Annotated in this window: 114 protein-coding genes, 11 tRNA genes and 1 pseudogene (2 of these 126 running past the window's edge); 66 read left to right on the forward strand and 60 right to left on the reverse strand. The window is 56.9% G+C overall.

The genetic code is table 11. The annotated features are described in order from the left end of the window. The 3 genes from purE to ppiB all read right to left on the reverse strand — a co-directional run. Positions 1-396, reverse strand: the 5' portion of a protein-coding gene (gene purE / locus KOL70_RS01100) for a 5-(carboxyamino)imidazole ribonucleotide mutase (protein ID WP_021508633.1). The gene continues 114 nt to the left of window position 1, outside the view; only the first 396 of its 510 coding nucleotides appear in the window; it begins with the start codon at positions 394-396; the stop codon falls past the left edge of the window. Positions 397-529: 133 nt separating this feature from the next. Further along, complete coding sequence (locus KOL70_RS01105; protein ID WP_058781235.1) at positions 530-1,246, reverse strand: UDP-2,3-diacylglucosamine diphosphatase; 717 nt, start codon at positions 1,244-1,246, stop codon at positions 530-532. Further along, the gene (ppiB, locus tag KOL70_RS01110; RefSeq protein ID WP_021508631.1) at positions 1,246-1,740 is read right to left on the reverse strand and encodes a peptidylprolyl isomerase B; all 495 of its coding nucleotides are present in this window, start codon (positions 1,738-1,740) and stop codon (positions 1,246-1,248) included. Before ppiB ends, KOL70_RS01105 begins: the two co-directional genes overlap by 1 nt. A 218-nt stretch (positions 1,741-1,958) precedes the next feature. Here ppiB and cysS point away from each other — a divergent pair, with 218 nt between their 5' ends. Then, the gene (gene cysS, locus KOL70_RS01115) at positions 1,959-3,344 is read left to right on the forward strand and encodes a cysteine--tRNA ligase (protein ID WP_021508630.1); all 1,386 of its coding nucleotides are present in this window, start codon (positions 1,959-1,961) and stop codon (positions 3,342-3,344) included. Positions 3,345-3,426: 82 nt separating this feature from the next. Here the strand turns inward: cysS and ybcJ are convergent, their stop codons facing one another. Then, positions 3,427-3,639, reverse strand: a complete 213-nt coding sequence (ybcJ, locus tag KOL70_RS01120) for a ribosome-associated protein YbcJ (RefSeq protein WP_010618497.1) — start codon at positions 3,637-3,639, stop codon at positions 3,427-3,429. After that, the gene (gene folD / locus KOL70_RS01125) at positions 3,639-4,505 is read right to left on the reverse strand and encodes a bifunctional methylenetetrahydrofolate dehydrogenase/methenyltetrahydrofolate cyclohydrolase FolD (RefSeq protein ID WP_021508629.1); all 867 of its coding nucleotides are present in this window, start codon (positions 4,503-4,505) and stop codon (positions 3,639-3,641) included. The genes ybcJ and folD overlap by 1 nt, the downstream gene beginning before the upstream one ends. Positions 4,506-4,680: 175 nt before the next feature. On the opposite strand from folD, the gene KOL70_RS01130 reads away from it, so the two are divergent. Next, entirely contained in the window at positions 4,681-5,184 is a 504-nt protein-coding gene (locus tag KOL70_RS01130; protein ID WP_058769413.1) for a DUF1198 family protein, read from the forward strand. A gap of 95 nt (positions 5,185-5,279) precedes the next feature. Continuing rightward, positions 5,280-5,356 (forward strand) — tRNA-Arg (locus KOL70_RS01135). 35 nt (positions 5,357-5,391) lie between these two features. Here the strand turns inward: KOL70_RS01135 and KOL70_RS23540 are convergent. Continuing rightward, positions 5,392-5,529: pseudogene (locus KOL70_RS23540) on the reverse strand (integrase); the annotation flags it as partial. Positions 5,530-6,341: 812 nt separating this feature from the next. Between KOL70_RS23540 and KOL70_RS01140 the strand changes: the two are divergent. The 3 genes from KOL70_RS01140 to KOL70_RS01150 all read left to right on the forward strand — a co-directional run bounded on the left by KOL70_RS01140 (position 6,342) and on the right by KOL70_RS01150 (position 9,039). After that, positions 6,342-7,886 (forward strand): methyl-accepting chemotaxis protein, encoded by a 1,545-nt coding sequence (locus KOL70_RS01140; protein ID WP_104092673.1) that lies wholly within the window; start codon positions 6,342-6,344, stop codon positions 7,884-7,886. Between the two features lie 361 nt (positions 7,887-8,247). Next, positions 8,248-8,673 (forward strand): cell envelope integrity TolA C-terminal domain-containing protein, encoded by a 426-nt coding sequence (locus KOL70_RS01145; RefSeq protein WP_254185827.1) that lies wholly within the window; start codon positions 8,248-8,250, stop codon positions 8,671-8,673. Positions 8,674-8,823: 150 nt separating this feature from the next. Beyond that, the gene (locus KOL70_RS01150; protein WP_021508621.1) at positions 8,824-9,039 is read left to right on the forward strand and encodes a hypothetical protein; all 216 of its coding nucleotides are present in this window, start codon (positions 8,824-8,826) and stop codon (positions 9,037-9,039) included. Between the two features lie 31 nt (positions 9,040-9,070). Here the strand turns inward: KOL70_RS01150 and KOL70_RS01155 are convergent, their stop codons facing one another. Then, the gene (locus tag KOL70_RS01155) at positions 9,071-10,150 is read right to left on the reverse strand and encodes an NAD(P)/FAD-dependent oxidoreductase (protein WP_215480092.1); all 1,080 of its coding nucleotides are present in this window, start codon (positions 10,148-10,150) and stop codon (positions 9,071-9,073) included. Positions 10,151-10,227: 77 nt separating this feature from the next. On the opposite strand from KOL70_RS01155, the gene KOL70_RS01160 reads away from it, so the two are divergent. Continuing rightward, on the forward strand, positions 10,228-10,683 hold the full coding sequence (locus KOL70_RS01160) for a MarR family winged helix-turn-helix transcriptional regulator (protein ID WP_215480093.1): 456 nt from the start codon (positions 10,228-10,230) through the stop codon (positions 10,681-10,683). A 239-nt stretch (positions 10,684-10,922) separates the two neighbouring features. Further along, positions 10,923-11,663 (forward strand): BPL-N domain-containing protein, encoded by a 741-nt coding sequence (locus tag KOL70_RS01165; RefSeq protein WP_254185828.1) that lies wholly within the window; start codon positions 10,923-10,925, stop codon positions 11,661-11,663. Between the two features lie 23 nt (positions 11,664-11,686). Here KOL70_RS01165 and KOL70_RS01170 read toward each other — a convergent pair whose 3' ends face one another. Then, positions 11,687-12,262: a TetR/AcrR family transcriptional regulator gene (locus KOL70_RS01170; RefSeq protein WP_215480094.1), complete on the reverse strand. Its 576-nt coding sequence runs from the start codon at positions 12,260-12,262 to the stop codon at positions 11,687-11,689. 342 nt (positions 12,263-12,604) lie between these two features. Here KOL70_RS01170 and KOL70_RS01175 point away from each other — a divergent pair, with 342 nt between their 5' ends. Both KOL70_RS01175 and KOL70_RS01180 read left to right on the forward strand, forming a co-directional pair. Beyond that, positions 12,605-14,068 (forward strand): sugar porter family MFS transporter, encoded by a 1,464-nt coding sequence (locus KOL70_RS01175; RefSeq protein ID WP_136545625.1) that lies wholly within the window; start codon positions 12,605-12,607, stop codon positions 14,066-14,068. A 200-nt stretch (positions 14,069-14,268) separates the two neighbouring features. Then, positions 14,269-14,529, forward strand: a complete 261-nt coding sequence (locus KOL70_RS01180) for a hypothetical protein (RefSeq protein WP_031279895.1) — start codon at positions 14,269-14,271, stop codon at positions 14,527-14,529. Positions 14,530-14,750: 221 nt separating this feature from the next. On the opposite strand, the gene KOL70_RS01185 is transcribed toward KOL70_RS01180, so the two are convergent. Further along, positions 14,751-14,990, reverse strand: coding sequence for a biofilm development regulator YmgB/AriR family protein (locus KOL70_RS01185; protein ID WP_021508614.1), 240 nt, complete (start codon positions 14,988-14,990; stop codon positions 14,751-14,753). A gap of 312 nt (positions 14,991-15,302) precedes the next feature. Between KOL70_RS01185 and ycgZ the strand changes: the two genes are divergently transcribed. The 3 genes from ycgZ to KOL70_RS01200 all read left to right on the forward strand — a co-directional run bounded on the left by ycgZ (position 15,303) and on the right by KOL70_RS01200 (position 16,315). Then, entirely contained in the window at positions 15,303-15,545 is a 243-nt protein-coding gene (ycgZ, locus tag KOL70_RS01190; RefSeq protein WP_021508613.1) for a regulatory protein YcgZ, read from the forward strand. A gap of 99 nt (positions 15,546-15,644) precedes the next feature. Further along, positions 15,645-15,914 (forward strand): hypothetical protein, encoded by a 270-nt coding sequence (locus KOL70_RS01195; RefSeq protein ID WP_058757918.1) that lies wholly within the window; start codon positions 15,645-15,647, stop codon positions 15,912-15,914. A 134-nt stretch (positions 15,915-16,048) separates the two neighbouring features. Further along, positions 16,049-16,315, forward strand: coding sequence for a biofilm development regulator YmgB/AriR family protein (locus KOL70_RS01200; RefSeq protein WP_058757917.1), 267 nt, complete (start codon positions 16,049-16,051; stop codon positions 16,313-16,315). A gap of 32 nt (positions 16,316-16,347) precedes the next feature. Here the strand turns inward: KOL70_RS01200 and KOL70_RS01205 are convergent, their stop codons facing one another. The 5 genes from KOL70_RS01205 to KOL70_RS01225 all read right to left on the reverse strand — a co-directional run bounded on the left by KOL70_RS01205 (position 16,348) and on the right by KOL70_RS01225 (position 19,869). Next, positions 16,348-16,545, reverse strand: a complete 198-nt coding sequence (locus KOL70_RS01205; RefSeq protein ID WP_021508610.1) for a hypothetical protein — start codon at positions 16,543-16,545, stop codon at positions 16,348-16,350. Positions 16,546-16,625: 80 nt separating this feature from the next. Continuing rightward, positions 16,626-16,886 carry a hypothetical protein gene (locus KOL70_RS01210; RefSeq protein ID WP_021508609.1) on the reverse strand — a complete coding sequence of 87 codons (261 nt, stop codon included), beginning with the start codon at positions 16,884-16,886 and terminating at the stop codon, positions 16,626-16,628. Positions 16,887-17,066: 180 nt separating this feature from the next. After that, positions 17,067-17,348 (reverse strand): hypothetical protein, encoded by a 282-nt coding sequence (locus KOL70_RS01215; protein WP_021508608.1) that lies wholly within the window; start codon positions 17,346-17,348, stop codon positions 17,067-17,069. Positions 17,349-17,414: 66 nt separating this feature from the next. Beyond that, positions 17,415-18,575: a diguanylate phosphodiesterase gene (locus tag KOL70_RS01220; protein ID WP_215480095.1), complete on the reverse strand. Its 1,161-nt coding sequence runs from the start codon at positions 18,573-18,575 to the stop codon at positions 17,415-17,417. Between the two features lie 190 nt (positions 18,576-18,765). Then, a complete protein-coding gene (locus tag KOL70_RS01225) occupies positions 18,766-19,869 on the reverse strand; it encodes an AI-2E family transporter (protein ID WP_058769423.1) in 1,104 nt (367 codons plus the stop codon). 192 nt (positions 19,870-20,061) lie between these two features. Here KOL70_RS01225 and KOL70_RS01230 point away from each other — a divergent pair, with 192 nt between their 5' ends. The 3 genes from KOL70_RS01230 to KOL70_RS01240 all read left to right on the forward strand — a co-directional run bounded on the left by KOL70_RS01230 (position 20,062) and on the right by KOL70_RS01240 (position 22,479). Further along, positions 20,062-20,301, forward strand: coding sequence for a DUF1272 domain-containing protein (locus tag KOL70_RS01230; RefSeq protein ID WP_215480096.1), 240 nt, complete (start codon positions 20,062-20,064; stop codon positions 20,299-20,301). 779 nt (positions 20,302-21,080) lie between these two features. After that, positions 21,081-21,542 (forward strand): RcnB family protein, encoded by a 462-nt coding sequence (locus KOL70_RS01235; protein ID WP_215480097.1) that lies wholly within the window; start codon positions 21,081-21,083, stop codon positions 21,540-21,542. A gap of 109 nt (positions 21,543-21,651) precedes the next feature. Further along, a complete protein-coding gene (locus KOL70_RS01240; protein WP_215480926.1) occupies positions 21,652-22,479 on the forward strand; it encodes a Cof-type HAD-IIB family hydrolase in 828 nt (275 codons plus the stop codon). Positions 22,480-22,513: 34 nt separating this feature from the next. Here the strand turns inward: KOL70_RS01240 and KOL70_RS01245 are convergent, their stop codons facing one another. Then, complete coding sequence (locus tag KOL70_RS01245) at positions 22,514-23,659, reverse strand: iron-containing alcohol dehydrogenase (RefSeq protein ID WP_371824649.1); 1,146 nt, start codon at positions 23,657-23,659, stop codon at positions 22,514-22,516. A gap of 277 nt (positions 23,660-23,936) precedes the next feature. Between KOL70_RS01245 and gntT the strand changes: the two genes are divergently transcribed. Next, the gene (gene gntT, locus KOL70_RS01250; RefSeq protein WP_021508602.1) at positions 23,937-25,253 is read left to right on the forward strand and encodes a gluconate transporter; all 1,317 of its coding nucleotides are present in this window, start codon (positions 23,937-23,939) and stop codon (positions 25,251-25,253) included. A 33-nt stretch (positions 25,254-25,286) separates the two neighbouring features. On the opposite strand, the gene KOL70_RS01255 is transcribed toward gntT, so the two are convergent. The 3 genes from KOL70_RS01255 to KOL70_RS01265 form a co-directional block, all read right to left on the reverse strand. After that, positions 25,287-26,369 (reverse strand): malate/lactate/ureidoglycolate dehydrogenase, encoded by a 1,083-nt coding sequence (locus tag KOL70_RS01255; RefSeq protein WP_215480099.1) that lies wholly within the window; start codon positions 26,367-26,369, stop codon positions 25,287-25,289. 101 nt (positions 26,370-26,470) lie between these two features. Beyond that, positions 26,471-26,716, reverse strand: coding sequence for a hypothetical protein (locus KOL70_RS01260; protein ID WP_021508600.1), 246 nt, complete (start codon positions 26,714-26,716; stop codon positions 26,471-26,473). Between the two features lie 374 nt (positions 26,717-27,090). Continuing rightward, positions 27,091-27,276, reverse strand: a complete 186-nt coding sequence (locus tag KOL70_RS01265; protein WP_058757910.1) for a hypothetical protein — start codon at positions 27,274-27,276, stop codon at positions 27,091-27,093. A gap of 398 nt (positions 27,277-27,674) precedes the next feature. On the opposite strand from KOL70_RS01265, the gene pagP reads away from it, so the two are divergent. The 3 genes from pagP (at position 27,675) to KOL70_RS01280 (ending at position 29,391) form a co-directional block, all read left to right on the forward strand. Beyond that, positions 27,675-28,247, forward strand: a complete 573-nt coding sequence (gene pagP / locus KOL70_RS01270) for a lipid IV(A) palmitoyltransferase PagP (protein ID WP_021508599.1) — start codon at positions 27,675-27,677, stop codon at positions 28,245-28,247. 150 nt (positions 28,248-28,397) lie between these two features. Beyond that, entirely contained in the window at positions 28,398-28,607 is a 210-nt protein-coding gene (cspE, locus tag KOL70_RS01275; RefSeq protein WP_010615627.1) for a transcription antiterminator/RNA stability regulator CspE, read from the forward strand. A gap of 358 nt (positions 28,608-28,965) precedes the next feature. Beyond that, positions 28,966-29,391 (forward strand): GNAT family N-acetyltransferase, encoded by a 426-nt coding sequence (locus KOL70_RS01280; RefSeq protein WP_021508597.1) that lies wholly within the window; start codon positions 28,966-28,968, stop codon positions 29,389-29,391. Here KOL70_RS01280 and KOL70_RS01285 read toward each other — a convergent pair. Continuing rightward, positions 29,375-30,730, reverse strand: a complete 1,356-nt coding sequence (locus KOL70_RS01285; RefSeq protein ID WP_215480100.1) for an aminotransferase class I/II-fold pyridoxal phosphate-dependent enzyme — start codon at positions 30,728-30,730, stop codon at positions 29,375-29,377. The genes KOL70_RS01280 and KOL70_RS01285 overlap by 17 nt on opposite strands. Positions 30,731-30,866: 136 nt before the next feature. Here KOL70_RS01285 and KOL70_RS01290 point away from each other — a divergent pair, with 136 nt between their 5' ends. From KOL70_RS01290 to tatE, 6 genes are all read left to right on the forward strand, one after another. After that, positions 30,867-31,826 (forward strand): nitrate ABC transporter substrate-binding protein, encoded by a 960-nt coding sequence (locus KOL70_RS01290; protein ID WP_150360913.1) that lies wholly within the window; start codon positions 30,867-30,869, stop codon positions 31,824-31,826. A gap of 2 nt (positions 31,827-31,828) precedes the next feature. Further along, positions 31,829-32,623, forward strand: a complete 795-nt coding sequence (locus KOL70_RS01295; RefSeq protein ID WP_211726313.1) for a deaminated glutathione amidase — start codon at positions 31,829-31,831, stop codon at positions 32,621-32,623. A gap of 22 nt (positions 32,624-32,645) precedes the next feature. Beyond that, positions 32,646-33,533, forward strand: a complete 888-nt coding sequence (locus KOL70_RS01300) for an ABC transporter substrate-binding protein (RefSeq protein ID WP_058769431.1) — start codon at positions 32,646-32,648, stop codon at positions 33,531-33,533. Continuing rightward, positions 33,530-34,489, forward strand: coding sequence for an amino acid ABC transporter permease (locus KOL70_RS01305; protein ID WP_058757905.1), 960 nt, complete (start codon positions 33,530-33,532; stop codon positions 34,487-34,489). The genes KOL70_RS01300 and KOL70_RS01305 overlap by 4 nt, the downstream gene beginning before the upstream one ends. Beyond that, positions 34,486-35,256: an amino acid ABC transporter ATP-binding protein gene (locus KOL70_RS01310; protein WP_058757904.1), complete on the forward strand. Its 771-nt coding sequence runs from the start codon at positions 34,486-34,488 to the stop codon at positions 35,254-35,256. Before KOL70_RS01305 ends, KOL70_RS01310 begins: the two co-directional genes overlap by 4 nt. Before the next feature lie 98 nt (positions 35,257-35,354). Next, complete coding sequence (tatE, locus tag KOL70_RS01315; protein ID WP_010618871.1) at positions 35,355-35,558, forward strand: twin-arginine translocase subunit TatE; 204 nt, start codon at positions 35,355-35,357, stop codon at positions 35,556-35,558. Positions 35,559-35,635: 77 nt separating this feature from the next. Here tatE and KOL70_RS01320 read toward each other — a convergent pair whose 3' ends face one another. From KOL70_RS01320 to leuS, 14 genes are all read right to left on the reverse strand, one after another. Then, on the reverse strand, positions 35,636-36,685 hold the full coding sequence (locus KOL70_RS01320; RefSeq protein WP_215480101.1) for a hypothetical protein: 1,050 nt from the start codon (positions 36,683-36,685) through the stop codon (positions 35,636-35,638). Between the two features lie 156 nt (positions 36,686-36,841). Beyond that, complete coding sequence (lipA, locus tag KOL70_RS01325) at positions 36,842-37,807, reverse strand: lipoyl synthase (protein ID WP_058757902.1); 966 nt, start codon at positions 37,805-37,807, stop codon at positions 36,842-36,844. Between the two features lie 176 nt (positions 37,808-37,983). After that, complete coding sequence (lipB, locus tag KOL70_RS01330; RefSeq protein WP_215480102.1) at positions 37,984-38,634, reverse strand: lipoyl(octanoyl) transferase LipB; 651 nt, start codon at positions 38,632-38,634, stop codon at positions 37,984-37,986. A 69-nt stretch (positions 38,635-38,703) separates the two neighbouring features. After that, the gene (ybeD, locus tag KOL70_RS01335) at positions 38,704-38,967 is read right to left on the reverse strand and encodes a DUF493 family protein YbeD (protein WP_010618866.1); all 264 of its coding nucleotides are present in this window, start codon (positions 38,965-38,967) and stop codon (positions 38,704-38,706) included. A gap of 93 nt (positions 38,968-39,060) precedes the next feature. Continuing rightward, positions 39,061-40,272 carry a D-alanyl-D-alanine carboxypeptidase DacA gene (gene dacA / locus KOL70_RS01340; RefSeq protein WP_021508587.1) on the reverse strand — a complete coding sequence of 404 codons (1,212 nt, stop codon included), beginning with the start codon at positions 40,270-40,272 and terminating at the stop codon, positions 39,061-39,063. Positions 40,273-40,390: 118 nt separating this feature from the next. Beyond that, positions 40,391-41,485, reverse strand: a complete 1,095-nt coding sequence (gene rlpA / locus KOL70_RS01345; RefSeq protein WP_215480103.1) for an endolytic peptidoglycan transglycosylase RlpA — start codon at positions 41,483-41,485, stop codon at positions 40,391-40,393. 10 nt (positions 41,486-41,495) lie between these two features. Further along, positions 41,496-42,608, reverse strand: a complete 1,113-nt coding sequence (gene mrdB / locus KOL70_RS01350) for a peptidoglycan glycosyltransferase MrdB (protein WP_031279886.1) — start codon at positions 42,606-42,608, stop codon at positions 41,496-41,498. 8 nt (positions 42,609-42,616) lie between these two features. Then, positions 42,617-44,521: a peptidoglycan DD-transpeptidase MrdA gene (gene mrdA, locus KOL70_RS01355; RefSeq protein WP_021508584.1), complete on the reverse strand. Its 1,905-nt coding sequence runs from the start codon at positions 44,519-44,521 to the stop codon at positions 42,617-42,619. A gap of 34 nt (positions 44,522-44,555) precedes the next feature. Beyond that, positions 44,556-45,026: a 23S rRNA (pseudouridine(1915)-N(3))-methyltransferase RlmH gene (rlmH, locus tag KOL70_RS01360; RefSeq protein ID WP_058757899.1), complete on the reverse strand. Its 471-nt coding sequence runs from the start codon at positions 45,024-45,026 to the stop codon at positions 44,556-44,558. 3 nt (positions 45,027-45,029) lie between these two features. Beyond that, the gene (gene rsfS, locus KOL70_RS01365) at positions 45,030-45,347 is read right to left on the reverse strand and encodes a ribosome silencing factor (RefSeq protein WP_021508582.1); all 318 of its coding nucleotides are present in this window, start codon (positions 45,345-45,347) and stop codon (positions 45,030-45,032) included. Positions 45,348-45,439: 92 nt separating this feature from the next. Further along, positions 45,440-46,084 (reverse strand): nicotinate-nucleotide adenylyltransferase, encoded by a 645-nt coding sequence (nadD, locus tag KOL70_RS01370; protein ID WP_021508581.1) that lies wholly within the window; start codon positions 46,082-46,084, stop codon positions 45,440-45,442. After that, on the reverse strand, positions 46,077-47,108 hold the full coding sequence (gene holA, locus KOL70_RS01375; protein WP_021508580.1) for a DNA polymerase III subunit delta: 1,032 nt from the start codon (positions 47,106-47,108) through the stop codon (positions 46,077-46,079). The genes nadD and holA overlap by 8 nt, the downstream gene beginning before the upstream one ends. After that, positions 47,105-47,704: an LPS assembly lipoprotein LptE gene (gene lptE, locus KOL70_RS01380; protein WP_021508579.1), complete on the reverse strand. Its 600-nt coding sequence runs from the start codon at positions 47,702-47,704 to the stop codon at positions 47,105-47,107. The genes holA and lptE overlap by 4 nt, the downstream gene beginning before the upstream one ends. Positions 47,705-47,718: 14 nt before the next feature. Beyond that, positions 47,719-50,301: a leucine--tRNA ligase gene (gene leuS, locus KOL70_RS01385; protein ID WP_058769436.1), complete on the reverse strand. Its 2,583-nt coding sequence runs from the start codon at positions 50,299-50,301 to the stop codon at positions 47,719-47,721. Between the two features lie 221 nt (positions 50,302-50,522). Here leuS and KOL70_RS01390 point away from each other — a divergent pair, with 221 nt between their 5' ends. After that, entirely contained in the window at positions 50,523-51,005 is a 483-nt protein-coding gene (locus KOL70_RS01390; RefSeq protein ID WP_021508577.1) for a zinc ribbon-containing protein, read from the forward strand. A 437-nt stretch (positions 51,006-51,442) separates the two neighbouring features. Here the strand turns inward: KOL70_RS01390 and KOL70_RS01395 are convergent, their stop codons facing one another. The 9 genes from KOL70_RS01395 to miaB form a co-directional block, all read right to left on the reverse strand. After that, a complete protein-coding gene (locus KOL70_RS01395) occupies positions 51,443-52,168 on the reverse strand; it encodes an amino acid ABC transporter ATP-binding protein (protein ID WP_058757895.1) in 726 nt (241 codons plus the stop codon). Then, positions 52,169-52,846 carry a glutamate/aspartate ABC transporter permease GltK gene (gene gltK / locus KOL70_RS01400; protein ID WP_152391251.1) on the reverse strand — a complete coding sequence of 226 codons (678 nt, stop codon included), beginning with the start codon at positions 52,844-52,846 and terminating at the stop codon, positions 52,169-52,171. Next, complete coding sequence (locus KOL70_RS01405) at positions 52,846-53,586, reverse strand: amino acid ABC transporter permease (protein ID WP_021508574.1); 741 nt, start codon at positions 53,584-53,586, stop codon at positions 52,846-52,848. Before KOL70_RS01405 ends, gltK begins: the two co-directional genes overlap by 1 nt. 161 nt (positions 53,587-53,747) lie before the next feature. Beyond that, the gene (locus KOL70_RS01410) at positions 53,748-54,641 is read right to left on the reverse strand and encodes a glutamate/aspartate ABC transporter substrate-binding protein (protein WP_021508573.1); all 894 of its coding nucleotides are present in this window, start codon (positions 54,639-54,641) and stop codon (positions 53,748-53,750) included. A gap of 436 nt (positions 54,642-55,077) precedes the next feature. Next, entirely contained in the window at positions 55,078-56,604 is a 1,527-nt protein-coding gene (lnt, locus tag KOL70_RS01415; RefSeq protein ID WP_215480104.1) for an apolipoprotein N-acyltransferase, read from the reverse strand. 4 nt (positions 56,605-56,608) lie between these two features. Next, positions 56,609-57,490 carry a CNNM family magnesium/cobalt transport protein CorC gene (gene corC, locus KOL70_RS01420; protein ID WP_021508571.1) on the reverse strand — a complete coding sequence of 294 codons (882 nt, stop codon included), beginning with the start codon at positions 57,488-57,490 and terminating at the stop codon, positions 56,609-56,611. An 82-nt stretch (positions 57,491-57,572) separates the two neighbouring features. Further along, a complete protein-coding gene (ybeY, locus tag KOL70_RS01425; protein ID WP_010616134.1) occupies positions 57,573-58,046 on the reverse strand; it encodes an rRNA maturation RNase YbeY in 474 nt (157 codons plus the stop codon). Continuing rightward, positions 58,043-59,116, reverse strand: a complete 1,074-nt coding sequence (locus KOL70_RS01430; protein WP_058757893.1) for a PhoH family protein — start codon at positions 59,114-59,116, stop codon at positions 58,043-58,045. The genes ybeY and KOL70_RS01430 overlap by 4 nt, the downstream gene beginning before the upstream one ends. 205 nt (positions 59,117-59,321) lie before the next feature. After that, entirely contained in the window at positions 59,322-60,746 is a 1,425-nt protein-coding gene (gene miaB / locus KOL70_RS01435) for a tRNA (N6-isopentenyl adenosine(37)-C2)-methylthiotransferase MiaB (protein WP_021508568.1), read from the reverse strand. 482 nt (positions 60,747-61,228) lie between these two features. Here miaB and ubiF point away from each other — a divergent pair, with 482 nt between their 5' ends. Beyond that, positions 61,229-62,401, forward strand: a complete 1,173-nt coding sequence (gene ubiF / locus KOL70_RS01440) for a 3-demethoxyubiquinol 3-hydroxylase (protein ID WP_021508567.1) — start codon at positions 61,229-61,231, stop codon at positions 62,399-62,401. 106 nt (positions 62,402-62,507) lie between these two features. Here ubiF and KOL70_RS01445 read toward each other — a convergent pair. From KOL70_RS01445 to nagB, 12 genes are all read right to left on the reverse strand, one after another. Next, a tRNA-Gln gene (locus tag KOL70_RS01445) sits at positions 62,508-62,582 on the reverse strand. Between the two features lie 28 nt (positions 62,583-62,610). Beyond that, a tRNA-Gln gene (locus tag KOL70_RS01450) sits at positions 62,611-62,685 on the reverse strand. A 7-nt stretch (positions 62,686-62,692) separates the two neighbouring features. Then, positions 62,693-62,769, reverse strand: a tRNA-Met gene (locus tag KOL70_RS01455). A gap of 29 nt (positions 62,770-62,798) precedes the next feature. After that, a tRNA-Gln gene (locus KOL70_RS01460) sits at positions 62,799-62,873 on the reverse strand. Between the two features lie 34 nt (positions 62,874-62,907). Next, positions 62,908-62,982, reverse strand: a tRNA-Gln gene (locus tag KOL70_RS01465). A 21-nt stretch (positions 62,983-63,003) separates the two neighbouring features. Then, positions 63,004-63,088 (reverse strand) — tRNA-Leu (locus KOL70_RS01470). A gap of 7 nt (positions 63,089-63,095) precedes the next feature. Then, positions 63,096-63,172 (reverse strand) — tRNA-Met (locus tag KOL70_RS01475). A gap of 216 nt (positions 63,173-63,388) precedes the next feature. Beyond that, a complete protein-coding gene (gene asnB, locus KOL70_RS01480) occupies positions 63,389-65,056 on the reverse strand; it encodes an asparagine synthase B (protein ID WP_058757891.1) in 1,668 nt (555 codons plus the stop codon). A gap of 339 nt (positions 65,057-65,395) precedes the next feature. After that, entirely contained in the window at positions 65,396-66,148 is a 753-nt protein-coding gene (locus KOL70_RS01485) for an HAD-IIA family hydrolase (RefSeq protein ID WP_021508565.1), read from the reverse strand. Positions 66,149-66,190: 42 nt separating this feature from the next. Continuing rightward, positions 66,191-67,411, reverse strand: coding sequence for an N-acetylglucosamine repressor (locus KOL70_RS01490; protein WP_021508564.1), 1,221 nt, complete (start codon positions 67,409-67,411; stop codon positions 66,191-66,193). A gap of 7 nt (positions 67,412-67,418) precedes the next feature. Beyond that, complete coding sequence (nagA, locus tag KOL70_RS01495; RefSeq protein WP_152391560.1) at positions 67,419-68,567, reverse strand: N-acetylglucosamine-6-phosphate deacetylase; 1,149 nt, start codon at positions 68,565-68,567, stop codon at positions 67,419-67,421. A 58-nt stretch (positions 68,568-68,625) separates the two neighbouring features. Beyond that, on the reverse strand, positions 68,626-69,426 hold the full coding sequence (gene nagB / locus KOL70_RS01500) for a glucosamine-6-phosphate deaminase (protein WP_031279884.1): 801 nt from the start codon (positions 69,424-69,426) through the stop codon (positions 68,626-68,628). A gap of 343 nt (positions 69,427-69,769) precedes the next feature. On the opposite strand from nagB, the gene nagE reads away from it, so the two are divergent. The 3 genes from nagE to KOL70_RS01515 all read left to right on the forward strand — a co-directional run bounded on the left by nagE (position 69,770) and on the right by KOL70_RS01515 (position 74,254). Then, positions 69,770-71,803, forward strand: coding sequence for an N-acetylglucosamine-specific PTS transporter subunit IIBC (gene nagE, locus KOL70_RS01505; protein ID WP_059012582.1), 2,034 nt, complete (start codon positions 69,770-69,772; stop codon positions 71,801-71,803). Between the two features lie 151 nt (positions 71,804-71,954). Continuing rightward, positions 71,955-73,622 carry a glutamine--tRNA ligase gene (gene glnS, locus KOL70_RS01510; RefSeq protein ID WP_058757889.1) on the forward strand — a complete coding sequence of 556 codons (1,668 nt, stop codon included), beginning with the start codon at positions 71,955-71,957 and terminating at the stop codon, positions 73,620-73,622. Positions 73,623-73,858: 236 nt separating this feature from the next. Further along, complete coding sequence (locus tag KOL70_RS01515) at positions 73,859-74,254, forward strand: hypothetical protein (protein ID WP_021508559.1); 396 nt, start codon at positions 73,859-73,861, stop codon at positions 74,252-74,254. Positions 74,255-74,315: 61 nt separating this feature from the next. On the opposite strand, the gene fur is transcribed toward KOL70_RS01515, so the two are convergent. The 4 genes from fur to ybfF form a co-directional block, all read right to left on the reverse strand. Continuing rightward, on the reverse strand, positions 74,316-74,765 hold the full coding sequence (gene fur / locus KOL70_RS01520; RefSeq protein WP_021508558.1) for a ferric iron uptake transcriptional regulator: 450 nt from the start codon (positions 74,763-74,765) through the stop codon (positions 74,316-74,318). Positions 74,766-75,116: 351 nt separating this feature from the next. Continuing rightward, positions 75,117-75,647, reverse strand: a complete 531-nt coding sequence (gene fldA, locus KOL70_RS01525) for a flavodoxin FldA (RefSeq protein ID WP_021508557.1) — start codon at positions 75,645-75,647, stop codon at positions 75,117-75,119. Positions 75,648-75,784: 137 nt separating this feature from the next. After that, on the reverse strand, positions 75,785-76,060 hold the full coding sequence (ybfE, locus tag KOL70_RS01530; protein WP_010616122.1) for a LexA regulated protein: 276 nt from the start codon (positions 76,058-76,060) through the stop codon (positions 75,785-75,787). Between the two features lie 169 nt (positions 76,061-76,229). Next, positions 76,230-76,994 carry an esterase gene (gene ybfF / locus KOL70_RS01535; protein WP_215480105.1) on the reverse strand — a complete coding sequence of 255 codons (765 nt, stop codon included), beginning with the start codon at positions 76,992-76,994 and terminating at the stop codon, positions 76,230-76,232. Positions 76,995-77,242: 248 nt separating this feature from the next. Between ybfF and seqA the strand changes: the two genes are divergently transcribed. Together seqA and pgm are read left to right on the forward strand one after the other, a co-directional pair. After that, on the forward strand, positions 77,243-77,782 hold the full coding sequence (gene seqA / locus KOL70_RS01540; RefSeq protein WP_010616121.1) for a replication initiation negative regulator SeqA: 540 nt from the start codon (positions 77,243-77,245) through the stop codon (positions 77,780-77,782). Positions 77,783-77,807: 25 nt separating this feature from the next. Then, on the forward strand, positions 77,808-79,448 hold the full coding sequence (gene pgm / locus KOL70_RS01545; RefSeq protein ID WP_021508555.1) for a phosphoglucomutase (alpha-D-glucose-1,6-bisphosphate-dependent): 1,641 nt from the start codon (positions 77,808-77,810) through the stop codon (positions 79,446-79,448). Between the two features lie 42 nt (positions 79,449-79,490). Here the strand turns inward: pgm and kdpE are convergent, their stop codons facing one another. Then, complete coding sequence (gene kdpE / locus KOL70_RS01550; RefSeq protein ID WP_021508554.1) at positions 79,491-80,165, reverse strand: two-component system response regulator KdpE; 675 nt, start codon at positions 80,163-80,165, stop codon at positions 79,491-79,493. A 246-nt stretch (positions 80,166-80,411) separates the two neighbouring features. On the opposite strand from kdpE, the gene KOL70_RS01555 reads away from it, so the two are divergent. The 11 genes from KOL70_RS01555 (at position 80,412) to nei (ending at position 89,651) form a co-directional block, all read left to right on the forward strand. Beyond that, a complete protein-coding gene (locus KOL70_RS01555; protein ID WP_031279882.1) occupies positions 80,412-80,612 on the forward strand; it encodes a YbfA family protein in 201 nt (66 codons plus the stop codon). A 151-nt stretch (positions 80,613-80,763) separates the two neighbouring features. Next, entirely contained in the window at positions 80,764-81,720 is a 957-nt protein-coding gene (locus KOL70_RS01560) for a 2-thiouracil desulfurase family protein (protein ID WP_058757888.1), read from the forward strand. A 12-nt stretch (positions 81,721-81,732) separates the two neighbouring features. Continuing rightward, positions 81,733-83,160: a deoxyribodipyrimidine photo-lyase gene (phrB, locus tag KOL70_RS01565; protein ID WP_215480106.1), complete on the forward strand. Its 1,428-nt coding sequence runs from the start codon at positions 81,733-81,735 to the stop codon at positions 83,158-83,160. Between the two features lie 18 nt (positions 83,161-83,178). Continuing rightward, positions 83,179-83,922, forward strand: a complete 744-nt coding sequence (locus KOL70_RS01570) for a type 2 GTP cyclohydrolase I (protein WP_021508550.1) — start codon at positions 83,179-83,181, stop codon at positions 83,920-83,922. Positions 83,923-84,083: 161 nt separating this feature from the next. Further along, entirely contained in the window at positions 84,084-84,740 is a 657-nt protein-coding gene (pxpB, locus tag KOL70_RS01575; RefSeq protein ID WP_021508549.1) for a 5-oxoprolinase subunit PxpB, read from the forward strand. Then, positions 84,734-85,672: a 5-oxoprolinase subunit PxpC gene (pxpC, locus tag KOL70_RS01580; protein ID WP_058757884.1), complete on the forward strand. Its 939-nt coding sequence runs from the start codon at positions 84,734-84,736 to the stop codon at positions 85,670-85,672. The genes pxpB and pxpC overlap by 7 nt, the downstream gene beginning before the upstream one ends. Beyond that, a complete protein-coding gene (gene pxpA / locus KOL70_RS01585) occupies positions 85,656-86,393 on the forward strand; it encodes a 5-oxoprolinase subunit PxpA (RefSeq protein ID WP_215480107.1) in 738 nt (245 codons plus the stop codon). Before pxpC ends, pxpA begins: the two co-directional genes overlap by 17 nt. Before the next feature lie 57 nt (positions 86,394-86,450). Next, the gene (locus KOL70_RS01590) at positions 86,451-87,179 is read left to right on the forward strand and encodes a DUF969 domain-containing protein (RefSeq protein WP_021508546.1); all 729 of its coding nucleotides are present in this window, start codon (positions 86,451-86,453) and stop codon (positions 87,177-87,179) included. Beyond that, positions 87,179-88,195: a DUF979 domain-containing protein gene (locus tag KOL70_RS01595; protein ID WP_058775287.1), complete on the forward strand. Its 1,017-nt coding sequence runs from the start codon at positions 87,179-87,181 to the stop codon at positions 88,193-88,195. Before KOL70_RS01590 ends, KOL70_RS01595 begins: the two co-directional genes overlap by 1 nt. Positions 88,196-88,202: 7 nt before the next feature. Further along, a complete protein-coding gene (gene pcp / locus KOL70_RS01600) occupies positions 88,203-88,850 on the forward strand; it encodes a pyroglutamyl-peptidase I (protein ID WP_215480108.1) in 648 nt (215 codons plus the stop codon). 12 nt (positions 88,851-88,862) lie between these two features. Then, complete coding sequence (gene nei, locus KOL70_RS01605; RefSeq protein ID WP_058769449.1) at positions 88,863-89,651, forward strand: endonuclease VIII; 789 nt, start codon at positions 88,863-88,865, stop codon at positions 89,649-89,651. Positions 89,652-90,006: 355 nt separating this feature from the next. Here the strand turns inward: nei and KOL70_RS01610 are convergent, their stop codons facing one another. Further along, a complete protein-coding gene (locus KOL70_RS01610; RefSeq protein WP_021508542.1) occupies positions 90,007-91,290 on the reverse strand; it encodes a citrate synthase in 1,284 nt (427 codons plus the stop codon). 755 nt (positions 91,291-92,045) lie between these two features. Here KOL70_RS01610 and sdhC point away from each other — a divergent pair. The 22 genes from sdhC to KOL70_RS01720 all read left to right on the forward strand — a co-directional run. Further along, a complete protein-coding gene (gene sdhC, locus KOL70_RS01615) occupies positions 92,046-92,435 on the forward strand; it encodes a succinate dehydrogenase cytochrome b556 subunit (protein ID WP_021508541.1) in 390 nt (129 codons plus the stop codon). Further along, positions 92,429-92,776, forward strand: coding sequence for a succinate dehydrogenase membrane anchor subunit (sdhD, locus tag KOL70_RS01620; RefSeq protein ID WP_021508540.1), 348 nt, complete (start codon positions 92,429-92,431; stop codon positions 92,774-92,776). Before sdhC ends, sdhD begins: the two co-directional genes overlap by 7 nt. Further along, positions 92,777-94,543 (forward strand): succinate dehydrogenase flavoprotein subunit, encoded by a 1,767-nt coding sequence (sdhA, locus tag KOL70_RS01625; protein ID WP_021508539.1) that lies wholly within the window; start codon positions 92,777-92,779, stop codon positions 94,541-94,543. Positions 94,544-94,557: 14 nt separating this feature from the next. Beyond that, the gene (locus KOL70_RS01630; RefSeq protein WP_021508538.1) at positions 94,558-95,274 is read left to right on the forward strand and encodes a succinate dehydrogenase iron-sulfur subunit; all 717 of its coding nucleotides are present in this window, start codon (positions 94,558-94,560) and stop codon (positions 95,272-95,274) included. Positions 95,275-95,480: 206 nt separating this feature from the next. Next, a complete protein-coding gene (gene sucA, locus KOL70_RS01635) occupies positions 95,481-98,288 on the forward strand; it encodes a 2-oxoglutarate dehydrogenase E1 component (RefSeq protein ID WP_215480109.1) in 2,808 nt (935 codons plus the stop codon). Positions 98,289-98,303: 15 nt separating this feature from the next. After that, the gene (odhB, locus tag KOL70_RS01640) at positions 98,304-99,518 is read left to right on the forward strand and encodes a 2-oxoglutarate dehydrogenase complex dihydrolipoyllysine-residue succinyltransferase (RefSeq protein ID WP_021508536.1); all 1,215 of its coding nucleotides are present in this window, start codon (positions 98,304-98,306) and stop codon (positions 99,516-99,518) included. 70 nt (positions 99,519-99,588) lie between these two features. Next, positions 99,589-100,755 carry an ADP-forming succinate--CoA ligase subunit beta gene (gene sucC, locus KOL70_RS01645; RefSeq protein WP_006118458.1) on the forward strand — a complete coding sequence of 389 codons (1,167 nt, stop codon included), beginning with the start codon at positions 99,589-99,591 and terminating at the stop codon, positions 100,753-100,755. After that, entirely contained in the window at positions 100,755-101,630 is an 876-nt protein-coding gene (gene sucD / locus KOL70_RS01650) for a succinate--CoA ligase subunit alpha (protein ID WP_021508535.1), read from the forward strand. The genes sucC and sucD overlap by 1 nt, the downstream gene beginning before the upstream one ends. 676 nt (positions 101,631-102,306) lie before the next feature. Beyond that, a complete protein-coding gene (gene cydA / locus KOL70_RS01655) occupies positions 102,307-103,878 on the forward strand; it encodes a cytochrome ubiquinol oxidase subunit I (RefSeq protein WP_215480110.1) in 1,572 nt (523 codons plus the stop codon). An 11-nt stretch (positions 103,879-103,889) separates the two neighbouring features. Beyond that, positions 103,890-105,029: a cytochrome d ubiquinol oxidase subunit II gene (cydB, locus tag KOL70_RS01660; RefSeq protein ID WP_021508533.1), complete on the forward strand. Its 1,140-nt coding sequence runs from the start codon at positions 103,890-103,892 to the stop codon at positions 105,027-105,029. Between the two features lie 15 nt (positions 105,030-105,044). Then, positions 105,045-105,158, forward strand: a complete 114-nt coding sequence (cydX, locus tag KOL70_RS01665; protein ID WP_010615998.1) for a cytochrome bd-I oxidase subunit CydX — start codon at positions 105,045-105,047, stop codon at positions 105,156-105,158. Beyond that, a complete protein-coding gene (gene ybgE, locus KOL70_RS01670) occupies positions 105,158-105,451 on the forward strand; it encodes a cyd operon protein YbgE (protein ID WP_215480111.1) in 294 nt (97 codons plus the stop codon). Before cydX ends, ybgE begins: the two co-directional genes overlap by 1 nt. Before the next feature lie 177 nt (positions 105,452-105,628). After that, positions 105,629-106,051, forward strand: coding sequence for a tol-pal system-associated acyl-CoA thioesterase (gene ybgC, locus KOL70_RS01675; RefSeq protein ID WP_168714917.1), 423 nt, complete (start codon positions 105,629-105,631; stop codon positions 106,049-106,051). Continuing rightward, the gene (gene tolQ / locus KOL70_RS01680) at positions 106,048-106,734 is read left to right on the forward strand and encodes a Tol-Pal system protein TolQ (protein ID WP_010616001.1); all 687 of its coding nucleotides are present in this window, start codon (positions 106,048-106,050) and stop codon (positions 106,732-106,734) included. Before ybgC ends, tolQ begins: the two co-directional genes overlap by 4 nt. A 13-nt stretch (positions 106,735-106,747) precedes the next feature. Next, positions 106,748-107,176 carry a colicin uptake protein TolR gene (gene tolR, locus KOL70_RS01685; RefSeq protein WP_021508530.1) on the forward strand — a complete coding sequence of 143 codons (429 nt, stop codon included), beginning with the start codon at positions 106,748-106,750 and terminating at the stop codon, positions 107,174-107,176. Between the two features lie 25 nt (positions 107,177-107,201). Next, a complete protein-coding gene (tolA, locus tag KOL70_RS01690; RefSeq protein WP_021508529.1) occupies positions 107,202-108,461 on the forward strand; it encodes a cell envelope integrity protein TolA in 1,260 nt (419 codons plus the stop codon). A 116-nt stretch (positions 108,462-108,577) separates the two neighbouring features. Then, positions 108,578-109,873, forward strand: coding sequence for a Tol-Pal system beta propeller repeat protein TolB (gene tolB, locus KOL70_RS01695; protein WP_021508528.1), 1,296 nt, complete (start codon positions 108,578-108,580; stop codon positions 109,871-109,873). Positions 109,874-109,937: 64 nt separating this feature from the next. Then, entirely contained in the window at positions 109,938-110,456 is a 519-nt protein-coding gene (pal, locus tag KOL70_RS01700) for a peptidoglycan-associated lipoprotein Pal (RefSeq protein WP_021508527.1), read from the forward strand. 9 nt (positions 110,457-110,465) lie between these two features. Then, positions 110,466-111,257: a cell division protein CpoB gene (gene cpoB / locus KOL70_RS01705; RefSeq protein WP_058757869.1), complete on the forward strand. Its 792-nt coding sequence runs from the start codon at positions 110,466-110,468 to the stop codon at positions 111,255-111,257. A gap of 166 nt (positions 111,258-111,423) precedes the next feature. Beyond that, positions 111,424-111,499 (forward strand) — tRNA-Lys (locus KOL70_RS01710). Positions 111,500-111,549: 50 nt separating this feature from the next. Next, a tRNA-Lys gene (locus KOL70_RS01715) sits at positions 111,550-111,625 on the forward strand. 32 nt (positions 111,626-111,657) lie between these two features. Next, a tRNA-Lys gene (locus KOL70_RS01720) sits at positions 111,658-111,674 on the forward strand (it continues 59 nt past the right edge of the window).

Below are 111,674 nucleotides of genomic sequence, written 5' to 3' on the forward strand. Positions count from 1 at the left end.
CAGCAGTGCGGCGTTGGCGGCACCGGCTTTACCGATGGCCAGCGTACCGACTGGAATCCCGCGCGGCATTTGTACGATGGAGTAGAGGCTGTCCACGCCGCTCAGCGCTGCGCTCTGTACCGGTACGCCCAGCACCGGCAGCAGGGTTTTCGCCGCCAGCATGCCTGGCAGGTGCGCCGCACCGCCGGCACCGGCGATGATCACCTGAAAACCGTTGTCGGCTGCGCGCTCTGCAAAGCTGAACAGCTTATCTGGCGTACGGTGCGCAGAGACCACTTCAACGTGGAACGGGACATCCAGGCTGTTAAGGATTTCCTCGGCGAACTGCATGGTAGCCCAGTCACTTTTGGAACCCATGACGATGGCGATACGGGCCGGGGCGGCGTTGGATGACATGCGGTCAACTCCTGTGAATAATCAAACGAACCTGGCCGGGCGGGCAGGTAAAGAAGGGCACAGAGAATAGCACGAGACAGCGGCAAGGAAAACGGTTGCGTGGGCGGAAAACCGGCATTTCCGCCGCAAACAATCAGAAAGGAAATTCGATCAACTGCACGCCCTGTGCGTCCAGCTGAATCATCGATCCGCGCTCATGCCACGCGCCCAGCACCGCGCGTTGCGCTGGCGTGCCGGCGAGCTCGAACTGATGAATCGCCGGGCGATGGGTGTGGCCGTGAACCAGGATCGACACCTGCTGGCGCGTCATCGCCGCGGCTACTGCCTGCGGGTTGACGTCCATGATGCTCAGTGACTTGTGCTGGTTGGCCTGCTTGCTGTCGGCCCGCATCCGCGCAGCAATGCGCATGCGCAGACGCAACGGCAGCGCGAGAAACAGCCGCTGCAGCCAGCGCTGATGGACTTTGGCGCGAAAACGCTGATAACCGTGATCGTCCGTACACAGCGTGTCGCCATGCATCATCAGCACGCGCTGACCATAGCGCTCCAGCACCTGCTCTTCGGGCAGCAGCGTCATGCCGCTGGCGCGGGCGAACTGTTGACCTAACAGGAAGTCGCGATTGCCGTGAATAAAGAATTTTGGCACCGGCAGGGCACGCAGGGCGTCGGCGATCTGCTGATGCAGCGGATTAGGATCGTCATCGCCAATCCAGGCTTCAAACAGATCGCCAAGGATGTAAAGCGCATCACACTGCTGCGCTTCCCCCTGCAAAAAATGCAGAAAACCGGCAGTGATTGCCGGTTCTTCCTGACACAGATGTAAATCTGCGATAAACAGCGTGCGCGACATTACTCGCTGACGGTCACTTTCTGGATGATCACGTCATCAACCGGCACGTCCTGGTGCATGCCGCTGCGGCCGGTTTTCACTGCTTTGATTTTTTCGACCACGTCCATGCCTTCAACCACTTCAGCAAACACGCAGTAACCCCAGCCCTGCAGGCTTTCGTCACGGAAGTTCAGGAAGTCGTTATCGGCAACGTTGATGAAGAACTGTGCGGTGGCCGAGTGAGGTGCCTGGGTACGCGCCATCGCCAGCGTGCCTTTGGTGTTTTTCAGGCCGTTATTGGCTTCGTTGCGGATGTCTGCTTTGGTGGCTTTCTGCTTCATGCCCGGCTCGAAACCGCCGCCCTGAATCATGAATCCGTTGATCACGCGGTGAAAAATGGTGTTGTCGTAGAAACCTTCACGGCAGTAGTCCAGGAAGTTCTGTACGGTAGCCGGCGCTTTGTCATCGAAGGTTTTGATTACGATATCGCCATGGTTCGTCTGGAAAGTGACCATTATATTCGTCCTGTGGAGGTTGTCGTCAGTATCAACTGCCGCACCGGCAAGGCGGCGGGGCATTTTTGTAGACGCCTCTTATATCACAATTTCCAATAACGCGTCAGTAAGGCAACGGCAGTTGCGAAGCGAGCGATGCACAAGTCGGAAAAATACGGCACAATAACCGGCTACATCAAGAAGGCGTATCCCGCACACGTAAACAACGGAATCGTTCAATGCTAAAGATCTATAACACCCTGAGTCGCCAGAAAGAGGAATTTAAACCCATTCATGCCGGTGAAATCGGTATGTACGTGTGTGGAATCACGGTTTACGACCTCTGTCATATCGGCCATGGGCGTACCTTTGTGGCATTCGACGTGGTCGCGCGTTACCTGCGTTACGTGGGCTATAAGCTGAAATACGTGCGTAATATCACTGACATCGATGACAAGATCATCAAACGTGCCAACGAAAACGGGGAAAGCATCGAAACGCTGACCAACCGGATGATCGCCGAAATGCACAAAGATTTTGCCGCGCTGGGTATTCTGCCGCCGGATCTCGAGCCACGCGCCACGCGCCACATCGCGGAGATCATCGAACTGGTCGGCAAGCTGATCGATCGCGGCCATGCCTACGTGGCTGATAACGGCGACGTGATGTTTGATGTGCTGAGCGATAAAGATTACGGCGCGCTGTCGCGTCAGGATCTCGAACAGCTGCAGGCCGGCGCGCGCGTGGAAGTGGCGGAAGTGAAGCGCAACCCGATGGACTTTGTGCTGTGGAAAATGTCCAAAGCCGATGAGCCGGCGTGGAACTCACCGTGGGGCAATGGCCGTCCGGGCTGGCACATTGAGTGCTCGGCGATGAACTGCAAACAGCTTGGCACCCATTTCGACATCCACGGCGGCGGTTCAGACCTGATGTTCCCGCACCATGAGAACGAAGTGGCGCAGTCGACCTGTGCACACGATGGCCCGTACGTGAACTACTGGATGCACTCCGGCATGGTGATGGTTGACCGGGAAAAGATGTCGAAATCGCTCGGCAACTTCTTTACCGTGCGCGATGTGTTGCAGCACTACGATGCGGAAACCGTGCGCTACTTCCTGATGTCCGGCCACTATCGCAGCCAGCTTAACTATGGCGAAGATAACCTGAATCAGGCACGCGCGGCGCTGGAGCGCCTTTACACCGCGCTGCGCCATACCGATGCCAGCGCGACGCCGGCTGGCGGTGAGGCGTTTGAAGCCCGCTTCCGTACCGCCATGGACGATGATTTCAACACGCCGGAAGCTTACTCGGTGCTCTTCGATATGGCGCGTGAAGTCAATCGCCTGAAGGGTGAAGATAAAGCCGCCGCCGATGCGCTGGCCGCGAAACTGCGTCAGCTGGCCGATGTACTGGGCATTCTGCAGCAGGATCCGGAGCAGTTCCTGCAGAGTGGCGCACAGGTCAATGCCGACGAAGTGGCAGAGATTGAACACTGGGTGAAAACCCGCGCCGATGCGCGTGCTGCAAAAGACTGGGCGCAGGCAGACATCGCACGTGACAAGCTGAACGAGCTGGGCGTAATCGTGGAAGATGGCCCGCAGGGGTCAAGCTGGCGCCGTAAATAACAAAAAGGGCGAACTGCGGTTCGCCCTTTTTATCACCAGCGATCAACGGGTGTAGGGTGCGCATTCATGCGCACCTGGCTAATCAGGCCACAACCGTTACGCGCTGACCGGCAAACTCAACCGTCTGACCGGGAAAAATCTTGCAGCGCTTACGCGTCTCGATGGCACCATCAACGCGCACTTCGCCTTCGTCGATCACCGCTTTGGCCTGCGCGCCGCTCTCCACCCAGCCTTCCAGCTTCAGCAGATCGCATAAATCAACGTGCGCATGTTTACCCAGTGAAAAACTCGCCATTATGCCTGCTCCACGTCGTGATACTGTTCGCACGCCAGCAGCGTGTTCTCAATCAGCGTGGCGACCGTCATCGGGCCCACGCCGCCCGGTACAGGCGTGATGTAAGCCGCGCGCTCAGAGGCTGACGCAAAATCCACATCGCCGACCACTTTGCCGCTTTCCAGCCGGTTAATGCCGACATCAATCACAATCGCACCTGGTTTAATCCAGTCGCCCGGGATAAAGCCCGGCTTACCGACTGCCACTACCAGCAGGTCGGCATGCTCAACGTGATGGCGCAGATCTTTGGTAAAACGGTGAGTGACGGTGGTGGTGCAGCCGGCCAGCAGCAGCTCCATGCTCATCGGGCGACCGACGATATTCGATGCGCCAACCACCACGGCGTTCAGGCCGTAGGTATCGATGTTATAGCGCTCCAGCAGCGTGACGATGCCGCGTGGCGTACACGGACGCAGCTTAGGGGCGCGCTGGCACAGACGACCGACGTTATAAGGATGGAAGCCATCAACGTCTTTGTCCGGCGTAATGCGCTCCAGCACTTTGACGTTGTCGATCCCGGCCGGCAGCGGCAGTTGCACCAGAATGCCGTCGATAGCGTCGTCATTGTTCAGCTCATCGATCACATCCAGCAGCTCGGCTTCGCTGGTGCTGGCGGGCAGGTTATAAGCGCGCGAGACAAAACCGACCTCTTCGCAGGCGCGGCGTTTGTTAGCGACATAGATCTGCGATGCCGGGTTTTCACCGACCAGCACCACGGCCAGGCCAGGGGCGCGTTTACCGGCAGCGAGACGCTGCTGCACTTTTTCGGCAACCTCAAGGCGCACCTGCTGCGCAATCGTTTTACCGTCAATAATTTTTGCTGCCATCAGAGAGGAAATCCATCTGTAGAGAGTTAAATCGGGGATGGCGCCTATTCTGTCAGAAGCGCGTGCGGCTGTCAGTCACAGATTCGTTTACGCGACCGGTTTCCCGATTTTTCGCCGTGGCGCGCACCAGGCTTAGCGCGTATTATGCCCGCCAGGCAATGATGTGGAACACGTGATGATTTGGTTGATGCTCGCCACGCTGGCGATAGTGTTTGTTGTGGGATTTCAGCTGCTGACCGCCGGTTCGCGCCACGCCGCGCAGGCGCTCAGCAAGCGGCTGCAGCTGCCGCCGGTGCATGTTGAATCGCTGCTTGCGCAGATGGGCAAAGAGGCGGCAAACGAGTTCACCGATTACATTCGCGGCGACAACGAAGTGCACCTCAATAATGGCGCGGCAGTGCTGCTGATCTGGCAGGTGCTGATTGTCGATGGCAGCGATGAGAACGCACAGCGCTGGCATCACATTCTGACGAAGGCGGGGTTCTCCGCCCTGATTTCACGGCAGCAGCTGTTGCTGGCGCTGGGGTTCCTGCGCCAGCTGGAGCCGGACAGCCAGGAGCTGAATGCGTTACGCGAGCAGTATAATGCGCGCTTTACGCCGCAGGGGATTGAACTGGAAGGGGAATCCGCGGAGGTGAGTAATCTGGTCTCGCTGAGTGAGTGGCGTCAGCGTCATTAAGGCGAATTGTTCATTCCCTCGACACTCTGCCGTCCGTTGGCGGCAAAAACGTTGACGCGCCAGCGTGCCGACGTATAATCCGACGCATCTTCTATGCGCCCTTAGCTCAGCTGGATAGAGCACCGGCCTTCTAAGCCGTAGGTCACAGGTTCGAATCCTGTAGGGCGTGCCAAACAAAATCAATCACTTAACAACCTCCTTCAGCCTTCAAAATTTCCCGTGGGACTGATTTGGGACACGACTGCCAAAAATCGCGTCAATTTGCCTCGCATGCTATGTCAGATGATTCGGTGCCAGGTGAGCATACCGCTGAACCATTTCGATGCTCTCCCATCCGCCTATCTCTGTGCTGATGCCAGAGCACGACATGACAAGGCGAAACGCCAGCTCACTGGGGCATAAGCACCCTGATGAATTATTCTCGTTGACAGTCAACGCGCAATGCCTTTTTAGACAGGAATTATATAAGTTAACCTGACCATTCAGGATAGATGCGATGTTTCCTGCCAGACAGATTTTCTGAACCGCTGTCAGTCAGGCGCGGATGACGATATTCATTGAAAATATTTTAGAAATAATTATGGCACCTGACTCGGGATCGCGTCAGGCCATTCCTGCTAAATACTTACGGCCGTTAATATCAACCTGTCACCTGTTAAGCGGGGATGGTAAATAATAATTAACCTTTTATAAAAACTTTGCGGGCTATTTTTCTCGTTCTGGTTTCGTGGCGTTACGGCTGGATGATAACAGGTGTTTAACGTTGGCACGATTTTAGGTCAATCGAAGAAAATTCAATCATCATTTTTTTCATTAAAATCAATGGTTTTTACCATTTCCCCTCGGCGGATTCAGAATTATTGCGCCAGGAAAAGAACAGGGTGTCAGCGGTAGCATATCGGTGAAAAATTTCCTGGTGCGGACGGTTATGAGCTAGGTATTGATTATTTGCATGCAAGAATTATTTCTCTCAAAAATTCGTTGGTTAATTTTATATTGAGAATGTCACTAATATAGCGATGTGTAGCTGCGTCAATCTGAACGACAGGTCCGAAATGAATTTTAAAATTAACCATTCCGGGTGATGAATCTGCGTCACACAATGCCGATAACACATTCATATCTGACACTCTCATCTACTTACAGCGAGAATTAATATGAAAATATCCACCCGACTTGCAACGGGCTTTGGCCTGCTTGTTGTACTTTTTATTATCTGTACCGGCATTGCGCTCAACGCCCTGAGTAATGCGAGCAAAGGTATGGACGATGCGGTTAACGTCAAAATGAAAAAGTATCAGCTGGTGCTGGATATGCGTGGCAGCATCAGGGATATGGGCATTGCGGTTCGTAACCTGGCGCTCTTAACGGATATTGAGGCAATGAAGCCTGAATGGGAGCGCGTACAAAAACAAGAAGCGCAGTATATAGCCAGCCGCAAGGCTTTGGCTGAGGTGATGCAGGAGGATTCAACACCGCAGGGGCGGGAAGTCATGAGCCGCATTACTGAAGCTGAGGAGCCTGCACTTTCGTCGCTTAAGCAGGCTGGCCGGCTCGGGCTTGAAAATCGCGCTGAGGAAGCCACTGCCTATCTGCTGAACGTCACGCGCCCGGTGCAGAGTACCTTGCTCAAAGCGCTTAATGATATGACGCTGGTTCAGATGAAAAATACGCAGTCCGCTGTTGAAACCAACAGTCAGGCGACACGCCGGGCATCGCTGATACTGATGTTGCTCGCGGCCGCATCAGCACTGCTGGCAGTGGGAACATGCGTTATGACCATTCGCGTACTGATGCGCCAGCTGGGCGGCGAGCCAGTGCAGGCGCAGACACTTGCGGCGACCATTGCTTCTGGCGACCTGACGACGCCTGTAACGCTGCGAAACAATGACAGTACCAGCCTGATGGCTTCTCTGGATGGCATGCAGGCAAACCTGCGTGGTCTGGTATCAAAGATAAAAGACTCTGCTGCTTCTGTGGCGCTGGCAGCGGATGAGATATCACAGGGCAATACAGAATTGTCATCCCGCACCGAGGAGCAGGCTGCAGCGCTGCAGGAAACTGCGGCCAGTATGGAGCAGCTAACCGCCACCGTGAAAAGTAATACGGCCGGCGCGCAGCAGACCGCTGGGTCTGCCCGGGATGCGGCAACGCTGGCACGCGCAGGTGAGGCCGACGTACAGCGTATGTCTGAAACCATGAATGAGATCTCATTGAGCGCCACAAAGGTACGGGACATCACCTCCGTGATCGAAAGCATTGCCTTCCAGACCAACATTCTGGCGCTCAACGCAGCCGTGGAAGCCGCCCGGGCAGGTGAAGAAGGACGCGGTTTTGCCGTGGTTGCCGGTGAAGTCAGAACGCTTGCACAGCGCAGTGCAAATGCTGCTCGCGACATCAAACAGCTGATTGAACAGGCCGTTGAGCAGGTCGAAAGCGGCGTTGAGGTGGCAGCAGGTACAGGGCAGAGCATATTGAAGATTGTCAGCATGGTGGGCGAACTGGCAGAGGCCATGGATAATATTTCACTGGCTTCTTCAGAACAGATGCAGGGCATTTCTCAGGTTAGCATTGCGGTAAGTCAGATGGATGGTGTCACGCAGAATAACGCTGCGCTGGTTGAAGAGTCCTCTTCGGCGTCTCAGTCTCTCTCTGAGCAGGCGCACGCTCTGCGGGGGATGGTGGACACATTTCGTGTCTGACGTAAAAGGGCTCAGCGTTCCTGAGTAGAAATCAGACTTAGGACGCCCAATAAATCACGTGCATGTTGGGGATTGAGTCGGGTGGGGCGGAAAGATGTTTGCTGAATTTATTCTGCAGCCGTCCCGACCTTTCAACAGAAACCTACCCCGCCATGTCAGGCTGGCCAAAACACGCTGGCCTTTTTTCGCAACCTTTGATGGGGTCTGCGAATTGGCTTGAGACGTTACGCTGTTTAATCCCAAATCTGTAATGCGGTTGGTTGCTGGGTTGTGAGTATTCGCTGCCAATGCGAAAGCAACCCGATAGCAGGCGCGGTTTCCGCAATCTATCCGGGATGATATAAATGCATAAATGATCTGCATGGAAGCCATGATGAAAAAAACACTCTCACTTATCGCCGTCATGTTATTAGTCGGCTGCCAGTCCCATACTAAACAAACAGCAAGGCAGTCATTCAGGTTTCCAACCGCTTCCGAGATAAGAAGCCAGTGCGAATCGCAAGCCTCCTCGCAATTAGCAAATAAAGATACCCATCTGTGGCTTTGTCAGGCCGTTTCCGCAATACAGTATCGGTTTTTTGACGCGAATTTATATCACGGTAAGACCTGTGATTTGGTCATTACGCAACCCTTAGGCCAGCCACCGACAAACGTCACTGCGCAGGGCGGAGATGCTGATCTGTGCGCCGTTGCTATCGATGCGGTAAAGCAGGCGATAGATGCCAACACCATTCCCATGCGGCCTGCGTATCTGAAAGAAAAGATACCGGTGCGTTTTGCGCCCTAACTGCCTTTGTCCTGATCAGACCGTTGCTGCATAAGCGTAACCATAGGTAACAAAGTTCACCGTTTAACCCCTGTATATCACGCCGTCAGTTCTGCCAGGCTATGCTCAGCATTACTGACATAACACGTATCTTTATGGAGATTTACGGCAATGAAAAAACAGTGGATTGCGGCCCTGGCAGCGGCAGGCCTTCTTTTAGTCGTTAGCGCCCAGGCAGAGGCAAAAGGGTGCCTGAAAGGCGCTGTCGCTGGCGGCGTGGCAGGTCATCTGGTTCATCATGGCGTTGCCGGAGCGGCAGCTGGCTGCGCGGTGGGCCACCACATGGCCGCCAAAAAACAGAAAGAGGCGGAACAAAAGCAACAGTAAACCGCGGGTGGCTGGTCACGTAAAAGTGGTGTCAGGCTTTCTCATCGAACCAGTTCTGAAACCCCGCTATTGCATCAGGCATCATGTCGCGCGCGCGTTCCATAATCAGGGTTTCCGCAGAGCGCAGTCCGTTCTGCGGGTGAGAAGCCTCGCACAGTGCCAGAGCCAGGTCTGAGGCATCAAGCATCGCCAGGTTGACCCCTACGCCAACCGGCGGCATCAGGTGAGCGGCATCGCCAATCAGGGTGATGCCCGGCCGTGGTGCCCAGCCAAAATCGGCGGGCAGGCTGTAAATCGGGCGTCTGACATAGTCACCGGTGGCGTTCACCACCAATTGCAGGGAAGCGGCCCAGTCGCGGTAGCTGTCGTGCACCCAGGCGGTGAGGCCGGAGGAGGCCTGGTGTTGATCGATGACATCAGGGGCGCGCTTCATCGCCGCATAGACGCAAATCCTCCCGCCGCCGTTGCGTTGCGTGACCAGCGCCTGCGCACCGCCAAAACTGAACGCGGTCCCGTTGCCGGCAATGCTGTTGATTTGGTCGGACGGGTGATCTATCCAGCCTTCGAAAAAGGTAATGCCGGTATAAACCGGACGTACCGGCGTCAGGTAACTGCGGACCCGCGACCAGGCACCGTCAGCACCAATCACGATATCGGCTTCGTAGCGCCTGCCGTTTCTGAACACCAGCCCGTGCGCTTTTTGCCGGCCATAGTCAACGTAATGCAGTTTGTGATCCCACTGCAGGGTCTGCGGTAACAGGGCGCTCAGCAGCAGGTTTTTCAACTCGCCGCGATCGATCTCCGGTTTATCCATTTCACCTTCCGGCGTGAATCTGTCGGCCTCAACTTCTCCGGTAAGGTAATTCAGCATCCGGCTTTCCTGATCCTCATGCCTGGCGATACTGATGAACTGCTCCAGCAGGCCCGCTCTGCGCAGTGCCGCCTGGCCACTGTCAGCATGCAAATCAAGCGAACCGCCCTGACTCCGCGCAGCATCCGCCGGCTCATCCTCAAATACCGTCACGTTAAAACCGTGGCGCTGAAGAATCACGGCCGCCGTGAGGCCTGCCGGGCCGCCGCCCACGATAGCGATAGTCAGTTTGTCCGACATGTCTTTTCTTCCCCAATGCGAAAGTGGATACTGTATAATCACAAAGTTGACATATCAACTAAGCGACGGGATAAATAATGGGCAGCACAGAGATTTCAGACGCAGAGTGGCAGGCATGGCGCGGATATCGCCGGCTTGCTGAAATCATCACCGGACGCATTGTCAGAGAGATCAATGAGGCGACCGGGTTGTCCGGCCCGGATTTCATGATCCTGATGGAAATCAACCGCAGTCCGCAGGGCGTACTGCTGCAGCGTGAGCTGCTGGAATACCTTGAATGGGACAAGTCGCGGCTATCGCACCAGCTTTCACGTATGACCGCCCGGGATCTGGTACAGCGCAGCCGCGCGACTCGCGCAGGGATTTCAGTCCGCATGACAGAGGCCGGGAGCCAGCTGCTTGCTACAGCGCGGCCGATACATGCCGCGGGCGTGCGGCGAAATTTCCTCGATTTGCTGACGCCGGAAGACATCGAAGGGCTGATCGCCATCACCGGGCGGTTACGGCAGTCAGCCAGCGGTTTTATCGAATAATTCCCGGCCGATCAGCTTCAGACACTCCTTCTGCAACCTGCACAATCGCGGCAGCCGTTGAAGGGATTATGTGAAAGATTAATTAAAACAGGGGCTTGTATTTTTCGCGCTGTCAGGCTGTTGACAGCCTCTTCGTGCTGGCCCTAAATTGAGCGGTCGCTCTAATTTTGAGCCTGGTCCTGCCGCTGATGGTGAAAACAATGTTACTGAGAGCCTCCTCCCGTTTCTGGCGTTATTTGATGAAGAACCTTCTGACGTATGCTGCCATTCTGCTTGCCGGCGGGTTAGCCACCGCGAATATGGCCAGTGCTGCCGTCACCCATGTCGCTATCTATCGCGGCGGTGCGGGCTGTCCGGGCTGCTCAGAAATGGTCCGTAAAGCGCTGGAACAGAGCGGTCTGCCGCTGGACATCGCTTATGTCGGAGAGCAGGAAAAAATAAAGGTCACGCAGGATAACCTCGCCAGTTTTGATGTTTACATCCAGCCCGGAGGCGGGCAGGACATCCCCGGCGCCTTTGCTGCGCTGGGCGACGAAGGGGCTGAGGCCATACGCAAATTTGTCCGCAATGGAAAAAGCTTTCTCGGATTGTGCATGGGCGCGTATCTGGCCGATGAAAACTGGCTGGGGCTGATCCCCTCATCGCTGTACTCTGAAGTCATGCGCAAGGGGACTAACATACCCGACGAAGGCGATTACGTTGTCGATGTTGTCTGGCAGGGGAAAACCGAAAAATTTTATTATCAGGATGGTCCTTACCTGAATGCCGAAGACGCGCACGGCTTCGTCGCTCTGGCGCGCTATGCCAACGGTGATATCGCGCTGGCGAAATATACTTACGGTAAAGGCACGGTGCTCCTGAGCGGACCGCATCCGGAAGCGGATGAAAGCTGGATGGCGCCGGAGAAAAACAATCCGGCCTACACCTCAGCCGGCAGCAAGATGGCCAGACTGATTAATGATTTAAAGCCCGGGAGGTAAGCGGCTATGTGGAAAAATCCCCGCTAGCGACAAAGTTTCTGCAAGGCGGCCATTATCTCAAGAAAAAAATGTGTCCGCTTATCCGCAGAGTAGTTAAGAATAAGCGCGCTTGAATAACCGTCAATCAGGGCGTGAAGATTACGCGCCACCTCGTCTTTACCTGCTTCGCTGAGGTGGCTAAATGCCTGGCCGGATAAGCCCTGACGGATGATCGCCGTCCACGTCTGCGTGCTGGAGAGCAGCAGCTGCTCAAATTGCTTATCCCTTGCCGCCAGCGGCCACAACTCGAGGTAGATCAACCAGTGAGAAGCCGGCCCGTCTGGCAGGAGATAATCCACCAGCGCACGAAAAAAGGTGTCATGCTGTGAATCATCCCTCTTTTCACTCTCTGCAGAGAAAGCGGCAACGTCCTCATCCAGCATGAAAGCAATCGAGTCCAGCCTCAGCGCATCCCAGTTTTTGAAATAGTGGTAGATGTGGCTGCGGGATATGCCCAGCGTGTTGGTCAGATCGCGGGTTGAAACATTGTTGAAGCCGCGCTCCCGAAACAGCTGCAGCGCCGCGAGAATGATATTTTTCTTAACCGTTTCTTTTTTCACGTTCAACCTTAAAAGACACCGTTTTCCTGAACGTTAATTCAGCAACCTGTCGCCGGACCTGCCTTTCTGCGTTACGCCTCAGCGTGTTTCTCTTTAACCAGCCAGCGTACCTTAGCAGAAAATTTTCCCCCTGTCGGGGGTGGGATTTCAGCAGGCCAGCCAGGATTTGAGCGCAGTGCGAGCGCGCGGCTGCGGCGCAAACATGCGCTGTGCAGTCAGGGCGGTGCGGAATTTTAATCAGTCGCCATCCGGTAAAAATCGTGACCGGCCTCACACTTTCTCGTTTCTGACTATACTCAAACCTCCTTTTTATCCCGTCATTGACCAGGTCTTGAATCACCCATGGACGATAGCAAGCAAAATCCTTCGCAGTCTCAATCAGATGATGGCGGCAGCCTGACGTTTACTGTTCAGCAGCGCCTGTTTTTTGTGGTGTTAGTCGCCACGATGGGCGCGCTGGCGTTTGGCTACGACACCGGCATTATTTCCGGCGCGCTGCCCTACATGACGCTGCCCGCCGCGCAGGGCGGTCTCGATCTCACGCCATTTACCGAAGGGCTGGTGACCTCTGCGCTCACCTTTGGCTCCGCGCTCGGCGCGTTCATCAGCGGTTATGTCTCGGACCGCTTTGGTCGCCGTATCACGTTACGCAGCCTTGCCCTGTTGTTCATTGCCGGAGCGTTAGGCACCACGGTTGCGCCGAATCTGGAAATCATGGTGGTGATGCGCTTTATTCTGGGTTTCGCGGTGGGCGGCGGATCGTCAACGGTTCCGGTCTTTATCGCTGAAATTGCCGGGCCTAAGCGCCGGGCACCGCTGGTCAGCCGCAACGAACTGATGATTGTGTCAGGGCAACTGCTGGCTTACGTCGTCAGCGCCGCCATGAGTTTGCTGCTGCACGATCCGGGCATGTGGCGCTATATGCTGTCGCTGGCGATGATCCCCGGCATTCTGCTGTTTATTGGCACCTTTTTTGTCCCGGCCTCACCGCACTGGATGGTGGCGGAAGGGCGCTTTAATGAGGCGCTGCGTATCCTGCGCAAACTGCGGGAAAATCCGCGCGAGATTAAAAAAGAGATGGCAGAGATGCGGCAGAATGCCCGCGAAGCCCGTCAGGGGCCACCCGCGCGCGAACTGTTAAAAGAGAAATGGATTGTGCGTCTGCTGCTGCTGGGTTGCGGCATGGGCATCGTCGCGCAGTTTACCGGCGTCAACGCCTTCATGTATTACACGCCAGTCATTCTGAAAAGTACCGGTCTGGGCACCAGTGCTTCGATTGCGGCCACCATCGGCAACGGGGTGGTATCGGTACTGGCCACCTTTGCCGGCATTAAAGCCATCAGTCATTTCGGCCGGCGCCCGATGCTGATGACCGGGTTGGCGGTGGTGATTGCGATGCAGCTGGCGCTGGGCGCGGTGCTGGTTCTCATGCCGCAAAGCCTGACGCAAAGCCTGCTGGCGCTGGCGTGTATTCTGGTGTTCCTGTTCTTTATGCAGATGTGCATTTCCCCGGTTTACTGGCTGCTGATGTCGGAGTTGTTTCCGATGAAAGTTCGCGGGGTATTAACCGGTTCAGCGGTAGCATTTCAGTGGATATGCAACGCCGTGGTGGCGCTGGCGTTTCCGCCTTTGCTGTCGCTGGTGGGTAATAAGGCGTTCTTTATCTTTGCCGCGATCAATGTGGCTTCCCTGGTGTTTATTGCCGTGATGTTACCGGAAACCCGGGGGAAATCACTGGAAGAAATTGAATCCCACATGCGCGAGCATTTTGGTGAACCTGCGGATCAAGCCGCGTCATCAGGCTGAATCGTCGTCATGCTGCGGCAGGTTGCGTCAGCGCCTGCCGACAAAAACCTTTGTCGCGACACCCGCCGCGGCATTTTTTCATGCTCGCTAAAATAAATCCTGTTACAGGCTTCATTTCAGAACTTACCTGCACCGGTTCGCTCAATAGGGTCTACAGTGTGACGTGAGGTTCTCATCAACGTGAAATGGAGGAAGTAAATTTGTCTATTCAACACGACGGGAAAGGGCACGTCATTATTGGCGAAGCGGCACTAAGCCTGGCTTTGGGCAAAAAGAAGATCAGCGTTAATACGCTTATCGACGAGCTCAGACACATGAAACGCGCTGGCGGCAGCGACACACGCCTGTCCGCGATTTCAGAGGCGATCGGCTGGCTCAGAAGCTTTGATGAGCCTGAGCAGGCCGCGATCCATGTGCCGTACCTGCAGACGCTTGCAGGCCTGAACGACGAGAAGAACTGACGCCATAAGACGTAGTCCGGCTCTGGCCGGAAGACGACAACGTAGATGACCTCATCGGACGCGCGTTAGCGTGTACCGGCCGGAGAAAACTGTCAGGGATGACGTCTTCACCACCATCAAACCTCGTATTAACGATTTTCGGCAACGCGGCATGTGGCAACGGATGCGGGCTTTAGCGACGGATGTGCAACGCGCTGAAGGTGAGCGGATGAACCAAACGATCAGCGACCAAACAGCATCGCCAGCAGGGAACGTGCCTGTTCCGCTTCGACGTCATCGTCCGTGTCATTGATGTGCCCGATAAGCTTGAGGCAGATCGCGGTGCGCGTCAGCCGACGTTCCTGACGCAAAATTTCAACGGTGATGCGTCCCAGTAGCGCAATCTGGCGGGGATCGGTGACCTGACTGAAGTAACCGGCTAGTCCGGTATTGTGACAAGGCGGCAGCCCGTTGTTTCTCATTTGTCCACCTGCAGCACACGATCATCTTGTAGGGCGCAAAGTAACCGATACGATATCGTCTGTACAGCAACAATCCTCTCCCCGTGTCAGGAAATCAGCGGGTTGTCCAAACCGATACCGTTTTTCCTGCCGCTGAACCCAACCCTTACGCCGATTATTTCAGTACGTAAGCCCCTGAGATTAAGGTGTTAGCATTTTTTGCACAAGAACGTAGCTAATAAAGAAACAGTATTGCTGTACAAGTTTTATTTCTTTGTATAAGTTTACGCACAGAGAGAAGCGACGGTATTTTAACCATTCGAGGGGTTCATCATGCGTCAGAATGTTGCAAAATTTCCAGACAGCGCCAGTGAGATTGCCCGCTATTTCAGTAGAGCGACAGCACCTACTCAGCAGGAAACGCTGGGGCAGATTGTCGTTGAGATCCTGCGCGCAGGAAAAAACCTCAACCGTAAGGCGATCTGCACCAAACTGCTGAGACGCCTTGAGGTCGCGGCAAATTATGAAGAAGAGCGTCATTACCAGACGCTGATTGGCATGCTGTTTGAACGCTGATACGAAAAGGGATAATCGGTGGTACCTGCAGCATGCGCTTTATGACCCGGGAAGGGTCAGCCACTTGTCCGAAAGGGCACAGTCCCGCAGGGGGTGGGCATGCAGAGAAGTCAAATTGAACGTTTAACCGAAATCGTTCTGGGCGAGGCGGTGGTCAGGCTGCTCGATAATAATGAACGAATCAATGTGGCGACCGTTTCAGCCCGGCTCCGGTCAATGGCCGCAGAGGAATTTAATCCCGACCGTCTGGAAGCGATCAGGATCGCCATCAGGGAACTGCAGATGCAGTCAGCAGCCCGGGAAATTCGTGAAAAGCCGATGGCTGCTCTGGGCGGGATGTCACAACCCAGGGCTGGTAAAAAGCATTAATGACAGGGACGATACGATCTCGTGATTAACCGGAGTGTGGCAGGACGCCCGGCATAACACGGCCATCTCAGGATGGCCGATTTTTTTGGCGACCACCGGGCTGTCAGCAGCGCCCGGTTTACGGATAACTACACATGCAAACCAATGAACACTCATTCAGCGCTGAAGCGGCCCTTATTCACCATTTTCGCAGCGGCGGTGAGCGCTATGCGGCCGAAGCCGCGGCACTGGATGCCGTGATTCGCGACATCGTCATCCATGGCCAAAAAGTGACGAGCAAAACCATCATCCTGTATCTCATCTCAGAGCTTGAGATGACCACCGATATTGTCAAACTGGATGTACTGCGCAACGTGCTTGAAATCGTGGTCGGCAGAACGCCGGATGATGAAGGGTTCTGAAAAGGTTAGTAAGCCGGAGCAGTAGATTAAGCTTAGTGCATCTGCTTCACAAGCATACTGATGGCGTTTAAACAGGCCTGCCGCAATTCATCTTCGCTTGCCGTTTCGCCAAGATGATGCAGTGCATGGGTAATGTCCTGAAGTGTCAGGTGCTGGTCCGGCTTAAGAAGGCGCGCCACAACCGTTCCAATAACGGCGTAGATATCTTCGGCGGTAGTGTCATCGCTCAAATGACCTCCATCCGTTGGTGGATAAGCATACAGTATAGCAGAAACCACAGCGTCAGGCGCGGCAGATTGTCAGGCAGCGATCAGTGCAGCTTGCCGGAAAAAGAAAAATGCCCGGCAGTGAACGCCTCTTTCTTCACCGCGCTCATCTCCATTTCCCGTCTGACGTCCTCAATGACACGCAGCACAGCACGAATGCGGTCACTGTCTGTTTCGCGGTCAAGCATTGCCTGCAGCCTGTCGTTAAGGGCCGCCCAGCTTATGGCGACGTTATCATCGAGTAACGCCGTTACGGCTTCTCCGATGATGATATCCGCCATTTTATCGTCAAAATTGTTTTTCATCAGTCTGTCCGGCTGCGGTTAGGGCAATGAGCTTACCACAGGAATCTCACCCGGACACATTGAGCACATCAAACTCCGCTAAAAGATGCCGGACGCGGGTTATCGGCGCAATGATCAGCATATTGAGTTGCCAGCGTTGCAAAGAGAATGGTATTTGCATTCGCGCCGGCCATCACGGCGCTACTTTCTGACGGGTTCCGCGGCTTCAGCGCGCCCGCTGACTTCTGAAGCCGCCTGATCCAGACGATAAAGTAAGGTGTCGCCGCGTTCGCAGTAACGCGCCGGCCAGATCATCGCCCCGTTACCGTCCTCCACGTACTTCACACCCAGTCCCTCCACCACTGCCCATGGCTGCGCCAGCGCACTGCGGTACCGAAGTAACTCACGCGCCATGGAGACTGCCTCCGGTTCGTTCTCCTCCGGATGGCTGGATATAAACTGCAGTCGGGCATCGCTCAGCATTGTCTTCTCCTGTGAGCCTGACGTTTTATCTCTTCACACGTTCTGCGTCGTCAGGCTTAACCGCTTTCAGATCGCCTCGCGGCTCTCAGGCCATGCCACGGCGCCGCCCTCAGGCGTAAACAGGCTGCCCTGGAAATCGATGATCCCGGCCGCCTCCAGCCACATCCACTCTTCGGGACGCTCAATGCCGGCCGCAATGACGTTGATTTCCAACGCCGAACAACAGCGGATGACCGCCTGCATCACTGCCTGCTTCGGGCCGCTACGATGAATATCACGTACAATATTTGCGCCGATACGTACCCGGTCAGGCTGGACGTGCGCCAGTAAAGAGAGACCGGCCGAGCCGTCGCCGAAGTTATCAATTGAAAGGCTAATGCCTGCCTCTTTCAGCTGTCTGACCGCCGTGGAAAAGTCTTCGAGCCGGGAGATGACCTCCGTTTCGCTCACGCCAAGAATGATTTGCTGCGGCACCAGTTCCGCCTGCGCGATGGCGCTGACCAGTTGACTTACCGCATAGGGAAGATAAACCAGCGTCATCGGCAGGATACTGATATACAGCGTCATGCCATCGGGACAGGCCTGGCCGGCTTTATGCAGTGCGTCTGTCACCACGTTGAGATCATGAGTGTAACGCTCATGTTCCCCGAGTCCGGCGGGTTGCGCGTGCGGAATTGCCTCAATGGCCGTCACTTCACGGCCAAGGGGATCAACCACAGGGCGGAAAGTGACGCCACTGGCCGGCGCGGGAGATTGCCCTTCCGCGGGGATGAACTCCCAGAAATCAGCTGGCGGCACTTCAAAGTAGTTCTCTTTTTCACGCGCTTCGACAAAGGTTCTGAGGAACTGTAGCCCGCGATCGTCATAGGTCAGCTGATATTTCGACGTGCCGCGATCAAGCACCGCCTGCAGCACACTGCCGCTGTGGTGAGTACGCAAATCGAACAGCTCCATGCCGGCATTACCGAAACGCCGCGAAGGGGAGTAGTCGCGCATCAGCTCGACCACATTGTGATGACGCCGGTCGGCACAGATGCGGGCGTAGATTGCCAGAACGCCGTGCTCTGGTCCTTCCAGGATTTGAAAAAAGTGCGTGCCGTTAAACAGCAGGATGCCGGTAACATGATGCTCTGCATTGAGCAGACTCGCTTTTGCCACCATCTCCGGCAGGATATTGACGGGAACATCTTCAGAGATGTGGCTGCGATAAATTATTGTTGTAAGCATTATACGCTCCAGATTGTCGCGATTGTCCTCTGACACCTTAGCAGCATGGGTTTAATTGTGAAACGTCCGGGCTGAGCGCTGCCCAGCGGCTGCGCTGAAAAGACAAGCGGCGCTTTAAAGCGCCGCTTCGGATGAGCCTGCCAGTGAGCGATAGTGGCCCGACAGCAGGTCTTTAGCTGTTGTACCACTGCTACTCGCGGGTTTTACCCTCTTCGATAAACTCTTCGTCGATCTCTTCGACGTTTTCCCGGTTGTCGCGGCCGGAGAGCAGATTCCAGCAGGCGATGAACAGGGCAGCGATCAAGGGGCCAATCACGAAGCCGTTAATGCCGTACACTTCCATGCCGCCCAGCGTGGCAATCAGGATCAGGTAATCCGGCATTTTGGTATCTTTGCCGACCAGCAGCGGACGCAGGATATTGTCCACCAGCCCGACCACGATAACGAAAAAGCCCACCAGGAACAGGCCTTTCCACAGCGCACCGGTGGCGAAGAAGAAGATGGCCGCTGGCACCCAGACGATAGCCGAGCCGACTGCCGGGATCAGCGACAGGAACGCCATCAGCGCACCCCACAGCAGGCTGCCGTCGATATCGGTGATCCAGAAGGCGAAGCCACCCAGCACCCCCTGAACCACGGCCACCACCACCGTGCCCTTGACCGTCGCGCGCGATACGGCGGCAAATTTCATCAGCAGATGGTGCTTAACATAGGTGGAGAGCGGCAGCGCTTCGAGAATCAGCCCGACCAGCCAGGCGCCGTCTTTCAACAGGAAAAACAGCAGATAAAGCATCACGCCAAAGCCCACGGTGAAGGTGAAAGTCCCTTTACCGATCAGGAACACGCTGCCCGCCATGTATTGTCCGCCCTTCAGCGCAAAGCCGGAGAGTTTTTGCTGAATCTGTGCGGCATTGTTCAGATCGTGATCCGCCAGCCAGGTTTGTGCCCACTCCGGCAGATGCTGCAGCAGCGAGGCAAACACCGTCGGGAACTGCGCGGAATTGGTTTGCAGCTTGGTGTACACCGTATTGATCTCAACCACCAGCGACGAGGTGATGATCGCCAGCGGCGTGAACACGATCAGGCAGATAATCAGTAAGGTCACAAAAGAGGCCAGCCCGTTGCGGTCGCCCATTTTGCGCCGCAGCAGTGACTTCAGTGGCGCAAAGATCACCGCCAGAATCGCCGCCCACAAAATGGCGGAGAAATAGGGCGCCAGCACATCAAAAAAGGCGATCGTGACAATCGCCAGAATCACTATAAAGAAACCGATATTTAAACCTTTAACACGCATGCAAAAGCCTCGCAGATAAACGTAGCGAATGAACTATAGAACGGCTTTTGCGGAATGTAATGTTTTTAGCGCGCAAGGCAAGGCGTGCAGGATGAAAAGCTGTCCCGATCTGTCCGCGCGATGTCCGCTCACAGGCTGGCGCGCCAGGGCGGCGGCGGCGATGATAGCCCTGAACCCTGACAGGAGAGTGCCATGCTGGAATTACGTCCTAACTGTGAATGCTGCGATAAAGATCTGCCGCCGGCCTCGCCTGATGCGCGCATCTGCTCGTTTGAGTGCACGTTTTGTGTCGACTGCGCTGAAGGCGTGCTGGCGCAGCGTTGCCCGAATTGCGCGGGTGAACTGGTACGGCGGCCGATACGTCCGGCGCAGGCGCTGCTGCGCCATCCGGCTGCAACTCAGCGATATCCTGTAACTGCACCACCTCGCTAAATTCGCCAGCGCAATTGGATTAATAGCCGGCGCATAATTATTGTGCGCCCGCTTGCTGGTTATTTAACCTTACGCTTCAGCGCAGTGAAAAATTAGCGTTATATTAATCACGCACATCGATTAATTGCCAGGACAGCAATAGGGCTCTCGTTATCAATGAAATGTGCCGGCCAGCTAGTTTGCCGGTCGGCTTAAATGTCGGCATAACTAAAAAATAGTATGGCTTAATTTTTACCGATTAAATTCAATGGATTGTGATTTTTTGTCGATATCTTATACGGGGTGGCTATATTTCCTGACGACAGCTGGTCAGAGCACGGACCTTATTTCCTTTCGCGTTATTTATGTTTGATGGTTATTTTTGCTGTCATGAAGTTTTTTACGGTTTTTTCTGAAAATAGAAGTTTTCTGAAAGTATTTTGCCCTGATGAATGTTATTCTTTCCGGGCAATGCTAGTGATGTGGCGTTGTGTGCTTCAGTTTTACCCTCTTTTTAGCAGGGTTTCCCCGCTTTATGCTTTTTATGGAAATAGCATTGTCCGCCCGATCCCCGCGATCGGGTTTTCTTTATTCCCGCTGAATTAACTGCTTATTTCCCTGCCAGCCTTATCGTGCCACGCCACCATAAAGTCTCCACAATCGTTAAGAAAGCGCTAACCTGGCGTAATGTATTGTAAGTCACCGATTTTTAAGAGTTTTGGAAATGCTGTTTTAGCTTTGTTTAGGTAATAGTAAGCCTCAACGGCGCGCAGACTGCCGTTATCCCTGGAGGTAACACCATGAAAAAAACAACACTTACGATTATTGCGTCATTTATTGCATGCAGCACACTGTTTTCCAGCGTCTCCTGGGCCGACGGTCCCGGTGACCATCGCTGGGACCCGCACGGCGGCGACCGCCATCAGGAACGCGGCCCGGGTCCCGATCATCATGACCGTCGTGACTTTGGCCACGATCGCGGACCGGGCCCGGATCGTCACGATCACTATGCTGATCATCGTATGCCGGAGGGACATCGCGGCGGCGATCGCTTTGCCTGGCGCGGTCATGATTTTCGCCGTGGTTTTCCGGCACCGCCAGAGTTTCGCGGTCCACACTATCGCGTCGACGACTGGCGGGCACGCGGTCTGTATGAGCCGCCGCGCGGCGAGCACTGGGCCTTTATCGACGGAAATTATGTGTTAGTGGCGGCCGCGACCGGCATTATCACCGCCATTTTGCTGAATAACGCATTTAACTAATCCTGCCGCACGGATGGCGACGGCCATCCGTGTTTCTCTCCGCTTTCACCGTTCACCAGGTTATTCTCTGGACAACCCGTTTTTCCTTTCAACGCGTTAAGGAGTCATGATGACCATGGTAAAAATGGTGGCGGTGGATATGGACGGCACCTTTCTCGACGATAAAAAACAGTACAACCGGGCACGTTTTCAGGCCTGCTATCAGGAGATGAAGCGGCGCGGCATCAAATTTGTGGTCGCCAGCGGTAATCAGTATTACCAGCTCAAATCCTTCTTTCCCGACATCGCCAGTGAGATCGCCTTTGTCGCCGAAAATGGCGCGTGGATCCTCGATAGGGATGAGGAGCTGTTCTGCGGCGCGTTCTCGCGCGAGGACGTTAATGCCGTGCTCGATACCCTGCAGCGCGGTAACTATCCCAACCTGAAATACATCCTCTGCGGCCGCAACAGCGCTTATCACTTCAACACCATGGATGAGCAGTGGCTGGTCAAAATGCGTCACTACTGCCATCGCCTCAAGGCGATCGATAGCCTCGCTGACGTGGGCGATGACCGGCTGTTCAAATTTGCGCTGAATCTGTCCGATGATTATGTCGATATTCTGATGGCTGATATTGAGCGTCTGCATCAGGGCGCGGCGGCGGCGACCTCCAGCGGGCACGGCTCGGTGGATTTGATTGTGCCCGGCTTGCACAAAGCCAACGGTCTGCGCCTGCTGCAGCAGCGCTGGGACATCAGCAGCGATGAGGTGCTGGCGTTTGGTGACGGCGGCAACGATCTGGAGATGCTGGTGCAGTCGCGCTTCAGCTTTGCCATGCAGAATGCGCCGCAGCAGGTCAAAGACGCTGCGCGCTACGGCGCACCGTCCAATAACCAGGAAGGCGTGCTGCAGGTGATTGAGCAGATGCTGGCGGGGGAAGGGCCGTTTGCTGGCTGAATAAGCAACAGGCAGCATGCGCTGCCTGAAAGGCTCAGACGACGCGCCACGCGGCGGTAATCATCTCCGTGAGCGTGGCGGGATCATAATTGACCCAGCCGTTTTTGCTGTTGGCGCGCGCCACAATCCAGTCGACCTCTTCCGCGGCGAGGGTGGGTCCTTCCAGCCAGAACGGCACGATAGCCTGCTGCTGCAGCCAGGCTTTCAGCGCCAGCGCCGGCGGTGCCGTTTCATCGGGCAGCAGGCGTTCAGCCAGCGCCGCCATTAGCCGCTGCTGTTCGGGGTGCGCGCTCTCCGCCAGTACATCAAGGAACGGGAACAGCAGACGACCGCAGACTTCGCCGTGATGGAACGGTTTAATCGCCCCCAGCTCGCCGGCAATACCGTGGATCACCCCCAAACCGGCGCTGCTCAGGCTGACGCCGCCGAGCCATGATGCCATCATCATCGCTTCACGTGCCGCATCGCCGCGGCTGTCGTCCTGATTGAGGTACGGCCACGCCTGCATGAACAGTTGCAGCCCGTTGAGCGCGTTTTGCTGACTGAACAGGTTGCCCTTGCGTGACAGATAAGCCTCGAACAGGTGGGTAAAGGCATCAATGGCGCAGGTAGCCAGTACACGATCCGGCGCACCTTTGAGCAGATCGGGATCGAGAATCGCCACCTGCGGCACAAACACCGGATGGCGCAGTGAGGCCTTCACCTTAATGTGCTGCTGATCGGTTACCACCGCATTCTGCGTGACTTCGCTGCCGGTGCCGGCGGTGGTAGGAATGGCGATCAGCGGCAGCGTGACCGCCTGTACCGGCGTATCGCCCACTTTCTCGAGGTAGCGCGCGATATTCAGCGGATGCTGCATCATGGCGCCAAACGCTTTGGCCGCATCCAGCACGCTGCCGCCGCCGATGGCGACAACGCGATCGACGTGGCCACGCCAGCGCGTCACCCAGCCATCGATTTCGTCTGGCGAGGCTTCATGGCTGACAATTTCATAGCCCAGAATGTGATCGTTCAGCGTCGCGCCCAGGCGTGCCCACGCCGGACTGTTGAGAAATGAGCGGCCGCAGAACAGCAGAGTGGGCTGCGGATTCGCCGCCAGCAGCGGGACTAGGCGGTCGATGCTGCCACGGCCAAACAGGGTTTGTTGATTACTGTACAGCTGAATCAGATTCTCACTCACCTGCAGATCCTTATCGGTTGGCATAAAACAGCTAGTGTAACCAAAAGCCACGCCGCTGCCGGGGCAAACATTCTGATAACCCTCCGACAAAAAGTTGATCACCTTCGCAAAACAGAAATTCACCCGCTGCACCAGGTGCTTTCCCGTCAATGTTACCCTTAACATGATACCGGTAACAGGATGTCGCATTCTGAAACATCTGGCACTGATAACCCCTTTGTCCCATTACAACAAACCGCTGCCGGTAATACGCCGAGCGCAAAAGTGGAGAAAAATTATGCCATTACTCTATGTGGCAATTGGCGTGGCGTTACTGCTGCTGCTGATGATTCGCTTCAAACTTAACGGCTTCATCGCGCTGATTCTGGTGGCACTGGCGGTGGGCATGATGCAGGGCATGCCGGTCAATAAAGTGATTGGATCGATCAAAACCGGCGTCGGCGGTACCCTGGGCAGCCTGGCGCTGATCATGGGCTTTGGCGCGATGCTGGGGAAACTGCTGGCCGACTGCGGCGGTGCGCAGCGTATCGCCACCACGCTGATCGAAAAATTCGGCCAGAAGCACATTCAGTGGGCGTTGGTACTCACCGGCTTCACCGTGGGCTTCGCGCTGTTTTATGAAGTCGGGTTCGTGCTGATGCTGCCGCTGGTGTTCAGCATTGCTGCGTCGGCGCGCGTGCCGCTGCTGTATGTCGGCGTGCCAATGGCGGCCGCCTTATCCGTCACGCACGGCTTTCTGCCGCCGCATCCGGGTCCGACCGCGATTGCCACGTTATTTAATGCCGACATGGGTAAAACCCTGCTGTACGGTACGCTGCTGGGTATTCCGACGGTGATTCTGGCCGGGCCGGTGTATGCGCGTTTCCTGAAAGGCATTGATAAGCCGATTCCGGAAGGGCTGTGGAACCCGAAAACTTTCAGCGAAGCGGAGATGCCGGGTTTTGGCGTTAGCGTGTGGACGGCGCTGGTGCCGGTGATCCTGATGGCGCTGCGTGCCGTGGCAGAAATGCTGCTGCCGAAAGGCCATGTGCTGCTGCCGTATGCGGAATTTTTTGGCGATCCGATCATGGCGACGCTGATTGCGGTGCTGATTGCCATCTTCACCTTTGGCCTTAACCGTGGCCGCAGCATGGATGAGGTGATGGGCACCATCACTGACTCGATCAAAATCATTGCCATGATGCTGTTGATCATCGGCGGCGGTGGCGCCTTTAAACAGGTGCTGGTGGACAGTGGCGTGGATAAATACATCGCCGGCATGATGCATGAAACCAACGTCTCGCCAATCTTTATGGCGTGGTCAATTGCGGCAGTGCTGCGTATTGCGCTGGGATCTGCCACCGTCGCGGCGATTACCGCCGGCGGCATTGTGGCACCGCTGATTGCCACCAGCGGCGCCAGCCCGGAGCTGATGGTCATTGCCGTCGGTTCCGGCAGTGTCATCTTCTCGCACGTCAACGATCCGGGTTTCTGGCTGTTCAAGGAGTACTTCAACCTGACCATCGGTGAAACTATTCGCTCGTGGTCGGCGCTGGAAACCATCATCTCGGTGTGCGGTCTGCTGGGCTGTTTGCTGCTGTCCGCTGCGCTGTAACCGGCTGAGGCACCGCGCCTCAGCCCCGGCGGCTTACTGCGCTAAGGCGCGGAAGGCCGCCAGTTCGTCCTCCGGCATGCCAGCCTGGCGTGCCGCTGCGCAAATCTGCTGCCAGCTGTTGCTGTCCAGCGGAATGCCCTCGCGTTCACGTGCTGCCCGATTGCGCGTTTCCCATTCGCCTGGCACCAGAATCTCCGCCTCACCACTTTGCGGTGAACGCCTGACCCACGCGAGAAATTCTTCGGCTTCCTGCTGCATCGCCGGTGCGTCAAACGCGTCTGGGTTCAGGATAATGGTGGTCATGCCGTTAAAGATGGCGTCAGTGCCGGTGAGCAGCGTGGCGTCATGCGTAGTGCGACCGCCGGACAGCGCGCCGCCAAGGATTTCGCACATCGTCGCCAGCGCATAGCCTTTGTGCAGGCCGAAGGCGGTCAACGCGCCATACGGCGACTGATGCATCACACCCGGATCGGTGGTCGGCTGGCCCTGCGCATCAAGCAAATAGCCCGGCGCGACCGGCTGACCTTTGTTATACGCCACACGCGTTTTACCAAAGGCGATGCCGCTGGTAGCAAAGTCCAGCAGCAGCGGTTCGCCGTCGCGACGCGGAAACACCGCGCAGAACGGATTGGTGCCGAAGCGGCGATCGCTGCCGTTAAACGGCGCCACCATTGGATCGCCCATCACATTAACGAAGTGAAAGGAGACAAAGCCCGCTGCGGCACACTGCTCCGCCCAGTGACCGATACGGCCAATGTGGTGCGAATGATGCAGGCCGACCGCCGCAAGGCCAAACCTGTTCGCCCGCTCAATGCCGTGCTGCATGGCCTCGTACGCGGCCACCTGGCCAAAGCCTTTCTGGCCATTAAGGGTGAGGACCGCGCCAGCGTCTTTTTCGATGCTGACGTGCTGATTGAGCTGTAGAAAGCCCTGCGTCAGCGAGGCCATGTAGCTCGGTATCATACCGACGCCGTGGGAGTCATGGCCCGCGAGGTTAGCAGCAACAAGATGGTCAGCCACCAGGCGCGCTTCTTCGGCACTGCTACCGGCATGCAGCCAGATAGCCTGAACAAACTGATGTAAGCGGGAAGGGGAAACTCGATGCAGTTCAGTCACGCGGTTAATCTCCTTATGGGGGGAGAGAGCATCCTGCGCTGAAATGGATAATAACCGCAAGTAAGGGCTGATAAAGGGCCACAACACGTGGCCCAACAAACTCAGTGCGGCTGTTCGAAGCCGGCTTTAACCATCTGTTCACGCAGTGCGCGTGCAATTTCACGGTTCCCACCCGTGATTGGATAAATAACGTTGTTGACGACATCGTCAAGATAATGCTCATCAAACTCTTGCAGGGTGAGCTGCGTACCGCCTTCGTCATTAATCGCAATGCTGCCACGAATGTGACTGCCATGATCCTTTGCCTTGAGGCTGTAACGACCCATGCTGGTATTAATCGTGCTCATATCATCTCCTTGTTACGTAGACATAGCGAACAATTGAGGCCTGCTACAGGCGCTGTAATTTTAGACAATCAGCGCGCTACGCGTGCGGCGGGATAGCAACTTAAGCGATAAGCTGCGACCGGGCTCGCAGAAAAAAAGAGCAGGTAACAGTCTCTGAGGCAAGTGACTGGGATCGCGCTCGCAGCGCCCAGCGAAGCCGGAATAATCATCTATACTGAATGCACGATGCGTTATTTTTCATCCTGAAGGAGCGAACAATGAAAATAATACTGTGGATTATTGCCATTATCTTTATTGTCGGGTTACTGACGATTACTGGCGTGTTTAAACTGATTTTCTGACGCGTTCAGGCACCCGCCGGGTGCCTGAAAACATTATTCAACGTGACGGGCGGCAGAAGCAGAGTGCAGGGATGACAGCGGGATCACATCGCGCAGGCTGATCGGCTTGCCGCACGCGGCGCAACAGGCGCCGTGATGATCGGGATCGTCGACCTTTTCCTTGCCGGGTACTGTATAAAAAAATTTGGCGCAACCGCAGCGGCTGCAACGAATTGTCATCTCAGTTCCTCCTCTCTCCGTCCTGGAGTGATGAGATTTATCTCAATCATCGGGTGAGTTCAATTGATAAATTTTATTAATTTATTCATGAAATCAATTTGCATGGATAAGTTGCTGAATATTAAGTAATCACCCTAAGTAATCATCAACTGAGCAGTGCATTTTCTGCACCTTTTACCCTCTGCGTTTTGTTTATTTGCCGTTTCGACTCCGTTCGCGCAGTGAGGTAAAATTAACCAGCTGATTGCCAGCAGAGCCGGGTGCTACTGGCGCCACTGTGGCGCGCGCGCTGTACACGCTCGTGGCATCAGCCATTAACCCACGGCAGCACGGTGCGGCGCGATGTGGCGCTACGCGGTGCCTGCCGGATACAGGATGATTTAACAGGAAGCATTGTTGTGAACTGGCGTATTTCTGCAGCCTTTTGTGGCTGTATTTTGACTTCATCGGTCTCTTTTTCGACACCAGCGGCAACCACAGGCGAAGCGATTAAATCGGGCTGGAATACCTTCTCCGATAACGTGGCGCAAACCTGGACACAACCGCAAAATTACGATCTTTACGTCCCGGCTATCACCTGGCACAACCGCTTTACTTACGATGATGAACACATCAAAAAGTACAACGAGCGGCCGTGGGGCGCGGGCGGTGGCGTTTCGCGCTGGGATGAAAAGGGCAACTGGCACGGCCTGTATGCCATGGCGTTCAAAGACTCGTTTAACAAGTGGGAGCCCATCGCCGGCTACGGCTGGGAAGCGACCTGGCGACCGCTGAACGATCAGAATTTCCATTTGGGCGCCGGTTACACCGCGGGTGTGACGGCCAGGGATAACTGGCGATATATCCCGGTTCCGCTGGTATTGCCGCTGGCTTCGATAGGGTATGGCCCGGCAACCTTCCAAATGACTTACATTCCAGGCACTTATAACAACGGCAACGTCTATTTTGCCTGGTTAAGATTTCAGTTTTAATCGCTGAAGATGCGCAGAAAGTGTGAAGGGCATGGAAAAAATCAATATTTATCACTTTTTCATCAATTCGCGCTGGACAAATGTCACTGCAATTGCTGTACTAGATGCCGACACAGTTTAGTGTCCATTTTTCATGTAAAGGTAATATAGATGTCCAAGATCAAAGGTAACGTTAAGTGGTTTAATGAGTCCAAAGGATTCGGTTTCATTACTCCAGAAGATGGCAGCAAAGATGTATTCGTACACTTCTCTGCTATCCAGAGCAACGGCTTCAAAACTCTGGCTGAAGGTCAGCGTGTAGAGTTTGAAATCACCGACGGCGCTAAAGGCCCATCTGCTGCTAACGTTACCGCTCTGTAAGTTAACAGTCAGAATTTTAAAAACCCGCCTGATGGCGGGTTTTTTTTGTGCTTTTTTCAGCCCTGCCACCAGCTAATGGCCCAGGCGATAATCACCAGCGTACTAAGCGACAGCGCCAGCCATTCATTAAAACAGTGCGGTACCAGATTCTTCATGTGCCATGCCTCGCAACTTCATTTATGCCAGCATGGCAAAGCAAGATTAAGCCAGCCTTAAGCCAGCGTGACAGCGGCATGACAAGGCACATTCTGCGGCGTCGCTCACAGATAATTCCCGTAACATACTCATAACAAAGCTTACTTGCAGATTTTTTAGCTGCAACGCTATATAACAGCAGTCAGGGAACGGAGGAGGCAGGATGAACATACGTGAAGCACAGGCCAAAGACAGCTTTGCCCTGAGTGCACTGTTAACCGAGCTGGGTTATCGCGGCACGGAAAAATTTATCAGCGATCGGCTGGCGCAATTGTGCGCCCATCCCGACGAGACGCTGCTGGTGGCGGAACACGGTAACCAGGTGCTGGGATTTCTTTCGCTGCACTTCATTCCGCAGCTGGCATTAGCGGGCGATTTCGCGCGCATCAGCTATTTCTGTATCGCCGAGGGCGAGCGCAGTAAAGGCAGCGGCCAGCAACTGCTGAACCACGCCGAGCAACTGGCGCGCGCCCGCGGCTGCGACCGCATGGAAGTGCATTGTCACGCCTCGCGACTGAAAGCCAACCAGTTTTATGCGCGTGAAGGCTACGTTGAGTCGCCACGCTATCACATCAAAGATCTGGGCTGATATTAAGCTCGCGTCCGCAGGCAATCACTAACGCATCGGCGATGCTGTCGAGCTGATCGGCCGGCAGCCGCGCAATGCTGACGCGAATGAACTGTCCGCTGTTGATGCTGCAGCGTTCGCCTGGCAGCACGGTGATGCCCCGGGCGGCGAGGGTGATCATGGCATACTGCTCTGACGCCACCGGCAGCATCACGCTCAGGCCGTCGCGATCTTCCTGTACCAGCCCGCGCCGCGCCAGTGCGGCCAGCAACTGCTGACGGCGCGCGGCATACGTGCCTTTGGCCTGCTGTATGCGCTGCTGGGTGGGCGCATCGCTTAGCATCCAGGCCACCGCATCCTGCAAAATACGGCTGGTCCAGCTGACCCCGAAGTTACGCCACGACTGCAGCCGTTTCACCAGTTCTGCCGTGCCGGATACCACCGCCAGCCGCAGATCCGGGCCGTAGGCTTTGGAAAAGGAGTGCACGTGCAACGTACGCTGCGGATAGTGGCGGCCGAGACTCCATACCGGCCAGCGCGACAAATCGCCGATGCCATCATCCTCGACAATCAGGGTGGCACTCTGCGCCAGCACCTGCGCCAGCGCTTCGCTGCGCTGCTGGCTGACGCTGTAGCCGGTCGCCGAGTGGGTGCGTGGCTGATAAATGAACATCGCTGGCGCTTTCTGTAAGTGTGTCGCCAGCACCTCAGGCAGCGGTCCCTGCTCATCACCGGGCAGCGGCAGGATCTCGGCACCGATGTTGTCGAGCATATCCAGCAGACGCGTCGCGGTCGGATCTTCAATCACTACCCGATCGCCGGGTGACAGCAGCGTCTGCACTATCAGGTTCATGGCATCAAAGCCGCCATCGGTCGCCAGCCACGCCTCCGCCGGACAGGGCCAGCGCGGCGCAATGGCCGCCTGCAGCTGTGGCGAAATCGCCTCACGCTGATAGCTATTCAGCTGCGGTGACGCCAGCCCGGCCAGCATCGCCGGGCGCAGATCCGGCAGCAGTGCCGGATCGGGTGCAGCCATCGCCAGCGCGGCTTTGACGTTTTGACCATAGTTGCCAATTTTCTCAAAGCGGACCGGTCGCGGCATCACACTGTTGCCGCATACCCAGATTCCGCTTCGCCCTTTACCCGCCAGCACTTTCTGCTTTTTCAGCTGCGCCCAGGCCGCGGATACCGTGGCCGGACTCACGCCCAGCCGTTCCGCCAAATCGCGCACTGCCGGCATCTGCATGCCCACTGCAATCTGTCCGTCGCGAATCAATGTTGACGCGGCGAGGGTAATGCCTTTTACCGAGGCGTCATTAATCTGCTGGCTGAGCCACTCTGCATCCACAATTTGCGTCATAAGAAAAAGCTTTGTTCAGTAACAAAGAAATGATTGTTCAGATTAGTATTCGCGTTTTAGACTCAAATTCAAGCACAATTTGCAGAAAAAATGCACAGCGCCAGCGTGGCGGCTGAACAAACGGAGAAGCACAACGATGATCACTATCAGACTGGCGGTGCGCGACTGGGATTACTTCACGCCGCTGGCGCTGGGCGATATTCAGCCACAGGGCTTCAGGCTGGTCATTGACCGCGTAGGCACGCTGGTGGATAACCTGGCCAGCAGTGAACACTACGAAGGCGGTGAGGTGTCGTTCAGCCGCTATGCGCAGGCACGGGCGCGCGGCGACGATTCACTGCTCGGCCTGCCGCACTTTCTGATGCGTGGCTTTCGCCAGCGCTGCATCATCACCACCACAACCAGCCCGCTCACCACCCCAGCCCAGCTGAAAGGCAAAAGAATCGGCGTTACCGGCTGGCAGGACTCCGGCAATACCTGGACGCGCACCGTGCTGCGCGAAGCGGGCGTCGATATCAACGACGCCTTCTGGTTTGCCGGACGCCTGACCGCTGATCATCCGATTGTTGACCGGCTGGCGGGATTTGGTCGCCCGGGCCGCATCGAACCGGCGCCGGACGAGCGTCCGCTGATTGAACTGTTGAAAGCCGGCGAGCTGGATGCGGTGTTCACGCCGTTTATGCCTGAGGGTTTTTTCCTGAAAGATTCCGGTCTGCGCCAGCTGCAGGCGGATTTCGTCAGTGCTGAGCGCGACTACTTCAACCGCGTCGGCTATGTGCCCGGTATTCATCTGCTGGCGCTGAAGCCGGCGCTGGCGGCGGCGCATCCGTGGCTGCCGCAGGCGCTGAGCGAGGTGATCGATCGCGCGTATCAGCTGTGGATGCGCAAACGCGAGAAGTACGCGGATACCACGCCGTGGCTGCTGGATGATTTGCGACGCACCGCGCAGGAATTGCCTGCCGACTGGAATCAAAACGGATTTACCGCTAACAAAAGGATGATTGCCGACTTCGCCCGTGAGCTGTTTCAGCAGGGCTTAACCACAACGTTGCTCTCGCCGGAGGAGATTTTCCCGGCGGCGGCCAGAGGGGAGTGAAGATGAAAGTAGCCATGGGGCAGTTCGCCGTTAGCCGCGAATGGCAGGAGAATACCGCCATTTGTCGTGGTCTGATGCAGGATGCGCTGGCGGCGGGCGCCGATCTGCTGGTGCTGCCGGAAGGCGTGCTGGCGCGCGATATCGCCGATCCCGATCTGGTGTTAAAGGCCGCACAGCCGCTGGACGGGCCGTTTGTCAGTCAACTGCTGGAAACCAGCAAAGGTAACGCGCTGACCACCATGATGAGCGTGCACGTGCCGACGCAGGATAACAAAGCGCACAACGTACTGATTGCCCTGCGTAATGGCGAAATCATTGCGCAGTACGTCAAGCTGCATCTGTACGATGCCTTCGCCATGCAGGAGTCGCAGCGGGTTAATCCGGGTGATGCCGTGCCGCCACTGGTTGAGGTGGCCGGTATGAAAGTTGGGCTGATGACCTGCTACGACGTGCGTTTTCCCGAACTGGCGCGCCGGCTGGTGCTGGACGGTGCCGACGTGCTGGTGCTGCCTTCCGCCTGGGTAAAAGGACCGTTAAAGGAGATGCACTGGGAACTGCTGACCAGTGCGCGCGCGCTGGAAAACACCTGCTACATGGTGGCGGTAGGCGAGTGCGGGCCGCGCAACATTGGTAACAGTCTGGTGGTCGATCCGCTTGGCGTGGTGATTGCTAAGGCACCAGAGTGCGCTGCACTGGTGTTTGCCGAACTGGATCCGGCCCGCATCGCCTACGCCCGCAGCGTGCTGCCGGTACTGGAAAATCGCCGCTTTGCCCGTCCGGAATTGCAATCACTTTGACCTGCCTGGGGGAAACTGACTGATGAAAATGCTTTTAACCGCCATCGCGCTGGCGACCGGCCTGACGGCGAGCGTCGCCCAGGCAGCGGACGCCATTCCGACGCAAAAAATGGATCAGGCGCTGCACGATAGACTGCCGGCGCAGATCAAGCAGGCTGGCAAAATGATCTCGGTAAACAATGGCTCCTTTCCGCCGTATGAGATCGTTAACGGGCCGCACTCAATGGATGGCGCCTCGGCCGATCTTACCGTGGCGCTCGGCCAGCTGCTGGGCGTGAAAATTGAACATGCGACGGTGAGCGGTCTGTCCGGCGTACTGGCCGGCATTAATTCCGGACGCTATCAGATGGCCATCGGGCCAATAGGTGATTATCCGGATCGCCAGCAAAAGGTGGACTTCATCGACTACGTGCAGGAGTTCGTGGTGTTTGGCGTGCAGAAGGGCAATCCGGCGCACATCAACGGTCTGGCAGATACCTGCGGCAAGCGCATCGCGGTAATGGCGGCCGGTTCGGCGGAGCAGGTGATCCGCAAACAGTCAGCCGCCTGTGAGGCTGCGGGCAAACCTGCAGTCGTGGTGCAGTCCTTTACCGATCAGCCTTCATCGATACTGGCGGTGCGCTCGAAGCGTTCGGATGCCTTCTTCTCCTCGCAGGCACCGCTGACCTATTTCATTGAGCAGGCGCAGGGGCAGCTTGAACTGTCTGGTCAGGGGCAGAAAAACGGCTTTGGCGATATCTTTCAGGGCACGGTCGTTCCCAAAGGCTCGCCGCTGGGCGAGGTGGTGCTGGATGCCTACAAAGAACTGTTTGCCAACGGCACCTACGCGGCCATCATGAAAAAGTGGCAGCTGGACGGCAACATGCTGCCGCAGCCGGGACGTAACCTGGCGCAGGAGACGGCAAAATGAGTGCCGTCGGCCCCAACGCGCGCCCCACGGATCAGGGGGACGTGCCGCAGCGCGACGTCGCTTTTGCCCGTAGCGCGCCCGCGTATGGACGCTGGGTTAGCTGGATCGTGGTCCTGACGCTGGCAGCGAATGGTCTGTGGCTGGTGGCGACCAATCCCAATTTTGAGTGGCACGTGGTGCTGCAGTGGTTTACCGAGGGCTCGGTGCTGAAAGGGCTGCAGGTGACGCTCGGGCTGACGGTGGTGTCGATGGTGCTGGGCACCCTGCTGGGGCTGCTGCTGGCGGTCTGGCGGCTGTCAGAGAATAAACTGCTGAGCGGCGTGTCGGCGCTCTACATCTGGTTCTTTCGCGGTACGCCGCTGCTGGTGCAGCTGATATTCTGGTACAACCTGTCGACACTGTTTCCCACGCTTTCGATCACCGTGCCGTGGACGGACATCACCTTTGCCAGCTGGAATACTAACGATCTGATCACGCCGCTGACTGCCGCCATCGCCGGTCTGGCGCTCAACGAGGCTGCCTATATGGCGGAGATTATCCGTGCCGGCCTGCTGTCGGTCGATCACGGTCAGGTTGAAACCACTCAGGCGTTTGGCATGAGCCGCAGCCGCGCGCTGCGGCGTATCATCATTCCACAGGCGATGCGCGCCATTATTCCTCCGACCGGCAACCAGCTGATTAGCATGATCAAAGCCACGTCGCTGGTGAGCGTCATCGCGATGGGCGATCTGCTCTATTCGGTGCAGGCCGTTTATAACCGTACCTTTGAAATCATTCCGATGCTGATGGTGGCGGTGATCTGGTATCTGCTGATTACCTCGATCCTCAACGTCGGCCAGTCAGCCATTGAGCGCTACTACGCGCGCGGCAGCAAACGTACCGTGGTGGTGAACAAACGACGCGCCAGCAGTGACACGGCGCTGGCCGCGGCCCCGCGTTTAAAGGAGGACGTATGAGCGAGATTCAGCCGCTGGTGCGTGCGCGTAATGTGCAAAAGAGCTTCGGTGATAACGCGGTGCTGAAAGGCATCGATCTCGATGTGTTTCCGGGCGAAGTGGTGGTGATTCTCGGGCCTTCGGGCTCAGGCAAGTCGACCTTTCTGCGCTGCATTAATCATCTGGAAGAGATGAATGCCGGCTCGATTATGGTGGGCGACGAGCAGATTGGTTACGCGCTAAAGCGCGGTCTGCTGCATCGCCTGTCGGCGCGGAAAATTGCCCATCAGCGGCAGAAAATCGGCATGGTGTTTCAGCAGTTCAATCTCTATCCCCATATGACGGTACTGCAAAACATCATGGAAGCGCCGATTGGCGTGCACAAGTTCCCACGTGATGAGGTGCTGCAACACGCGCGTGAGCTGCTGGCAACGGTCGGATTGAGCGATAAAGCCGACGCCTGGCCGCGACATTTGTCGGGGGGACAACAGCAGCGCGTGGCGATCGCCCGTGCGCTGGCGATCAAACCGCTGCTGATGCTGTTCGATGAACCGACCTCAGCGCTGGATCCGGAACTGGTGGGGGAAGTGCTGGCTACCATGCGTACGTTAGCCAATCGCGGCCTGACCATGATAGTGGTGACGCATGAGATTGGCTTTGCGCGTGAAGCCGCCGATCGCGTGGTGTTCATGGATGGTGGCGTGGTGGTGGAGCAGGGACCGCCAGAGCAGGTGATTGGCAATCCGCAGCATCCACGTACCCAGGCGTTTCTCAGCCGCTTTATCTGACCGTGAGATCTCACTCTGTTACAGATTGCAGTTGAGCGGAGTGAATAACTGCGCGTTAATAGTGCTGTCCGTTTTTCGCGAAGGTTGAAAGGTAAAATATGGAAGGTATCAGTATTGCCAAACTGCTGATCATCGGTGCGCTTATCGTACTGCTTTTTGGCACCAACAAGTTACGTTCACTGGGTGGCGATCTGGGTTCCGCAATCAAGGGCTTTAAAAAAGCCATGAAAGATGATGAATCCACCGCAACCAAAAGCAGTGCCGAAGAAACGCCTGCTGAACGCGTCGGCCACAAAGAGTAACCTCTGCGCTGAACGTCAATAAGTGTAAATATTTATTACGTTAAAAAACCAGACTGCCACAGTCTGGTTTTCGTTTTTTAGTGCCAGACAATGTGATGTTCCAGCGGTTCATCCCAGCCTGGCAGGTTGCCACCGTGATCGCCGCTGGCGGTTAGCGTGCTGTCAGCGCTGTGCCACTCATCCAGCCATGCTTCGCTGAAGGTCAGCGGCAGAAGAGCGGGCGCAATATCATCCTGCTGCATCGCCAGTTCCATCAGTGCACAATCAATCGCGCTGAGATCGCTGTCATCAATTGGCGTGATAATAGCGGCAGGCTGCGGCAGTACGGTAATCAACTTATTGTAACGGCTGCTGACATGCCCCTGTTCATCGACGAACTCTGCACTGAATACATGCTGTGCCGCGCTTAAATCGGCGGGCTGAGCGAACTGCCAGTGACCCTGTGCGTCGCCCGTTACCACTTCAATCAGCACATTATCGATATAAATAAGCACCTGAGCGCCCGCCGCCAGCGTGCCGCTAAACATTTTCGGCTCACCGCTGTCATCGTAATCCACCGCATAGTCGTGTTGCTGTATGTCGCGCAGCACAGCCACCTCAGGCAGGCTCAGCGGCTGCCGGGCTGGGGGCGTGGGGACCGCCGACGGGTGGGACGTCTGAGGTTCAGCGGCATACCATGCCGCAGGCAGCGCGCTGACCAGCGACAGCGCCGGGCTGAGCGCCGGAACCTCAGGCAGGCTGTGCCAGACGCTCTCGCCGGCGGCCTGCTGGGCTGACTCCAGCGGCGGCAGCGCTGGCAGCAACGGCGTTTCATCCGGCGTTACGCTGCGCAGTTCGGTGAACGGCAGTGCGGGCGCGGGCGCAGACGCAGGCTGCGCGCTTTGCGGCAGGTGCAGATGAATTTCGTCGTAGCGGTGGTCGATGCTGATGGCGGTTGCAAGAAACGCCAGTTCGCACGACGCATGGGGCGTCACGAACGGATTAGTGATATCCATGGGCGTGGTGCGCGCTTTTAGCGCATCCAGGCTTTCGCCCGACGCGCCGCTTCGCGGTCTACCAGAGGATGGACCTGACACATCCGCCGCCCGCATAAAATCGAGCTCATCGATATGAAAGGATGATTGCATAATCTGACCTTTATGAAAAAAACACTGAGAAAATAAAAATTATAAACAGGTTCTTATGGCCTCAGCGGTTAAAGCGACAGACTTGCGGCAGGAATTAAGCGGTTTAAGCAGAATTTTTGCGATTGCGCCGCAGCAGGGCGCAATCGCGGCAGGAGATTACTTCACTTCCAGGCCTTTGGCCTGCATATCAGCGTGATAAGACGAGCGGACGAACGGACCGCAGGCGGCGTGGGTAAAGCCCATCGCCAGCGCTTCCTCTTTCATCTCATCAAATTCAGCCGGGCTGACGTAACGCTGTACCGGCAGGTGGTGACGGCTTGGCTGCAGGTACTGGCCGAGGGTCAGCATGGTGACACCGTGGCGACGCAGATCCCGCATCACCTCGATGATTTCCGCATTGGTTTCCCCGAGACCGACCATCAGACCGGATTTGGTTGGCACGTCCGGATGCGCCTCTTTAAAACGCTCCAGCAGCTTTAGCGACCACTCATAGTTAGCGCCCGGACGCACCTGACGATAGACGCGCGGTACGTTTTCCAGGTTGTGGTTGAACACATCCGGCGGCGTAGCCGTGAGGATCTCCAGCGCGCGATCCATACGCCCGCGGAAGTCCGGCACCAGCGTTTCAATTTTGATGGTCGGGCTTTTCTCGCGGATGGCGCTGATGCAGTCGGCAAAGTGCTGTGCACCGCCGTCACGCAGATCGTCGCGGTCCACCGAGGTGATCACCACATAGCGCAGCGCCATGTCGGCAATGGTTTGTGCCAGCTTCAGCGGCTCGTTGGCGTCCGGCGCGTTTGGCCGACCGTGTGCCACATCGCAGAACGGACAGCGGCGGGTACAGATGGCACCGAGGATCATAAAGGTGGCGGTGCCGTGGTTAAAGCATTCGGCGAGGTTAGGGCAGGAAGCCTCTTCACACACCGAGTGCAGGCCGTTTTTACGCATCGCCGCTTTGATGCCCTGAATGCGGCTGGAATCCGCAGGCAGCTTGATCTTCATCCACTCCGGCTTACGCAGGATTTCCTGGCGTTCGGTGACTACGGTTTTTACCGGAATCAGCGCCATTTTGTCGGCATCGCGATACTTGACGCCACGTTCCATCTGAATTGGTTTACTCATAAATCTGCAGGTTCCGGTCGGGATTGCGATTTGAAAGCTTCCTCACTCAAACTGAGAACCAGGCTTTCAACTTTATTTGAAAAAATTGCAAAAATTATATCATCTCGCCGGGGCAGAAGCAGCCGATAAGCCGTGGCGAAAGTTACAATTTTGTAAATGCGCACGTACGGTCAAGGTCAGCACGCGGCCTCATCATGCCATTCCGTGTCGCTAAAGCCGGTCAGGCGCGCGAAATGCTGCACCAGGCGCGGCTGCACGTCCGCCGGCGTGATGCCGGGCTGGAAGGCGCTGATCTGCGTCATCTGCATGCCGGCATAGCCGCAGGGATTGATGCGCAGGAAGGGCGCCAGATCCATCGCGACATTGAGCGCCAGACCGTGAAACGAGCAGCCTTTACGGATGCGCAGGCCGAGCGAACAGATTTTCGCATCGCCAACGTATACGCCGGGCGCATCCGCACGCGCACGCGCACTGATGTCGTAATCAGCCAGCGTAGCGATGACCGTATCTTCCAGTGCGGTGACCAGATCGCGCACGCCCAGCTTGCGGCGTTTAACGTCAATCAGTACATACATTACCTGCTGGCCCGGGCCGTGATAGGTTACCTGGCCGCCGCGATCGCTCTGTACCACCGGAATATCGCCCGGCACCAGCACATGTTCGGCTTTGCCCGCCTGGCCCTGAGTAAACACCGCGGGGTGTTCTACCAGCCAGAGTTCATCGGCGGTGGCGCTGTCGCGCCGATCGGTAAAGTGATGCATGGCATCGGAGACGGGCTGCCAGTCGCGCTGGCCAAGCTGACGAACAAGAAGCGTATTAGCAGACAAAGCAGAAGTCCGGTAGCGAGTGGAGGGCAGAGTATAACGCTGGCAAAGCGGCCTTTACCAGCGTCAGCATTACAGCACCATGCGCACGATTTCGATGTTGCCCAGCTCTTCGTACAGGGTTTCCACCTGTTCGATGTGGGTGGCGTTAATGGTGATCGACACCGAGTGATAATTGCCTTTGCTGCTGGGCTTAACGTCAGGGCTGTAGTCGCCGGGCGCATGACGCTGCACCACTTCAACCACTTGATCAACCAGCTCCGGTTGCGCCAGGCCCATCACTTTGTAGGTAAAAGGCGTCGGGAATTCGAGCAGTTCATTCAGTTTGGTTTTCATATTAACTCCGGTGCATAAAAAACAGGCTCCCGCCGAAGCGGGAGCAATATAGTAGCTTATCTGGGGACGGATTGGCGATTTTTCAAGCGCGCCTTAGCCGAACCAGTGATGGAACATCAGTTTGATGTAATCGATGATGCGGCTGAAGAAACCGCCTTCCTGCACTTCGTTCAGCACCACCAGCGGACGCTGTTCGATGGTTTTACCATCCAGCTGGAAGTTGATGCTGCCCACGACCTGGTTTTTCTGCAGCGGCGCGTGCAGTTCGGTGTTGTTCAGCACGTAACTGGCCTTGAGGTCTTTCATGCGGCCGCGCGGGATGGTCAGGTAAGCATCTTTTTCCACGCCGAGCTGCACGCGATCGCTGTTGCCAAACCATACCGGCTCAGACGCAAACTCTTTGCCCGCCTTCAGCGGCGCCACGGTTTCGAAGAAGCGGAAGCCCCAGGTCAGCAGCTTTTTACTTTCGGTTTCACGGCCTTTGAAGGTGTGACCGCCCATCACCGCCGAGATCAGACGCATCTGGCCTTCGGTCGCTGACGCCACCAGGTTATAACCGGCGGCTTCGGTGTGGCCGGTTTTGATGCCGTCGACGTTAAGGCTGGTATCCCACAGCAGGCCGTTACGGTTCATCTGGCGGATGTTATTAAAGGTGAACTCTTTCTCTCTGTAGACCGCGTACTCATCCGGCACATCGCGAATCAGCGCCTGACCAATCAGCGCCATGTCACGCGCCGTACTGTACTGACCGTCAGCATCAAGACCGTGCACGGTCTGGAAATGGGTATTTTTCAGGCCCAGCGCGCCCACGTAGTTGTTCATCAGGTTAACGAATGCGTCCTGACTGCCGGCAACGTAATCGGCCATCGCCACGCAAGCGTCGTTACCGGACTGCAGCACAATACCGCGCGTCAGCTGAGAGACCGGTACGCGATCGCCCGGCTTGAGGAACATCAGCGAGGAGCCTTTGAACACCGGATTGCCGGTTGCCCAGGCATCTTTACCGACGGTAACAATGTCATCCTGATGGATTTTGCCCGCTTTGACCGCCTGGCCGATGACGTAGCTGGTCATCATTTTGGTCAGACTGGCCGGGTCGCGGCGCGCGTCCGCGTTCTTTTCCGCCAGCACTTTGCCGGAGTTATAGTCGATTAGCACGTAAGCTTCGGCATCGATGTCCGGCACGCCCGGAATCATGGTTTTCAGATTAACATCATCTGCAAAGGCAACGTGGCTGAGGGAGAGAGCGACCAGTGATCCCACTGTCAGGCGTTTCAGAAAACGAGAAGGTTTCAGCGTATTCATGTTCAGGACTACAGCATCCGTGGGGTTAAGAGTGAAAAAAGTGCCTTACTATAGCAAAGCTGCCATCGTGCGACATCTGGCTTTATGCCTCAATGTCAGCAGGCAAGGGCACGGCCCGTCACATTGACGGGCGGGCCGTGGTAATAAAGGAGCTGATCTGCGCTTCAGTGCTCAGACGCTGCTGCAGCGCGGCGGCCTGAGCCCGGCTGCTGAAACCGCCAAGCTGCACGCGATAGACGTTACCATTGGCTTCCACCGCGCCGGGTACACCAAAGCGCTGGCCAAGGCTGTCCGCCATTTGCCGGGCGCGCGCGGCGTCATTCAGGGCGCCAACCTGTACCACAAAACCGCTGCCGGCATGGGCGCTGGCGTTATGGCTGGCCGGAGCCGGACTCGCTGCCGCAGCCGGTGCGGCAGGGCTGGCGGCAACCGCTGTGGCCGGCGCGCTGCCTTCCAGTACGCCGCTGGCTAACGGCTGCGGTGCGCCGAGAAAGCCGCTGCTCTGCACCGGTGCGCCGATGTTGCCGTTGCTCTGCAGTGAACTGTTATCCACCGCGCGAACGTCCTGTGCGGCAGGGGCTGGCGCGCTGCTGGCACCGGTCATCACCATGCCGCCGCTCAGGTCAGGCCGCGCCGGCAGCGCATAGCTCTGTTTGGCCACGGTGGTGCCGATGGTGCCCGGACCGGATACTGAACCGTCCGGCGCTACCTTGATGTAATCCACCCGTACGCGGGTGTTATTGGAAATATTCAGGCGATCGCCCGCGGCGCGCGACAGGTCAATAATCCGGCCCGGGGTGTAAGGGCCGCGATCGTTAACGCGCACCACAATCTGCCGGCCATTGGCCAGGTTGGTGACGCGCACGTAGCTCGGCAGCGGCAGGGTAGGGTGTGCGGCGCTTAACGCGTCCGGATCGTAGGTTTCACCCAGCGCGGTGCGGTTGCCCTGCGCCTCTTCGCCGTACCATGTTGCCAGACCGACTTCGCTGTAGTTGGACGGATCTTTAATCACCCGGTAGGTTTTGCCGTTGACGCTGTAGTCCTGGCTGGTAGAGGGATTGATCGGCTCATAGCGCGGCTCCACGCCGGGAATCTCCACCACCGGGCCATTATAGGCCGGCTGCGGCGGGGCCGTGTTCGTCTGCTGTTCCGGTGTGGAACAGGCAGCCAGTACCAGTGATGCCAGAGCAACCCCAAGCCAGTCCTTACGCATGTGCAGCCTCTTAAACGCTTTTAGATAACATTTTTCGATGAGTGTGGATCGACATCACGATGCCAAATCCGGCCATTAACACAATCAGCGCCGATCCGCCGTAGCTCACCAGCGGCAGCGGCACGCCAACCACCGGTAAGATACCACTAACCATGCCAATGTTAACGAAAACATACACAAACAGAATCAGCATCAGGCCGCCGGACATCACGCGACCAAAGGTGGTTTGCGCGCGTGCGGCAATCACCAGACCGCGCATGATCAGCAGCAGATAAAGTACCAGCAGCAGCAGGACGCCCACCAGGCCGAGTTCTTCCGCCAGCACCGCGAAGATAAAGTCGGTGTGACGTTCGGGCAGAAACTCCAGCTGCGACTGGGTGCCATGCAGCCAGCCTTTGCCGCGCAGGCCGCCGGAGCCGATAGCAATCTTGGACTGAATAATGTGGTAGCCGGCACCAAGCGGATCGCTCTCCGGATCGAGCAGCATCATCACACGGTCGCGCTGATAATCGTGCATCAGGAAGAACCACAGAATCGGGATGAACGCCGCCACCAGCAGCACGGCCACGCCAATCAGCTTCCAGCTCATGCCCGAGAGGAACAGCACAAACAGGCCGGAGGCGGCGATCAGAATGGAGGTACCGAGGTCCGGCTGCGCCGCCACCAGCAGCGTCGGCATGAAAATCAGCACCAGCGCGATGCCGGTGTTTTTCAGTGTCGGCGGGCAGACATCGCGGTTGATGAAGCGTGCCACCATCAGCGGCACGGCGATTTTAGCGATTTCCGACGGCTGAAAGCGCACAAAACCGAGATCCAGCCAGCGCTGTGCCCCTTTACTGATGTGGCCGAAGGCATCGACCGCCACCAGCAAAATCACGCAGACAATGTAGAGGTAGGGTGCCCAGCTTTCATACACGCGCGGCGGCACCTGCGCCATCACCAGCATGATGATGGTGCCCATGGCAATCTGCCCGAGCTTGCGCTCCATCATGCCCGGATCCTGGCCGCTGGCGCTCCAGATAACAATGGCGCTGTAGGCCAGCAGGCTGATGATGATCAGCATAAACAGCGGGTCGATATGGATACGCGTCCAGATCGTTCTTTTCTGGGGACTATCGTTCATCGACATCGTTATTCACCTTCGTAGCCGGGCGGCATGGGTGCGGCTTCTGGCAGCACGGTATTGTTGTCGCCCAGCATTATGTGGTCGAGAATCTGGCGCATCACGGTGCCTACCGCCGGGCCGGCACCGCCGTTTTCCAGAATCATGGTGACGGCGACGCGCGGCTTGTCGTACGGCGCGAAGGCGGTCATCAGCTTATGGTCACGCAGCCGTTCGGCAATCTTGTGCGCGTTGTAGGTCTCATTCTCTTTCAGGCCAAACACCTGTGCGGTACCGGATTTCGCCGCAATCTTGTATGGTGCGTCGGCAAAGCTTTTGTGCGCGGTACCGTTGGCGCGGTTGGCCACGCCATACATGCCGTCTTTGGCGATCTCCCAGTAGCCGGAATGAATGTCGCCAATCGGCGCATCCGGCGGCTGGCGATACGGCACCATGCTGTTGCCTTCACGGGTGGCGCGCAGCAGGTGCGGCACTTTAATCACGCCGTCGTTAATCAGGATCATCAGCGCTTTGTTCATCTGCACCGGCGTCGCCGTCCAGTAGCCCTGGCCGATACCGACCGGAATGGTATCGCCCTGATACCACGGCTTCTTGAAGCGTTTCATCTTCCATTCGCGCGTCGGCATGTTGCCGGGGCTCTCCTGCGGCAGGTCGATACCGGTACGGTGGCCGTAGCCGAATTTGGTCATCCACTCCGACAGGCGGTCGATGCCCATGTCATAGGCCACCTGATAGAAGAAGGTATCCGCTGACTCTTCCAGCGATTTAGTGACGTTGAGGCGACCGTGGCCCCACTTTTTCCAGTCGCGGTAGCGTTTTTCCGAGCCCGGCAGCTGCCACCAGCCCGGATCGAACAGGCTGGTATTACGGTTGATCACGCCGGCACTGAGCGCTGAGACCGCCACATAAGGTTTAACCGTGGAGGCTGGTGGATACGATGCCTGCAGCGCACGGTTATACAGCGGGCGGTTCTCATCGCCGAGCAGCGCCTTATAATCTTTACTCGAAATACCATCGACAAACAGATTCGGATCGTAACTGGGTGTGGAGACCAGCGCGAGAATCTCACCGGTGCGCGGATCGCTCACCACCACGGCGGCGCGGCTGCCGGTCAGCAGGGTTTCGATGTACTGCTGTAGCTTGAGATCGATGGTCAGCCAGATATCGCGTCCGGCCTGCGGTGACTGCTCATGCAACTGACGGATCACGCGACCGCGGTTGTTGACTTCCACCTCTTCGTAACCGGTTTTGCCGTGCAGCACATCTTCGTAATAGTTTTCGATGCCGAGCTTACCGATATCGTGGGTGGCTGCGTAGTTCGGCCATTTGCCTTCTTCATCAAGGCGCTTGACGTCACGATCGTTGATTTTCGAGACGTAGCCCACCACGTGCGTCAGCGTCTGGCCGTAAGGGTAGTAGCGGCGCTGGTAGCCTTTCACTTCCACGCCCGGGAAACGGTACTGGTTCACTGCAAAGCGCGCGACCTGCACTTCATTCAGGCCGGTTTTGACCGGAATCGAGGTAAAGCGGCGCGAGCGCTTGCGCTCTTTTTCAAACGCATCGATATCGTCGTCGGTCAAATCCAGCACCGGCCGCAGATCCTGCAGCGTCTGCTTCAGGTCATCGACTTTTTCCGGCACCAGCTCGGCCTGGTAAATGGTGCGATTGAGCGCCAGCGGTACACCGTTGCGGTCATAGATGATGCCGCGGCTGGGGGCGACCGGCACCAGTTTGATGCGGTTTTCGTTTGAACGGGTGCTGTAGTCGTCGAAGCGCAGGATCTGCAGATGATACAGATTGACCACCAGCACGCTGGAGAGCAGCAGGATGCCGACAAAGGCCACCAGGGCGCGGCGGACAAACAGTTTCTGTTCGGCAGTGTAATCGCGAAAAGCGTTGCTCTGTAATTTCATCCGCTGCGTTTATTGTCTGGAGGTTGTCAGGCGTTTATTCACGGTGATAAGGGTGATTAGTGGTAATACTCCAGGCACGATACAGGCTTTCCGCCACCAGCACACGCACCAGCGGATGCGGCAGCGTTAACGCGGACAGTGACCAGCTCTGCTCGGCTGCCGCTTTACACGCCGGTGCCAGGCCTTCCGGCCCACCAATCAGCAGGCTGACATCACGCCCGTCCAGCTTCCAGCGCTCTAACTGCTGCGCCAGCTGCGGCGTTTCCCACGGCTGTCCGGGAATATCCAGCGTCACAATGCGGTTGCCTTTGCCCACCGCCGCCAGCATCGCTTCACCCTCTTTTTCCAGAATGCGTTTGATGTCGGCGTTTTTGCCACGTTTACCGGCCGGCACTTCAGTCAGCTCAAACGGCATATCTTTGGGAAAGCGACGCAGGTACTCCATGAAACCGGTCTGAACCCAGTCGGGCATTTTGGTGCCGACGGCGACAAGCTGCAGTTTCAACGTTTAGCTCCAGAGCTTTTCCAGCTCATACAGCTGGCGGCTCTCTTCCTGCATCACGTGCACGATCACTTCACCGAGATCGACCACAACCCAGTCAGCAGCCGCTTTGCCGTCGACGCCGAGCGGTTTCAGGCCTGCCGCGCGCGATTCCTGCATCACATGGTCAGCGATGGAGGAGACGTGACGGTTGGAGGTCCCGGTACAGATAATCATGCAATCGGTGATACTGGATTTGCCCTGCACATCAATCGCAACGATGTCCTGGCCTTTGAGATCATCAATCTTATCAATAACGAACTCTTGGAGTGCTTTGCCTTGCAAAAGGTTCCCCTTAAAAACAGGTGATTATGGGCAGGCTGAATGCCCCGGAAAACGCAGCCAAAAATGAAGCGGCGCAGTATAGCACGCGGCGATCAATCGCGATATAAGCCCGCGCGATCGATGTAGTCGATCACCGCCGCTGGCAGCAGATCGGCGCAGTCCTGGCCGTGATGGCGGCGCTGGCGAATCTCAGTGGCAGAAATGTCGAACAGCGGCGTGTCGGCCAGCCAGATGTGGCCTGCCGGTGCGCGATGCAGCTGCTGCACTTCATGCGCGCGGTGCGCATCCAGCCACTGCTGCATCTCTGGCGTAGCCATCTGCGCGGCGTAGCCTGGACGCTGACAAACCAGCAGGTGACACAGCGACAGCAGTTCCTGCCAGCGATGCCATTTTCCTAACGTTAGCAGAGAATCCTGACCGATGATAAACCCCAGGGGCTGTTGTGCACCGCGCTCGGCGCGCAGGGTTTCCAGCGTGTCCACCGTCCATGACGGCGTGGTGCGCGTCAGCTCGCGCGTGTCGATATCAAACAGCGGACGATCGGCAATGGCGCAGCGCAGCATCGCCACGCGCTGTTGTGCGCTGGCTTCCGGCTGCGGCCGGTGCGGCGGCACGTTGTTCGGCAGCAGCGTCACTTTTTGCAGGCCAACCTGCTGCGCCAGCGCGGTGACCGGACGCAGATGGCCGAAATGAATTGGATCGAAAGTGCCGCCAAACAGCGCGTAAAGGTCAGACATCAGTTAAACCCAGCGGAAAATCACGATGGCACAGCAGCAATGACAGCGTCTCCAGCTGCGGCCACAAATTCTGACCGTAGTCCTGCTTCATGGTCAGTTCGAGTTGAGCCAGCAGATGCACCGCTTGCTGCAGCCGTTGCGCATCCAGTCGCTGCAGCGCTTCAGTGAACAGGGCACGGCGGTTCTGCCAGATACGCTGTTGATCCATCAGCGTACGCAGCGGCTGCTTCGCCTGCTGGCGTTGCAGCTGCAGTAGCGTCAGCAGATCGCGCTGCAGCGTGCGCAGCAGAATCACCACTTCGCTGTCCTCTTTTTGCAACTGACGCAAAATGTGCAGCGCGCGTTTGCTCTTGCCGGCCAGCAGCGCATCAACCCAGTGAAACGGCGTGAAATGCGCGGCATCGTTCACCGCTTCTTCCACGCGGGGCAGCGTCAGTTTGCCGTCCGGCCACAGCAGCGACAGCCGCTCCAGCGCCTGGGCCAGCGCCAGCAGATTACCTTCATAACAGTAGCAGAGCAGCTGAATTGCCGCGTCATCAATACTCAGCTGCAGGGCTTTCGCGCGGGCGGCCACCCAGCGCGGCAGCTGCGCCTGTTCCGGCGTCTGGCACGGCACCAGCACCGCACTGGCGCTGAGCGCTTTGAACCACGCGCTGTTTTCCTGCGCTTTGGTCAGCTTCGCCATCCGCAGCACCAGCATGATGTCGCTGTGCAGCAGCGCCGCCAGTTTCACCAGCTGTTCGGCGATGGCGGCGTTGGGGCCGTTTTCCGGCAGTTGCAGCGTCAGCGTCTGGCGCTGTGTGAACAGGCTCAGCGACTGACAGCTGGCGAAAATCGCCTCCCAGTCAGTCTGCGCATCAACGCTGACGGAAAAATGCTCGTCGAAGCCCTGCTGAGCGGCGGCAGCGCGGATGGCATCTGCGCTCTCCTGAATCAGCAGGGGTTCATTACCGGTGAGAAAATAACAGGCGCGCAGCCCCTCTCGAAGCTGCGCGCGCAGTTGCTCAGGATAGATCCTGATCATTGCAGACTGGTGGCTGACGAGGAGGGCACTTCCGGTGAGTCCGCGCCTGGCGCAATCACTTCAGGTTGCGGCAGCGTCTCTTTGTTGCTCTCCTGCGCGGCGTGTACCGTCAGCAGTTTACGCACCAGCTGCTCGGCGGCACGCTGACGCATCTCCTGCACAATCATATCCTGCTCGGCATCCTTCGCCAGCGCGGCGTTCGGGTTGTCGAAGAACGAACGGTACACCGTGGTGCTGATCGGATAAATGCCTTTACCCGGCAGCAACACCTGCGCGCTGACGGTCATTACCAGCGAGTATTCGGCGGTGGTGCCGCTGATGAATACCGACGCAGTATCGCGTCCCTGGCTCTCCGCGCCGAGACGCAGCGTCGGGTATTGCGCACTGGCCGCTTTGCTGTCTTCAACGATTTTGACATCGTTGATGCGCAGCTGCTGACGCACGGTGCGCGCCAGCGGGCCATACGGATCGCCGCTCTGGACGATCAGCGTTTTCATTTCCGGTGGCACCTGCGTGGTGCCGCGCGGATGAAAACCACAGCCGGCAGTGACCAGCACTGCCAGCAGGACAAACAGCCTGATAACGAGTTGTCGCACAGTTCCTCCTGAACTTAACCTACGACCAGGTTAAGCAGTTTGCCAGGGACATAAATCACTTTACGAAGGGTGACGCCATCCAGATATTTCGCCACCAGATGCTCCTGTGCCGCACGCGCCTGCACCTGCTCCTGCGTCGCATCCGGCGCTACGGTAATTTTACCACGCACTTTACCGTTGACCTGCACCACCACCAGCAGCGAATCCTCTACCATTGCCGCTTCATCGGCAACCGGCCAGCTGGCGTCGTCGATGCTGCCTTCGCCACCCAGTGCCTGCCACAGCACGTAGCTGGCGTGCGGGGTGAATGGATAGAGCAGGCGCGTTACGGCGACCAGCGCTTCCTGCATCAGGGCGCGATCCTGTTCGCTCTCCTGCGGCGCGCGCAGCAGTTTGTTCATCAGCTCCATGATCGCCGCAATAGCGGTGTTGAAGGTCTGACGACGGCCGATGTCATCCGCCACTTTGGCGATGGTTTTGTGCAGATCGCGACGCAGCGCTTTCTGCTCATCGTTGAGCGCGTTGACATCCAGCGCCACGGTCGCGCCTTTAGCCACGTGATCGTACGCCAGCTTCCACACGCGTTTCAGGAAGCGGTTAGCGCCTTCCACGCCTGACTCCTGCCACTCCAGCGTCATTTCCGCCGGGGAGGCAAACATCATGAACAGACGCACGGTATCTGCGCCGTAGCGCTCAACCATCAGCTGCGGGTCGATGCCGTTGTTTTTGGACTTCGACATTTTGCTCATGCCCGCGTAGATCACTTCGCGGCCCTGATTGTCGATGGCTTTGGTGATGCGGCCTTTTTCGTCGCGCTCGACGTTAACGTCAACCGGTGAAACCCAGTTGCGCTCGCCGTTGGCGCCGACGTAGTAGAAGGCGTCTGCCAGTACCATGCCCTGACACAGCAGGCGTTTGGCCGGCTCGTCAGAGTTGACCAGGCCCGCGTCGCGCAGCAGCTTGTGGTAGAAGCGGAAATACATCAGGTGCATGATGGCGTGTTCGATACCGCCCACATACTGATCGACCGGCAGCCAGTAGTTCGCTGCCGCCGGATCCAGCATGCCTTCGTTGTAGTTCGCACAGGTGTAACGCGCGTAGTACCACGATGATTCCATAAAGGTGTCGAAGGTGTCGGTTTCACGCAGCGCCGGCTGACCGTTAACGGTGGTTTTCGCCCACTCCGGATCGGCTTTGATTGGGCTGGTGATACCGTCCATGACCACGTCTTCCGGCAGAATTACCGGCAGCTGATCTTCTGGCGTTGGCATTACGGTGCCATCTTCCAGCGTCACCATCGGAATGGGCGCACCCCAGTAGCGCTGGCGTGACACACCCCAGTCGCGCAGGCGATAGTTCACTTTACGCACGCCGACGCCTTTGGCCGCCAGCGCATCGGCGATAGCGTTGAAGCCGGCGTCGTGGTCCAGACCGTCAAACTCGCCCGAGTTGAACAGCGTGCCTTTTTCGGTCATCGCCGCGGCGCTGATATCCGGCGCGGTACCGTCGAGGTTGAGCACCACCGGCTTGATGTTGAGATCGTATTTGGTGGCGAATTCCCAGTCGCGCTGGTCATGACCCGGTACGGCCATCACGGCACCGGTGCCGTACTCCATCAGCACGAAGTTAGCGACCCAGACCGGAATCTCTTCGCCCGTCAGCGGATGGATAGCGTGCAGGCCGGTGGCCATGCCTTTCTTCTCCATCGTGGCCATGTCCGCTTCGGCGACTTTGGTGTTGCTGCATTCAGCAATGAAGTCAGCCAGCGCCGGGTTGTTGACGGCAGCCTGGCGCGCCAGAGGATGACCGGCTGCCACGGCGACATAAGTTGCCCCCATGAAGGTGTCCGGACGGGTGGTGTAAACCGTGACTTTTTCCGCGCTGTTGGCCACGTCAAAGGTGATCTCGACACCTTCAGAACGGCCAATCCAGTTGCGCTGCATGGTCTTGACCTGCTCCGGCCAGTCTTCCAGCTTATCGAGGTCGTTGAGCAGTTCTTCGGCGTAATCGGTGATTTTCACGAACCACTGCGGGATCTCTTTGCGTTCGACTTTAGTGTCGCAGCGCCAGCAGCAGCCATCGATCACCTGTTCGTTCGCCAGTACGGTCTGGTCGTTCGGGCACCAGTTGACCGCGGAGGTTTTTTTGTAGACCAGACCTTTTTCGTACAGTTTGGTGAAGAACCACTGTTCCCAACGGTAATACTCAGGCTGACAGGTCGCCAGTTCGCGACTCCAGTCATAGCCGAAGCCCAGCAGTTTCAGCTGGTTTTTCATGTATTCGATGTTGTCGTAGGTCCAGGGTGCTGGCGCAGTGTTGTTTTTCACCGCCGCCCCTTCAGCGGGCAGGCCAAAGGCATCCCAGCCAATCGGCTGCAGGACGTTTTTGCCCAGCATGCGCTGGTAGCGCGCAATCACATCGCCAATGGTGTAATTACGCACGTGGCCCATGTGCAGGCGGCCAGAAGGATAGGGCAGCATAGACAGGCAGTAGTATTTCTCTTTGCCTTCCTGCTCGGTCACTTTGAAGGTTTCGTTTTCGTCCCAGTGCTGCTGGACGCGGGATTCTATCTCTTCCGGGCGGTATTGCTCTTGCATGGCTGCCTGTGGTCCTTGTGAAATCGTTTTTTAAACACTTTTGATCCGCATAGCATACCCATAAGGCCGCCCCTCAACAACAATTGACGCCCTTCGGCGGCGTGATTTGTGCCGAATGCGCCAGCGCTTTCACCCTTTTGCGATTTCCTCTGCGCTAAGCGCAGCAAATATGGCAAAGCGGCTAAACTTAACTCAGCATCCGCAGCGGAAAGGAGAACAAAATGAATAATGTGGCGCAGGAGTATCGTGCAACCGTAGCAGCATTAACCCAGCGGCTGGAGCGTGGCGAGCGTGATGTCGACGCACTGGTCGCCGAGGCGCGCAGCGCGCTGCTGCAGAAACAGACGCTGACCACCGCCGAAGTCGACGAGGTCATGCGCGCGGTGCGACGCGATTTGCATGAGTTCGCGCTCAGCTATCAGGAATCCAGCGAAGCGCTCGGCGATTCAGTGTTTCTGCGGGTGATTCGTGAAAGCCTGTGGAAAGAGCTGGCCGATATCACTGATAAGAGCCAGCTGGAGTGGCGCGAAGTGTTTCAGGATCTGCGGCATCACGGCGTGTATCAGAGCGGCGAAGTGGTGGGACTGGGTAACCTGGTGTGTGAAAAGTGCGGCTTTACCCGGGCGATTTACACCCCGGAGAGCCTGACGCGCTGCCCGGAGTGCGGCCACGATCAGTTCCAGCGTCAGCCGTTTGAGCCCTGAATTATCACCGTGATCTGAAGCAAAAAAAGTATTGCTGCTGAAGGCGTGCGGACTGTCAGAAGGGAACCTGAACACGCCCGGATCGGCAAAACCCGCATCCCTGCGTGCCTCGACACGCGGCATCCCTGCCGCGTGACGTCCGGCTTAGTTCAGGATCCCTTCTGCCGTAAAAAAGCAGATGCGGCGGTATGCGCGCATTTAGTTACCGCGATGATGAAACTTAATGGTGCGCAAGGCATAGTGACTTGCGGCAGCCTCCGCGCCAGGGAAGGCGCGGCGGCAGGCTCCAGGAGGATTCATGCCGGTGCGGCAAGACGCTATGCCTTGCGCAGTCGGGTACCACATCACAGCAGCAATATATCGATTTTGGTGAAGTGCAGGCGGGGGCAAGATAAGCCCTGACGCTGGCGGTCCGTGGACCGCCAGAATTGTGAGTATTAGTGCAGGATTTTCGCCAGGAAGTCTTTGGCACGGTCGGACTGCGGATTGCTGAAGAAGTCATCCTTGTTGGTGTCTTCAACGATCTTTCCTTCGTCCATAAAGATGACGCGATTCGCCACTTTGCGTGCAAAGCCCATCTCGTGCGTCACCACCATCATCGTCATGCCTTCGTTGGCTAACTCCACCATGACGTCCAGCACTTCGTTGATCATCTCCGGATCCAGTGCGGAAGTCGGTTCATCGAACAGCATGGCGATAGGATCCATGCACAGCGCACGGGCGATGGCGACGCGCTGCTGCTGACCGCCAGACAGCTGACCAGGGAATTTCTCCGCATGCGCCGCCAGACCCACGCGCTTCAGCAGGGCAAGGCCCTTATCGCGCGCGGCAGTTTTGTCGCGCTTCAGCACTTTCACCTGCGCCAGCACCAGGTTATCAATGATGCTGAGATGCGGGAACAGTTCGAAGTGCTGGAACACCATGCCCACTTTACTGCGCAGTTGGGCGAGATTGGTTTTTTTGTTGTTCACCTCGGTACCGTTCACCTGAATGCTACCCTGCTGCACAGGCTCCAGCCCGTTCACCGTTTTAATCAGCGTCGATTTACCCGAGCCGGACGGTCCGCAGACCACCACTACTTCACCTTTCTTCACTTCGGTGGAGCAGTCGGTCAGCACCTGAAAGTGCCCATACCACTTAGAAACATTTTTCAGGCTAATCATTTAAACCGTCCTTTTTCTTTTCAGATAACTCACCAACAGCGAAGCGCTCAGGCTGATCACGAAGTAGACCAGACCGGCAAACAGAACCATTTCTACCTGGGTACCGTCACGTTCACCGATGGTGGACGCGGTGCGGAAGAAGTCCGCCAGGCTTAACACATACACCAGCGAGGTGTCCTGGAACAGCACGATGCCCTGCGTCAGCAGCAGCGGCACCATGGCGCGGAACGCCTGTGGCAGGATGATCAGCTTCATCGACTGCCACTGCGTCATACCCAGCGCCAGCGCCGCGTTGGACTGGCCGCGCGAGATGCTCTGGATACCGGCGCGGATAATCTCCGAGTAGTAAGCGGCTTCAAACAGCGCAAACGCCACCATGGCGGAGATCAGCCGGATATCGGTTTTTGGCGACAGCCCAAGCACCTGCTGCAGGAAGCTGGGAACCACCAGATAGAACCACAGCAGCACCATCACCAGCGGCACCGAGCGGAACAGGTTCACGTACAGTTTGGCGAACCAGCGGACCGGGGCGAACGCGGACAAGCGCATCACCGCCAGAATGGTGCCCCAGATAATGCCAAACACTACCGCCACCGCCGTGATTTTCAGCGTAATGATCATGCCGTTCAGCAGATAGGGCAGGCTGGGCGGAATCGAACTCCAGTCAAAATCGTACATTATTTGCCTCCCAGGTTGCCGGGCAGGCGGATTTTGCGTTCTACCAGACTCATAATCAGCATGATCACCAGGTTAATACCGACGTAGGCCAGGGTGATAGCGGTGAAAGATTCATAGGCATGCGCCGAGTAATCCAGCAGCTTGCCCGCCTGCGCCGCCAGGTCGACCAGACCGATGGTAGAGGCGATGGCGGAGTTCTTCACCAGGTTAAGCATTTCCGAGGTCATCGGCGGCACAATCACGCGGTAGGCGTTAGGCAGCAGCACGTAGCGGTAGGTCTGCGGCAGCGTCAGGCCCATCGCCAGACCGGCGTTTTTCTGGCCGCGCGGCAGCGACTGAATCGCGGCGCGCACCTGCTCACACACGCGTGCGGCGGTGAACAGACCGAGACAGATGGTTGAAGAGAGGAAAAACTGGATGTTCGGGTCCAGTTCAGCCTTAAACCACATGCCGAGCTTCTCCCCGACCAGTTCTGGCGCCACCAGATACCAGAAGAAGAACTGCACGATCAGCGGGATATTACGAAACAGCTCCACGTAGCAGGTGCCAATCGTGGACAGCCAGCGATTAGGCACGGTACGCAGAATGCCAAAGAAGGAACCTACCAGGAAGGCGATAATCCAGGCGCAGCAGGAGACCGCGACGGTCACCTGAAATCCGGACCACAGCCAGCCGAGGTAAGTCGTATTGCCGAACGGAGCCTGCTGTAAAAAGATGCCCCAGTTCCAATCGATACCCATAACGAGCTCCGGTAAAAAAAGGGTAGCGAGGCTACCCATAAGATTGTTGAGCGGTGTCTTGTGTCCTGCTTCAGGGGAACGGCCTGTTACAGTCTGTCTGTCCGCACCGCGTGTTCAGCAATCGAGAGGGCAGCAGTGCCGCCCTTGTTTTCATTGTTAATTCAGAGTGCTTTGTCGTTCGGTGCTTTAAACAGCGCCTGCATGTCAGAAGACAGCTCGAAGTTCAGGTTCAGGTTCTTCGGCGGAATTGGCTGTTTGAACCAGGTATCGAACCATTTGGTGGCTTCACCCGACGTCTGCGCTTTGGCGATGGTGTCATCCATCAGCTGTTTAAACGGCGCATCGTCTTTACGCAGCATGCAGCCGTAGGCTTCTTTGGACTGCGGCGTACCAGTGATTTCCCAGTTATCCGGTTTCTTCGCCTTGGCACGTTCACCGGCCAGCAGCGCGTCATCCATCATGAAAGCCACTGCGCGACCGGTTTCCAGCGTGCGGAACGAGTCACCGTGATCTTTCGCGCTGATGATGCGCATATCCATTTTCTTCTCGTCATTCAGCTTGCGCAGCAGAATCTCAGAAGTGGTGCCCGAGGTGACGACCACGGTTTTGCCTTTCAGATCGGCGAAGTCTTTGATGTCGCCGCCTTTCTTCACCAGCAGACGCGTACCGATGATGAAGATAGTGTCAGAGAACGCCGCCTGCTGCTGACGCTCTACGTTATTGGTGGTCGAGCCACACTCGAAATCGTAGGTGCCGTTCTGCAGCAGCGGAATACGGTTTTGTGAGGTGATCGGCAGCATTTTGACCTGCAGATCCGGCTTATTCAGTTTCGCTTTGATGGCGGCAACAATGGCGTTGGAGTAGTCCTGCGAATAGCCCACCACTTTCTGCTGGTTGTCGTAGTAAGAAAAGGGAACGGATGACTCACGGTGCCCCACGACAATCACGCCACTATCATTGATTTTTTTCAGGGTGCCGGTGAGATCTTCCGCCTGGGCCGCGCCCGCTGCTGCGCCCAACAGCAGAAGCGATAATGCCACTTTGCGAATCTGCATGTTCCTACTCCTTCGTGTGAATGTTGCGCAGAACATAAACTGCGCAGATTGTGATGTTGTGTGTATTTCCTGCTGCTTTTTTAATTATCCCTTAGCGCAACTGCGCGCAGGATAGTGATTAACATAGCGAATTGTTAACGTAATGAAACAAAAAAGTTCGTTTTTTGCGAGCCGCTCCGCACCAATAAGAGGCAAAAAACGGCCTCTGCGCCAATTAAGTGCGCTTCGGTGCCAGATAATGGTGCGCAAACAGGGCATTACGCTGACAAATCACCGATGTTGCTAAAACCACTGAAATAATTAGCAATGATCGTGCCAGTACGCGGAGAGCGAGCAAAAAGGCAGCAGAAAGTGGCTGTGACTAAGGAGAAAGGGAGCGGAAAACTGCGCAGAAAAAAGGCGAAGCCTGCGCTTCGCCTGGTGAGAGGGCGGGATATCAGGCGCGGCGGCGTAAAATCGCCAGCACGATGCCCGCCAGCGTCAGCAGCCATACCGGCCAAATACCGACGCGTGCATACGGCGTTTCCCCGCTGGCAGGCGTGACTGTTGCGCTCAGCACTTCGCGGGTGAACTGCGGGATGATGTTCTCCACGTCTCCCTGCGCATTCACCACTGCGGTAACACCGTTGTTCGTTGAGCGCAGCAGCGGGCGACCCAGCTCCAGCGCACGCATGCGTGCCATCTGGAAATGCTGCCACGGACCAATCGAATGACCGAACCAGGCATCGTTCGACACCGTCAGCAGGAAGTTGGTGTCCGGACGGAAGTTAGCGCGCACCTGTTCGCCCAGCACGATCTCATAGCAAATAGCGCTGGTGAGATTATAGCCCGCCACTTTCAGCTGCGGCTGCAGGTAGGCGCCACGGCTGAACGAGGACATCGGCAGGTCGAAGAACGGAGCCAGCGGACGCAGCAGACCTTCCAGCGGCACAAACTCGCCAAACGGCACCAGATGGTTTTTCTGGTAGCGGTTGCGGCTCTGATAGCTGTAAGGCTGCGCGCCGCCCAGCACAATCACCGAGTTGTAATCGTGATAGCGGTTATCGCTCTCAACGCGCGAATCAACAATGCCGGTGATCAGCGTGCTGCCGCGCGCGCGCAGTTCGTCATCCAGCGCATGCAAAAACGGCTGCTGATTACTCTCCAGATCGGTAATTGCCGACTCCGGCCAGATGATGATTGGCGTTTTGCCGATAAACGGCTTGCTGTATGCGGTATAGACGCGCAGCGTGGTCAGCAGCTGCTGCGGATCCCACTTCATCGACTGCGGAATATTGCCCTGCACCATCGCTACATTGACGCTGCGCTGCGGCAGCGGCTGATACCACTGCAGCATCCGCAGTGGCCACGGCAGCAGCAGCAGCGCGACGGCGATAATCAGGTTTTTCACGCTGCGGTGGTAGCAGGCTGAGGCCAGCAGGCCGGCAATCACCATCAGCAGGAAGGTGATGGTTTCCACGCCAGCCAGCGGCGCCAGGCCTTTCAGCGGCCCATCGATCTGGCTGTAGCCAAACTGCAGCCACGGAAAGCCGGTCAGCACCCAGCCGCGCAGAAACTCGGTGATCTGCCACAGCGCCGGTGCCGCCAGCGCCATGCGCCACAGCGTGGCTCGTGGCCAGAAGCGGTTCAGCAGCAGGGCAAACAGCAGCGGGTAGAGCGCCAAATAGGCGGCGAGCAGCACCACGAGGAACACATTGACCGGGCCGGGCATGCCGCCAAACGTCGCAATGCTGACGTACACCCAGTTGATGCCGCTGCCGAACAGGCCAAAGCCCCAGGCAAAACCGATGCCTGCCGCCTGCGCGCTGCGGCGATCCAGCAACAGCAGCTGCAAACCGGCCAGAGAGAGCAGGGCGGCGGGCCAGAAATCATATGGGGAAAAGGAAAGGGTGCCCGCGGCACCCAGAATTAACGCCAGCAGCAGGCGAACCCGCTGCTGCGAGTAGAGAGAGGCTAATGCCATAAAATTATTCGTCTTCCAGTTGCGGTTGCGGAGAGTCTTCCGGAATTTTCACATGCACCTGGATGATACGGCGGCTGTCAGCCATCGCAACTTTGAATTGGTAACCCTCAATGTCGATGCTTTCACCGCGCGCCGGCAGATGGCCGAATCCCTGCATCACCAGACCGCCAATGGTATCGACTTCGTCATCGCTGAAATCGCTACCAAATACCTCATTGAAATCCTCAATCGGCGTCAGCGCACGCACCGTATAGGTGTGGCGGTTGAGCTGACGGATATCGCGATCTTCTTCGTCGTCATATTCGTCTTCAATTTCGCCGACGATCAGCTCAAGAATATCTTCGATGGTCACCAGTCCGGAGACACCACCGAACTCATCAATGACGATTGCCATATGATAGCGCTGCGAGCGGAACTCTTTGAGCATGCGATCGACGCGCTTGCTCTCAGGCACCACCACGACCGGGCGCAGCACTTTTTCCATGCTGAATGGCTCGGCGCTGCTGCTCATAAACGGCAGCAGATCTTTCGCCATCAGAATGCCTTCAACATGGTCTTTATCTTCGCTGATTACCGGGAAGCGCGAGTGGGCAGATTCAATAATCACTGCCAGGCACTCTTCAAGGCTCTGGTTGCGCTTCAGGGTAATCATCTGCGAGCGCGGGATCATAATGTCGCGCACGCGCTGTTCGGCAATATCCAGCACCCCTTCCAGCATGTCGCGGGTGTCCTGGTCGATCAGCTCTTTTTGCTCAGAATCGCGGATCAGCCCCAGCAGTTCGTCACGGTTTTTGGGTTCGCCGTGGAAAAGCTGATTGATTAACAGGGAGAAAAAACCCTTTTTACTACTGGGTGCGTCGTTGTTTTGAGAATGGTCGTCGCTCATGGCGTTTTTATTTAGTTCTCTCGAATGAGGGAAAGGAACTGCCGGCATCCTCGCCAGCAGCGCAATGTCCTGAACCGGCGGTTCAGGCGTCTTCTTTTTCCGAAATGTACGGATCGGGATAGCCAAGAGCAAGCATTATCTCGGTCTCGAGCGCTTCCATCTCTTCAGCTTCCTCGTCTTCAATATGGTCATAACCCAGCAGATGCAGCGTGCCGTGAACCACCATGTGTGCCCAGTGCGCTTCAGGGCTTTTGCCCTGCTCGGCCGCTTCCTGCTCAACAACCTGACGACAAATAATCAGGTCGCCCAGCAGCGGCAGCTCAATGCCCGGCGGTGCTTCAAACGGAAACGACAGCACGTTAGTCGGCTTATCTTTGCCGCGATAAGTCAGATTAAGCTCATGACTCTCCGCTTCATCGACCAGCCGTATCGTGACTTCGCTCTCAGGCTGAAACGGAGTGACCGCCGCCTCCAGCCAGCGCTGAAATGCCGCTTCTGCGGGCAGGCCGTTTTCATCGGCACACGCCAGCTGCAAATCTAAAATCACCGTGCTCATGAAGGCTCCTGCGGCGTCGGCTGGCTGGCAGTTTGTGCCGCCTGCGCCTCACGCTTACGCTCTTCCGCCAGTTTATCACGGCGTTTCTGGTCCGCTTCTTCCCAGGCTTCATAAGCATTAACAATGCGTGCGACCACCGGATGACGCACCACGTCTTCGCTGTGGAAAAAGTTGAAGCTGATCTCTTCCACATTGGCCAGCACTTCGATGGCGTGGCGCAAACCGGATTTGGTGCTGCGCGGCAGGTCAATCTGCGTCACGTCACCGGTAATCACCGCTTTGGAGTTGAAGCCGATACGCGTCAGGAACATCTTCATCTGTTCGATGGTGGTGTTCTGGCTCTCATCGAGAATCACGAATGCGTCATTCAGCGTACGGCCGCGCATATAGGCCAGCGGCGCCACTTCAATCACGTTGCGCTCCATCAGCTTCTCGACGCGCTCGAAGCCCAGCATTTCAAACAGGGCGTCATACAGCGGACGCAGGTAAGGATCGACTTTCTGACTGAGATCGCCGGGCAGGAAGCCGAGCTTTTCGCCGGCTTCGACCGCCGGACGCGTCAGCAGAATACGGCGAATCTCCTGCCGCTCCAGCGCATCCACTGCAGCGGCGACCGCCAGATAGGTTTTCCCGGTCCCGGCCGGCCCAATGCCGAAGGTGATGTCATGATCGAGAATATTGGCGATGTACTGCGCCTGGTTTGGCGTACGCGGTTTAATCACGCCGCGCTTAGTCTTGATGTTTACCGCTTTACCGTACTCCGGCACGCTGTCAGCCGTCTGCTCCAGCACGCGACTCTCTTTGATCGCCAGATGGATCTGATCCGGTTCAATGTCGGGGATCTGGCCGCGCACCGGCGCGGTATCAACGTACAGCGAACGCAGAATATTGGCGGCCGCCTCGACACTCAGCGCACGGCCAACCAGCTTAAACAGGTTGTCGCGGCGATTGATCTCAATGCCCAGACGGCGTTCCAGCTGTTTAACGTTGTCATCAAACGGACCGCACAGGCTCATCAGTCGACGATTGTCTGCCGGTTCAAGGGCGATTTCACGAGTTTCGATATTCAAATGAATCCTTTGGGTCACTCAGGGCCAGTTGAAAGAAATAGCAGATACCGCACGCCAGGCGTCAGCATCTTTACGGAATTATTTATGGGGTCGCGCCCGGGCGCAAGCTTCAGGGGAGATATTTGGGCGGCAGCTGCGGAAAGCAAGGGCTGCGGGATGAAACAGGCGACAGCGCGTTGTGCGCTGTCGCTCAGTAATCGCGGTCTCAAGGTTGATACAGGCCCACGCCGATCTCATCCTCTTTACGCGTACGCGCAATCACCGATGCCGGACTCTCCGCGACGCGCAGGCCCATCTCCTCTTCGGTGCGAACCACGACGCCACGCAGCGAATTGGTATAAACATCGACGATTTCGACATCAACAAATTTACCGATCATGCGCACGTCGCCTTCGAAGTTGACCACGCGGTTGTTTTCGGTACGGCCGGTCAGCTCCATCACATTCTTACGTGAGGTGCCTTCCACCAGAATACGCTGAACGGTACCAAGCATGCGGCGGCTCCATGCCATCGCCTGCTGATTGATGCGATCCTGCAAAATGTACAGACGCTGCTTCTTCTCCTCTTCCGGCACGTCGTCCGGCAGATCGGCCGCCGGCGTCCCCGGACGCGCCGAGTAGATAAAGCTGAAGCTGGTGTCGAAATTAACTTCGCCGATCAGCTTCATGGTCTGCTCGAAATCCTGCTGGGTTTCGCCCGGGAAGCCAATGATGAAATCTGAACTGATCTGGATATCCGGGCGCGCGGCCACCAGCTTGCGGATAATCGCTTTGTACTCCAGCGCAGTGTGCGCTCGCTTCATCAGCGTCAGAATACGATCGGCACCGCTCTGCACTGGCAGGTGCAGGAAGCTGACCAGCTCCGGCGTATCACGATAAACGTCGATGATGTCGTCGGTGAACTCAATCGGATGGCTGGTGGTGAAACGTATCCGGTCAATCCCGTCAATCGCGGCCACCAGACGCAGCAGCTCGGCAAAGGTACAAATCTGGTCGTCAAAGGTCGCGCCGCGATAAGCGTTGACGTTCTGCCCCAGCAGATTCACTTCACGCACGCCCTGGGCTGCGAGCTGGGCAACTTCCAGCAGGATGTCATCGCAGGGACGGCTCACTTCCTCGCCGCGCGTATAAGGCACCACGCAGAAAGTGCAATACTTATTGCAGCCTTCCATGATCGAGACAAAAGCCGTAGGCCCTTCAGCGCGCGGCTCCGGCAGGCGATCAAACTTTTCGATTTCCGGGAACGAGACGTCAACAATCGGACTCTTGCTGCCGCGCACCTGATTAATCATCTCCGGCAGACGGTGCAGCGTCTGCGGGCCAAAAACGATGTCCACGCACTGCGCGCGCTGGCGAATTTTATCGCCCTCCTGCGAAGCCACACAGCCGCCCACGCCAATAATCAGCTCAGGATTCTTCGCCTTCAGCTTCTTCCAGCGTCCCAGCAAGTGAAACACTTTTTCCTGCGCCTTCTCACGGATGGAGCAGGTATTCAGCAGCAGAACGTCTGCGTCTTCGGCTTCCTCCGTCAGGGTATAGCCGTGCGTGCTGTTCAGTAGGTCAGCCATCTTCGATGAATCATATTCGTTCATCTGACAGCCCCAGGTTTTGATATGCAGTTTTTTGGTCATTGAACTAGCCATTGATTCTGAGCAGAGAAGTGCAGGGCGCGTATTGTAATGCTTTGGCGCGGGTGTGACCAGCATGCCCGTCATACTTCGCACGCCAGGTGCGTTGGCTGCGCGCGGCTCCCCCGGTCACTTACTGATGTAAGCTCCCGGGGAGATCCTTGCTTGCCGCCTTCCTGGCGTACGAATTATTTAGGGCATGATGCCCGGTTATATTTCACACGCCAGGTGCGTTGGCTGCGCGCGGCTCTCCCGGTCACTTACTGATGTAAGCTCCCGGGATGATCCTTGCTTGCCGCCTTCCCGGCGCACGAATTATTTTGGGCATGATGCCCGGTTATATTTCACGCGACAGGTGCGTTAAACATGCACGGCTGAAGCACAAGATTAGCAGGGCTTTTCTGCTGGTGCGGTAAATTTCCGGTACACTTTGCCCCATAGAGTGCTGCCGCAAGGCGTCACGGCAATCAGAAGGATAAGAGTCGATGCAGGATTCACAGTTTGATGTGGTGGTAGTGGGCGGCGGCATGGTCGGTGCCGCGCTGGCCTGTGGTCTGGCGCAGCAGCAGTTTCGCGTGGCGGTGATTGAACGTGCCGAGCCGGCCGCGTTTGACGCCAGCCTGGCGCCGGATATACGCATCTCCGCCATTGGTGCGTCATCGGTGGCGCTGCTGCGCCAGCTCAATGTCTGGCCGCGTGTCCAGGCGATGCGCAGCGCGCCCTACCGCAAGCTGGAAACCTGGGAGTGGCAAAGCGCGCACGTCACCTTTGACGCCGCTGCACTGGGCATTCCCGAGCTGGGCTATATGGTGGAAAACAGCGTGCTGCAGCGCGCGCTGTGGGAGCAGATGCAGCAGGATGGCGTAACGCTGCTGTGTCCGGCTTCACTGCAGGCGCTGCAGGCGCACAGCGGCGGCTGGCAGCTACAGCTGGATGACGGGAGCACGCTGGATAGCCAGCTGGTGGTGGGGGCCGATGGTGCTAATTCGCGCGTGCGCCAGCTGGCGGGTATCGGCGTGCGCGGCTGGAACTATGCGCAATCCTGCATGCTAATCAGCGTTGAGTGTGAACACGAGGCCGGCGATGCCACCTGGCAGCAATTTACGCCGGACGGACCGCGCGCGTTTCTGCCGCTGTTCGACCGCCACGCTTCGCTGGTGTGGTACGACGCGCCGGCGCGGATCCGTCAGCTGCAAAATCTGCCGCTCAGCCAGCTGGCCAAAGAGGTGCAGACTAATTTCCCGGCGCGCGTCGGCCGCTTCGAGGTGAAGAACGCGGCGTCGTTCCCGCTGGTGCGTCGCCATGCCACGCGCTATGTGCTGCCGGGCCTGGCGCTGGTCGGTGATGCTGCGCACACCATCAATCCGCTGGCCGGGCAGGGGGTTAATCTCGGCTACCGGGATGTGGATGCGCTGATTGATACGCTGGTGGATGCGCGCAGCCAGGCGCAGCGCTGGGCATCGCTGCCGGTATTGCAGCGTTATCACCGCCAGCGCTACAAAGATAACTTGCTGATGCAGGGTGGTATGGATCTGTTCTACTTCGCCTTTAGCAACGCGCTGCCGCCGCTGCGTGTGGTGCGTAACCTTGGACTGATTGCGGCAGAGAATGCTGGCGTGCTCAAGCGTCAGGTGCTGCGTTACGCGCTGGGGTTGTAAACTCACCGGGCGCCGCAATCGTGGCGGCGCTATCTGTTGTATAAGGCGTGAAATTCAGGAATGACAAAAACAACAAAGCCCGCAAAAGCGGGCCTGTTGTGCAATTTGGCTGGGGTGCAGGGATTCGAACCCCGGAATGCCGGAATCAGAATCCGGTGCCTTACCGCTTGGCGACACCCCAATAGGTGTTTGGTCAAATTGTCTTTGTATGGCTGGGGTGCAGGGATTCGAACCCCGGAATGGTGGAATCAGAATCCACTGCCTTACCGCTTGGCGACACCCCAATTTGTTTGGTGGCTACGACGGGAATCGAACCTGTGACCCCATCATTATGAGTGATGTGCTCTAACCGACTGAGCTACGTAGCCAGATTGTACTGCTTTACTGCGCCCGATGATGGCTGGGATACCTGGATTCGAACCAGGGAATGCCGGTATCAAAAACCGGTGCCTTACCGCTTGGCGATATCCCATTCGTCGACTCGTATCCACGAGAGTGCATCGGATTGGCTGGGGTACCTGGATTCGAACCAGGGAATGCCGGTATCAAAAACCGGTGCCTTACCGCTTGGCGATACCCCATCCGGCTGCCGAAGACTGAAATGGTGCGGGAGGCGAGACTTGAACTCGCACACCTTGCGGCGCCAGAACCTAAATCTGGTGCGTCTACCAATTTCGCCACTCCCGCAAAAAGATGGTGGCTACGACGGGAATCGAACCTGTGACCCCATCATTATGAGTGATGTGCTCTAACCAACTGAGCTACGTAGCCATCTTTTTTCGCGTTACCTTCATCGGCGTTGCGGGGCGCATTATGCGTATTGAGCTTTGTAGCGTCAACAAATTTTTTGCCGTTTTTTGCCTTAACGCGCCTGTTTGTCTGGCTTGTAACCAGGCTGATGATTTATTCGGCAATTTTCGATCGTATCCGCGTCAGATGCAAGAAAAAGGGGCCACAATGGGCCCCTTATACGCACAAAGAAAATGCTTATTTGTACGCTGACTGATGCACGCCTACCGCACGTCCTGACGGATCGTCCATCGATTTAAACGCTTCATCCCACTCAATGGCTTTCGCCGACGAACAGGCCACGGAGGGACCGCCCGGCACGCACTCTGCCGCGCTTGGCAGTGGGAACAGCTCCTCAAAGATCTCGCGGTACAGATACGCTTCTTTCGAGGTTGGCGTGTTGTGCGGGAAGCGGAAATGTGCGGTCGCCAGCTGCTGCTCGCTAATCTGCTTCGCCGCCACTTCTTTCAGCGTGTCAATCCAGCTGTAGCCTACGCCATCAGAGAACTGCTCTTTCTGACGCCACGCCACGCTCTCCGGCAGGTAAGAGGAGAAACACTCACGCAGAATGTGTTTTTCCATTTTGCCGTTGCTGCCGCACATTTTGTCTTCCGGGTTGATGCGCATCGCGACATCAAGGAATTTTTTATCAAGGAACGGCACACGTGCTTCCACGCCCCACGCCGACATCGCTTTGTTAGCGCGCGCGCAGTCAAACATGTGCAGTGCCAGCAGCTTACGCACGTTTTCTTCGTGGAACTCCTGGGCGTTCGGTGCCTTGTGGAAGTAGAGGTAACCGCCAAACACTTCATCCGCACCTTCACCGGACAGCACCATTTTGATGCCCATCGCTTTGATTTTACGCGACATCAGATACATTGGCGTCGACGCGCGAATGGTGGTCACATCGTAGGTTTCGATGTGGTAAATCACATCGCGGATCGCATCCAGACCTTCCTGCACGGTGAAGTGAATTTCATGGTGCACGGTACCGAGGTGATCGGCCACCGCCTGCGCCGCTTTCAGATCCGGCGATCCTTCCAGACCGACGGCAAACGAGTGCAGCTGCGGCCACCATGCATCGCTCTTGTCCTGATCTTCCACTCGTTTGGCGGCATAGCGCTTGGTCACCGCAGAGATGATGGAAGAGTCGAGTCCGCCGGACAGCAGCACGCCGTACGGTACGTCTGACATCAGGTGACTCTTCACTGACTCTTCCAGCGCGTGCTTCAGGCCAGCGGCATCGGTGGTGTTTTGCGCCACGGCGGCAAAATCCATCCAGTCACGCTGCCAGTAACGACGGATTTCGCCATCGGTGCTGGAGAGGTAGCTTCCCGGCGGGAATTCTTTGATGCTGCGGCACACCGGCACCAGCGCTTTCATTTCAGAAGCAACATACAGGTTGCCGTGCTCATCGTTGCCCATATAGAGCGGAATAATACCGATGTGATCGCGGCCAATCAGATACTGCTGTTTGACGCTGTCCCACAGAATGAAGGCGAACATGCCCTGCAGGTCGTCGAGGAAGTCGAGGCCTTTTTCCTGATACAGCGCGAGGATGACTTCGCAGTCTGAACCCGTCTGGAACGCGTAGCGATCGCTCAGTTCCGCGCGCAGCGCCTGGTGGTTATAAATTTCGCCGTTAACAGCCAGTACGTGGGTGTGATCCGCGTTGTACAGCGGCTGGGCGCCGTTGTTCACGTCAACGATGGACAGGCGCTCGTGCACCAGAATGGCTTTCTCATCAGCGAAGACGCCTGACCAGTCCGGGCCGCGGTGACGCATCAGACGGGAACATTCCAGCGCTTTCTTGCGCAGTTCAACAGGATCGGTCTTCAGATCCAGCACACCAAAAATCGAACACATAACTGACTCCTGATCTCACCCTGTGGCGATGTTATTGACTTGTTTGTCCGGCAGCCTGCGCTGCGTGATGTATAAGAAAATGCGCTAATTGATGGTGGTAACGCAAGCGAAATCACCAAATACTGATAAAAAGATTGTTGGCGTGAAGTAATGTTGAGTTTTATTCAAAAAATTAACGATTAAATTAGATGGTGTCTAATGAATTGTCAGAGGTGATGGTTTTGTGCGCAACCGATGAGATCGCGTCAGCGGCTGAATCACAGCGGTAAGCCAGACACATAAAAAAGCCCTGCACACCGTAACGGCGAGCAGGGCCATAAGCAGACAGCATGACGCTAATCAGAACAGGTCGATATCAGCCACGGAAGGGTAGATCCAGTCCGGACGGAACGGCATGGCGTCGATATCGCTCAGCGTAGAGACGCCGGACAGCACCAGAATGGTTTCCAGACCGGCCTGGAAGCCAGCCAGAATATCGGTGCGCAGGTTATCGCCCACAATCACCGTCTCTTCTGAATGCGCATGCATTTTATTCAGTGCGGCGCGCATGATGTAAGGGCTGGGCTTACCGACATAAAACGGTTTGCGGCCGGAGATGGTTTCGATACCGGCACAGAGCGCGCCACAGGCCGGCACAAAGCCGCGTGCGTGGGTATCAGGATTGGTCGCGATAAAACGCGCACCGTTAGCCACAAAGAAGGCGGCTTTATGCATCATCTCCCAGTTAAACGATCGCGTCTCGCCGACGATCACGAAATCCGGGTTGACGTCAGTGATGGTAAATCCGGCTTTGTACAGTTCGTGAATCAGCGCGCCTTCGCCAATCACGTAGGCTTTTTTACCCTCCTGACGACGCAGGAAATCCGCGGTGGCCATGGCGGAGGTGTAAAACACCGAATCCGGGATGTCGACGCCAGCGTTGGCAAAACGGTTGGCCAGATCCTGCGCGGTTTGTGACGGATAGTTGGTCAGCACCACCAGCGGCATCTCTTTTTCCAGAATGCGCTGCAGGAATTCGTTTGCGCCTTTCACGGCGGTATTGTCGTGCATCAACACGCCGTCGATGTCACAGATTACGCTTTTGATGGTCATAGATGGCTTCCGGTCGGGCCTGCCAGACGGCAGGCTTCTCTATTATTCTTCCAGCAGGTGCTGCAGCAGAATGCCATTCAGCATAGCGCGTTTTGCCAGCGCGAAAGCGCCAATCGCCGAGCGATGGTCCAGCTCAGACCTTACCACCGGCAGATTTTTACGAAACGCATTCAGCGCCTGGGTATTGATGCAGCCCTCTATCGCCGGGAACAGCACTTTATCGGCATCAGTAATTTCGCCGGCCAGCACCACTTTTTGCGGGTTAAACAGGTTGATGGCGATGGCGATGGCTTTACCGAGATAGCGGCCAACGTATTCGATCACTTCGCAGGCCAGCGCGTCGCCCTGATTGGCGGCGCGGCAGATTTGCGGCATCTGGCAATCATCCAGCGTCAGGCTGCTGGGATAACCCTGGTTGAGCAGGTGGCGCACGCGGTTCTCAATCGCGCCGTTGGCGGCGATGGTTTCGAGGCAGCCAAAGTTGCCACAGTGGCAGCGTTCGCCGAGCGGATCGACCTGAATGTGGCCAATCTCACCTACGTTGCCATTGCTGCCGAGAAAAATGTGGCCGTTGGCGATGATGCCGGCACCGGTGCCGCGGTGTAAACGCACCAGAATGGAGTCAGCACAGTCGCGGCTTGCACCGAAATAGTGCTCAGCCAGTGCCAGGCTGCGGATATCGTGGCCGACAAAACTGGTGACGTTAAAACGTTTTTTCAGGCTGGCCACCAGCGGCCAGTGGCTGACAGCGATGTGCGGCATATAGCGAATGATGCCGTTAATCGGGTCGACCAGGCCTGGCAGGATAACTGCAATGGCGATCAGCTCATGAATTTTACGCTGGTGCGCGCTCATAAAGGCACTGATGGCGTTGAACAGCGCGTTTTCCAGCGTCTCCTGCGTGCGCTCTGGCAGCGGATAATCTTCCTGCGCCAGCGATTTTCCGCTGAGATCGAACAGCGTCAGCGTGGCGTCATTACGCCCCAGCCGTACGCCGATAGTGTGAAAATGGCGGGTTTCAGTGATGATGGAGATGGCGCGGCGCCCACCGGTGGAGGCCTGTTGCTCCACCTCTTTGATGAGGCCGCGTTCGATAAGCTGGCGGGTAATTTTGGTGACGCTGGCGGGCGCAAGCTGGCTGAGTTCGGCAATCTGAATACGCGAAATCGGCCCCTGTTGATCAATCAGCCGGTAAACAGCTGCACTGTTAAGTTGTTTGACAAGATCGACATTTCCTATTTGAGTCTGGCCGCCAGTGGTCATTCAGTACTTACTCGCTGAGGACGTTGTCTCCGTTGACGAACGTCTTAGTGATTTGATAATCGCGGGTAAAGACAGTGAGGTTGGCGACTTTTCCTGCTTCCACCGTACCAAACTGCTTTTCCACACCCATTGCCCTTGCCGGATACAGGGTCGCCATGCGCAGCGCTTCGTCCAGCGCGATACCACAATGTTCCACGCTATTCTGCACCGCTTCAATCATCGTCAGCGCAGATCCGCTCAGGGTACCGTTCTCATCTACGCACAGGCCGTCGCGATAGTATATTGTTTTACCTGCAAAAATGAATTGATCAATCGACGCACCGGCCGGCGCGGTGGCATCGGTCACCAGCACCAGTTTGTCGCCTTTGATTCGTTTTGCATTGCGCACGTTAGCGTAATTGACATGTAAACCGTCTGCAATAATGCCGCAGTATACATCAGGCGAATCAAACAGCGCACCGATAAGACCTGGCTCACGACCGCTAAAGGCGCTCATGGCGTTATACAGGTGGGTGGCAAAAGTGACGCCCGCGCCGATGCCCGCTTTGGCTTCGGCATAGGTGGCATTGGAGTGACCGGACGACACAATAATCCCGGCGTCACGCAGCTGGCGAATCACCGCGCTGCCCGCATTTTCCGATGCCAGCGTAACTTTGGTGATGACGTCAGCGTTGGCGCACAGGAAATCCACCAGCTCCGCATCCGGCAGACGAATCAGCTGCGGATTATGAGTGCCTTTCTTCTCTTTATTCAGCCACGGCCCTTCCAGATGCAGGCCCAGCGCCTGATTCTGATGCTTCGCCAGGTAAGCGCGCATGGTTTCAATCGCACGCTTCATCAGTTCATCACTGCTGGTAATCAGCGTCGGTAAATAGCTGGTGCAGCCGGATTTTTCATTGGCACGCTGCATGATTTCCAGCGTTTCCACGCTCAGGGCATTGATGTCATCGTTGAACTGCACGCCGCCGCAGCCGTTGAGCTGCAGGTCGATAAATCCGGGAGCGATGAACGCACCAGCCACATCCTGTTGTGGAATCGCGGCGTCCAGCGCATCGCGCAGGCAGACACGCTCAATCAGACCATTGGCAATCACCACGGCGTGATTGTCCAGAACTTCATGACCGGTAAAAATCCGGCCGTTAACTAATGCGTACATCATCTCTTCTCCCGGCTGAACCTGCTGCGCTTAACAGCAGGCTTTCTACAACGTGTTGTTACACACCCTTCATATTTTCCGCTTCCATTTCGCGGAAATATTTCACGGTTTTCACTTTCAGTTCCATGGTCGCTGGCTCATCACACACCACCACCGCTTTCGGGTGCAGCTGCAGGCAGCTGATGGTCCACATGTGGTTGACGTTACCTTCTACCGCCGCCTGCAGCGCCTGGGCTTTGACGTGGCCGGTCACCAGAATCATCACTTCTTCCGCATCCAGCAGCGTGCCGACGCCCACGGTCAGGGCATATTTAGGCACCTGATCAACATCGCCGTCGAAGAAACGCGAGTTCGCCACACGGGTGTCGTGCGTCAGGGTTTTAATGCGGGTGCGGGAAGAGAGCGAAGAAGCCGGCTCGTTGAACGCAATGTGGCCATCGTTGCCGACGCCGCCCATAAACAGGTGGATTTTACCCAGTGCGCGGATCTTCTCTTCGTATTGGCGACATTCTGCGTCAATATCTTCGGCATTGCCATTCAGAAGATTGATATTTTCTGGTTGAATATCAACGTGATCGAAAAAGTTACGGTACATAAAGCTGTGATAGCTTTCCGGATGCTCTTTCGGCAGACCGACATACTCATCCATATTGAAGGTGATCACGTGTTTGAAACTAACCTGGCCCGCTTTATGCATCTCGATCAGGTGCTTGTAGGCTTCCAGCGGCGTACCGCCGGTTGGCAGTCCCAGCACAAAGGGACGGTCTGCGCTGGGTTTAAAGGCATTGATGCGATTAACGATATGGCGTGCAGCCCATTTACCCACCTGGGTCGGTGTGGCCAAAGGGATCAGTCTCATGTCTTCACCTCAGTTAAGATTGGAAAGTTAGGGTCGCGTTTACTGCTGCAGCTGGCTGCTTATAGGGTAACCCGTTTGCGCGCTCGCGGCGTTGGAAAAGTGCGACCTGATATTTTTCATCATAAAATAAGTTTGTGGTGGTGGCTAGCATTTCGCAGTGAAAAACGTCCATTTTGGTGATTAAAGTCACAGTTACACTGGTTTTAATTTGCGAGGCGAATTAATTTATCTTTACACTGCGCCTCGTGGTGAAGTGTGTCATCAAGGTACCGGGTGCCGGGATAATAAAATCAACCCGCATCACGGCAAAACGCCAGTCTCATAGGGGGAGAATAAGGTGAGTATTTTAGGATATCTGCAAAAGGTCGGCCGCGCGCTTATGGTGCCGGTAGCGACCCTGCCGGCAGCGGCAATCCTGATGGGGGTAGGTTACTGGATCGATCCGGACAGCTGGGGCGCAGGCAATGCGCTGGCAGCACTGCTGATCAAATCGGGTTCTGCCATCATCGACAATATGTCCGTGCTGTTCGCCATCGGTGTGGCTTACGGCATGTCAAAAGATAAAGACGGTGCAGCGGCATTAACCGGCTTTGTAGGTTTCCTCGTGGTTACTACCCTGTGTTCACCCGCCGCGGTGGCCATGATTCAGAAAATGCCGGTGGAGCAGGTGCCTGCCGCCTTCGGTAAAATCAACAACCAGTTTGTCGGCATCCTCGTGGGCATTCTCTCGGCAGAAGTCTATAACCGCTTCAGCCACGTTGAGCTGCCTAAGGCGCTGTCGTTCTTCAGCGGTCGCCGTCTGGTGCCGATCCTGGTCTCCTTCCTGATGATTGTGGTCGCCTTTATCCTGATGTACGTCTGGCCGATCATTTTCGGCGGTCTGGTGAGCTTTGGTGAGCACATCCAGAAACTGGGCTCGGTCGGTGCGGGCGTGTACGCCTTCTTTAACCGTCTGCTGATTCCGGTTGGCCTGCACCACGCGCTGAACTCGGTGTTCTGGTTCGACGTGGCGGGCATCAACGACATTCCGAAATTCCTGGGCGGCGCGCAGTCTATTGCCAACGGTACCGGCATCCCGGGTATCACCGGTCGCTATCAGGCGGGCTTCTTCCCGATCATGATGTTCGGTCTGCCGGGTGCGGCGCTGGCAATCTATCACTGCTCACGCCCGGAAAACCGCGCGAAAGTCGGTGGTATCATGCTGGCAGCGGCATTCGCCGCCTTCTTCACCGGCATCACCGAGCCACTGGAATTCTCCTTCATGTTCGTGGCACCGGTGCTGTATGTCATCCACGCCGTGCTGACCGGTATTTCGGTCTTCATCGCTGCCAGCATGCACTGGATTGCCGGTTTCGGTTTCAGTGCCGGTCTGGTGGACATGGTGCTGTCGACGCGTAACCCGCTGGCTGTGCACTGGTGGATGCTGATCCCGCAGGGTCTGGTGTTCTTCGTCATCTATTATGTGGTGTTCCGCTTCACCATTCAGAAATTCAACCTGCTGACGCCGGGTCGCGAGCTGGCTGCCGGTGATGAGACAGACGGCTATGACGTCAACGTTGATCACAGCAGCAACGGTGAGAGCGAAACCGAATCTCTGGCACGTCGCTACATCGGCGCGGTGGGCGGTTCTGACAACCTGACCAACATCGACGCCTGCATTACCCGTCTGCGTCTGAATGTGAAAGACTCGGCGCAGGTGAATGAAAGCGTGGCTAAACGCCTCGGTGCTTCTGGCGTGATCCGCCTTAACAAGCAGAGCGTGCAGATCATTGTTGGTACGCAGGCCGAAAGCATTGCGACCGCGATGAAAACCGTACTGAGCAAAGGTCCGGTAGCCGGCGCAGCGGCACCTGCTGCGGCAACCACCGCCGCGCCTGCTGCTGCTCAGCCCCAGGCCGTGCGCAACAGCGAGAAAAAGGTGATTGCAACGCTGCTGGCACCGGTCAGTGGCGAAGTGGTAGCGCTGGAAAACGTGCCGGATGAAGCTTTCGCCAGTAAAGCGGTAGGCGATGGTCTGGCGATCAAACCAAGCGATAAAACTGTCGTCGCGCCGGTGGCGGGTACCGTGGTGAAAATCTTCAACACCAACCATGCATTCTGCCTTGAAGCCGAAAATGGCGTTGAGATTGTCGTGCACATGGGTCTCGATACCGTCGCGCTGGAAGGTAAAGGGTTTACCCGTCTGGTGGAAGAGGGCGCAACCGTCACAGCGGGCCAGCCGATCCTCGAAATGGATCTGGACTTCCTCAACGCCAATGCGCGTTCGATGGTCAGCCCGGTGGTGGTCAGCAACAGCGATGATTTTGCTGGTCTGAATCTGCTGGCAGGCGGTACCGTGGTGGCAGGCGTTACGCCGCTGTATGAAGTGAAAAATTAACACGTTTTGAGCGTCACTGAAGGCAGGAAGCAATTCCTGCCTTTTTTGTTTTAAAACGACCAACAAACGGTTGTTTCCCTTCAGCGCTTTGTGGATCATACTCCGTTACTTCGTGGTACAAATCACCCGCTATTGTTTTGAGGATTTTGAGATGAGTGAGGCTGAAGCCCGCCCAACGAACTTTATTCGTCAGATCATCGACGAAGATTTGGCGAGCGGTAAGCACAACAGTGTGCATACCCGTTTCCCGCCTGAGCCCAATGGTTACCTGCATATTGGCCATGCAAAATCGATCTGCCTGAACTTTGGTATCGCACAAGATTATCAGGGGCAGTGCAACCTGCGTTTCGACGACACCAATCCGGTCAAAGAGGATATGGAGTTCGTTGAATCGATCAAGAATGATGTGCAATGGCTGGGCTTTGAGTGGAGCGGCAACATTCGTTACTCCTCTGACTACTTTGACCAACTGTTCAACTACGCGGTTGAGCTGATCAACAAAGGCCTGGCCTACGTTGACGAGCTGTCGCCAGAGCAAATCCGTGAATACCGCGGCACGCTAACCGCGCCGGGCAAAAACAGCCCGTATCGCGATCGCAGCGTGGAAGAGAACCTGGCGCTGTTCCAGAAGATGCGTGATGGCGGCTTCGAAGAGGGCAAAGCCTGTCTGCGTGCCAAAATCGACATGGCATCCAGCTTTATTGTGATGCGCGATCCGGTGCTGTACCGCATTAAATTTGCCGAACACCACCAGACTGGCAACAAGTGGTGCATCTATCCGATGTACGACTTTACCCACTGCATCTCCGATGCGCTGGAAGGCATCACCCATTCCCTGTGTACGCTGGAGTTCCAGGACAACCGTCGTCTCTACGACTGGGTGCTGGATAACATCACTATTCCGGTGCATCCGCGTCAGTACGAGTTTTCGCGCCTGAATCTGGAATATGCGGTGATGTCGAAGCGTAAGCTGACGCAGCTGGTGAGCGAGAAGATTGTTGAAGGCTGGGACGATCCGCGCATGCTGACCGTATCCGGTCTGCGCCGTCGTGGCTATAGCGCGGCGTCAATCCGCGAATTCTGCCGCCGTATCGGTGTGACCAAGCAGGACAACATTGTTGAGATGGCGTCGCTGGAGTCGTGCATTCGTGACGACCTCAACGAGAACGCGCCGCGCGCCATGGCGGTGCTGGATCCGCTGAAAGTGGTGATCGAGAACCTGCCGGCCGGGCATGAAGAAATCATCAGCATGCCGAACCACCCGAACAAACCGGAGATGGGCACGCGTGAGGTGCCGTTCAGCCGTGAGGTGTGGATCGATCGCGCCGACTTCCGTGAAGAGGCCAACAAGCAGTACAAACGTCTTGTGCTGGGTAAAGAAGTTCGTCTGCGCAACGCTTATGTCATTCGTGCCGAGCGCGTGGCGAAAGATGAAGCCGGCAACATCACCTGCATCTACGCTACCTGCGATGTCGACACCCTGAGCAAAGATCCGGCCGATGGCCGCAAGGTGAAAGGCGTTATCCATTGGGTATCGGCGATTCACGCGCTGCCTGCCGAATTCCGCCTGTACGATCGTCTGTTCAGCGTGCCAAACCCGGGCGCGGCCGAGGATTTCCTCACCACCATCAACCCGAACTCGCTGGAGATCAAACAGGGCTTCGTTGAGCCGGGTCTGCGTGCCGCCAGCGCGCTGGCACCGTATCAGTTTGAGCGCGAAGGTTACTTCTGCGCTGACAGCGTGTACTCGCAGCCGTCGAAACTGGTGTTCAACCGCACCGTGGGTCTGCGTGATACCTGGGCAAAAATCGGCGAATAATTTTACTGCTTGATAGCACGATATGATCAGCAAAGGGCGAGCAATCGCCCTTTTTTATTGCCCGTTATCTGCAAACGGGAATCGATTATGCTGAACCAGACAAAAAACAGTAATCACGCGCGATTACGACTAATCTGACTTTAATAAAATTAACTAATTTACCCGTGTGAAATCGTTATTTTCAGGTAGGCTATGCGCTCTTAAATGTTGCTGTGCGGGTTAGCGAAGGAAGAAAAATGACAAGTCTCGCTCTGGAAGCCAAACATAGCGTGGTGGTTTTACATCAGCTTATCGAACGTATTTTTAATCAGGCCGAAGGCAGCGATGACAGTATGGATCTGCTGCTGTCGCACTTTCATCCCGACTTCAAAATGGTGACGCCGCAAGGCAAACAGCTCGATCTCAATGACACTGAAACCCTGTTTCGCAAACTGCACGGGCAGCGGGAAGGGATGCGAATCGCCACCAGTGAGCATGCCATCATTTCCCAGCAGCAGCAGGAAGTGACCATTCAGTATCACGAACTGCAAATGCTTAACGGCAACAACCAGACCCGCATTTCGCTGGCGGTGCTGGACTGCAGCACGCCGGTTCCGCGCTGGCGCTATTTGCAGGAAACGCTGGTCGCCTGAACGCAGCCATAAAAAAACCGGTGCCTGGCACCGGTTTTTTTATACTGCATAGCATATTCAATTACTGATCGTGGAGCGTCTCGTCTTCGCGGCAGTCTCCCAGCGCACAGTGGCCGTATAGATACAGGCTGTGGTTGCTGAGTTTGATACCGTGGCGTGTTGCAATCTCACGCTGACGCGTTTCGATAGATTCATCGCTAAACTCGATCACTTTGCCGCAGTCGAGGCAAATCAGGTGATCGTGGTGATGCTGCTGGGTCAGTTCGAATACGGATTTCCCGCCTTCGAAGTTATGACGCGTCACGATGCCGGCGTCGTCAAACTGGTTCAGAACACGGTATACCGTCGCCAGACCAATCTCTTCGCCCATGTCGATCAGGCGTTTGTACAAATCTTCCGCACTGACATGATGGGACTCGGGTCCGGGTCCCTGAAGCACTTCCAGAATCTTCAGTCTGGGCAGCGTGACTTTCAGGCCAGCCTTTTTCAATGCGGAGTTGTTGTCAGTCATGCGGATATTGTCCTGTTACTTTGCTAGTCACTTACGGCGCAAAGGCCTTGAATGTGTGGTCACGCGCATTCTCATTTGCGTCTCATTATAGAGCTCAGCCTGCGAAATGAAAACCGGCTGCGGCGGACAATTCCCCGGATGCTGTAAGGAGAAATGTCGTGAGCCTCAGCGGGATCGTGCAGATCGATGTTCCTTTTCACGCAGTCTCAGTCTGATACCCGAGGAATAAGCAGATGACCGTTGCGGGTATTCTACAGAATTGAGGGAAAAAGTTAAAAAACCGTAGCTATTATTTTTATAGGTAATTCCATTGCCCGATGTGAGCCAGCGCCCACATCGGACAGGAAAGCATCAGGCTTCGATGATCGCCTGCAGCTGCAGCTCATCAAAGATCTGCTTAACCCATTTGTCGACGCGCTCGTTAGTCAGTTCAGGCTGACGATCTTCATCAATGGCGAGGCCGAGGAAGTGTTTGTCGTCTGCCAGACCTTTAGAGGCTTCGAAGTGGTAACCTTCGGTTGGCCAGTGGCCCACAATCACTGCGCCGTTTGGCTCAATGATGTCGCGAATGGTGCCCATCGCGTCACAGAAGTACTCGGCGTAATCTTCCTGATCGCCGCAGCCAAACAGCGCCACCAGCTTACCGTTAAAATCAATCTCTTCCAGCGTCGGGAAGAAGTCATCCCAGTCGCACTGGGCTTCACCGTAGTACCAGGTCGGAATACCCAGCAGCAGAATATCGAATGCTTCGAGATCTTCTTTGGTGCTCTTAGCAATGTCATGCACTTCGGCGACATCTTTACCCAGTTGTTTCTGGATCATTTTTGCAATGTTTTCAGTGTTGCCGGTATCGCTGCCGAAGAAAATGCCTACGATTGCCATGGAGTGAGTAACCTCTTAAATCCTGATTGTGAAAGTAAGTCAGAAGACGACACAGTTATGCGAATGATAGCAGACCGGCGAAAAGCGCGGAATGTGTAAAGCGCTGAGTTTGTGTTCCAGCGTGCGGTCTGCGCACGTTACGCCAGTTTGAGCTGCGCCAGCAGCATTTGTTCAATCAGTTCACTGCGGCTGATGTTCTGCTGCTCGGCCAGCGTATTAAGCGCGTCGACCGCTTCGCTGGACATTTTCAGCTCAACGCGGCGCAGGCCGCGCACCCGGTCGCGCTTCAGCTGGTTGCGCTTATTAATGCGCAGCTGCTCATCACGCGACAGCGGACTGGTTTTAGGGCGACCGGGACGCCGCTCGTCTGCGAAGAGATCGAGCGTGGTACGATCTGTCTGTTCTTTTGCCATGGTTTGTGAAACTGCGTGGGCGCGAACGGCGGAAAGGCGCTGCGCGATTTAAACATTTATCGGCCCGACCGCGGCGAAAAAAGCATCCGCGGCAAATTTTTAGCGCGACATCATACTCCAGCGCCCGGCGCGACGCCAACCCTAAACCGCCCGTAGCAAGCTTTTGCTTTTACAGGTTAAAAAAGCGGCGCACCGCGCGCAGTACGGCATCGGGTTTTTCGGCATGCACCCAGTGACCGGCACCGCTGATAATGTGCGCCTGCGCCTGCGGGAACTGGCGCAGCAGCGCATCACGGTGCTGATTGTCCAGATAGGGTGAATCACCGCCGCGAATAAACAGCGCCGGATGAGGCCACGCGGGTACCTCCTGCCAGCCGGAGAGCACCGGATAATTGTCCCATAATACCGGCACGTTAAAGCGCCATTCGCCTTCATGGAAAGATTTCAGAATGAACTGAATCACGCCTTCTTCGCGCACGTGTTCACGCATCACGTCGGCTGCAGCGCTGCGGCGCGTGACGCCAGCTGCACTGACCGCGCGGATTGCCGCGAAGATCTCATCGTGGCGTCGCGTCTGGTAATCCACCGGCGCGATATCAATCAGCACCATTTTGCTAATCCGTTCGGGCGCAACGGCGCTCAGCGCCATGGCAATTTTGCCGCCCATTGAGTGGCCGATAACATCGACCCGTTCGATGTGGTGCGCATCCAGCGTGTCAACCATATCCTGCGCCAGCGCAGCGTAGTGCATCTCTTCGCTGCGCGGTGACAGGCCGTGGTTACGGACATCCACCTGCAGCGTGGGCCGTGCATCGCGCACGCCGCGCGCCAGTACGCCGAGGTTATCCAGGCTACCAAACAGGCCATGAATTAACAGAATGGGCTGGGCATCAGGGGCAGATTGTTCAGTTTGCAGACGGGCGTTCAAAATCATGGCTAAAGTTCTTTCGGTTGAGACCTGGGCTTAGGGTATCATGGATTCACCTGTCCCGGCGCCAGGCGGTCAGGCATTAGGGCATATTCCGACTTTTGCCCGTAAACGATGCCAGCGCTACCGGCTGTCGCGGATTTAACTTTATAATCCTTATGTTAGAGCCCGCTCACATTTTGCACGACCGGATTTTGTTAAGGCCTTTGCAAAGTAGCGTGGTTCTGCCATTTGCCAGAATCGCACGGAAAAAGATGAAAACGATTGAAGTTGACGAAGAACTCTACCGTTATATTGCCAGCCACACGCAGCACATTGGTGAAAGCGCCTCGGACATTTTGCGCCGTATGCTGAAATTCACTGCCGGCCAGAGCGCATCCGCTGCGCCAGCGGCGAATGCGGCGGTAAAAGAAGCACCGGCTGCACGCAGCGAAGCGCGACCTCAGGATCGCGTGCGTGCCGTGCGTGAGCTGCTGCTGTCTGACGAGTATGCGGAGCAGAAGAAAGCGGTTAATCGCTTCATGCTGATCCTGTCAACGCTTTATCGTCTTGATCCGGCAGCCTTTGCTGATGCCACTGCCTCGCTGCAGGGCCGCACCCGCGTCTACTTTGCGGGCGACGAGCACACGCTGCTGCAAAATGGCACCCATACTAAGCCGAAGCACGTGCCCGGCACGCCGTACTGGGTGATCACCAATACCAATACAGGTCGTAAATGCAGCATGGTGGAACACATCATGCTTGCCATGCAGTTCCCGCAGGAACTGGCAGAGAAAGTTTGCGGCACCATTTAAACCGAAGCGTCAGGGAGAAGCGCCAATGGCCAATCACCCCCGTGCCGGGCAACCTGCCCAGCAGAGCGATTTGATTAACGTTGCACAATTAACCTCGCAGTACTACGTCCTGAAGCCGGATGCGGCGAACCCGGACCATGCGGTGAAATTTGGCACCTCCGGCCACCGCGGCAGCGCGGGACGTCATAGCTTCAACGAAGTACACATTCTGGCGATTGCGCAGGCGATCGCTGAAGAGCGTAAAAAGAACGGCATCACCGGCCCGTGCTACGTAGGTAAAGACACCCATGCGCTGTCTGAGCCGGCGATCCTGTCAGTGCTGGAAGTGCTGGCCGCCAACGGCGTTGATGTGATTGTGCAGCAGGACAACGGCTATACGCCGACGCCGGCTATCTCCAACGCCATTCTGGAGCACAACAAGCGCGGCGGCGCGCAGGCGGACGGTATCGTGATTACTCCGTCGCACAACCCGCCAGAAGACGGTGGCATCAAGTACAATCCGCCGAACGGTGGACCGGCTGACACCAACGTCACCAAAGTGGTGGAAGATCGCGCGAATCAGCTGATCAAAGGTGAGCTGAAAGAGGTTAAGCGTCTGGCGCTGGATCAGGCGTGGGCCAGTGGCCACATCGTTGAGCAGGATCTGATCCAGCCATACGTTGAAGGTCTGGCGCAGGTGATTGACTTCCCGGCGATCCAGAAAGCCGGCCTGAAAATCGGTGTCGATCCGCTCGGCGGTTCTGGCATGGCCTACTGGCAGCGCATTGCAGAGCACTACCAGCTGGATCTGACCATCGTCAATGATGCCATCGACCAGACGTTCCGCTTCATGCATCTGGATAAAGATGGCGTGGTGCGCATGGACTGTTCGTCCGAGTGCGCGATGGCCGGTCTGCTGGCGTACAAAGATAAGTTTGATCTGGCCTTCGGTAACGATCCGGATTACGACCGTCACGGCATCGTCACGCCCGCCGGTCTGATGAACCCGAACCACTATCTGGCGGTAGCGATCAACTACCTGTTCCAGCACCGTCCGCAGTGGGGCAAAGAGGTGGCCGTCGGTAAAACGCTGGTTTCCAGCGCGATGATTGACCGCGTGGTGAACGACATTGGTCGCAAGCTGGTGGAAGTACCGGTCGGCTTCAAATGGTTCGTGGATGGTCTGTTCGACGGCAGCTTTGGCTTTGGCGGCGAAGAGAGCGCCGGCGCCTCGTTCCTGCGTTTTGACGGCTCCGCCTGGTCAACAGACAAAGACGGCATCATCCTGTGTCTGCTGGCGGCGGAAATCACTGCGGTTACCGGTAAGAACCCGCAGCAGCACTATGATGAGCTGGCCGCGCGTTTTGGTGCGCCAAGCTACAACCGTCTGCAGGCACCTGCCACTTCCGCGCAGAAAGCGGCACTGTCGAAGCTGTCACCTGAAATGGTCAGCGCCGATACGCTGGCGGGCGACCCGATCACCGCACGTCTGACTGCGGCACCGGGCAACGGCGCCTCGATTGGTGGTCTGAAAGTGATGACTGAAAACGGCTGGTTCGCGGCACGTCCGTCCGGCACGGAAGACGCCTACAAAATCTATTGTGAAAGCTTCCTCGGCGCTGAGCATCGCCAGCAGATCGAGAAAGAAGCGGTAGAAATTGTCAGCGAAGTGCTGAAAAACGCCTGACAGGGCATCCTGCATGAAGAAGGCCGCGTTTGCGGCCTTTTTTTATGGCATGAAGCGATAGCCGATGCCGGTTTCTGTCAGCAGGTGCGTCGGCTGGGTGGGGTTGGCTTCCAGCTTTTGTCGCAGGTGTCCCATATAGATGCGCAGATAATGGCTGTGTTCCACAGCGTTGGGCCCCCACACCTGGTTAAGCAACTGGCGCTGGGTCAGCACTTTGCCGGCGTTATTCAGCAGCAGGCTGAGCAGGCGAAATTCGGTCGGTGTCAGATGTACCTCTTCACCGCTGCGCAGCACGCGCCGCGCGGCGAGATCAACGCTCACTTCGCCAAACTGCACCAGCGGTTCCGGCTGGCTGCGCTGATGACGACGCAGCGCCACGCGCACGCGCGCCAGCAGTTCGCCGATGCCAAACGGCTTGGTGAGATAGTCGTCAGCGCCGGCATCCAGCGCCTCAATTTTATCCTGCTCATCGCTGCGCGCCGACAGCACAATCACCGGCATGCTGCTCCACTGCCGCACTTCGCGGATGAAGGCATTGCCATCGCCGTCCGGTAAACCGAGATCGAGAATCACCAAATCCGGTTTGCGCGTAGCCGCTTCAATCAGGCCGCGCTGCAGCTGCTCCGCTTCCACAATCTTCAGGCCTTCGCTCTCCAGCGCCAGGCGCACGAAACGGCGAATCTCCTTTTCATCTTCGACAATCAAGATGGTCGTCACGCTGACTCCTGCGGCAAATAAGGTTAACGCATTACTTTAACAATAAACCGCGACGGCGTCCGTCACGATCTCAGTAACTCGCCGTGATCTGAAATTTTACAAAAATGTAACTTCCTTTCATCCCGGCCAGGAAATGACTGAAAAAAGATCAAAATAGTGGTCGGATGAGTAGTAAAATTACACAACCAGGCGTAATATCTGAGGCAGATCACATTTCATAGCAAAATTTACCACGAGGAGGCATTGATGTATCAGGCATATCCACTCGCCAAAATTGTGCTGCGCCGTGTGCTGGTGGTATTGATTGGCGTACTGGCACTGCCAGTGATGCTGTTCCGCCAGGATCGTGCGCGCTTCTACAGTTATCTGCACCGCATGTGGTGCAAAACCAGCACCAAACCGGTCTGGCTGGCGCAATCGGAAGCGGCAGGCGGTATCTACTGGTAACGCCCGGCTTCGCGGTGATAACCCGGTGACCTCGCTCGAGGCACCGGGTTTTTTTATCTTAAAGTGGTGCGACAAACGCATTGTCCCGCTGTTATCTCGCGGCATTTCAGCTACACTTAAACCTCTACAAGTTTTTGGAGGTTGTACAAGTATGAGCGAGAAAATTCCTGTAGGTATCAGTGCCTGCCTGCTCGGGGATAGCGTCCGATTCGATGGCGGCCACAAGCGTTTTGCCTTTGCAACTGACGAGCTCGCGCCATTTGTGCGCTTCGAACCTGTCTGCCCGGAAATGGCCATCGGTCTGCCGACGCCGCGCCCGGCGCTGCGGCTGGTCAAACAGAGCGACGATCAGATCCACCTGTGTTTCAGTAAAGACGGCGGGGAAGAGCTGACCGACGACATGGCCCGCTGGTCTGCGGAGCGCGTTAAATCGCTGCACCATCTGTGCGGCTACATCCTGTGTGCCAAATCGCCGAGCTGCGGACTGGAGCGCGTGCGCGTCTACGAGCCTGACACTAACAACAATCGCAAAGCCGGCACCGGTGTGTTCACCTCATTCCTGCAAAAAGAGCTGCCGTGGCTGCCGCTGGAAGAGGATGGACGCCTGCACGATGATGCGATCCGCGAAAACTTTATGGGGCGCGTCTATGCGCTGCATGAGTTCAACGAAATGTGGCGCAGCGGGCTGACGCGTCACAAGCTGATTGCCTTTCACAGTCGCTACAAACTACTGCTGCTGTCACATGCGCAGGATGAGTACCGCGAGATGGGGCGGTTTGTCGCGGCGATGGAACAGTGGGAGTCACTGGATGCGTACGCCTTTGAATACCGTAACCGTCTGATGCACCTGATGTCGCACCAGGCGTCGCGTCGTAATCACACCAATGTGCTGATGCACGTACAGGGCTATTTCCGGCCGAAGCTGAGTTCACCGCAGCGTCAGGAGCTGGCGCAGCTGATCGACCGCTACCGTCGCGGTGTGCAGCCGTTGCTGGCCCCCATCACTATGCTGAAACATTACATGGCAGAGTTCCCGCACCCGTGGCTGGCGCAGCAGCGTTATTTCGATCCTTACCCGGAAGCGCTGCGTCTGCGCTACGGCCAGTAAACACGGAGCGTTATGAGCACTCACTTAGTCTGGCTGCGTAACGATTTGCGCATGAATGATAACAGCGCACTGGCCGCGGCCTGCCGCGACAGTCAGGCCGAGGTGCTGGCGCTGTTCATCGCCACGCCCGGCCAGTGGCAGCAACACAGCATGGCCCCCAAACAGGCGGCTTTTATCCATCAAAACCTGTGCCTGCTGCAGCAGTCGCTGGCAGAACGCGGTATTAAGCTGCACTTTCATCAGTGCGATGACTTCGCTGCGTCGGTCGACTATCTGGCGACCTTCTGCCAGCAGCACAAGGTGGATGCGCTGTTTTACAACTATCAGTATGAAATCAATGAGCGCCAGCGCGACGCTGCGGTTGAGAAGCAGCTCGATCAGCAGGGCGTGGTGTGCCAGGGGTTCGATGACAGCCTGCTGTTACCGCCGGGCAGCGTTCAGACCGGCAGCAACAGCATGTTCAAAGTGTTCACGCCGTTCAGCAAAGCGTTTATCCGGCGTCTGCAACAGGGGCTGCCAGAGTGCCACCACGCACCGAAAGCGCGCGCCGGGGCACCCGTGGCCGCCGGCAAAAAAATAGCGGCATTCGATTATCCTGTGGAAGAATTCGACGAAACCTGGTTTCCCGCCGGAGAAGAGGCGGCGCTGAAGCAGCTGCGCCAGTTTGCCCAGCAGCGGGTGGAAAAATATGACCAGCAGCGCGACATACCGGCGATTGACGGCACCAGCCGCCTGTCGCCGTATCTGGCGATTGGTGTGCTGTCGCCGCGTCAGTGCCTGCATCGCATTCTGAAGGAGCATCCGCAGGCGCTTAATAACGGCAGCGCGCTGGTGTGGCTCAATGAACTGGTCTGGCGCGAATTTTATCGTCACCTGATAGTGGCCTTTCCGGCGCTGTGTAAGCATCAGCCGTTTGTCGACTGGACGCGCAACGTCAGCTGGCAACAGAATGAGCAACACCTTACCGCCTGGCAGCAGGGCAAAACTGGTTATCCGATTGTTGACGCAGCGATGCGCCAGCTCAATACGCTGGGCTGGATGCACAACCGGTTACGCATGATCACCGCCAGCTTTCTGGTGAAAGATCTGCTGATTGACTGGCGCGAGGGTGAACGCTATTTCATGCAGCAGCTGATTGACGGCGATCTGGCGGCCAATAACGGTGGCTGGCAGTGGGCCGCGTCGACCGGCACCGACGCCGCGCCTTACTTCCGCATCTTCAACCCGACGACCCAGGGCGAGCGCTTTGATAAGCAGGGCGAGTTTATCCGCCGGTGGCTGCCGGAACTGCAAGACGTGCCGGACAGCGCCATCCATCAGCCGCACGCCTGGGCGGAGAAAAATAACAAGAAACTCGATTATCCGGCGCCAATCGTGGAACATAAGGCGGCACGTAAAAAGACACTAGACGCCTTCGAGCGCGCGCGCAGCGCAGCCTGAGGCGGTCACGGAGCCGTTATGAACAATTTCGAGTTAGAACAGATCGTCAATCAGCAACTCAACACCAGTGCCTTCAGCGACTATGCGCCCAACGGTTTGCAGGTTGAGGGGCGTGAGCAGGTGCGCCGTGTAATCACCGGCGTGACGGCCTGTCAGGCGCTGCTGGATGAGGCGGTAAAACGCCAGGCCGATGCGATACTGGTGCACCATGGCTACTTCTGGAAGAGCGAAGCGCCGGTAATTAAAGGGATGAAGCGCCAGCGTCTGCGCACGCTGCTGGCCAATGACATCAACCTGTACGGCTGGCACCTGCCGCTCGATGCTCACCCACAGTTGGGCAACAACGCCCAGCTGGCCACGCTGTTTGATATCGACGTCAAAGGTGAAATTCAGCCGCTGGTGCCCTGGGGAGAGCTGGCTGAGCCGCTAAGCGGTCCGGCGCTGGCGGAAAAGATCGCGGCGCGCCTCGGCCGCCAGCCGCTGCACTGCGGTGATAATGCTCCGGCGCTGATTCGCCGGGTGGCATGGTGCAGCGGTGGCGGCCAGGGCTTTATCGATGCGGCCGCCGCCTTTGGCGTTGACGCCTTTATCAGCGGTGAAGTTTCTGAGCAGACCATTCACAGCGCCCGTGAACAGGGGCTGCATTTCTTTGCTGCCGGCCATCACGCCACCGAACGCGGCGGCATTAAAGCGCTCGGTGAGTGGCTCGCCAGCCAGCATGGTCTGGATGTGACCTTTATCGATATCGACAATCCCGCCTGACCGCCTCGCTTATGCGCCCGGAAAACACGTGCCGGGCGCAAATCAGTTGACACATCTCCTTCACTTTCGCATAACTTATTGACTTTTCGCATAAGCGAATGCCCTGAGGCGCGCCGTCACTGCGGTCACGGCGCGTTTTATTAATGACCGGGAGGTGGGTTTTGCAACGAGCACGTTGTTATCTGCTGGGTGAGCGGGCGGTGGTACTGGAGCTGGAACCGCCGGTTTCGCTCGTCAGCCAGCAGCGCATCTGGGGATTGTGCCAGCGGCTGCAGCAGAATGAGCAGATCGCGGAAGTGATTCCGGGCATGAATAATCTGACGCTGCTGCTGCGCGATCCGCAGTTGAAAGCGCTGGATGCAATTGAGCGTTTGCAGCGCTGGTGGGAAGAGAGCGAGGTGCTGCTGGCCGAGCCGCGTCAGGTTGAGATTCCGGTGGTGTATGGCGGCGCGGGCGGTCCGGATCTGGCGGAGGTGGCCCGTGCGGCGGATCTGACCTCGCAACAGGTGGTGGAGCTGCACAGCAGCGCGGATTACGTGGTCTACTTCATTGGCTTTCAGCCTGGTTTCCCTTATCTCGGCGGGCTGGATGAGCGGCTGCACACGCCGCGTCGCGCCGAGCCCCGGCTGGTGGTGCCTGGCGGTTCGGTGGGCATTGGCGGCAGCCAGACCGGCATCTATCCGCTGGCCGCGCCCGGTGGCTGGCAGCTGATTGGCCACACGCCGCTCAGCCTGTTCGATCCACAACAGCAGCCGCCGACGCTGTTGCGTCCCGGCGACAGCGTCCGCTTCGTGCCACAACGGGAGGGCGTATGTTAAACATTTTGCGTGCCGGATTAATGACCTCGGTGCAGGATCGCGGCCGCCACGGCTGGCGACAATACGGTATCAGCCTGAGCGGCGCACTGGATGAGCCTTCAATGCGCACGGCCAATATGCTGGTCGGCAACGCGGAAAACAGCGCGGTGCTGGAAATTGTGCTCGGCCAGTTCAAAGCGGAGTTTCGTCGCGACGGCTGGTTTGCGCTGACCGGTGCCAGCTGCAGCGCCGAACTGGATGGCCAGCCGGTGTGGACTGGCTGGCGTCTGCCGGTGAAAAAAGGCCAGGTGCTGAGTCTGTCCATGCCTACGCGCGGTATGCGCAGCTATCTGGCGGTGAACGGCGGTTTCGCCATCGACGCCATGCTGGGCTCACACAGCACCGATCTCAAAGCGGCCTTTGGCGGCTGGCAGGGACGTAAACTGCAGGATGGCGATCAGCTGCCGCTGGGCAAGCCGACGCGCCGCTTCAGCCATCAGGCTGGCGTACGGCAGCTGCTGTGGGGCAACCGCATCCGCGCACTGCCGGGGCCGGAGTACAATGAATTTACCCACGACGCGCAGGACGCATTCTGGCGTAACCCGTGGCAGCTCAGCCCGCAAAGTAACCGCATGGGCTACCGGCTGCAGGGCAGTCCGCTGCAGCGCAGTGTCGCACGTGAACTGCTGTCGCACGGCCTGGTGCCGGGTGTGGTGCAGGTGCCGCCGAACGGTCAGCCGATTGTGCTGATGGCCGATGCGCAAACCACCGGCGGCTATCCGCGTATCGCCTGCGTCATCGAAGCCGATCTCTATCAGCTGGCGCAGATTCGTCTGGGAGAACCGATTCACTTCATCCGCTGCACGCTGGAGGAGGCGCTGCTGGCCAAACAGCAGCAGCAACGTTCGCTTGATCAGATAGCCTGGGGGCTTGCTCATGAAGATCGATCTTAACGCCGACCTCGGTGAAGGCAGTGCCAGCGATCGGGCCCTGCTGGAGCTGGTGAGCTCGGCCAACATCGCCTGCGGTTTCCATGCCGGCGATGCCGAAACCATGCTGCAGTCGGTGCGCTGGGCCAGCGCCAATGGCGTGGCGATTGGTGCGCATCCGAGCTTTCCCGACCGGGAAAATTTTGGCCGGACCGCCATGCAGCTGCCGCCGGAAACCGTCTACGCGCAGGTGATCTACCAGATTGGTGCCCTGAAAAGCCTCGCTGAAAGTGAAGGGGCGAAGCTGGTGCACGTGAAGCCGCACGGCATGCTGTATAACCAGGCAGCGGTGGATGCAGCGCTGGCGGATGCGATTGCGCGCGCGGTGAAAGCCGTCGATCCGGCGCTGATTCTGGTTGGCCTGGCGGGCAGCGCCTCAATTGCCGCCGCCGCGCATCATGGTCTGCGCACGCGCGAAGAAGTGTTTGCTGACCGCGGCTATCTGGCCAGTGGCGCGCTGGTGCCGCGCAGCCAGCCGGGGGCGTTAATCGAAGAGGCTGAGCAGGCGCTGGCGCAGACGCTCACCATGGTGCAGCAGCGTCAGGTGCGCAGCGTCAGCGGCGAATGGGTGGCGGTGAATGCGCAGACGGTCTGTCTGCACGGCGATGGCGCCCATGCGCTGGAATTCGCCCGCACGCTGCGCGCCGCTTTTGCGACAAATCAGATTGCTGTCACCAGCGCCTGATCATTGACTGTTAGCCCGGCCTGTTGCCGGGCTTTTTATTTCTGACGAGGGGAAAACATGGATAACGTGGTCAATCTCTGGCCGTTACTCGGCATTGCCGCGATTGTGCTCGGCTTTGTGCTGCGCTTCAACCCGGTGCTGGTGGTGATTGTTGCCGGTTTTGTCACCGGGCTGGCGGCGCATATGCCGCTCGGCGATATTCTGGAGAAGCTCGGTTCCGGCTTTCTCAATACCCGTAATCTGCCGCTGATCCTGCTGTTACCGCTGGCGGTCATTGGATTGCTGGAGCGCCACGGTTTGAAAGAGCGTGCGCAGACGTGGATCGCCCGGATCAAAACCGCCACCGCCGGCCGTTTACTGATCGTCTATCTGTTCGTGCGTGAGCTGACTGCGGCGCTGGGGCTGACCAGCCTGGGCGGGCATCCGCAGATGGTGCGTCCGCTGCTGGCGCCGATGGCCGAAGGTGCCACTGAAAACCGTTACGGCAGCGTATCACCGGAGATTCGTCAGCGGCTGCGCGCCATGTCGGCGGCCACCGATAACGTCGGGCTGTTCTTCGGTGAAGATATTTTCGTGGCCTTCGGCGCGATCATTTTTATGCACAACTTTATGCAGGAGTCGGCGGGCATCAGCACCGAGCCGTTGCACATCGCGCTGTGGGGCATTCCGACCGCGCTGTGTGCGTTCCTGATTCATGCTGCGCGACTGGTGCGGCTCGACCGTCAGCTGTCGCGTGAGCTGGGCGCGCTCAACCAGCAGGCGCTGCGCGCAAAAGGAGGTGAGTGATGTTTCAGCAACAGTATCTGATGTGGCTGGCCGGGGCGATCCTGCTGATTGTCGCGCTGCTGTCATGGCGCGATAGCGCCAACCCGCGCCGTTTTACCACCGGTTTATTCTGGGCGCTGTACGGTCTGATTTTCCTGATTGGCGACGGTGCTTATCAACTGATGGGGCAGTGGGCCGGTGATGCGGAGCTGGGACGTCGCTGGTTGCATATTGCCGTGGGCGCGGCAGTAGTGGTCATGGCGCTGATTGCCGGGTTCGGCGGCGTGCGCCTCGGTCGCTATCATCAGCGCAGCGATGAACAGAAGCAGCAGAGCGCGCAGCGTCTCGGCAACAAGCTGTTTCTGCCGGCGCTGGCGATCCCACTGGTGACGGTGATTGGCGTGCTGGCGTTCAATCATATTCCCGGTCTGCAGGAGAAGGTATTTGGCCCGGGCAATCATTCGACGCTGGTCACGCTGTTTTCGATGATGATTGGCTGCGTGCTGGGCTGGCTGATTGCGCTGAAGTTTACCCACGAGAAGCCGCTGCAGTCGATGCAGGAGACGCGGCGTTTGCTGGATGCGGTTGGCTGGGCATTTATTCTACCGCAGATTCTCGCCACGCTCGGCCTGCTGTTTACCAGCGCCGGCGTCGGCACGGCGATTTCACATCTGACCGAACACTATCTGGCGGTGGATAACCGGCTGATTGCGGTCGCGGTATATGCGTTGGGCATGGCGTTGCTGACCATGGTGATGGGCAATGCGTTTGCGGCGTTCCCGATTGTCACCGCCGGCATCGGTATTCCGATTCTGGTGCTGCAGCACGGTGGCAATCCGGCGGTGATGGCGGCGATCGGCATGTTCTGCGGGTACTGCGGCACGCTGATGACGCCGATGGCTGCCAACTTCAATATTGTTCCGGCGCGTTTACTGGAGCTGCCGGACCGTAACGCGGTGATCAAGGCTCAGGTGCCAACCGGTGTGCTACTGTTATTGGTAAATATTTTCCTGCTTTATTTCCTGATGTTCCTGTGAGGTTGCGATGAAAACGGTGTTAATGACGGCGTTCGAGCCGTTTGGCGGCGAGCGCATTAATCCGTCGTGGGAAGCGGTGCGCAGCTTTGATGGTCGGGAGTTCGGCGGCGCGCGGATTGTGGTGCGCCAGCTGCCGGTGGTATTCGCCCGCTGCGGCCAGGTGCTGACCGCTGCGCTGGAAGAGCTGCAGCCGCACCGCGTGCTGTGCGTCGGCCAGGCTGGCGGGCGCAGCGATATCAGCGTAGAGCGCGTGGCGATTAATGTGAACGATGCGCGCATTCCGGATAACGACCAGCAGCAGCCGGTCGATCAGCCGATTGTCGCCGGGGGACCGGCGGCCTATTTCTCTACGCTGCCGATCAAAGCGATGGTCGCGGCACTGCGCGAAGTGGGGATTCCGGCTTCGGTGTCGCAAACCGCCGGGACATTTACCTGCAATAACGTCATGTATCACCTGCTGCACTGGCTGCAGACCACAGGCAGCACAGCACGCGGCGGTTTCGTGCATATTCCTTATCTGCCGCAGCAGGCGGCGCAGCATCCTGGTGCACCGAGTATGTCGACTGCCAGTGTGATTCAGGCGCTGGAAACGTCGCTGCAGGTGATTCTCAGCACAGAGAAAGACATTCGCGAAGTGGGCGGCGCAACCCATTAATCAGGAGCTGTTATGCCAGAGGGACCGGAGATCCGCCGCGCGGCGGATCAACTTGCAGCGGCAATGGTGGGCAAGCCTCTGACCGAGGTGTGGTTTGCTTTTCCGGCGCTGAAGACCTACGAACCGGCGCTGATGGGGGAAACCATCGACGCCTTTGAAACGCGCGGCAAGGCACTGCTGACGCATTTCTCCAACGGGCTGACGCTGTACAGCCATAATCAGCTGTACGGCGTGTGGCGTGTGGTACCGAGCGGGACTGAGCCCAATACTTCGCGCCAGCTGCGCGTGCGGCTGGGTAATGCCGACCGGGCAATTTTGCTGTATAGCGCTTCGGATATTGAGCTGCTGAACGCAGATACGCTCGGCGCGCATCCGTTTTTGCAACGCGTCGGACCTGACGTGCTGGACGCTACGCTGACGGTGGAAGAGGTGCGCGAGCGGCTGCTGTCGCCGCGTTTTCGTCGCCGCCAGTTCAGCGGTTTGCTGCTGGATCAGGCATTTCTCGCCGGGCTCGGCAACTATCTGCGCGTCGAGATTTTGTGGCACGCCGGTTTGCTGGCGCAGCATCGTGCACAGGATTTGAGCGACCAGCAGCTGGATGCGTTGAGCCACGCCATGCTGGCGGTGCCGCGTTTGTCTTATCAGATGCGTGGCAGCATGAAGAAGTATCACGAAGAGGCAGCGTTTCGTTTCGAGGTGTTTCACCGCCAGGGCAAAAAGTGCCGGCGCTGCGGCACCGTCATTGAGAAAGGCGTACTGTCATCACGACCGTTTTACTGGTGTCCGGGCTGTCAGCATTGAGTTTTGTGCAGATGCGGATGTTAATGAGCAGACAAGGCGCGGGACCTGCTGCATCTGCTGCTGCCGGGCAGTCCTCGCGCCGCTGCGCGGTGCCCTCGGCGTTCACGGCCCGCCTGACGGACCGGCCGGTATCGGTCATCCTGACCGGCCCGGCCTGATTCCCGCGTCCTGCGGGAATCTCCTGGCGCACCGTAAAAGCCTCAGCGCTGCGGATAGCCCGTTGCATCAGCAGAAGCAGCATGTCCTGCTATCCCCGCATTGTCTTGCGGCAAACTGCAGCACAGCTCTGCACGATACTGCATGAACTTCTGTGGGATGCTAAAAAAGAAAAGGGCGGGATAACCCGCCCTGATTGTTATTTTTTCAGCGCCGAGCTGAATTCGCGCTCGGTGTAACCGGTGTAGAGCTGACGTGGGCGGGCAATCTTCATACCTTCGTCGTGCATCTCTTTCCAGTGCGCAATCCAGCCAACGGTACGCGCCATCGCGAAGATCACGGTAAACATTGATGACGGAATGCCCATCGCTTTCAGGATGATGCCGGAATAGAAATCGACGTTCGGATAGAGTTTGCGCTCGATAAAGTACGGGTCGTTCAGCGCGATGTGCTCCAGTTCCATCGCCACTTCCAGCAGGTCGTCCTTCATGCCCAGTTCGTTCAGCACTTCATGACAGGTTTCACGCATCACGGTCGCGCGCGGGTCATAGTTCTTATACACACGGTGACCGAAGCCCATCAGACGGAACGAATCGTTCTTATCTTTGGCGCGACGCACGAATTCCGGGATGTGATCCACGGTGCTGATCTCTTCCAGCATACGCAGCGTGGCTTCGTTGGCACCACCGTGCGCAGGTCCCCACAGCGAGGCGATACCGGCGGCGATACAGGCAAACGGGTTGGCACCGGAAGAACCGGCGGTACGCACGGTAGAGGTTGATGCGTTCTGTTCGTGGTCAGCGTGCAGGATCAGAATACGGTCCATGGCGCGTTCCAGCACCGGGTTCACTTTGTACTCTTCACACGGTGTAGCAAACATCATATGCAGGAAGTTACCGGCATAGGAGAGGTCGTTACGCGGATACACAAACGGCTGGCCGATGGAGTATTTGTAACACATCGCGGCCATGGTCGGCATTTTTGACAGCAGGCGGAAGGCGGCGATTTCACGGTGACGTTCAATATTCACGTCTAATGAATCGTGATAGAAGGCGGCCAGCGCGCCGGTCACGCCGCACATCACCGCCATCGGGTGTGAATCACGACGGAAGCCGTGGAACAGGCGGGTGATCTGCTCGTGAATCATGGTGTGACGGGTTACGGTGGTACGGAACTCGTCGTACTGCGCCTGAGTTGGGGCTTCGCCGTTCAGCAGGATGTAGCACACTTCCAGATAGTTTGAGTGGGTAGCCAGCTGATCGATAGGGAAACCGCGATGTAACAAAATCCCTTCATCACCATCAATAAAGGTAATTTTTGATTCGCAGGACGCCGTAGAGGTAAAACCGGGGTCGAAGGTGAACAGGCCTTTTGAGCCAAGGGCGCGGACATCAACAACATCCTGTCCCAGCGTGCCTTGCATCACATCCAGTTCCACGGAGTTGTTATCTTGTAGGGTTAGCGTCACTTTTTTATCTGTCATTTTTCGTCTCCATAGCGCCTTAGTAGGTAAGGATCTTAGACACCAGAACAGTCATCATGTTGCGTTTACCCGCCGTATTTTCGGGCCGCCGCTACACTGGCTGCGCGCGCGCAGTGCGGTCATTTACTTGCGTAAACGCCCATCATTTGCACGCTTACTGCCTTGTTGCAACCCGCACGACTTAGGCTAAAACAGAATCTTCACAGCATCACTCAGCGGTAACGTTCATGCTGCAAGGTTACGGAGCGAAATGTGTAAAGCCAATCGGTGGTGTCCGGGCATGACGCGCTGCACATCGTGGATGTTAAAGATCCTGTCACGACATAACTTCTTGGTAACCAATAACCTGACGGTTTGTGTTGCTCGTAAAGGCAATGTTACATAACTTGAGCTTAGGGGAAAGTGTATCCCCATAACTTTTATGCATCATAGGGTTTTAGTGCGTTCGTTTGTAACTGAAATGTTGATCTATTGTCAAATCAGATAATTAAAAATGTATAAATTGTGAAATACGTGAGGCGGATCACTGTTCAGCTTAAATGTGACCAAAGAGATTGTAGGGGAATTGTAATCAGAATGTGATCCTCCTATACTGCCGCCAGGTCTCCGGAATACCCTGACACCAGGAGCCACCCAGCGTTTTACCCGCTTCATTTAACACTGGATGTTGCTATTTTGGTGGCGGTTGCAGTCCGAACACGCACTGTGCTCTTCTGTAACTCAGGACCGGAGGAAGCAAAATAAAAAAGAGCTGTGTGGGCAAAACCGTGAAAAAACAAAGACCTGTTAACTTGGATCTCTCGACGATCCGGTTTCCCGTTACTGCAATATCGTCCATTCTCCACCGCGTCTCCGGCGTGATTACCTTTGTCGCTCTCGGAATTCTGCTCTGGTTACTGGGTCTCTCCCTCTCTTCTCCGGAAGGTTTCCAGCAAGCGGCATCCATCATGGATAGCTTCTTCGCCAAATTCATCATGTGGGGCATTCTGACCGCGCTGGCTTATCACGCAGCAAGCGGCATTCGTCACATGCTGGCCGACTTCGGTTTTACGGCAGAAACCCTGCAGGTGGGAACCCGTACCGCGCAAGCGGTTTTTGTTATCACTGTCGTGCTCTCAATTCTGGCTGGAGTCCTCGTATGGTAAGCAATGCTTCTGCATTAGGACGCAACGGTATCCATGACTGGCTGTTACTGCGTGCTGCTGCAATCTTAATTACGCTCTACATTCTCTACATCCTCGGTTTTGTCGTGATGACCGGTACGCTGACGTATGACGTCTGGCGCGGCTTTTTCGCTTCCTCCTTTACCAAAGTGTTCACGTTGCTGACGCTGTTCTCGATTCTGGTCCACGGCTGGATTGGCATGTGGCAGGTCCTGACCGACTACGTGAAACCGCTGGCAACGCGTCTGGTGTTGCAACTGGTGATTGTGGTCGCGCTGTTGTCGTATGCAATTTATGGAACTGTTGTGGTGTGGGGTGTGTAAATGAGTTTGCCAGTCAGAGAATTTGATGCCGTGGTGATCGGCGCAGGTGGTGCGGGTATGCGCGCCGCGCTGCAAATCTCCCAATCGGGCCAGAGCTGTGCTCTGTTATCCAAAGTGTTCCCAACCCGTTCCCACACCGTATCGGCGCAGGGCGGGATTACCGTGGCGCTGGGTAACTCCCACGAAGATAACTGGGAATGGCACATGTACGATACCGTCAAAGGCTCCGATTACATCGGTGACCAGGACGCGATCGAATATATGTGTAAAACCGGTCCGGAAGCGATTCTGGAGCTGGAGCACATGGGCCTGCCATTCTCCCGTCTTGATGACGGCCGCGTTTATCAGCGTCCGTTTGGTGGTCAGTCGAAAAACTTCGGTGGTGAGCAGGCGGCGCGTACCGCTGCTGCTGCCGACCGTACCGGCCACGCCCTGCTGCATACGCTGTATCAGCAGAACCTGAAAAACAAAACCACCATCTTCTCCGAGTGGTATGCACTGGATCTGGTGAAAAACGCTGACGGTGCGATCGTCGGCTGTACCGCCATCTGCATCGAAACCGGTGAAACAGTCTACTTCAAAGCCAAAGCCACTATCCTCGCGACCGGCGGTGCTGGCCGTATCTATCAGTCCACCACCAACGCCCACATCAACACCGGCGACGGCGTCGGCATGGCGCTGCGTGCCGGCGTGCCAATGCAGGATATGGAGATGTGGCAGTTCCACCCAACCGGCATCGCCGGGGCGGGTGTGCTGGTGACCGAAGGCTGCCGTGGTGAAGGTGGCTATCTGCTGAACAAGCATGGCGAACGTTTCATGGAGCGCTACGCGCCAAACGCCAAAGATCTGGCGGGCCGTGATGTGGTGGCGCGTTCAATGATGGTGGAAATCCGTGAAGGTCGCGGCTGCGACGGCCCATGGGGTCCGCACATCAAACTGAAACTCGACCATCTGGGTGCTGAAGTGCTGGAATCCCGTCTGCCGGGCATCCTTGAGCTGTCGCGTACCTTTGCTCACGTTGACCCGATTAAAGAACCGATTCCGGTTATCCCGACCTGCCACTACATGATGGGCGGCGTGCCGACCCGCGTGACCGGTCAGGCGCTGCGCGTCAACGAGCAGGGCGAAGATGAAGTGATTCCGGGCCTGTTCGCGGTAGGCGAAATTGCCTGCGTATCGGTACACGGCGCAAACCGTCTTGGCGGCAACTCGCTGCTCGACCTGGTGGTATTTGGCCGCGCGGCCGGTGTTCACCTGATGGAGTGCATCGCTGAGCAGGGCGAACTGCGCGACGCCACCGAAGATGAAATCGACGCGGCGATGGCCCGCTTCAACCGCTGGGAAAACAACACCACCGGTGAAGACCCGGTTGAAATCCGCAAGGCGCTGCAGCGCTGCATGCAGAACAACTTCTCGGTATTCCGTGAAGGGGATGCAATGCGTGAAGGCCTGGCCGAGCTGAAAGAGATTCGTGAGCGCCTGAAAAATGCGCGTCTCGATGACCGTTCACCGGACTTCAACACCCAGCGTATCGAATGCCTTGAGCTGGATAACCTGATGGAAACCGCTTACGCCACCGCGGTAGCGGCCAACTTCCGCACCGAAAGCCGTGGCGCTCACAGCCGCTTCGACTACCCGGAGCGTGATGATGCCAACTGGCTGTGCCACAGCCTCTATGTTCCGCAAACGGAAAGCATGACGCGCCGTGAGGTGAACATGCAACCGAAACTGCGTGCGGCCTTCCCGCCGAAAGCGCGTACTTACTAATTGCGGAGATCATCATGAGACTCGAATTTTCTATCTATCGTTACAACCCGGAAGTCGATGACAAACCGCGCATGCAGGATTACACCCTCGAAGCGGAAGATGGTCGCGACATGATGCTGCTGGACGCGCTGATCCGTCTGAAAGAGAAGGATCCTACGCTGGCCTTCCGTCGCTCCTGCCGTGAAGGCGTGTGCGGCTCCGATGGCCTCAACATGAACGGTAAAAATGGCCTGGCGTGTATCACGCCGGTCTCCGCTCTGGGCAATGGCAGCAAGAAGATTGTTATCCGTCCGCTGCCCGGTCTGCCGGTAATCCGCGACCTCGTGGTGGACATGGGACAATTCTATGCTCAGTATGAGAAGATTAAGCCTTTCCTGTTGAATAATGGGGAAAATCCGCCAGCGCGCGAGCATCTGCAAACGCCTGCGCAGCGTGAGCACCTGGACGGCCTGTACGAGTGTATTCTCTGTGCCTGCTGCTCCACGTCGTGCCCGTCGTTCTGGTGGAATCCGGACAAGTTCATCGGTCCGGCCGGCCTGCTGGCGGCGTACCGCTTCCTGATTGACAGCCGCGACACCGAAACCGATGCGCGCCTCGACAATCTGAATGATGCTTTCAGTGTTTTCCGCTGTCACAGCATCATGAACTGTGTGAGCGTGTGCCCGAAAGGCTTAAACCCAACGCGCGCCATCGGCCATATTAAGTCGATGCTGCTGCAGCGCGGGGCGTAACAAACGGAAGTCACGATCGGGAACCCAGGTTCCCGATCGTTTACGGAAGCCTCTATAAGCGCGGTACTGACCACGCTTATAAAGGTTCCCTTACGGGCCAGGCGCCGGTTGCGCACAGGTTCGTATCGCTGAACTCACTACGGCAAGCCGCGTAAGCGGCAACAAATGAAACCTCAAAAAAGCAGATTAATGCTTAAGGGATCACAATGCAGAACAGCGCGATGAAACCCTGGCTGGACTCCTCCTGGCTGGCCGGCGCGAACCAGTCCTACATAGAGCAACTCTATGAGGATTTCCTGACCGATCCTGACTCTGTTGATGAAGTGTGGCGCTCGATGTTCCAGCAGCTGCCGGGCACCGGCGTGAAACCTGAGCAGTTTCACTCCACGACGCGTGAATATTTCCGCCGCCTGGCGAAAGACGCCACCCGCTACACCTCCACAGTCACCGATCCGGCCGCTAATTCCAAACAGGTTAAAGTGCTGCAGCTGATTAATGCGTTCCGCTTCCGCGGCCATCAGCACGCTAACCTCGATCCGCTCGGCCTGTGGAAGCAGGAACGCGTGGCGGATCTCGATCCGGCCTTCCACGATCTGACCGACGCCGATTTTCAGGAAAGCTTTAACGTAGGCTCTTTCGCCATTGGCAAAGAGACCATGAAGCTGGCCGATCTTTATGCCGCACTGCAGCAGACCTACTGTGGTTCGATTGGTGCAGAGTACATGCACATCAACAACACCGAAGAGAAGCGCTGGATTCAGCAGCGTCTGGAATCGGTAGTAGGCCATGCGTCATTTAGCGCGGACGAGAAAAAAGGTTTCCTGAAAGAGCTGACGGCGGCAGAGGGCCTGGAAAAATACCTCGGCGCGAAATTCCCGGGTGCCAAACGCTTCTCGCTGGAAGGCGGCGATGCGCTGGTACCGATGCTGCGCGAAATGATTCGCCACGCCGGCAAGAGCGGCACGCGTGAAGTGGTGCTGGGCATGGCGCACCGCGGTCGTCTCAACGTGCTGATCAACGTGCTGGGTAAAAAACCGCAGGATCTGTTCGACGAGTTCTCCGGCAAGCACAAAGAGCACCTCGGTACCGGTGACGTGAAATACCACATGGGCTTCTCGTCAGACGTGGAAACCGAAGGCGGCCTGGTACACCTGGCGCTGGCGTTCAACCCGTCGCATCTGGAAATTGTAAGCCCGGTAGTCATGGGCTCGGTGCGTGCGCGTCTGGATCGTCTGGCGGAGCCGGGCAGCAACAAAGTCCTGCCGATCACCATTCACGGTGATGCCGCGGTTATTGGCCAGGGCGTGGTGCAGGAAACCCTGAACATGTCGCAGGCTCGCGGTTACGAAGTGGGCGGCACCGTACGCATCGTGATTAATAACCAGGTGGGCTTCACCACCTCGAATCCGAAAGATGCGCGTTCTACCCCGTACTGCACCGACATCGGCAAAATGGTGCTGGCACCGATCTTCCACGTCAACGCGGACGATCCGGAAGCGGTAGCGTTTGTTACCCGTCTGGCGCTGGATTATCGCAACACCTTCAAACGTGATGTGTTCATCGACCTGGTGTGCTACCGCCGTCACGGCCATAACGAAGCCGACGAGCCAAGCGCAACCCAGCCGCTGATGTATCAGAAAATCAAAAAGCATCCGACGCCGCGCAAAATCTACGCCGATCAGCTGGAAAGCGAAGGCGTGGCCACGCAGGAAGATGCCACCGAGCTGGTAAATCTGTACCGCGATGCGCTGGATGAAGGCGAGTGCGTGGTGCCGGAATGGCGTCCGATGAGCCTGCACTCGTTCACCTGGTCTCCGTACCTCAACCACGAATGGGATGAGAGCTACCCGGAAACCGTGGACACGAAACGTCTGCAGGAGCTGGCGCGCCGCATCAGCAGCATTCCGGAAGCGGTGGAAGTGCAGTCGCGCGTTGCCAAGATTTACAACGACCGCAAAGAGATGGCGGAAGGCAACAAGCTGTTCGACTGGGGCGGCGCGGAAAACCTCGCTTACGCCACGCTGGTGGACGAAGGCATTCCGGTGCGCCTGTCGGGTGAAGACTCCGGCCGCGGTACCTTCTTCCACCGTCACGCGGTGATTCACAACCAGCAGAACGGTTCGACTTACACCCCGCTGCACCATATCCATAACGGTCAGGGTCAGTTCAAGGTTTGGGATTCGGTGCTGTCGGAAGAAGCGGTACTGGCGTTCGAATACGGTTACGCCACCGCCGAGCCGCGCGTGCTGACCATCTGGGAAGCGCAGTTCGGTGACTTCGCCAACGGCGCTCAGGTGGTGATCGATCAGTTCATCAGCTCCGGCGAGCAGAAATGGGGCCGCATGTGTGGTCTGGTGATGCTGCTGCCGCACGGCTACGAAGGGCAGGGTCCGGAGCACTCCTCCGCGCGCCTTGAGCGCTATCTGCAGCTGTGTGCTGAGCAGAACATGCAGGTCTGCGTGCCATCAACGCCAGCACAGGTGTACCACATGCTGCGTCGTCAGGCGCTGCGCGGTATGCGCCGTCCGCTGATCGTGATGTCGCCGAAGTCGCTGCTGCGTCATCCGCTGGCGGTGTCCAGCCTTGATGAACTGGCCAACGGTAGCTTCCAGCCGGCGATTGGTGAGATCGACGACCTCGATCCGCAGCAGGTGAAACGCGTGGTGCTGTGCTCCGGTAAAGTTTATTACGATCTGCTGGAACAGCGTCGTAAGAACGAGCAGACCGATGTCGCCATCGTGCGTATCGAACAGCTCTATCCGTTCCCGCACAAAGCGGTGCAGGAAGCGCTGAAGAATTACGCCCATGTTCAGGATTTCGTCTGGTGTCAGGAAGAGCCACTGAACCAGGGCGCATGGTATTGCAGTCAGCATCATTTCCGCGAAGTGGTTCCATTTGGTGCGTCACTGCGTTACGCAGGCCGTCCGGCTTCTGCTTCACCGGCCGTGGGCTATATGTCCGTACATCAACAACAGCAGCAAGACCTGGTCAATGACGCGCTGAACCTTGGTTAATTAAAAGGAAAGAAAATGAGTAGCGTAGAAATTCTCGTTCCCGATTTGCCTGAATCCGTAGCGGACGCCACGGTAGCCACCTGGCATAAAAAACCCGGCGACTCTGTGACCCGCGACGAAGTGCTGGTCGAGATCGAAACTGACAAAGTGGTACTGGAAGTGCCTGCCGCCGCTGACGGTGTGCTGGAAGCGGTGCTGGAAGACGAAGGCGCCACCGTAACGTCGCGCCAGATTCTGGGCCGTCTGAAGGAAGGCAACAGCGGCGGGAAAGAGACCACGGCGAAAGTGGAAAGCAAGGAGTCTACGCCTGCACAGCGTCAGACTGCATCTCTGGAAGAAGAGAGCAATGACGCGCTCAGCCCGGCCGTGCGCCGCCTGATTGCGGAAAACAACCTCGACGCCAGCCAGATTAAAGGCACCGGTGTTGGCGGCCGTCTGACGCGCGAAGATGTGGAAAAACATCTGGCGAAGAAAGCCGACGGCGCGAAAGCGGCACCGGCAGCCGATGCGGCTCCGCAGGCAGTCGCCAACCGCAGCGAGAAGCGTGTGCCAATGACCCGTCTGCGCAAGCGCGTGGCCGAGCGTCTGCTGGAAGCGAAAAACAGCACCGCAATGCTGACCACCTTCAACGAAGTCAACATGAAGCCGATCATGGATCTGCGCAAGCAGTACGGCGATGCCTTCGAGAAGCGTCACGGCGTGCGTCTGGGCTTTATGTCCTTCTACATCAAAGCGGTGGTCGAAGCGCTGAAACGCTTCCCGGAAGTGAACGCGTCGATCGACGGCGACGATGTGGTGTACCACAACTATTTCGATGTCAGCATCGCAGTCTCGACGCCGCGTGGTCTGGTGACGCCAGTGCTGAAAGACGTTGATGCGCTGAGCATGGCCGACATCGAGAAGAAAATTAAAGAGCTGGCGGTGAAAGGCCGTGACGGCAAGCTGACGGTGGAAGAACTGACCGGCGGTAACTTCACCATCACCAACGGTGGTGTGTTCGGTTCGCTGATGTCTACGCCGATCATTAACCCGCCGCAGAGCGCGATTCTGGGGATGCACGCCATCAAAGATCGCCCAATGGCGGTGAATGGTCAGGTGGTGGTGCTGCCAATGATGTATCTGGCGCTCTCCTACGATCACCGTCTGATCGATGGTCGTGAATCTGTCGGCTATCTGGTCGCGGTGAAAGAGCTGCTGGAAGATCCGGCGCGTCTGCTGCTGGATGTCTGATTTTCGCCGGGCGCGCTGGCACGAGGCGCGCCCAAATTAACCCTGTTTAGATCTGAATGGATAGAACATCATGAACTTACACGAATACCAGGCGAAGCAGCTGTTTGCACGGTATGGTATGCCAGCTCCGACTGGCTACGCCTGCACCACGCCACGTGAAGCCGAAGAAGCCGCCTCGAAAATTGGCGCGGGTCCGTGGGTGGTGAAATGTCAGGTTCATGCCGGTGGCCGCGGTAAAGCGGGCGGTGTGAAGGTGGTTAACAGTAAAGAAGACATTCGTGCTTTCGCTGAAAACTGGCTGGGCAAACGTCTGGTGACCTACCAGACTGACGCCAATGGCCAGCCGGTAAACCAAATCCTGGTTGAAGCGGCGACCGACATCGATCAGGAGCTGTATCTGGGTGCGGTGGTTGACCGTGCTACCCGTCGCGTGATCTTCATGGCGTCAACCGAAGGCGGCGTGGAAATCGAGAAAGTGGCGGAAGAAACCCCGCACCTGATCCACAAAATGGCGCTGGATCCGCTGACCGGCCCGCAGCCATACCAGGGCCGCGAGCTGGCATTCAAACTGGGCCTGACCGGTAAGCAAGTCAGCCAGTTCACCAAAATCTTCATGGGTCTGGCGACCATGTTCCTGGAGCGCGACCTGGCGATGGTTGAGATCAACCCGCTGGTGATCACCAAACAGGGCGACCTGATCTGTCTGGATGGCAAATTGGGTGCCGATGGCAATGCCCTGTTCCGTCAGCCTGAGCTGCGTGAAATGCGCGACCCAAGCCAGGAAGATCCCCGTGAAGCCCACGCGACGCAGTGGGAGCTGAACTACGTCGCGCTGGAAGGCAACATTGGCTGTATGGTCAACGGCGCCGGTCTGGCGATGGGCACCATGGACATCGTGAAACACCACGGTGGTCAGCCTGCAAACTTCCTTGATGTTGGCGGCGGCGCAACCAAAGAGCGCGTTACCGAAGCCTTCAAAATCATCCTGTCTGACGATGCTGTGAAAGCGGTATTCGTTAACATCTTCGGCGGCATCGTGCGCTGCGATCTGATCGCAGACGGCATCATCGGTGCTGTGGCTGAAGTGGGTGTCAACGTACCGGTCGTGGTACGTCTGGAAGGTAACAACGCCGAGCTGGGCGCGAAGAAACTGGCGGACAGCGGTCTTAACATCATTGCAGCAACCAGCCTGACAGACGCAGCACAGCGTGTTGTCGCTGCTGCGGAGGGTAAATAATGTCCATTCTGATCGACAAAAACACCAAAGTCATTTGCCAGGGTTTCACCGGTGGCCAGGGAACGTTCCACTCTGAGCAGGCGCTGGCCTATGGTACGCAGCTGGTTGGCGGTGTGACGCCAGGTAAAGGCGGCACCACCCATCTCGGTCTGCCGGTGTTTAACACCGTGCGTGAAGCAGTAGAAGCCACGGGCGCCACCGCTACCGTAATCTACGTGCCGGCACCGTTCTGCAAAGACGGTATCCTGGAAGCGATCGACGCGGGCATCAAACTGATCATCACCATCACCGAAGGTATCCCGACGCTGGATATGCTGACGGTGAAAGTGAAGCTGGACGAAGCAGGCGTGCGCATGATCGGCCCGAACTGCCCGGGTGTGATCACCCCAGGCGAATGTAAGATCGGTATCATGCCGGGCCACATTCACCAGCCAGGCCGCGTCGGTATCGTGTCACGTTCCGGTACGCTGACCTATGAAGCGGTTAAGCAGACCACCGACATCGGCTACGGCCAGTCCACCTGTGTGGGCATCGGCGGTGACCCGATCCCAGGCTCCAACTTCATCGACATCCTGAAAATGTTCCAGGACGATCCGCAGACCGAAGCGATCGTGATGATCGGTGAGATCGGCGGCAGCGCTGAAGAAGAGGCCGCGGCGTTCATCAAAGAGCACGTGACCAAGCCAGTCGTCGGCTATATCGCCGGCGTAACGGCGCCGAAGGGCAAGCGTATGGGCCACGCCGGCGCCATCATTGCCGGTGGTAAAGGCACCGCCGATGAGAAATTTGCTGCGCTGGAAGCGGCCGGTGTGAAAACCGTTCGCAGCCTGGCCGATATCGGCGACGCGGTGAAAGCGGTACTTCCAGCGAAATAAGATTTTGCTGCTGAAAGAACAAAGCCACCTGCGGGTGGCTTTTTTTATGGCTGTAATGCGCGGCCATTAGCCGTCCTCACACATTTGCAGTAAAAACGTAACGGCAACATTTTCTGCGGCTATGCTTACTTTGTCGTTGAGTAAAGAAGGGCAAAGAGGCGTGCTATTTCCCGTCAGCGTCCAGGCATCTGGCTGGCACAGAGGTTAAATAATTACGGGAAAGGTAATTGTTTTCTTAATTGCGCTATCGATTTATGACAACTAATTAACAACAACTCTAACACTACATATCTGGAAAATTATTGTCTTAATCCAGATCAATAAAAGGCGATATATAGCAAACTTTACCGCTGGCTAAAAGCAACCCAACCGGTATAAATTGCGCTGCATCAATTCAGTCTTTTTCATCATTTTTCAGGAGTTTGTGCCAGGCGTTGTCATATCAATTCTGTCGCCTCCTCATCTTACTCCTGCTTGAAACAGGCTGAAGCGATCGGTTTTTCGGGGAATTTTTACCACTGTTACTCGCTCACTTCGGGCCGCAGTACGCATTGTGCTGTCGGTAACAAAACTGGAATCAATAATCAGTCGTTCCTGACCTTATTCTGCATCGCACTGCCCGCTGTTTGTGGTTGTTATTCGCAGGATGAGTTCATGCGAGGAGCAAGGAGTCATCATGTTAGATATTGTCGAGCTGTCGCGTTTACAGTTTGCCCTGACGGCGATGTACCATTTCCTGTTCGTGCCATTAACGCTGGGTATGGCGTTTTTACTGGCGATCATGGAAACGGTCTATGTCCTGTCGGGAAAACAGATTTATAAAGATATGACCAAATTCTGGGGCAAGTTGTTTGGTATCAACTTTGCGCTGGGTGTGGCCACCGGCCTGACCATGGAATTTCAGTTCGGTACCAACTGGTCTTATTACTCCCACTACGTCGGCGATATCTTCGGTGCGCCGCTGGCCATCGAAGGCCTGATGGCGTTCTTCCTTGAATCCACCTTTGTCGGCCTGTTCTTCTTCGGCTGGGATCGCCTCGGTAAAGTGCAGCACCTGGCGGTGACCTGGCTGGTGGCACTCGGCTCGAACATGTCCGCGCTGTGGATCCTGGTGGCGAACGGCTGGATGCAGAACCCGATCGCCTCCGAATTCAATTTCGAAACCATGCGTATGGAGATGGTGAGCTTCTCCGAGCTGGTGCTGAACCCGGTGGCGCAGGTGAAATTTGTGCATACCGTGGCCGCGGGTTACACCACCGGTGCGATGTTCATTCTGGGCATCAGCGCCTGGTATCTGCTGAAAGGGCGCGACATCGCGTTTGCCAAACGCTCCTTTGCGATCGCTGCCAGCTTCGGTATGGCTGCCGTGCTGTCGGTCATCGTGCTGGGTGACGAATCCGGCTATGAAATGGGCGACGTGCAGAAAACCAAGCTGGCCGCCATCGAAGCCGAATGGGAAACCCAGCCGGCGCCGGCGGCCTTTACGCTGTTTGGCGTGCCGGATCAGGCGACGCAAGAGAACAAGTACGCCATCCAGATCCCGTATCTGCTCGGCCTGATCGCCACCCGTTCTGTCGATACGCCGGTCACCGGCCTGAAAGATCTGCTGGCGCAGCATGAAGTGCGCATCCGTAACGGTATGAAAGCCTATGCGCTGCTGAACGAGCTGCGTGCCGGCAGTAAAGATCCGGCGGTGCGCAGTGAGTTTGAGATGCATAAACAGGATCTCGGCTACGGTCTGCTGCTCAAGCGTTATACCCCGGACGTGGCGAACGCCACGGAAGCGCAAATCCAGCAGGCAACGCAGGATTCCATTCCGCGCGTGGCACCGCTCTATTTTGCCTTCCGCATCATGGTGCTGTGTGGCGTGCTGCTGCTGGGCATCATTGCGCTGTCGTTCTGGAGTGTGATTCGTAACCGCATCGGTAAGAATCGCTGGCTGCTGAAAGCGGCGCTGTACGGTATTCCACTGCCGTGGATTGCCGTCGAAGCTGGCTGGTTTGTCGCTGAATATGGCCGCCAGCCGTGGGCGATTGGTGAGGTGCTGCCAACCGCCGTGGCCAACTCGTCGCTGACCGTCGGCGATCTGCTGTTCTCGATGATCCTGATCTGCGGCCTGTATACCGTGTTCCTGGTGGCGGAAATGTATCTGATGCTCAAATTTGCCCGCCTTGGTCCAAGCAGCCTGAAAACCGGCCGCTATCACCATGAAACAGTGCAGGCTGTGACTCAACCGGCGCGCGGATAAGGAGAGCGACCATGTTTGACTATGAAGTGTTGCGTTTTGTCTGGTGGCTGCTGATTGGCATTCTGCTGATCGGTTTTGCCGTCACCGACGGCTTCGATATGGGCGTGGGAATGCTGACCCGCATCCTCGGTCGCACCGATACCGAGCGTCGCATCATGATTAACAGCATCGCGCCGCACTGGGACGGTAACCAGGTCTGGCTGATCACTGCCGGCGGGGCGCTGTTCGCCGCCTGGCCAATGGTTTATGCCGCCGCGTTCTCCGGTTTCTACGTGGCGATGATTCTGGTGCTGGCCTCACTGTTCTTCCGTCCGGTCGGCTTTGATTACCGGTCGAAGATTGAAGATATGCGCTGGCGCGGTGCCTGGGACTGGGGCATCTTCATTGGCAGTTTTGTGCCGCCGCTGGTGATTGGCGTGGCGTTCGGTAACCTGCTGCAGGGCGTGCCGTTCCATGCTGATGAGTACCTGCGCCTGTTCTACACCGGTAATTTCTTCCAGCTGCTTAATCCGTTTGGCCTGCTGGCTGGAGTGATCAGCGTCGCGATGATTCTGGCCCAGGGTGCGACTTACCTGCAGATGCGCACCAGCGGCGAACTGCACCTGCGTTCCCGCACGGCGGCGCAAATCAGCGCGCTGGTGATGCTGGTGGGCTTTGTACTGGCTGGCGTGTGGGTGAAGTACGGCATTGATGGCTATGTGCTGAAAAGCGCAATCGATCATCACGCGGCGTCTAACCCGCTGGGTAAAGACGTGGTGCGTGAAGCCGGGGCCTGGCTGGTCAATTTTGAACAGATGCCGGTGCTGTGGTTGTTCCCGCTGCTCGGCGCGCTGCTGCCGCTGCTGACGATCCTGTGTTCGCGCATGGAGAAGGGCGCATGGGCGTTTATCTTCTCTTCGCTGACGCTGGCGTGCGTCATTATGACGGCGGGCATTGCGCTGTTCCCGTTCATCATGCCATCCAGCACCGTGCCAGGCACCAGCCTGACCATGTGGGACGCGACCTCCAGCCTGCTGACGCTGCAGATCATGACCGTGGCAGCCATCATCTTTGTGCCGATTATTCTGGCTTACACCAGCTGGTGCTACTACAAGATGTATGGCCGCATCACCAAAGAACACATTGAGCGCAATACGCACTCCCTGTACTGATTGAGGAGATTAAGCATGTGGTATTTTGCCTGGATTCTTGGCACCTTGCTGGCCTGTGCGTTTGGCGTGGTCACGGCACTGGCGATCGAGCATGTGGAAGAGGGCGGCGCGCAGGACGACAAGCTCTGATGCGCAGCCTGATACAGACGCTGTATCGTCTGATGGATAAGGGCCCGCTGCGGGCCCTTTCACTGATTCTGGCGCTGTGGCTGGCCGGATGCGTCATCTGGCAGCCGGCGCGCTTTGCCGCACACACCAGTGAGCTCGCTGTCTGGCACGGATTATTGTTAATCTGGGCGGTGTGCAGCGGCGTGATTCACGGCACGGGTTTCCGGCCACAGCGAGCCCGCTGGCAGGCGCTGTTTGCCCCGCTGACGGCGCTGATCGTGCTGGCGCTGGGAATTTACTGGTTCTACCATTAAGTTCTGTCTCAGCCCGCAAGGGCTGTTTTACCGCTGCTGACGTGAGTTTTTGTCAGCGGTTGGTCAGGAAATCTCCCAAAAATCCTTCCAGTTGTTAACGTCTGATAATTATTTTCTCCTGGCTCTGGCGGACCATTCCCAAGCCGATCTCACTTGCGTATAGTAGCAACGTTTAAAATGAGACCGGGATGTAGAGTGAGTACAACGCTGTTTCGCTGGCCGGTTCGGGTCTATTACGAAGACACTGACGCCGGTGGTGTGGTTTACCACGCCAGCTATCTTGCTTTTTATGAACGAGCACGTACCGAGATGTTGCGCCAGCACCATTTCAATCAACAGGCCCTGTTGGAAGAGCAGGTGGCTTTTGTGGTACGGCGCATGACGGTGGACTTTATTGCCGCGGCACGTCTCGACGACCTTCTGGAGATCCAGAGCGAAGTGACAGCAATGACGCGCGCAACCATGACGTTCTCGCAGCGTATCGTGAATGCTGAAGGCAAAGTGCTCAATGAAGCAGACGTCCTGATTGCCTGCATCAACCCACATCTAATGAAGCCGATTGCGCTTCCCAAGTCTATTGTCGCGGAGTTCAAGCAGTGACTGACATGAACGTTCTTGATTTGTTCCTGAAGGCAAGCCTTCTGGTCAAACTTATCATGTTGATTTTGATCGGCTTTTCTATTGCCTCCTGGGCAATCATCATTCAGCGCACCCGCATTCTTAACGCGGCGGGGCGTGAGGCCGAGGCGTTCGAGGACAAGTTCTGGTCCGGTATCGAGCTGTCGCGTCTCTATCAGGAGAGCCAGGCGCGCCGTGACGAGCTGAGCGGGTCCGAACAGATTTTCTATTCTGGCTTCAAAGAGTTTGCCCGCCTGCACCGCGCTAACAGCCATGCGCCGGAAGCGGTGGTCGAAGGGGCCGGTCGCGCCATGCGCATCTCGATGAACCGTGAACTGGAAGCGCTGGAAAATCACATCCCATTCCTTGGCACCGTCGGTTCCATCAGCCCGTATATCGGTCTGTTTGGTACGGTGTGGGGGATCATGCATGCCTTTATCGCACTGGGTGCGGTGAAACAGGCCACACTGCAAATGGTCGCGCCCGGTATCGCCGAAGCGCTGATCGCCACCGCAATCGGTCTGTTCGCGGCTATTCCTGCCGTTATGGCGTATAACCGTCTGAACCAGCGCGTGAACAAGCTGGAGCAGGGCTACGACAACTTTATGGAAGAGTTCACGGCCATCCTGCATCGTCAGGCTTTCTCTACCGACAACAGCAAGTAAGTCGAGGTTAACGATGGCCAGAACCCGTGGTCGCGGGCGTCGCGACCTTAAGTCGGAAATCAACATTGTTCCGCTGCTGGACGTGCTGCTGGTGTTGCTGCTCATCTTTATGGCAACCGCGCCGATTATTACGCAGAGCGTGGAAGTGGACCTGCCGGACGCAACCGATTCGAAAACCGTTTCCAGCGACGATAATCCGCCGGTGATCGTGGAAGTGGCCGGGGTAGGGCAGTACAGCCTGGTGGTGGATCACGATCGTATGACGCAGCTGCCGCCGGAGCAGGTGGTGAGCGAAGCGCAGCGCCGTATTGAAGCCAATCCGAAGACGGTCTTCCTGATTGGTGGGGCGAAAGATGTGCCTTACGACGAAATCATCAAGGCGCTGAACCTGTTGCATCAGGCTGGCGTGAAATCCGTCGGTTTGATGACACAGCCGATTTAACGCGAACCGTTTTTGGGAACCGAGAGTGTCGAAGGCAACCGAGCAGAACGAGAAGTTAAAACGCGCGATAATCATTTCGGTGATTCTGCACATCGTGCTGATCGCCCTGCTGATTTGGAGCTCGTTTAACGAACATATCGAAGCCAGCGGCGGCGGTGGCGGCAGTGATATCGACGCGGTGATGGTCGATCCTGGTGCGGTGGTTGAGCAGTATAACCGTCAGCAGAATCAGCAGAGTGACAGTCAGCGCGCCGAGCAGCAGCGCCAGAAGCAGGCACAGCAGCAGGCGGAAGAGTTGCAGCAGAAGCAGGCCGCTGAACAGCAGCGGCTGAAAGAGCTGGAAAAAGAGCGTCTGCAGGCGCAGCAGGAAGCCAAAGAGCAGGCGAAGCAGCAGGCAGAGCAGCAGAAGGCGGCAGAAGCAGCAGCGAAGCAGGCGCAGGAGCAGCAGAAAGCCGCAGAAGCGGCCGCAGCGAAAGCCAAAGCCGATGCCAAAGCGCAGGCCGATGCTCAGGCGAAGGCCGCAGCGGACGCGAAAGCCAAAGCGGAAGAGCAGGCGAAGCAGGCCGCAGCCGACGCGAAGAAGAAAGCGGAAGAGCAGGCCAAAGCCGCCGCAGCCGAAGCGGCGAAAGAGAAAGCCGCGCAGCAGGCGAAAGCCGCAGCTGAAGCGAAAGCCAAAGCGGAGGCAGAAGCCAAAGCTCAGGCCGCGGCAGATGCGAAAGCCAAAGCTGCACAGGAAGCCAAAGAGAAAGCTGCGGAAGCCGCGAAAGAGAAAGCGGCCGCCGAAGCCAAAGCGAAAGCTGAGGCAGCAGCCAAAGCCAAAGCGGATGCGGCGGCGAAAGCTAAAGCGGCCGCCGATGCGAAGAAGAAAGCGGCTGCCGAAGCGGCGAAGAACGAGAGCGATGTGGATGATCTGTTAGGCGGTCTCTCTTCCGGTAAGAATGCGCCGAAAAGCGGTGCCGCTTCCGGTGGTGGCGCGGCGGCAGGTCAGGGCAATCAGAAGAAGGCGGGTGCCTCAGGTGCTGAGGTCAATGCGTATCTGGGTCAGATCACCAGTGCGATTCAGAGCCGCTTCTATGATGCCGATCTGTATCGCGGTAAAAGCTGCGATCTGCGGATTAAACTGGCACCGGATGGTTTGCTGATTGACGTGAAAGCTGAAGGCGGCGATCCGGCGCTGTGTCAGGCGGCGATTACCGCAGCGAAGCAGGCACGCATTCCGAAGCCGCCTTCGCAGGCCGTATATGAAGTGTTTAAGAACGCACCGATGCGTTTCAAACCAGAATAATGCAGTAACGTACGGCAGGTTGAACTAAGGTTAGCTTGCCGTACTCTATGAGTACTCGTGTTTTTTCAGGAACTGTGCGAATTATCATGAACTCAGGTTCAGATAAGGGAGATAAGATGAAGCAGGCACTTCGTGTAACCTTAGGTTTTTTTGTACTGCTGTGGGCAGCGATGCTGCACGCGGAAGTACGCATTGAAATTACGCAGGGCGTGAACACCGCGCGCCCAATTGGTGTGGTGCCGTTCCAGTGGGCCGGTCCGGGCGCTGCACCTGAAGATATTGGTGGCATCGTCGCAGCAGACTTACGTAACAGCGGTAAATTCAACCCGCTGGATCGTTCTCGTCTGCCACAGCAGCCGACCAGCGCACAGGAAGTACAGCCTGCCGCGTGGAGCGCACTGGGTATTGATGCCGTGGTAGTCGGGCAGGTTACGCCGAACGCCGATGGCAGCTACCAGGTGGCTTATCAGCTGGTGGATACCGGTGGCGCACCGGGCACCGTGCTGGCGCAGAACTCCTACAAAGTCACCAAACAGTGGCTGCGCTATGCAGCGCATACCGCCAGCGATGAAGTGTTTGAGAAGCTGACCGGTATCAAAGGTGCGTTCCGTACCCGTATCGCCTATGTGGTGCAGACCAACGGCGGTCAGTTCCCGTACGAGCTGCGCGTGTCTGACTACGATGGTTACAACCAGTTTGTGGTACACCGTTCGCCGCAGCCGCTGATGTCACCGGCCTGGTCGCCAGACGGCAGCAAAGTGGCTTACGTGACCTTTGAAAGCGGTAAATCGGCGCTGGTGGTGCAGACGCTGGCCAACGGTGCTATCCGTCAGGTGGCTTCTTATCCGCGTCATAACGGTGCGCCGGCCTTCTCGCCGGACGGCTCTAAGCTGGCCTTCGCCCTGTCGAAAACCGGTAGCCTGAACCTGTACGTGATGGATCTGGCCTCTGGTCAGACGCGTCAGGTGACCGATGGCCGCTACAACAGCACCGAACCTACCTGGTTCCCGGACAGCCAGACGCTGGCTTACACTTCGGATCAGGCCGGTGCGCCACAGATTTACAAAGTTAACGTTAACGGCGGAACGCCACAGCGCATTACCTGGGAAGGAGCTCAGAACCAGGATGCGGATGTGTCATCTGACGGTAAAACGATGGTGATGATCAGCAGCGCCGGTGGCGCGCAGCACGTCGCCAAACAGGATCTGGAAACGGGAGCCGTTCAGACAATAACGGACACGTTCCTGGATGAGACGCCAAGTCTGGCTCCTAACGGCACGATGGTAATCTATAGCTCTACTCAGGGGATGGGTTCCGTGTTGCAGTTGGTTTCAACCGATGGGCGTTTCAAAGCGCGTCTTCCGGCAACTGATGGACAGGTCAAATTCCCTGCCTGGTCGCCGTATCTGTGATGCATCGCTCCCTCGCCTGGCGGGGGAGTAAAATGTATGGCAAACAAAATAATAGGATAAAGAAATGCAACTGAACAAAGTGCTGAAGGGTTTGATGCTGGCTCTGCCGGTTATCGCGGTAGCTGCATGTAGCTCTCACAAAAACAACAACAACGATCAGACCGGTATGGGTGCTGACGGTGCATACGGCGCTGGCGCTGGCCAGAACGGCAACATGTCTTCTGACGAGCAGGCGCGTCTGCAGATGCAGCAGCTGCAGCAGAACAACATCGTTTACTTCGGTCTGGACAAGTATGACGTGCAGTCTGAATACGCTCAGATGCTGGATCAGCACGCTGCTTTCCTGCGCAGCAACCCATCTTACAAAGTGACCATCGAAGGTCACGCGGATGAGCGCGGCACCCCAGAGTACAACATCGCCCTGGGCGAACGTCGTGCTAACGCCGTTAAAATGTACCTGCAGGGTAAAGGCGTGTCTGCTGACCAGATGTCTATCGTATCTTACGGTAAAGAGAAACCTGCTGTACTGGGCCACGACGAAGCGGCTTACGCTAAAAACCGTCGTGCCGTACTGGTTTACTAAGAGAATCACATGATTAGTAACTTCAGACTTCATCTGTTGAGTCTGTCGTTACTGGTTGGCGTAGCGGCCCCCTGGGCCGCTAATGCCCAGGCGTCAATCAGTAGCGTTGGCTCAGGCTCGGTCGAAGACCGTGTCACCACTCTTGAACGTATCTCCAATGCCCAGGCTCAGCTTCTGCAGCAGTTGCAGCAGCAGATGAGTGATAACCAAAGCGATATCGATTCGCTGCGCGGGCAGATCCAGCAGAACAGTTATCAGCTTAATCAGGTGATTGAGCGGCAGAAGCAGCTTTATCAGCAGATCGACAGTCTGAGCAGCAGTAATGGTGCACAGGCCAGCGGTGGTGCGGATGCAGCAGCCGGTGCCGCAGCGGGAAACGCTGATGCGGGGAGCAGCAATACGGCTGCCGCTGCACCCGCACAAACCGGCGATGCCAACACCGATTACAATGCTGCCGTCGCGCTGATTCTTGAGAAGAAACAGTACGACCAGGCGATTACTGCGCTGCAGGCGTGGGTGAAGAAGTATCCGGACTCCACCTATCAGCCGAATGCTAATTACTGGCTGGGTCAGTTGTTTTACAACAAAGGCAAAAAGGACGATGCGGCCTACTATTTTGCCACTGTAGTTAAAAACTACCCGAAATCGCCAAAAGCGGCGGAAGCGCTGTTTAAGGTTGGGGTGATCATGCAGGAGAAGAACGATACAGCGAAAGCGAAAGCGGTCTACCAGCAGGTGATCAAACAGTTCCCTAACTCTGAGTCTGCTAAGCAGGCACAAAAACGGCTAGCTGCGATGTAATTGCTGCAGTTAAGACCGGATTTCGTCTGATTTCTGGTCTTGCCGCATGAAAGGTAAGCAGTTGAGACATTTAGCGGAAAATAAGGGTTGCGCCCTCCCGCTAAATCAGTAATATATGCCGCCGTTGCCGGGACATATCTTAACAAGTATCGGCAGCACTGAAGATGGGTCGTTAGCTCAGTTGGTAGAGCAGTTGACTTTTAATCAATTGGTCGCAGGTTCGAATCCTGCACGACCCACCATCTCAACCATTCAGTTTTGATGTCACTTCAGTTTGCTTCACAACCTTGATGGGTCGTTAGCTCAGTTGGTAGAGCAGTTGACTTTTAATCAATTGGTCGCAGGTTCGAATCCTGCACGACCCACCATCAAGTCGAAAGTTGTAAGCCACTTCCCGAGCGGGTCGTTAGCTCAGTT

Origin of the sequence: Pantoea sp. B270 (assembly GCF_018726825.1) — a bacterium.
Taxonomy (GTDB): domain Bacteria; phylum Pseudomonadota; class Gammaproteobacteria; order Enterobacterales; family Enterobacteriaceae; genus Pantoea; species Pantoea dispersa.

What these genes read in the sequence shown, in the direction of transcription:
- KOL70_RS01105 (WP_058781235.1), bottom strand. Translation starts at nt 1,246, where the DNA reads ATGTCGCGCACGCTGTTTATCGCAGATTTACATCTGTGTCAGGAAGAA.
- ppiB (WP_021508631.1), bottom strand. Translation starts at nt 1,740, where the DNA reads ATGGTCACTTTCCAGACGAACCATGGCGATATCGTAATCAAAACCTTC.
- cysS (WP_021508630.1), top strand. Translation starts at nt 1,959, where the DNA reads ATGCTAAAGATCTATAACACCCTGAGTCGCCAGAAAGAGGAATTTAAA.
- ybcJ (WP_010618497.1), bottom strand. Translation starts at nt 3,639, where the DNA reads ATGGCGAGTTTTTCACTGGGTAAACATGCGCACGTTGATTTATGCGAT.
- folD (WP_021508629.1), bottom strand. Translation starts at nt 4,505, where the DNA reads ATGGCAGCAAAAATTATTGACGGTAAAACGATTGCGCAGCAGGTGCGC.
- KOL70_RS01130 (WP_058769413.1), top strand. Translation starts at nt 4,681, where the DNA reads ATGATTTGGTTGATGCTCGCCACGCTGGCGATAGTGTTTGTTGTGGGA.
- KOL70_RS01140 (WP_104092673.1), top strand. Translation starts at nt 6,342, where the DNA reads ATGAAAATATCCACCCGACTTGCAACGGGCTTTGGCCTGCTTGTTGTA.
- KOL70_RS01145 (WP_254185827.1), top strand. Translation starts at nt 8,248, where the DNA reads ATGGAAGCCATGATGAAAAAAACACTCTCACTTATCGCCGTCATGTTA.
- KOL70_RS01150 (WP_021508621.1), top strand. Translation starts at nt 8,824, where the DNA reads ATGAAAAAACAGTGGATTGCGGCCCTGGCAGCGGCAGGCCTTCTTTTA.
- KOL70_RS01155 (WP_215480092.1), bottom strand. Translation starts at nt 10,150, where the DNA reads ATGTCGGACAAACTGACTATCGCTATCGTGGGCGGCGGCCCGGCAGGC.
- KOL70_RS01160 (WP_215480093.1), top strand. Translation starts at nt 10,228, where the DNA reads ATGGGCAGCACAGAGATTTCAGACGCAGAGTGGCAGGCATGGCGCGGA.
- KOL70_RS01165 (WP_254185828.1), top strand. Translation starts at nt 10,923, where the DNA reads ATGAAGAACCTTCTGACGTATGCTGCCATTCTGCTTGCCGGCGGGTTA.
- KOL70_RS01175 (WP_136545625.1), top strand. Translation starts at nt 12,605, where the DNA reads ATGGACGATAGCAAGCAAAATCCTTCGCAGTCTCAATCAGATGATGGC.
- KOL70_RS01185 (WP_021508614.1), bottom strand. Translation starts at nt 14,990, where the DNA reads ATGAGAAACAACGGGCTGCCGCCTTGTCACAATACCGGACTAGCCGGT.
- ycgZ (WP_021508613.1), top strand. Translation starts at nt 15,303, where the DNA reads ATGCGTCAGAATGTTGCAAAATTTCCAGACAGCGCCAGTGAGATTGCC.
- KOL70_RS01195 (WP_058757918.1), top strand. Translation starts at nt 15,645, where the DNA reads ATGCAGAGAAGTCAAATTGAACGTTTAACCGAAATCGTTCTGGGCGAG.
- KOL70_RS01200 (WP_058757917.1), top strand. Translation starts at nt 16,049, where the DNA reads ATGCAAACCAATGAACACTCATTCAGCGCTGAAGCGGCCCTTATTCAC.
- KOL70_RS01210 (WP_021508609.1), bottom strand. Translation starts at nt 16,886, where the DNA reads ATGAAAAACAATTTTGACGATAAAATGGCGGATATCATCATCGGAGAA.
- KOL70_RS01215 (WP_021508608.1), bottom strand. Translation starts at nt 17,348, where the DNA reads ATGCTGAGCGATGCCCGACTGCAGTTTATATCCAGCCATCCGGAGGAG.
- KOL70_RS01220 (WP_215480095.1), bottom strand. Translation starts at nt 18,575, where the DNA reads ATGCTTACAACAATAATTTATCGCAGCCACATCTCTGAAGATGTTCCC.
- KOL70_RS01225 (WP_058769423.1), bottom strand. Translation starts at nt 19,869, where the DNA reads ATGCGTGTTAAAGGTTTAAATATCGGTTTCTTTATAGTGATTCTGGCG.
- KOL70_RS01230 (WP_215480096.1), top strand. Translation starts at nt 20,062, where the DNA reads ATGCTGGAATTACGTCCTAACTGTGAATGCTGCGATAAAGATCTGCCG.
- KOL70_RS01235 (WP_215480097.1), top strand. Translation starts at nt 21,081, where the DNA reads ATGAAAAAAACAACACTTACGATTATTGCGTCATTTATTGCATGCAGC.
- KOL70_RS01240 (WP_215480926.1), top strand. Translation starts at nt 21,652, where the DNA reads ATGACCATGGTAAAAATGGTGGCGGTGGATATGGACGGCACCTTTCTC.
- gntT (WP_021508602.1), top strand. Translation starts at nt 23,937, where the DNA reads ATGCCATTACTCTATGTGGCAATTGGCGTGGCGTTACTGCTGCTGCTG.
- KOL70_RS01260 (WP_021508600.1), bottom strand. Translation starts at nt 26,716, where the DNA reads ATGAGCACGATTAATACCAGCATGGGTCGTTACAGCCTCAAGGCAAAG.
- KOL70_RS01265 (WP_058757910.1), bottom strand. Translation starts at nt 27,276, where the DNA reads ATGACAATTCGTTGCAGCCGCTGCGGTTGCGCCAAATTTTTTTATACA.
- cspE (WP_010615627.1), top strand. Translation starts at nt 28,398, where the DNA reads ATGTCCAAGATCAAAGGTAACGTTAAGTGGTTTAATGAGTCCAAAGGA.
- KOL70_RS01280 (WP_021508597.1), top strand. Translation starts at nt 28,966, where the DNA reads ATGAACATACGTGAAGCACAGGCCAAAGACAGCTTTGCCCTGAGTGCA.
- KOL70_RS01285 (WP_215480100.1), bottom strand. Translation starts at nt 30,730, where the DNA reads ATGACGCAAATTGTGGATGCAGAGTGGCTCAGCCAGCAGATTAATGAC.
- KOL70_RS01290 (WP_150360913.1), top strand. Translation starts at nt 30,867, where the DNA reads ATGATCACTATCAGACTGGCGGTGCGCGACTGGGATTACTTCACGCCG.
- KOL70_RS01295 (WP_211726313.1), top strand. Translation starts at nt 31,829, where the DNA reads ATGAAAGTAGCCATGGGGCAGTTCGCCGTTAGCCGCGAATGGCAGGAG.
- KOL70_RS01300 (WP_058769431.1), top strand. Translation starts at nt 32,646, where the DNA reads ATGAAAATGCTTTTAACCGCCATCGCGCTGGCGACCGGCCTGACGGCG.
- KOL70_RS01305 (WP_058757905.1), top strand. Translation starts at nt 33,530, where the DNA reads ATGAGTGCCGTCGGCCCCAACGCGCGCCCCACGGATCAGGGGGACGTG.
- KOL70_RS01310 (WP_058757904.1), top strand. Translation starts at nt 34,486, where the DNA reads ATGAGCGAGATTCAGCCGCTGGTGCGTGCGCGTAATGTGCAAAAGAGC.
- tatE (WP_010618871.1), top strand. Translation starts at nt 35,355, where the DNA reads ATGGAAGGTATCAGTATTGCCAAACTGCTGATCATCGGTGCGCTTATC.
- KOL70_RS01320 (WP_215480101.1), bottom strand. Translation starts at nt 36,685, where the DNA reads ATGCAATCATCCTTTCATATCGATGAGCTCGATTTTATGCGGGCGGCG.
- lipA (WP_058757902.1), bottom strand. Translation starts at nt 37,807, where the DNA reads ATGAGTAAACCAATTCAGATGGAACGTGGCGTCAAGTATCGCGATGCC.
- ybeD (WP_010618866.1), bottom strand. Translation starts at nt 38,967, where the DNA reads ATGAAAACCAAACTGAATGAACTGCTCGAATTCCCGACGCCTTTTACC.
- dacA (WP_021508587.1), bottom strand. Translation starts at nt 40,272, where the DNA reads ATGAATACGCTGAAACCTTCTCGTTTTCTGAAACGCCTGACAGTGGGA.
- rlpA (WP_215480103.1), bottom strand. Translation starts at nt 41,485, where the DNA reads ATGCGTAAGGACTGGCTTGGGGTTGCTCTGGCATCACTGGTACTGGCT.
- mrdB (WP_031279886.1), bottom strand. Translation starts at nt 42,608, where the DNA reads ATGAACGATAGTCCCCAGAAAAGAACGATCTGGACGCGTATCCATATC.
- mrdA (WP_021508584.1), bottom strand. Translation starts at nt 44,521, where the DNA reads ATGAAATTACAGAGCAACGCTTTTCGCGATTACACTGCCGAACAGAAA.
- nadD (WP_021508581.1), bottom strand. Translation starts at nt 46,084, where the DNA reads ATGTCTGACCTTTACGCGCTGTTTGGCGGCACTTTCGATCCAATTCAT.
- holA (WP_021508580.1), bottom strand. Translation starts at nt 47,108, where the DNA reads ATGATCAGGATCTATCCTGAGCAACTGCGCGCGCAGCTTCGAGAGGGG.
- leuS (WP_058769436.1), bottom strand. Translation starts at nt 50,301, where the DNA reads ATGCAAGAGCAATACCGCCCGGAAGAGATAGAATCCCGCGTCCAGCAG.
- KOL70_RS01390 (WP_021508577.1), top strand. Translation starts at nt 50,523, where the DNA reads ATGAATAATGTGGCGCAGGAGTATCGTGCAACCGTAGCAGCATTAACC.
- KOL70_RS01395 (WP_058757895.1), bottom strand. Translation starts at nt 52,168, where the DNA reads ATGATTAGCCTGAAAAATGTTTCTAAGTGGTATGGGCACTTTCAGGTG.
- gltK (WP_152391251.1), bottom strand. Translation starts at nt 52,846, where the DNA reads ATGTACGATTTTGACTGGAGTTCGATTCCGCCCAGCCTGCCCTATCTG.
- KOL70_RS01405 (WP_021508574.1), bottom strand. Translation starts at nt 53,586, where the DNA reads ATGGGTATCGATTGGAACTGGGGCATCTTTTTACAGCAGGCTCCGTTC.
- KOL70_RS01410 (WP_021508573.1), bottom strand. Translation starts at nt 54,641, where the DNA reads ATGCAGATTCGCAAAGTGGCATTATCGCTTCTGCTGTTGGGCGCAGCA.
- lnt (WP_215480104.1), bottom strand. Translation starts at nt 56,604, where the DNA reads ATGGCATTAGCCTCTCTCTACTCGCAGCAGCGGGTTCGCCTGCTGCTG.
- corC (WP_021508571.1), bottom strand. Translation starts at nt 57,490, where the DNA reads ATGAGCGACGACCATTCTCAAAACAACGACGCACCCAGTAGTAAAAAG.
- ybeY (WP_010616134.1), bottom strand. Translation starts at nt 58,046, where the DNA reads ATGAGCACGGTGATTTTAGATTTGCAGCTGGCGTGTGCCGATGAAAAC.
- miaB (WP_021508568.1), bottom strand. Translation starts at nt 60,746, where the DNA reads ATGACCAAAAAACTGCATATCAAAACCTGGGGCTGTCAGATGAACGAA.
- ubiF (WP_021508567.1), top strand. Translation starts at nt 61,229, where the DNA reads ATGCAGGATTCACAGTTTGATGTGGTGGTAGTGGGCGGCGGCATGGTC.
- asnB (WP_058757891.1), bottom strand. Translation starts at nt 65,056, where the DNA reads ATGTGTTCGATTTTTGGTGTGCTGGATCTGAAGACCGATCCTGTTGAA.
- KOL70_RS01485 (WP_021508565.1), bottom strand. Translation starts at nt 66,148, where the DNA reads ATGACCATCAAAAGCGTAATCTGTGACATCGACGGCGTGTTGATGCAC.
- KOL70_RS01490 (WP_021508564.1), bottom strand. Translation starts at nt 67,411, where the DNA reads ATGACCACTGGCGGCCAGACTCAAATAGGAAATGTCGATCTTGTCAAA.
- nagA (WP_152391560.1), bottom strand. Translation starts at nt 68,567, where the DNA reads ATGTACGCATTAGTTAACGGCCGGATTTTTACCGGTCATGAAGTTCTG.
- nagB (WP_031279884.1), bottom strand. Translation starts at nt 69,426, where the DNA reads ATGAGACTGATCCCTTTGGCCACACCGACCCAGGTGGGTAAATGGGCT.
- glnS (WP_058757889.1), top strand. Translation starts at nt 71,955, where the DNA reads ATGAGTGAGGCTGAAGCCCGCCCAACGAACTTTATTCGTCAGATCATC.
- KOL70_RS01515 (WP_021508559.1), top strand. Translation starts at nt 73,859, where the DNA reads ATGACAAGTCTCGCTCTGGAAGCCAAACATAGCGTGGTGGTTTTACAT.
- fur (WP_021508558.1), bottom strand. Translation starts at nt 74,765, where the DNA reads ATGACTGACAACAACTCCGCATTGAAAAAGGCTGGCCTGAAAGTCACG.
- fldA (WP_021508557.1), bottom strand. Translation starts at nt 75,647, where the DNA reads ATGGCAATCGTAGGCATTTTCTTCGGCAGCGATACCGGCAACACTGAA.
- ybfE (WP_010616122.1), bottom strand. Translation starts at nt 76,060, where the DNA reads ATGGCAAAAGAACAGACAGATCGTACCACGCTCGATCTCTTCGCAGAC.
- ybfF (WP_215480105.1), bottom strand. Translation starts at nt 76,994, where the DNA reads ATGATTTTGAACGCCCGTCTGCAAACTGAACAATCTGCCCCTGATGCC.
- seqA (WP_010616121.1), top strand. Translation starts at nt 77,243, where the DNA reads ATGAAAACGATTGAAGTTGACGAAGAACTCTACCGTTATATTGCCAGC.
- pgm (WP_021508555.1), top strand. Translation starts at nt 77,808, where the DNA reads ATGGCCAATCACCCCCGTGCCGGGCAACCTGCCCAGCAGAGCGATTTG.
- KOL70_RS01555 (WP_031279882.1), top strand. Translation starts at nt 80,412, where the DNA reads ATGTATCAGGCATATCCACTCGCCAAAATTGTGCTGCGCCGTGTGCTG.
- KOL70_RS01560 (WP_058757888.1), top strand. Translation starts at nt 80,764, where the DNA reads ATGAGCGAGAAAATTCCTGTAGGTATCAGTGCCTGCCTGCTCGGGGAT.
- phrB (WP_215480106.1), top strand. Translation starts at nt 81,733, where the DNA reads ATGAGCACTCACTTAGTCTGGCTGCGTAACGATTTGCGCATGAATGAT.
- KOL70_RS01570 (WP_021508550.1), top strand. Translation starts at nt 83,179, where the DNA reads ATGAACAATTTCGAGTTAGAACAGATCGTCAATCAGCAACTCAACACC.
- pxpC (WP_058757884.1), top strand. Translation starts at nt 84,734, where the DNA reads ATGTTAAACATTTTGCGTGCCGGATTAATGACCTCGGTGCAGGATCGC.
- pxpA (WP_215480107.1), top strand. Translation starts at nt 85,656, where the DNA reads ATGAAGATCGATCTTAACGCCGACCTCGGTGAAGGCAGTGCCAGCGAT.
- KOL70_RS01590 (WP_021508546.1), top strand. Translation starts at nt 86,451, where the DNA reads ATGGATAACGTGGTCAATCTCTGGCCGTTACTCGGCATTGCCGCGATT.
- KOL70_RS01595 (WP_058775287.1), top strand. Translation starts at nt 87,179, where the DNA reads ATGTTTCAGCAACAGTATCTGATGTGGCTGGCCGGGGCGATCCTGCTG.
- pcp (WP_215480108.1), top strand. Translation starts at nt 88,203, where the DNA reads ATGAAAACGGTGTTAATGACGGCGTTCGAGCCGTTTGGCGGCGAGCGC.
- nei (WP_058769449.1), top strand. Translation starts at nt 88,863, where the DNA reads ATGCCAGAGGGACCGGAGATCCGCCGCGCGGCGGATCAACTTGCAGCG.
- KOL70_RS01610 (WP_021508542.1), bottom strand. Translation starts at nt 91,290, where the DNA reads ATGACAGATAAAAAAGTGACGCTAACCCTACAAGATAACAACTCCGTG.
- sdhD (WP_021508540.1), top strand. Translation starts at nt 92,429, where the DNA reads ATGGTAAGCAATGCTTCTGCATTAGGACGCAACGGTATCCATGACTGG.
- sdhA (WP_021508539.1), top strand. Translation starts at nt 92,777, where the DNA reads ATGAGTTTGCCAGTCAGAGAATTTGATGCCGTGGTGATCGGCGCAGGT.
- KOL70_RS01630 (WP_021508538.1), top strand. Translation starts at nt 94,558, where the DNA reads ATGAGACTCGAATTTTCTATCTATCGTTACAACCCGGAAGTCGATGAC.
- sucA (WP_215480109.1), top strand. Translation starts at nt 95,481, where the DNA reads ATGCAGAACAGCGCGATGAAACCCTGGCTGGACTCCTCCTGGCTGGCC.
- odhB (WP_021508536.1), top strand. Translation starts at nt 98,304, where the DNA reads ATGAGTAGCGTAGAAATTCTCGTTCCCGATTTGCCTGAATCCGTAGCG.
- sucC (WP_006118458.1), top strand. Translation starts at nt 99,589, where the DNA reads ATGAACTTACACGAATACCAGGCGAAGCAGCTGTTTGCACGGTATGGT.
- sucD (WP_021508535.1), top strand. Translation starts at nt 100,755, where the DNA reads ATGTCCATTCTGATCGACAAAAACACCAAAGTCATTTGCCAGGGTTTC.
- cydA (WP_215480110.1), top strand. Translation starts at nt 102,307, where the DNA reads ATGTTAGATATTGTCGAGCTGTCGCGTTTACAGTTTGCCCTGACGGCG.
- cydB (WP_021508533.1), top strand. Translation starts at nt 103,890, where the DNA reads ATGTTTGACTATGAAGTGTTGCGTTTTGTCTGGTGGCTGCTGATTGGC.
- cydX (WP_010615998.1), top strand. Translation starts at nt 105,045, where the DNA reads ATGTGGTATTTTGCCTGGATTCTTGGCACCTTGCTGGCCTGTGCGTTT.
- ybgE (WP_215480111.1), top strand. Translation starts at nt 105,158, where the DNA reads ATGCGCAGCCTGATACAGACGCTGTATCGTCTGATGGATAAGGGCCCG.
- ybgC (WP_168714917.1), top strand. Translation starts at nt 105,629, where the DNA reads ATGAGACCGGGATGTAGAGTGAGTACAACGCTGTTTCGCTGGCCGGTT.
- tolR (WP_021508530.1), top strand. Translation starts at nt 106,748, where the DNA reads ATGGCCAGAACCCGTGGTCGCGGGCGTCGCGACCTTAAGTCGGAAATC.
- tolB (WP_021508528.1), top strand. Translation starts at nt 108,578, where the DNA reads ATGAAGCAGGCACTTCGTGTAACCTTAGGTTTTTTTGTACTGCTGTGG.
- pal (WP_021508527.1), top strand. Translation starts at nt 109,938, where the DNA reads ATGCAACTGAACAAAGTGCTGAAGGGTTTGATGCTGGCTCTGCCGGTT.
- cpoB (WP_058757869.1), top strand. Translation starts at nt 110,466, where the DNA reads ATGATTAGTAACTTCAGACTTCATCTGTTGAGTCTGTCGTTACTGGTT.